Origin of the sequence: Coprococcus sp. AF51-11b1 (assembly GCF_027682785.1) — a bacterium.
In the GTDB taxonomy this organism is placed as follows: Bacteria; Bacillota; Clostridia; order Lachnospirales; family Lachnospiraceae; genus Allocoprococcus; species Allocoprococcus comes.
In genome coordinates, this window is the sequence record NZ_JAQCZB010000003.1 from 163,173 (window position 1) to 259,795 (window position 96,623).

The window sequence follows — 96,623 nt, forward strand, 5'->3', positions numbered from 1 at the left end:
GAAAAACACTATATCTCGGCAGTAAACACAGTGATTTTCGGATTACATTCTATGAAAAGGGATATGAACAGGCAGAAAAGTTCGGAAAAGAACTCAACCCGGACTGGAACAGATATGAACTTCGATTCCGGCACAAAAAAGCGGTCAGATTAGTAGAAGAACTTCTGAAAGACAGGGATGTGGCACGGATTGCGTTGTCTGTATTAAACGAGAAAGTGCGGTTTTTACAGAAGCCGGAAAACAGCACGGTTACAAGAAAACGGCTTTATCCTACTTATCCCCCGTGGGAAGAACTCATGCAGGATGTAGGGAAGATAAAGTTGACCATGAATCCAGAGAAAAAGACACTGGAACGAACATGGCAGTGGCTGAACGTAGCAGTTTCGCCCTCTTTAAAGCTAATGGATAAAATCGGAAAACTGGATAACAGAGATTATATCCGCCAGCTAATAGAACGGGGGCAGATGAACGAAGAACAACAACGCATATATGAGGACTATAAAAAATCTTTCCTTTTGAGGGAAGAAGAAAGGAGAATCTTTGACAGAACATACACAGAAAACGATACAGACAAAGAAAGCCCTTACAGTGAATGAAGCGTCAGAGTATACGGGAATTGGAAGAAATAATCTGCGAAAGCTGATTACATGGCAGAAGATTCCGGTCATAAGGATTGGAAATAAGATTCTTATACGCTCTGAGGTTTTAGACCAGTTTTTGAAGAAAAACGAAGGGCATAATCTGAAAAATAAATATGAAGTAATTGCAGTATAAACACAAATAAGCATATAATACTGTCAGACCAGTTCTGATAGTCCTTGCACGGAAAGGAGCGTGCAGATTGGGCAAGGACTTAAAAGGAAATCCATTACCGCCGGGAATTATGCAGAGAAAAAGCGGAATTTACAGAGGGCGGTTTTATTACAAAGGAGAAACGTATACAAAAGATAATGCGGACTTAAAAAAGTTAGTTCAAGAAATGGAAGATTTACGCTATGAAGTCAAGCATGGGTTGAAAGGAAAGGGCGATAATATCACTCTGGATACATGGTTTGATATCTGGCTGAATACCCATAAGAAGCGGACTATCAAGGAGAGTACACAAGTACGTTATGATGATTTTTACAGACGTTACATAAAGAAGCAGATAGGAAAACAACGTGTGGCAGATTTTAATCCGATTATTTTGGAACGTCTGCTTCAGAATATGGCAGATGATGATTACAGCACAAAGACTATACGGGATGTGTATAATATTCTCAATGCTATGTTCAAATATGCAGTGCATAACAGGATTCTTACATTCAACCCATGTGCAGGAGTGGAAGTTCCCAAAACAAAGACAAAACAGATACGGGTACTGACTGTGAAAGAACAACGGGAAGTATTGGAACACGCAAAGGAGAGAATACACGAGAATCTCATACAGGTAGCACTCGGAACGGGAATGCGTGGCGGAGAACTGCTTGGGCTTACATGGGATGATGTAGATTTTCGGAAACGGGAAATTTCTGTAAATAAAACGTTGGTGTATATCAAAGATAAGGAAACAAAGAAGTATGTATTCAAGTACCAGACACCAAAGACAAAGAACAGTATACGGACGATTCCCATGCAGGACAGTGTGTATAAGGCTTTAAAACGTCAGTGGATTCAGTTGAAAGAAATGCAGTTGTCAGCTAGTGAATGGCAACCATTAGAGGGATTTGAAAATCTTGTGTTTGTTGGAAAGAACGGAAAACCGATTACAGAACACACCTTTCAAGTGACGTTAGACTGGATAGAAAAATCTATCAATAAGGAACGAAAAAAGCAGGCAGAGAAAAACAAGACAGTGTTTATACCGATTCCGCATTTTTATCCACATGCACTTCGTCATACTTTTGCAACGCGTTGTTTTGAAGCCGGGATTGACGCAAAGGTAGTACAAGGATTCCTCGGACATTATTCCATAGCAATCACACTGGATTTGTATACGCACGTCACAGATGATAAAGCAAAATCGGAAATGGATAAATTACAGAATTTGTATAAGGAAATCATATAATCAGAACAAGAATAAGAAAGAGAATAGAAAAGGTGCAACATTTCTTTAGAAAATTATTTGACCGAGATTTGACCGAAGCGGATTTTGCAACAAGTACAGAACAGCGAAAACCCGCTAACCACAAGGGCTAACGGGCTTCGTTGTTTTATAGTTATCTAAAGGAATGAGATACAGATAACTACAGCACATTCAAACCCTATTTAGGAACAATCGCAAGAAACATGGCAAAAAACGCATTACGAAAAACCTCTAAGATGCATTTTGAAAATTACGAAGATGCGTTTCAGGTTGGAACGAACGAACATATTGAATACGGGCCGTTAAAAGAAGAAGTAATCAAATGCTTAAAAGAAAGCATATATGAACTATCAGTTGACGAAAGAAAATGTTTTATCTCGTACTACTATTACACTAAGACAATCGCTGTAATAGCAGAAGAAACCGGATTAAAAGAATCTACAGTAAAATCCAAACTGTTACGCGGACGTAAAAAATTAAAACTAAAAATGGAAAAGAAGGGATTTAGATATGAAGACTGTAAAATTTTCTTTGAATGAGTTAATGAGTGAAATTGATGAATCTTTTATTGAGGAAGTGTATTTTCATGATTGCAATAAAATACTGAAAAAATATTCCAAACAAAAGATACGTCAAAATGTATTTTGTAAAACAGCTTCAAAACATAAGCCTTTAAAGTTCACTTATAGAACTGCAATTATTGTAACTGTGGTTTCAGTGTTTTTGTGTATGCCTGTATATGCTGCAATCAGTCATCTGTTAACATCGGCTTTAATTGATGACAGCAATCGACATTTAATCGGGACAGAAACCAATGATAGAAGCTACATCATATTAAAAGACGGTGTATATACCAATGAAAAGGGGAAAGTTGTTGATATTGAGGAATTAGCCAAATCTTCATCAGAATTTCCTGAAAGCAGAATTGTTAAAAGCAGTCTGATGCCTAATTTCATACCATCATCAATAGTAGAGATTCCTACTGATAAATCAGATGAAATGTATATCATTCCAGAAATAATTCTAATCAACAATTCACTTTGTGTACTTACACAAGACAATGGAAAGGGATGGGAACTAACTGATAAAGATAATATAGTCATTTCGTTTGATAAATATAAATCAGACATTACAGTATCCCAAGATTTGATTATCGGTTATGTAAAAGACGGGATAATGTATGAAGGAGAAGTGTTCGATGAACTGAGTGGAAAATATAGTTTCTCACCAGATGAAAAAGGGGAATATTTTTTCTATCTGCTTAGCGGAAGTTCCGATTATCTATCTCTTAAAAGCGGTAATCTGGAGGTAAATTAAATGTTGCTTTTGCGGGACTTCAGCATACCAATTAACTTTAGTATAAGGACAGGAAGACCTCTTCCGTACAGGAATAGGTCTTCTTGCTGTCTCCGTGCATGCTTTAAAGTATAAATAGGCTTTAATCTGGATACAATTTCAACTGCATCGTTGATACACGCTGTGTTTATCTCGTTTACTGTATCATTCATAAGAATTTAATTGGTTATGTTTATTGTGATGATAGAGTAGCCTTTGTTTTGAACATCTTCCTTGAAAGATTTGTAAACGATACTGTAGATTATCATATTCATTATGTCGGCGTAGATTCTTTAGATGAAGAATGTATTGAATGCAGAAAATACTCTGATTATTGTGAACATATTTTACCTGCTTTCTGGATAGATGACGATTTTTGTGAATAATGAAACACTGGTGTTTGGTTATTCAAAATTTAAGCTGATAGATACTGGTGTTAAGTATATTAATCCGAAGCATTTTTCCGTAAAAAACTTTGTAAAGTATTGCAGATTCAATAAAGAGTGAAATTACAGTAAAATAAAAGATAGTTTTTTCGTTCCTTTGTTATGCCATTGTTCTACGCCGGAATCTTTTCTGCCATCTCCGGCAGGCACTTCTCAAATAATTCCCGATATCTTCGATACCCTTCATCCCGGAGTGGACCTTGCAGTGATGTCAGAGACCAAAGGAGAAGCTCTTCCTCTTCCACAGCATACGGAGAGGTATAGACAAATTTTTTCCCGTCAAAATGCGGTTTTGATAACTTCAGTATTTCCGTAATCTCTCCTTTTGTTTCCGCCTGCATAATCATTTCCACTTTCTTCCGATGGAACTCGCAGACGATGCTCTCCAGAAATCCCTGCTTCAGATAAAATTCCGCCCTTCTATAAAGTTTTACAAGAGCCTCCACTCTTTCATCAAATAACTTGTCCTTTTCACTGACTATCATCTGTGCCAGTGCGTTTGCATGTTCCATAACCAATGCTGTTCCCATTACATTTCCTCCCATAATAAAAGCTGGCATAAGAAATTTCTTCTCACACCAGCACGATTCTTTTATTCCTCTGTGATGATCTCACTGCTTAATTTTCCATGTACCAGATAGCGATAATTCCGTCTGGAATTGACACAGGTAGACAGCGTAACTATCCGATCCGTTACCGACAGCTCGGTGCCGGTATCATAATGCCCATAAGAGGACACCGTATCCAGAAACGTCTGAAAATCTTCCGCTTCCGGGAAATGATACCTATATCCCTCACTCCCGGTTCTTCCCGCATAGCAGGAAAAGATTTGATACTTGAGGATCTTTCCCGGCAAATAGAGATAAAACTCCGGATGTTGTTCAAATAGCTCTTGGTCTTGGTACTTATCCAGAGTTCCGAACATGCTCCCGTTTTTCATATTATGCCCGTACACAATCGTATTCTGATCCGTAAAGTCCGGCTGATTATGACAGTCCACAAAGATACTCCCATTGATATTGGATTCTCCTGAAAAAAGGTGATGGAGATAATATGCATTATCTTTCCCCTGTACCACCGGATAACTAATGTCCAGTGCCGGAATCTGAATCCACGCTATGACATCTGGATTAACCGCTTTTAAACCTGCAAAGTCAATTTCCAGATACCTGCTCTGAGGTTCCTCCTTCTCTTTCTCAGGCTCCGGTGATTCTTCTTCCTCTGGTTTCTGAACATATTCCTGCAGTTTCTCGTAACTTACGTCCCCTTTCTGATACTTCAGATAAGCACCAAAGAGTTTTCCTGCCGCTGCGAGAAAAACAAACAACAGGCAGATAATGAGTCCTGCAAGCACCGTATTTCCTTTTTTTCTCATGATTGTTCTCCTTTCGGAAGAGCCGAAGTCTGTGCTCCGGCTCCTTCCTTCTGTTTGATGGCAACTAAATAGTCATCAATCCCCTTGAGTTTCCCGTTCCACTCCCCGTTCTCGTCCATATCCCAGACCATCCGGTTCATCGGCAGGGAAAGCTCCCGGCAGATTTCATAGACCTTATTGCAGCCGTTCTGGATAATCCTCCGCTTCTCCGCCTTATGCCGGCAGATAACAGGAGAACGCTCAAAACAGACCGCACACTTACTGTCATGGTGATTACAGGTTACTTTCATCTTCTTATCCATGTCATACGCCTCCAAAAGCTGTTTCATCCCATATCCTTTCATCCGCTCCAGCACCGGTTTCAGATTCCGGTACTGGTTCACTCCGGCAACGCACACAAAGGTAGCGCCGGACAGATAATGGGCTATGGTCCCTTTTAAGGCTCCTTCGGTCAGATAGACACGTTCTGCAGCAAGATCACCGATCACATGTACCGGACTTCCGGAGGAAACTCCCTGGTCATAATTGACACTGGACAGCCAGATATACTTTTTCGTGTCGGTCACATGATCTACCCGGATCTGAAAGCCCTGGATGAACCCGTCCAAAGAAACTATGGGAATCAGGATTCCTGAGTTTTCTGCTTTGAAATTTATCGTCCAGTTTCCGTCTGTATCCCGGTAGAATCCCGGCACGCCTTTCACCATATATCCTTCTTCTTCCAGCCTTTTGACCAGCTTCTTCATTCCAAACAGCGGGACACTCCGGTAACGCTGTGCTTCGATCTGTTCCGGTTTTAATCCCCGTCTTTGCAGATCCTCCTGATGCTTCCTGTTAAGCGTGAGCATGGACAGCATTCTCTGATACGTCCGGTGGATTTCCTCTATGGGTGCAAGCTCTGCCGTTGCCTTTTCTTCCTGTACCGGCGTTGCTTTGATATAATCCGTCCGGTATTCTCCTTTTCCTAATGCTTCCCGGATCTGCTTATTTGCTTCGGAGAGTGTAACATTGTGCAAATCCGCATAAAGCTTCAGCATCCCCCCGGACGCATCACAGCGGTTGCACCGGAATACATTCTTTTCCACATTGATATTCAGTTTCCCATGTGTTTCTCCACAGAACGGACAGTCGTAATAGTTTCCCCGCCGCTTTCTGAGATGCAGCACCTGCACCACATCCAGTATTCCATAATCAAACCCAGACATATCATAATACATCCCGGTATGTTCCTCCTTTCCCACGCAGAAAAAAGCTCTCTACGGGGTTCTTCCTTAACCAGCCATCGGCATTGCTTTTTGTAAAATTACCTTTGCTGCCGCCGGAACCAGATTGTTCGGTCCGGAATATTGCTCGGCAAACCACTGGATCGTTGACGGGCTTTCAACTGCCACCTGTCCCATGGTCTTTCCGCCGTATTTTCCCTTTCCCGGAATCACAGTCTCAACTGCCATTTCATAGTTCATGCGTTTCATCAGTTCTTCTACTGGAAGGGACGTATCCAGATTCTGTAATGCTCCCTGCAGCATCTGTCCGGTCTTTGGCGGCGTAGGGGTAGCCGGAGCAGAACCGTAGCCAGGCATTTGTCCACTGCCATGGTAAATGGTGCTTCCCGCCGCCTGTGCCTGCTGATAGAACTGATTCATCATCTGCTGACCTGCATATTCCGACTGACCTGGCATTTCTCCATAATTTGGCATAGCGGCATTTGCCATGGCACCCGAATCCGGCATGGCTACATTTGCCATGGCATCTGAATCCGGCATCTGTGGATTCTGATATGGAATTCCGGCATCTACCTGTGCAGGATCATTTTCCTCTCCCACATCCGCAAACTGCACACCATATCCGGCATCCGATAATGCCCTTCCTACGGCTGCTGTTTCCGCCATTTCCAAAAATTTGTCTCCAAACTTCGGATCATCGCTCCGGAATTTCTGCGAAAAGGAATTGGCTACATAATTGTCTTCCTGATCACATTTATCCAGATAGATACGTGCTTCCACAACTGCCATATTCTCTGTGAAAGTGATAATCCGGCTGATGATCTTTCCTGCCGGATTGACCAGACGAAACCAGAGCTTCCGGTATTTCACATCCAGATAAAGCTGCTCCTCCTGCCCTTCTTCTCCAATCTTTCTTGCCAGTTCCATCGGATGGAAGCCATCCACACGGTTTAAAGCGGCAACTGCCTCTGATTTCTTATACAATAATTCTTTCATTCTCTGCTCCTTTCATTTAGAAAAGCAGACGTTCCCCTATATAAGAGTAATAGTCCGCTTATTTCAAAAGTTGAAAAATATTTTTAAACAACAAGTTTTAACTGCTCCATTTCCGGTTTCTGTTCACTCTGATACTGATCGTAATATTGTACGATCCGCTCACTCAGAATGGTGTTCCTTGTCCCGCTGTCGTCCGTGTGGATTGCCTGACAGACTGCAGCCCATTCCCCTACCAGATAAACCTTGCTTTTCGCTCTGGTCACTCCGGTATAGAGAATATTGCGCTTCAGCATCATGTAAAAGGCTTTCACCCAAGGGATGATGACAACCGGACATTCGGAACCCTGTGCCTTATGGATGGTTATTGCGTTTGCATGTTCGATCATTTCCATCTGGTCAGCTTCATATTGCACCTGCCGCCCGTCCGGGAATCCGATCACTGCCCTGGCATTTCCATCCTCATCCGTGATACAGTCCAGTATCCTGCCCATATCGCCGTTACTCGCCATCTCGGTATTTTTATTCTGTAAAATCTTATCGCCAACCCGGAACACCTGACTGCCGATATGCAGTTCCTTCTTCCCTGCGATCGGCGGATTTACAAAATCTTCCAGAGATTTGTTCAATTCATCCACTCCGGCAGCACTGCGTTTCCGATACGGAGTCAGGATCTGTACCTGATCCATGCCGTTTTTTGCAATCTCGTCCAGATAAATCCTCCGGACAATCTCTGCCGCTTCATCTGCTCCTTTACAGGCAATGAACTGAAAATCCTCCCCAAAGCTCAGATTAGTCTTGTTCTCCTGCATCAGTTTTGCATTATAAGGTATGCTGCTCAAAGCGCCCTGCCGGTAAACCAAATCCAGTACCGTGACCGGAATCAGCCCGCAGGCAATCAGTTGCCGGAACACATCCCCGGCTCCTACGGATGGGAGCTGGTTCTTATCCCCGACTAAAAGGACTCTGGCATGTCTGCTAACCCGCCGGAAAAATTCATAGGCAAGATGCATGTCCACCATGGACACCTCATCTACATTTAGAAATCCGGCAGACAGGTACTCAAAATCCGGTTCAAAATCCGTATCATCTCCCAAAAGCCCCAGGGCCAGATGCATCGTGGATGCATTTTCACAGCCGGTACTCTCCACCATACGTCTTGCCGCACGTCCGGTCGGAGCCATAAGCTGTACCTCTGACCTGCATAACGCCTGATGGATATAGAGAATCACCTTGAGAACCGTTGTCTTTCCGGTTCCGGGACCTCCGGTAATAATACTGATGGGATGTGCAAACACCATTCGCACTGCCTGTTTCTGTGTTTCTGACAGCGTGATCCCCAGTGTCTTCTGTGCCTTTTCCAGCTCCGGTTCAATGGACAGCAAAACCGGCTTCTCCAAAAGCCGTCTGGCTATCATGGAAGCGGTCTGTGTTTCTTCTTCATACTGCCGGATAGAATAGATCCGTTCTTCCTCCACAACAATGCTTTTTTGCAGCACCAGCCGGTAAAGCACCTGACTGACATCCTGCTCCGATACTGCCATGACCTGCAGATCCCGGTTCAGCATTTCCAGTGCTTCCCTGATAACCTCCTGACGCTGCTTAAACAGATGTCCTTCTTTCATTGCCTGATTCATGATATGTCCGATGCACCCGGATATCCGCATGGGATCATTGAGTGCACAGCAGCACTGTCTTCCGATCGCATCCACAGTCAGAAACCCGAAGCCTTTGACTGCACTCAGCATGTAAGGGCGGTGCCGGATAATATCCACCGATTCATTTCCGAATTTCTTCAGAATCATATTCACTTTTTTGGGTGTTACCTTAAAAGGCGCCAGAAACGTCATCAGTTCCCGGAACACCTGGTTTTTTCCATAGGACTCCACAATAGCAGCCAGCTTCTTCTCGGAAATTCCACGGATCTTCAAGAGTTCCTGCGGGTTGTTTTCCATGATTTCCAGTGTCTGAAGCCCAAACTTCCGAAAAATAGTATCTGCCATCTTGGGACCGATACCTTTGACTGCACCGGAAGAAAGGTATCCTAAGATACCCTCCTTTGTCCGTGGTACAACCTCCATGAAATTTTCCACCTGATACTGAGTTCCATGCTCTCCGCTCTCCCATCTGCCTTCCATCTCAAGCTCAATCTCGTCTGTAAGCGGAAGACCGAATCCAATCGCTGAGAAGCCGATGATATTCCGGGATGCCAGATATTTGTCTCTGGCTGACAGGGGGACAGACGTATCCTGTGTGGTGAATATGGCAATCGTATACCCATTCTCCTCATTCTGGAAAATCTTATGTTTAAATCTGCACCTCATTGTTTATATCCCTCCAGCTTTTTATCCGCATCCGTTCATTTGGTTTTCTCATTACGCCGCCTCCTTCTTAATTCGGAAAGTACGGCTCTCCGTTGTTTTTGTATATTCCTCATAGATATCCGGATGCTGGTTTTTCAGCTTCTCCATCTGGTCTTTCCCAACCGAAGTACGTCTGGTCGGATTATAGGTAATACGGTAACGGTTCGTACCGTCCTCCAGCACTGCCTTGCAGCCCTGCCCCAGCTGTTCCACAAAAGGAACACTGATTGCCCGCTGTTCTGCTTCGATTTCCTTTTTCCGTTTTTCCAACTGTGACTTTTCCTCCGAAAGGGTAAGATACTTCTCAAGATTTTTTGATTCCAGACCGGAAAGCACAATTTCTGGAATAGATTTGTCTGCAAAACCACCATAATTACGGATATTTGCCAGAACCAGATCGGAATTCCCGTTATGCGGCGGTACTACATTTTTCAATACATGTTCCTGCCAGAAATACGTTTCCTGATCAATGATGTCTTCTTCCTCAATCAGATCACGCTCAATGGTGCGATACACAAACTCATTCTCGTTATTTCCATACAGGCATGCGATAAAGGCTTTCTGCATATTCATCACAGACAGATAATGCCTTACCTGCAGCACATAATGAGCTGGAATACCCTCATCAGCCCACTTATCTTTCGCATTATAATTGCAGGTTTTACATTCCAGAATCGCAAATTTCCCATCCGGCATACGAACAAAAAAATCCACATCTGCAAGCATGAACGGATATAATGGATGCCGGAACATGACACGTACCGGAAATACTTCCAGTCCGGTCTTTTTGGAAAAGATTTCTGCCACCAGATCTTCCAGCCGGTGTCCGACTTCCTTGGCAACCCAGTTGCTTTCCTCTTCCTCCTGAATGACCGGCTGCACACCTGTTTTGTTGTAAAACAGATCCCGGATAGTGGCAAATGGAGAGATCCCCATGATTGCCGCTACATCACTGCCGCCGATTCCTTTTTTGCGGTATTCCAACCAGTCTTCTCTTGACAGGTTACTGATATCCACAACCTTTTCCGGTGTATACTCTGCTTTGTTATTCATTCCAATTCCTCCTAACATTTGACTGCTCCATAAACATCATATTTTTTCCAGTCTTTTATAAGCGCCTTCGTAATATCCTCCTCCAGCTTCAGGATGCCCTGTCCGGACATTCCTTCACAGGCTGCAAAAAAGGAGGCTTCATTCATGGCATAATAAAGATCATGTGCCGTACAGGCACCTTCCCCGTTCTGGGATACAAATAGCTCCACCACCTCATTCCGGATCTTCTGTTTAATGCCAAGTTCCTTCATCAGCAGCTTCAGGCAGTTCACCGGATTACGGATCTCAATGTCCATAAGCTGAGTAAGATTCTTCATCGCATCCACATAGCGGGCGCATACCTGCTCCAGATTTTTCCGGAAGTCCAGAATCGTTGCCCCTTTATCGTGAGCCAGCTTGATTGGACTTCCCAGACTGATAACGCCGTTTGGTCCGTCTGTCAAAAGCATCGGATACAGATTTGCACCGCTCGCTGCCACGTCAGATGTGGTAAAACGAAGTGCCGGTGACAGGATCTTCTCATCCATTCCGTGTGCATCCAGTGCTTTTCGGTAAGTATCCAGAAGTTCCTGACTTCCTCCGAGCTTCCACATGGCAGATACAATGGAATGGTCATAGATACCAGAGCCCTCCATGTAAACACTGCCTTTGAAATTCAGATTCAGATATTCGCAAGTTGTCTCAAACATGGCTTTCATATCAAGGATGCAATAATCATGTTTATCCCCGCCATGTACTGCGGAAACCTTTCCGTCCGCAATCTTAATCAGGGCATCCCCTTTTGCAACCCGCAGGCAGTAATTGACTACCTTCGCATATGTTGCCTTATCCAGCTTGCGAAGCCCGTCTCCATTGACACCTGCGCGGCTTAAAATGGTGCGGATGGCACAGTCACGTACCGGATAGGATTCTCCTCTCATTTTCAGTACAAGCTGCGTATTCTTCTCTGTATCCTCCAAAATTTCTTCCATGGATGCATCTGCCGCATCCAGATTTTGAGCCTCCTTTTCCAGTGGTGCCAGCCGTAACGTATTCGTTGGCTTTCTGATCCATTTGGCATTTCTCCCTCTCTCTGCCAGAAACTCCAGCAGATCTTTTACTTCTGCAAAGGATCTCTCAAATCCATCTGCATACACTCTTGCTTCATTCATGTTCTTATCCACCTTTCTTAAAATAATATTTATCCATCAACAGCCGAAGCTGGTTGTGGCATGCAACTATGCCGAAACCTAAATGTAAGCACAAAAAAAGAATGAAAAGAGAGTCTTTTCTCTGTTCATTCTTAAAAGTCTGGTTTCTTCCTGAAAAAACAAAAGTGCCACGCAGCCAAAAAAGGCATACCGTGACACTCACTACAAACATAAACAACTTATGCCAGGAATCAGCTCCTGCTGTTTCCTGTAAGTTTGGAGATTCTTATGAATCCCGAAACTCCCCAAAAAGGGTGTGCATAAAATAAACTATATCAGTATACTAGCACAAGATATTCCTCATGTCAATTCAGGCTTATACTATATATGGTGTTTATATTTGTTCAAAATACTACATCTATTTTTCTACTACGAATTCAATCTTCTCTTTCAGATACTCCCGGCAGCCAAACCGAACCGCTCCACACTGCTTTGACTCCTCTTTCGCCTTTTCATTACAGGACTCCAAGTAGGGACAATCGTTACATTGATTCCGCAGTGCTTCCTTTGCCCATTCAATTTCCTGCTCATTTCCTATAATCCGCACAGACATCCACTTCCTTTGCTATCATCATACCCCAAAATCCATTTTCTATCATCCATAATTTCTTTTTTTGTATTATTTTAGTAAATTACTGTTATATTACGGAATAATCACTATATTTCAAATATATCTCTATTCTATTCCGTAATTTGCTGTAAGTAAATAGTTTAAAATGTGGAAGAGAGGTGTAAATGTATGGATAAAAACTTTATTGGAGAACGCATCAGCGAACTGCGTTTAAAGAAAAATGTATCTGAATATCAGATGAGTCTGGATCTTGGCAAAAATAAAAGCTACATCCAGTCCCTCACTTCCGGACGTTCTCTGCCTACCATGCAGAGCTTTCTGGATATCTGTGACTATCTGGAAGTCACTCCTCAACAGTTCTTCGATTCAGAGCTGCACAATCTTCCTCTGATTGACAAAGCAACTGATCTGATGAAACAACTCGATGACGAGGATATGCTTGCGCTCATTTCCATGCTGAATCGTCTGGCTCTAAAACGCAAATAGATTTCCGTGGCTGCCAAATCAAGGCAGCTTTTATTTTTATCATTTTTTCTTAAAATTTTTCAATCTTAAAGGAAAAGCCCCTATTACTCAATTGAATGGGTAATATATCCATTCGCCGTACCTTGAAAACAAAAGAAATCTTTCAGGAGATTGATATAGGTGACTGCAGATAGTTTGCATCTTCGCACGCCTGCAGCTTAATAGTTACAAAGTAACACCGTTTTACGTGGCCGGAGCGGGCATAGGAACTGGCTTCTGAAAGAATAACATAGACTTTTGGGATTTTAGCTTATAGCGCTTTTATTAGAGAACTTTTACTCAAAATTTGATATAATAATAGACAGGTATCAAGTTGATTCCCTGTCTGTGGAAAGGAGATTCATGATAACTGTAACAAAAAGGGATTTGATTGAATTAGGCTACGGTCCTTCCTTTGCTGCTGATATCATTAAAAAAGCAAAGGAACTCATGGTAGAAAAGGGGCATACCTATTATCAATCCAGAAAATTAGACAGGGTTCCAAAAGAAGCCGTTGAAGAATTATTAGGGATTACTTTGCCCGATAATCAAGAATGATCGTGCTTTTTGCATTTTAGTAAGGAGTGAAATCATGGCAAAAGATCCAATTAAAAAAGCGGAAAACGGCACTTATTATTTCCGAGCCAACCTCGGATATCATCCTGTAACCGGAAAACAGATTCAAAAATACCGCAGCGGATTCTCAACAAAAAAAGAAGCCCGTGCCGAGTATTCCAAATTGATTCTTGCATCGACGGAAGAATTAGCTGATAAGAAGGAAGACATTACCTTCAAAAAGTTTATTGAAGAAATCTATCTTCCGTGGTACAAAACTCAGGTGAAAGAAAGTACCTACAAGAATCGTTACTCGACCATTCAAAAACACTTTGCCTATTTCTACAAGAAGAAAGTGTCTGAAATAGAAGCGATAAATGTACAGACCTGGCAGCTCAAGTTGGCAAAACAATTCAGTCCAAACTATGTACGCATTGTTCAGGGAATGTTATGTTTAGCTTTTGACCGGGCGATTATCCTCGGACTTGCAAAGAAGAATCCTGCCCGCATGATCGGCAATATCAAATCTAAAAAAGTAAAGATCGACTTCTGGACTTTGGAGGAATTTCAGAAGGTAATATCCCTGCTGTACAAAGGTGACTACTACGAGCACTATCTCTTCATCTCGTTCTGGCTTTTATTTATGACTGGAATGCGTATTGGAGAGGCTGCCGCCTTACAGTGGGATGATATTGATTTTGAAACAGGTATGCTGATTATTAGTAAAACACTGTACTATAAAACAATGAATGACTACAAATTCGTTGAACCTAAGACGCAGGCAAGCAACCGTACCATTTATATTGATGCTGATACCATCAAGGAATTACAAGAATGGAAGGCGGTCCAGGCAAAGGTTTTACCAAATTGTGGATTCGTCCTGAGTTATAACAGTACACCCACCAGCAAAACAACGCTTCCAAGAGCATTAGAGAAATTGGCAAATTTAGCTGGTGTCCACAGAATCAAAATTCATGCCCTGAGACATTCGCATGCTTCCCTGCTTATCAGCATGGGCGAAAATCCACTGCTGATTAAAGAGCGTCTTGGACATGAAAAAATACAGACGACACTAGGAACTTATGGTCATCTGTATCCAAACACCAATATTGAGATTGCAAAGAAGCTGACCGGGGTTCTCAGCTACCAGTCAGCTTCTCAAAGTATTGCTAATTATACCAGTAATCAGCATACTGCAATGTATCACAAAGAAATATAAAAATGCAATGATAATGCAATTTCAAACACCCAAAGCCGCAAAGCCCCGTGGTTACGGGCTTTGTAGCCCAGCGTCAACTATTCAAACTCTACAAAGACTAACGCTTTTTGTTTAGGAATTATTCTCTGTAATGTTTCTCGTTCTTTTGATTATTTGATATATCCATATTATCCTGCCTATACGAGCTAATGTTATCATTTTGTTATCGGCATTGATAACACCTACTCGATAACTGTGGATAATAACTATATGTAGCATGTCAAATTATAAGCTATTTTGCTTAGAGATTCAACACAAAACTGAAATTTTACTTTTCCTTATATTCATCTGGTATTGCTATTTGAAATGTTTCACACAACAGCATCACATCATGCACATCATTTTTATCGTGTTCATATCCCAAATGAAGCATTACCTGACTCAATGGTTCAATACAAGAAACAGTTATATCTCCAACTTTTCCAATACCGGAAAAAGTTTTTGATGGAAATATATCTCCCTCATAAACAATTCCGTCATCTGTAAATTCAAAACAATGTAAATCAATGATTCTTTGTTTATCATCTTTCCAGACAGTATGACCATCCGTTGTATAATCAGTATTTACTTCCTCAAATCCATGCTGCTTAATCACATAAATATAATCATGATAATGTTTCAGTTCAACAAACAAATCAATATCATTGTGTATTCTTGATTCTCTTTTAAGAAGTGCATCAACACCCCATCCGCCATCTAAATATACTTTAATTTCGTTTTGCAAAGCATATTTTATAATTTCACATGCATCTTCTGTACGTACCATAATCTATCCTCCAAATTCAAATCTTTGTATGCTTTCCAACTCACTAAAAGCCTGAAATTTGTCAGTCTTTCATCCTTTTTGTTATCAATCACCAATTAGCTGTAATCCATTAGGATTTAGCTGATATATTTTATCGCACACCTCTTCAATATACTTTCTATCGTGAGAAATGCTAATGACAGCCCCCGGAAATTCTCGGAGCATTTTTCTTATTACCGGACCGGACAATGGTGAAAAATTTCTTGTCGGTTCATCCAGAATAAGAACATTTGCACCACTTAAGCTCATCCTCAAGAGAAGCACTTTCGCCTTTTGTCCGCCTGATAACTCCCGAATCGGATGCTCCATTTCATCTGGTGTGTATTTAAGTGAACCAAGGTATGTTCTAATTCTTGTACGCTCTTCTTTATCTCCTGTTTTATCAAGGTAATCAACCGGTGTAACATCCAAATCCAGCAGGTCTTCATAAGTTTGAGGCATATATTCTGCTTTAATGTCATTCCGATTTAGGAGTTCTTCCGCTATCTTTTTTAGAAGAGTCGTTTTTCCTGCCCCGTTGGCTCCTATCATACAGATTTTTTCTGAACCTTTTATTTTTAAATGAATTCCTTCTGCTAAAATTCTTTTGCCATCCGGAGTCACAAGCTTTGAAAGTTCATATTCTATGACCGTTTTTCCTGCGGGAATGTGTGAGTTTTCATCCCCTAATTTGACAAAGATTGCTTCTTCCTGTTCCGGCATCTGAGTCATATTTTCATCTTCTTTTTCAAATCTTCGTTCCATTGCCTTAACCGTATGCATTTTGTCCTTTAAGTTTTTGGCAACAGACGGTGCTTGTCTGGTACAACTTCTTAATGCACCTTGTACACTCTGCATAACTCTTTGATATTTTTCATCGCGAATCTTTTTCTCCCTACGGTCACTCAGTGCCCGCTGTTTTTGGATTTCAAATTTATGAAGCCGTTCTTCCACATAGCGTCTATAGGGAAGCTTTGCCACGGTATATCTCGCCTTTGTTTTTCGTATAATCTGCTCGATATGTATCACCATGTTGGCAGTACGCTCTATCAGCGTTTCATCGTGTGAAATAAAAAGCACAATGTGCTTCCAGTCATTTATGATTTTTTCCAGTAATGTAAGCGTCGCAATGTCGATGTCATTGGAAGGTTCGTCCAACAACAGCACAGAAACATCGCGAATGAAAAGCCTCATAAGTTGTGTCTTGACTTTTTCGCCTCCTGAAAGACTACCCATTGTCTGGTTACTGTAGAAAAAATCATTTTTCATTCCAAATTTTCCCGCAATAACAGACAATTCTTTAGGCGTTTTCTCCCAGAATATTTCCTCTTCAGAAAAATATTCGTATATTGTTTTTTCCTTATCTTCATCGAGCATCTCCTGCGGAAGATAACCAAGACGTTCGTGTCCCATTATCCTTTCCCCATCTGCTTCTATATAGTTTTCTACAAGCGACGGATTGTATATCCACTTCATTAATGTCGATTTCCCATTTCCCTCTTCTCCAATAATAACTGCCTTATCTCCATCATTTAGCACAAGGTTGAAATCATTAAGAATTATTCTCAGGTCTTTTTTATGTGTTAAATTTAATTTTTTTATCTGCAACATTAAAGTTTCTCCTTTTCGAAGTCTGAGCCAATTATTATTTTGAACACACAAAAACGAGTCTTTTTTGCATACGCAAAAATAGACTCGCTAAATAGCCCCTTATTTCTTTTCCAAAAGGAAAACAAAGGAAATGCCTCTTGCGATAATCCAACTTAAGCGTACACAAAACAAACCTATTCTCTACAGGCTCAATAACTATATGTGTCTTACTTAAATCAAATTATCTATTAATCATTTCCTCACCTTACACAAAATGTGCCTTTCTTTCTTCTAATGGCAATACTATCATACTGTATTTTTTGTGTCAATACATTTCACCTTATGGAAGTGCAAATTAAAATTTTCACTTCCTAATTATACATCCAACCATTACGAAATTCAATCTTTCACAACCTCTTTACAACCACAACCACAGCACTCCAGCAAACGCAGGAGCACCATACCGTAAAACGCTTATGTGTAAATCAACTCCGTTCCTACAACTTCCCTCACACAAGCCTGAATATTATTCATTCTTCCAATCCATTCGTAGGGATTATCTTTCTTTAATTGTTCCGTCACATCTTGTCTGTCGGCATATTCCTTTACCAGTCGAAGAAACATATCCTCTGCTTGCTTATCGACTTCTGCAAGATAACTATGCAGCTTTCCGCTTGTCAGCAGGTTCATATATAACACTTTATAGTGTTCCTTTAAATGCCTTGCATGTCGTTTCCCCCATAAACCAATCGGCTCTATTTCTTCTTCGGCTGGTACTGTGATGTTCGGCAATAAATAATCACCCACCTGTCTATAAGTTCCGCCCATTTCTTCAAAAATTGTCTTTGTCATTTTCCTTTTCCTCCTGTGATTTTTGTCTATCGTGATCGTGTATTATCACGCTTGCGACCTTTAACTGTTCTTGCCTGCTCCAACAAATCATCTATCTGTTTGCGACCAAAAACCTTACGGAGCAGGCTGTAATCTTTATTTTCTGCTTTTAGGATTTTGTTTTCTTCGGTCAATCTTTCATTGACTTTCTCCAAACGCTGATTGGTGCGGTATAACTGTGCATTCGCTGTATTCAGCCTATGATAGTTGTCCCACCCCTCAAAGCAGCGGGCAAGCACCGTTTTGACAAGTTGCTTCAATTTCCTTACAACCGGCTCTGCCATTTTGGTTTTATATGCCTTTGCAGTCATAAATTTCTCTGGTTCTGGCAACTGATATTTCGGTGCAGTATCAAGCTCTATTTCAAGATTTGACAGCTCGTCTTTTGCCTTATCATAGTTCAATACTCGTTCCGACAACACATCAAATTCAATCTGTTTCTGCTCGATTTTCGCACCTAATGCCGCCACTTCTTTTTCTCTTTCCTGCTTTTTATAATCCAAAACAGAAAGATGTTTTTCGTGTGTGCCTAAATGTTCCCACTCAATCCCATAACGTTCCATCACCGCCGCAAGCTGTTCTTTTTCGGACTGTATCCATTGCGACCACTCCGTATCGCCACGACTGCCGCCCTTAAAACCTTGCGTTGCAAGAGCCTGCTTTAGTGACACTCTTGTATCAAGTCCACGCTTGCTGCCTGTGGTAAAAGGTACAAAATCTATGTGCAGATGTGGTGTAGCTTCATCCATATGCAGATGAGCCGAGAACACCCGAAGCTGTGGATTTCGCTCCTGAAAACCCTGATAGTATTCATCTAAAATCTGCTTTGCCAGTTCTCCGTTTTCCGTATCGGCGTTCATATTTCCCTTACCGCCCACCTGTAAAATGATTTCGTGGAACGGTTTTTCCTGCTTGGAACTTCGGATTTTTTCATAATAATCTTTTATCTTTCGGTCTGACCTTATCTGCTTGGCATTGTATCTTTCCAATGCTTCATCAAACAATTCGTGATAAACTGTCTTTATATTTTCATTGCAGTAGTCGATATTGAGATGAGTACGAGTTCCGTCTACATTTTCTGCTCGGAACTTTCGGCTATTGTGATTGACCGAGCCTTTACCGACCATTGCACTTATCGTTCTCTGCATTTTTTCATCTCCCATCTGTAAATTTCAACATTCTCAGGTTTTGTTACTTTTGTCAAAAGTAACGCAAAAGCACTTTTGACGGGTACACCCATCAAAAATGCGACCTGTAAACAGGTTTTGCGTTCTCCGAAGGCTCTCCGAGGGGTGAGCGTGTGCCGGTGGCACACACGCCTGCGAACCGACCGAGCCAGCAGGCGAGACCAAAGAGCCGCCTTTGAAAAGGCACTCTCTGCACACTCCCCTAAACTTTATCCGGTGTCAAAGTGTGACGATGGTGACAATGTTTTTCACAGCGTGCTGCTCTCAAAAACATTGACACCTTTGACACCGTTTGTCACGCCGTCTGCTCGGTTTCTTTCCAAAGTGAAACCTTTCTTCCGTCGTGTGTGCGGCTGTTCTGATAACGGATACCGTAATCACGAAACAGCCTGCTTGCGTTGATACTGAGCCTTAAAGAAAGTACATTCGGCTTTATATCCACCGCAAGCCTTTCGCAAAGTTCCGAAGCAGTTCCTTCCCATCTGTCACTTTCCGAAAAGAGCGTATCCGCTATCTTCTCAAGCAGAGGTTCGGGCGGTTCTTTCCACATCTCCGTTTCCGATTTTGCAAAGTTCCACACCAATCGCTCGCTGTCCCTTACAAGATGGATTTTCATATCCTGCTGGTCTCTGCCAGCAACATCAAGTGTGGCATTGTTGGAAGTACGCTTGTCCTTACTGAGAACAAATGCACCGTCTGCCGCACCCATCAGACCATTCGTGCCTGAAATCATATCGAATATATCTTCCGATTTTTGTTTGCGTGTATGATGAACAATAAGCATTGAAACCTTGTAACTGTCTGCCAACGCTTTCAGCCTTGCCACAACATCATAATCACTTGCGTAGCTGTAATCTGCTCCGCCTGCTTCACGCACACGCTTTAAGGTGTCTATGATAATCAAGCCTGTGTCTGGGTGTTCCCTCATAAACCCTCTTATCTGTTCTTCCAGTCCGCCATTGACCGTTTTACATTCCGTTGCGAAATACAGATTGCCTGTCTCCTTTGCACCGAACATCTGAAACAATCGCTTCTGCAAACGTGGGTAATCATCTTCAAGGGCAAAATAAAGCACCGTTGCCTTACGCACCTTATACTCCCAAAGCGGTGTGCCTGTGCTGATATGATAGGCAAGCTGTGCCATCATAAAGCTCTTTCCCACTTTCGGGGAACCTACGAAAAGGTAAGTTCCCCTTTGGAGCAGACCGTCGATAAGTGGTGTCTGAACCTCAAACACCGTATCATACAGCGTTGTCATTGATACTGTTTTCAGATAGGAAGGGTCTAACTGTCTGAGTATTTCCCTTTGCATTTCTTCAAAAGATTGCTCGTACCCCTTGAAATCCGTATCCTGATTGACTATACTATTGTCAGTACATTTGGAAAGTGACTGTTCCGCATCTGTTGCCGCAGATACATTTGGAATAGTCATTTCTTTTTTATTCTCCATTCGCATCCTCTCCTTTCAAACCGCCGAGAATAATGGAAATCAGTTCTATTACACTCAGCAGTTCATCATCCACACCTTTTCCTGCTTCAATCCTTTTCAGTTCCGCAAGGACTGTGGCAAATTCCGTTTTCAACGCCTTATACACTCTCGGATTGCCCTGTACCACCACATCCTGATTTAAGCAACGGCGGTAACAATACTCCTGTTTTGGCAATCCTGATAGAGCTACAGCTCTGTTAATGAGTTCGTTTTCTTCGGGCGATACTCGAAACCCTACTGTGATATTCCTCCAACGATTTTTGTTATCTCTGTTCTTAGCTGACATTTTCAAAATCTCCTTTCCCTAAATCATCTAATTTTTCTGCCATCTCAATCTGCTTTGACGGAAAGAGGTGTGCGTACTGATAAGTAATATCAATACTTTCGTGACCAACTCGGTCAGCAATCGCCACCGCAGAAAAGCCCATATCAATCAAGAGTGAAATGTGGCTGTGACGGAGATCGTGAATGCGGATACGCTTCACGCCTGCCGCCTTTGCCCCTCTGTCCATCTCGTGATGAAGATAGCTTTTCGTCACCGTAAAGATACGGTCTTTCTTCTTCAATCCGTAAAGCATACCGAGATATTCTTTCATTTCCTCACACAGAAACTTCGGCATTTTAATCGTGCGGTTGCTCTTTTTCGTTTTCGGAGAAGTAATCACATCCTGCCCTTTCAAACGCTGATAGGATTTATTGATTGTGACTGTTTCCTTATCAAAGTTGAAATCTGCCGGAGTCAAAGCTAACAGCTCGCCCTCTCGGATACCGCACCAGTAAAGCATTTCAAACGCATAAAAGGAAACAGGCTTGTCCATCATCTCAAAAGAGAATTTCTTGTATTCTTCCTTTGTCCAGAACAGCATTTCCTTGTGTTCCTCACGTCCCATATTTCCCACCTTTGCCGCAGGATTGGAACGCAGTTCATAGTAGCGGACAGCGTGATTGAAAATGGCGGACAACTGATTGTGCAGCGTTTTCAGATACGTCTGTGAATAAGGCTTTTTCTTCTCATCACGATAGGCAAGCATTTCATTCTGCCAAGTAATAATCTCCTTTGTGGAAATCTCGCTGATTTTCAGTTTCCCGAAATACGGAAGTATCTTTGTGCGTATGATATGCTCTTTGGTAAGCCACGTGTTTTCCTTCAAACGGTTCTTCACATCATTGATATAAAGCTCCGTAAAGGCTTCAAAACTCATATCAAGGTCTGAAGAAGTCTGCAATTTGAACATTCTTTCCCATTCCTGTGCTTCTCGTTTGGTAGCAAAGCCACGCTTGCATTTCTGCTTGCGTTCCCCTTTCCAGTTCACATACCTTGCCATCACATACCAAGTACCGTTATCTTCATTCTTAAATACCGGCATTTACATTTCCCCCTTTCCTGCTCCGTAGAGCCTTTCGTAAAAATACTGGCGATTTACACGCCCTGCAATCGTAATAAAGCCCTTTGCTTTCAATTCCTCATTTAATTGTCTGATGAGTTTATATGCATAAGGTTTTGATACGTTTAGTTCCTGAGCCACATCTTCGGCTCGGATAAATCTGTTTTCCATATCCTTTTTCTTCCTTTCTTAAAATAATTTTTTGCTTGCCGCTTTCTCCGTGTTAAAGTTCCAACAGGCACTCCTGCTTGTCGGCAGGCGCTGTGCTGTCCCAATGCACCGCAGTACATCAGGCGCTCGCTCGTATAGGGGTTCCCGAAAAGTCGGAGACTTTTGGGGAAGAGGAGGAGCAGTGCAGCGAATGAGCTTTTGTGCTTGCACACAAGCGAACGATACGGAACTTGCTCCGACGAGGTCTTGGCGGTTTGGCTTTTCGGACGGTCATTCAGTTGTCGCATTAAGCATATTTGTTTAATTCGTAATTTATTTTACTAAACATATTTGCTATTGTCAAGTGGTTGCAAAGAAAATATTAAACATTTTTGTTTCGGTTTTTCTTGACTTCCACTAAACATTTCTGCTATACTTATTTCACTAAATATAAAAGGAGCGTATCATTATGGCTATCAGCGAAAGAATACATTTTTTCAGACTAATGCGTGGTATGACACAAAAGTATCTCGGTACAGCAATCGGTTTTCCAGAAAAGAGTGCTGATGTGCGTTTGGCACAGTACGAAACTGGTACACGCAAACCGAAAGCAGACCTTACAAATGCATTGGCACAGGTGCTTGATGTTTCTCCACAGGCTCTTGATGTTCCTGACATAGACAGCTATATCGGTCTTATGCACACTCTGTTTACCCTTGAAGATATTTACGGTCTTACTGTCAGTGAAGCAGACGGAGAGGTATGCTTAAAGGTCAACAAGGACAAAGGCAGAGAAGCATATGAACTCCTCAAAATGCTGTATGCTTGGAAAGAACAGGCAGACAAGCTATCTTCCGAAGAAATCAACAGAGAAGAATACGATAACTGGCGTTACCATTATCCAGAGTTCGACACCACACAGCGTTGGGCAAAAGTTCCATCACAGGAATTAAGTGACGCTCTCGTGGAAGCATTCAAAGACCACTTGAAAGATAAATAAGCACCTACAGGACCTGCCACTGGCAGCTCCCTACAGATGCTTTGGCAACGACAAAAAAGCCCTTAACTATGGTTATTAACCACAGCTAAGGGCTTAGTTTATAATATGGAATTTGTTCAGAGCCAAGCTCCGAACTTTAGTCTGCAAGCCACCTGTTAATTGTTCCGTTACCCATAAACCACTGGATAACAAGAATAATGGCACTTGCTATGACTGTTATCAATTTGTTATCAAAAGACTAATCGAAATCGCTGAAACCCGCATAAACACTGGCTTTTTTAAGCAACTCGATTTATTCAAACTCAATCGTTCCCGGCGGTTTACTCGTCAGATCATAGAATACTCTGTTAACCCCACGAACTTCATTGATAATTCTGCTCATTACTTTATCAAGTACTTCATACGGAATCTTCGCTGCCTCAGCAGTCATAAAATCTACCGTATTCACTGCACGAAGTGCAACTGCATAATCGTAAGTTCTCTCGTCACCCATAACACCAACGCTTCTCATGTTGGTCAGGGCTGCAAAATATTGTCCGATGCTGCGGTCAAGTCCCGCGTTTGCAATCTCTTCTCTGTAAATTGCATCTGCATCCTGTACGATCCGTACTTTTTCAGCCGTTACTTCTCCGATGATACGGATTCCAAGTCCCGGTCCCGGGAATGGCTGACGAAATACAAGCTTCTCCGGAAGTCCAAGTTCAAGACCTGCCTTGCGGACTTCATCTTTGAAGAGATCACGAAGTGGTTCAATGATTTCTTTGAAATCAACATACTCCGGAAGTCCTCCTACGTTGTGATGAGACTTGATCACTGCTGATTCTCCGCCAAGTCCGCTTTCTACAACGTCCGGATAAATCGTTCCCTGTGCAAGGAATTCCACTGCACCGATCTTCTTTGCTTCTTCTTCAAAAATACGGATAAATTCTTCTCCGATAATTTTACGCTTTGCTTCCGGTTCTGTAACTCCGGCAAGCTTGTTGTAGTATCTTTCCTGTGCATTGACACGGATAAAGTTCAGGTCAAACTGACCATTCGGTCCAAATACTGCCTCAACTTCATCGCCTTCATTCTTACGAAGAAGACCGTGATCTACAAATACGCAGGTAAGCTGTTTGCCGATTGCTCTGGAAAGCAGTCCTGCTGCCACAGAGGAATCAACTCCACCTGAAAGCGCAAGAAGTACTCTTCCGTCCCCAACTTTTTCACGGATTTCCTGGATGGTATTTTCAACAAATGCATCCATCTTCCATTCGCCGACACATCCACAGACATTCTTTACAAAGTTGTTGATCATCTTGGTTCCTTCCGGTGTATGAAGCACTTCAGGATGGAACTGGATTGCATAAAGCTTTTCTGCTGCATTTTCTGCTGCTGCTACCGGACAGTCTGCTGTGTGTGCAGTAATCTCAAATCCCGGTGCCACCTGCGAAATATAATCAAAATGGCTCATCCAGCAGGTTGTTGTTGCAGATACATTTTCAAATACTTTGGAATCTTTCTTGTCGATGATGACTTCTGTCTTACCATATTCTCTGACGTCAGCTTTTTCAACTTTTCCGCCAAGTACGTGAGACATAAGCTGTGCACCATAACAAAGACCAAGTACCGGAATGCCAAGCTTAAAGAGTTCTTCAGAATAAGTCGGTGAATCCGGTTCGTAACAGCTATTCGGTCCTCCTGTCAGGATAATTCCCTTCGGGTTCATTGCTTTAATCTTTTCGATATCAATCTTATAAGAATAAATTTCGCAATATACATTACATTCCCTGACACGTCTTGCGACAAGCTGGTTATACTGTCCACCAAAGTCAAGTACAATCACTAATTCGTTCTTCAAGGTTTTCCTCCTGTAAAATACGATCCTTTCAGACCGCTTTTTCTATTTATTGCTTTTGTATTTTATTATAGTAGAGCTCTGGATGTTTTACAAGCATTTTCTATCACCCGAACCAAAGTTTGAACTCTGGTCTGCAATTAAAACTCATATTCAAGCATCATCTTTCTAACACAAATGACAACTTTCTTCTGTATTTACACAATTGCCCCATGTTTCCACTTTCCATTAAAGTACCGGATAATAAAACAGATTGCACGTACTACCCAGTCGATCACCATTGCAACCCACACGCCAAATACTCCCAGTCCCATATATTTTCCTACCAGATAACTGAATCCGATCCGGAAAATCCACATCGACACAATCGATGTATACATGCAGGCTTTTGCATCTCCTGCCGCACGATACGCTGCTGGAAGAGCAAATGAAAGTGGCCAGATAATCATTGCACTGATTCCATGGAAATGAATAATATTTGTTGCTGCCGCAGCTGTCTGATCTGACAAATTGTATGCTTTCAAAATCAATGGAAGTGCAAGGAAAATAAGTGCTACCGTTCCCACCATTGCCACATAAATGATCGCAAGCAGTTTTTTCAGATAGTAACGTACCTGTTCATAGTCATTTGCGCCGACGCACTGGGAAATAACTGTCGTAATTGCCAGCGAGATCGCCATTCCAGGAAGAATCTGGAACAGCGCAATCGCATTGGAAACTGCATTTGCCGCAATTGCATAAGTACCGAAGGTTGAAACCAGACTCAGCACTAAAATTTTGCCCAGCTGAAACATACTGTTTTCCAGACCATTGGGAACCCCAATTGCAAGTATTTTCCGTATCATTCTTCCATCAAACCGGATTTTCAGTGTCCGCTCAATATGCAAGATACGTGTCTGATTGCAGAGCAACACTGTTATCACTATCGCGGCAACCATTCTGGAAATCAGTGTCGGTATTGCAACACCCGCCGTTCCGATCCGTAATCCGAACACAAGAATTGCATTTCCGGTTACATTGATCGCATTCATCAAAAGCGATACCCGCATGGATACCTGCGAATTCCCCATCGCACGGAAAATTGCTGCCCCACCATTATATAACGCGATAAATGGAATCGAAGCTGTTACAATTAACAGATAAATATCTGCATGTCCTTTTACTTCCGCTGTAATGTGACCAAATACCTGATTCAGAATTATATCTTTTCCAAAGTAAACCAATATCATGATCGCAACCGCACTAAGACTCACAAACCATACCAGCTGTGTAGCCGCTTTACATGCTGATTTTTCATCTTTCCTGCCAATATACTGTCCGGCAACAACTGCTCCACCAGTCGCCAGTGCTGCAAAAATATTGATGATCAGAATCATAATATTGTCAACCAGCGACACACCCGACACAGCTGCTTCTCCAACATTTGCAACCATAATAGAATCTGCCATCCCAACAAAAACTGCCAATAACTGCTCGATTACCAAAGGTCCGATCAGATTTGCCAGTTCCCGATTGGAAAACAGATAATGACTTCGATCCTGTTTTTGTTTCGTTTTCCCCATTCTTCTCTTTTCCTGTCCCTTCTCTTTTGTATATCCCCGTTTTCTCTATTATATACTGTAAAAATGTAATACACCATCTTTTTGCAAAGAAAAGGATTTTTTATGCGTGCTGATGCAGGTACTTTTCTCTGGTAGCAAGTCCGCCCCGGATGTGCCGTTCCGATTTGTTCAGATCCAGAACCTTTCGCGCCTCACCTGCAAGAGATGGGTTGATCTGGAGAAGGCGTTCTGTTACATCTTTATGTATCGTACTCTTACTTACCCCAAACGCCACCGCCGTCTGCCTCACCGTCGCCTTATTTTCAATAATATAATAAGCAATCTCAACCGCTCTCTCCTCGATATAATCTTTCATAAAAACCCCTGCATAGTTTGTTTTTTTACAATCTATGCAGGGATGTGGTGATGTATGTCTGCTAAAAAAAAGCTTCTTTCTTCGTCGAATATCTCTTTCCTCTGCTCCTACCAATATCTCCGAATCATCCGCAACATATTTTCTCTGCCAACGGGATTCATCGTATGAAGCCTAATTGGATAAAAACGTTCATTCTCCGCCAGCCAATCCAATAATTTAATCCCATCCCCACCATCATAAGCATAATCTCCTAAATCATGATCACAATCAATTAATAAAATGGGTTCCTCCGCTGATTCAATTGTTCTCTTTGCAATATTAACACTTTTGCACCATACATATCCTTCTGGAGCAGGTCGTATATCATCCAGCCATATCTTCATACATTTTCCTTTATAAATAGTCATCTTTTTTCATCTGCTTTCCATCCTATATCCAAATATGATCTATAATGACTACTATTATCATAAATTATTTTTTCTACAGATTCCAGACCAAATTTCTTCATTATTTCATTAATGTATTCTTCACCTATATTGGGATTCATATATAGAATACACAGATTTTTTGAAGTAATTTCAACCCGACCACGAGGATAATAATTATATGAATACCGACATTTTCGAGGCTTTATTTCCTTCCAAATTTTTCTATGCACATAAGAATCTCCCGACTTTGAAATTCCATATTCATATTTTTGCTTGTCAAATGGAACTGCCCAGATTTTTCCGTCTATTAACCAGAATACTCCTTTATGTGGTCTTGCTAACATTTTCGTTTTCCTTTGACATAATCATCCCAATCCAATTCATCTTTTGAAACAATCTTTGCCTTATATAGCGGTGATAAATATTGATACACTTTTCTATGATTAAAAAAATAATCTCCATGTTTTAACGCACCAGTTTCAATCTCTCCTTCCGAATTCACATATTCACATTGTATTCCACAACAATCATCTCCTACTTCTTTGAGCCGACAATAAAAAGCACCCGGTGCATATGGTCTGCAGTCTATAACCAGGACATCACCTGGCTGATATGGAACAGGCAAGTTTAAATCGGGACATACCGAATGAAACTGTCCCTCTGCTATCCTTCCTAACGCTCCTTTTAAATAATTTGACGATAACTTTTCATGAATAAAATATTGAATCTCTCCATTTTTATCCATGATGTATGTGTATTCCGGCGATAAAAATTCGTTTTTCTTAATCTCGTTCTTGCCACTAAAATATAATTCAACCCGCCAATATAAAGATTCCCATATAGAATCCGGATCATTCCAATAATATTCCTGCACTGCCTTTTTCATGTCTTCAAAAGATGTCATAATATACGGGCCATCCATAATATCACTTTTATTATCATCATTATAACCCATCAACTGTATAAGAAAAATCTTTTCACTTTCCATCGTTAAATATCGCACTGCCTGATCCATACACTCGCAGCATAATTTCAGATAATCCATATCCTGTTGCTTTATGTCTGATGTTGCTCTCAGCTTATACAATAATCCCTGTTTTCTTTTTAAACCGACTGGTGCTCCGGCAATAATTGACACATAGTCTCTCAACTTCAGTCGTTCTGCATGTTCCATTAAATATACATGCAATTCCGGTGATTCAATTAAATCCAAAATCTCTTGTTTTAATTCTATCGTCATATAAATCTATTCACCACTTTCTCTTATCACATCATTTTCAATTCCATATCTCTCAAGTGCATCGTACACCTTGTGATACACCATCTGATTCGGATAATATCTATAATCAACAAATATCTTGATACCGTCTTTATAGAAATATTCATGGATAGCCGCCGCACATCCTGAACTTCTGCTTTCGCCATATTCACATTGACAGATGATATCTTTTCCTTCTTTTTTTGCATTGAAAATAAATTCTGCAAGATCATCTACTTCTGGAAAATATGTCTCATAAGTCAAATGATATTTCGGCAATACTGCCAGATCAATGTCATGCAGTGCTGCCTGAAATACACAATTCGTTTTCGCCGAATAGTCTACCGGACTGTATTCCGCATCACGGAATTTTCCTGGCGGATCATAGAAACTGATTACGGCTGCATTTTTCGGGAAATCTTTTTCCAATAATTTTTCTATTGATTTTCTTGAATAAATGAATATTTTCAACTTTTCCACTCCTATCTATGCTTGATAAGTAATAGTATATATGATTGTATGGGGCAAAAATGGCTCATTTCTGAGCATATAAAAAACAGTGCCGAAACACTGTTTTTCCATCTTATTTTTCTCCGATTAAATCTCTGATTCTATTTAATCTATCTTTCAACACTTGATTCAATGAATCCTTTATATCATATTTTTCTAATTTATTTTTTTCATATTCCTTTTCATCTTCACTTTCTTTCATTGTTTTTATAAAAGCCTCCGCTGCCATAATCTTTTGCATCTTAGGCCAGACAATAAAATCCAATTGCAATGGGTAAATTTCTCTTTTTACTTCTTTTTCATTATATTCTTCGCAATATTTCTTTATAACATCTCTGTAAAATTCATATGGATACCTAATCATTTCCTCTGTCTCGTTTTCTGATAATGTTTTGATTGAACTCCATGAACCTATAGACTCTGCTTTTAACAGCAATTTTTCACCATCTACTTTTTTAAAAAGCTTATCTGGCAATTTAGTGAAATAGTCCTTGTCAAAAAAATCTTCTTCTTTGAAGCACCTTTTAAACCATTCTAAACTAAAACTATCCAAAGGCATATGACAAGCTTTAAAACGCTCTCTCATTTTATCATCAAGTTTACAGCAATATAAATATTTAAATGCCATGTTTACAATCTTTTGTGCTTGACCATATGACACCATTACTCCGTTTTTCTTAAAATTTTCATGTAAACTTTTACATAATTCCACATGTTTCTCATTAAAATCTATTGAATTATCTTTTGTTAAATATTCCCTTATCTGATATGCACACCCACTCGGTTCTTCCCCTTCGCAAATTCTTTTTATCTTCTCTCTTTTATCAACATCATTTTTACATTTCTTAACCTCCGACTCCGATGACCATTTAAAAGTCCTACATGCATCAAGATAACCTTGATATAATGCATCAACATAAACCTTTATATCTTTCTCCATAGGAGGTTTTTCATCAAGCCATTTTTTATAATCTGCCCTTATTACATCTTTAAAATTTTCTACTTCTTTTTCAATCTCCATCTTCTGTATCTCCTTCCAAAACTCTCACAAGTTCTCCCCACACTTTCACCATCGCATAGGTATCCAACTCACAGTACTTCAATAAATTATGCCTTGCCTTCTTCTGCTCCTCCGCTGGCATATCTTTTATCCTCGGAAATATCGTCATTGCCTCTGAGCCATTGTGTACACCTTCCAGATTATGATAATTCAATTCCGGATCATCCGGAAATATCGCCGGCAGAACACTTTTAATTGAAAATGATCCTCCCATCGCCCGGTTATAATAATGACCTGCCTGAAATGGATCCAGTAAATCTTTGATATTCTCTTTGATATTTAATAAATGCTCAGATAAATCCGGGAACATTCCCGCCAATTCTTTAATTCTGCTGCATTCAAACGACTTATTGTACGCCGTTACACACACATTCATCGGAATATCCCTACACAAAGCTTCTGCAATTGCCTGCAATGGATTTTCTCCTGATTCTGCCAGAAATTCTTTATGTAATAACGGTCCACCTGCAGACTTTATATAATGTAATGAGTACTGGAATGGTATCTGCTGATATGGCTTTGTTCCCGGGAACAACGGTATCACTGGTTGCATGGTCTCAAAATCCAGAAAGTACAACGGATAAGACAATGTACTTAAAAATTTCCGGATTCCATCAATATTTACATATGTACCCTTATCTTCTAATGCAAATTCAATCTGCCGTAATTGCTTTTCATTCTTAAGCTTTCCACAGGCTTTTAATTGCTTATAATCGGAAATCCCTTCCCGGTAATATTCTAATTTTCTTTTTAACGGCATTCGATACAAATCAAATACAGATGGTCTTGGCAAATTTTTTGCACAATATTCCCAATACGGACATCCATATGGATCTTTACAATATAATCCCAGTTCCCGCTCCGGCTCATTCTCTGATTCCAACAATGTATCTTCCTGTAATAAATTCTTCTCTACTTCCCCAATCTCATTTCTCACAAATTCAGACACATCCGTAATTTGAAACAGCCTTTCCAAATCCAATTTTCCATCATATACATAATCGTTATTGATGGAAACTATGTATGTTCCTGTAATCCGCACTCCGCAATGTTCCAGTACGTACTTCTGATAAGCAACGTCTGCCACATATACCGCTTTCATATTTTTCTCATTTACCGTCGAACTTTTTACTTCATATATTGCCCATCCGTCATTTTCTCTTTTCAAAATATCTACCGCACAATAGCACCCCTGATAAGAAAATGATGCTTCACATATGACAGATGTCTCGTGTTCTATTTCCACTTGTGTCCGGTCTGTCATTGCAGGTAAATTTAATTGTCCATTAACAGTCTCTGTTACATCTACCGGCTTTCCAAATAATTCTCTTGCCAGCTTCCCTACTTCTGTTCCCGCTTCCATTCTGGAATCATCTGTGGCATCTTCGGCTTTCTCTTCCGGCTTGTATTTATCCATCCACAACATCTTCGGACATTGCCACAATCTGCAATATTTCGACTTTGAAAAATGATTCTTCATCTCTTATGCCTTTCTTTTAATCTTCATATGCTTCCCACGCTTTTTTCAAGTCATCCCTTAATTTATCTCTTAATCTCTTCGGCTGCAATATCACCACATCCGGCGCATAATTTTTTGCGAACTGCTCCACTGCACGTTCATTTACATGCACGCTCACCGATACATGCGTATCCGTTTCTTCTGAAAAATTCACCCCTTTTCCAAATAAATCAATCACATCGGATATCATTGCTTTTACGATTCTAAATTTAACAAACGCATTTTCACTGGAATACATATACACATGCTCTTTCATATATTCATTCAGATTCATCGGCTGATGTCCGGACCATTTCAAAGTTTCAAATGGCTTACCTTTTTCCTCAAGAATCTGTATGTTTCGAATCCTGTCTACACGGTAATTCGAGATATCATCATATTTATCATAGTTGCAGATCAGATAATACTTTCCCTCCTGCACAGCCATTTGATATGGCGTAATGATATATTCCCGTACACTACCATCTTCCCGTTTTTTCAAATGCATTTTCTTATCTGTATGGTATTCTGCATATTCAAATAAAACCTTCTTCTTTTTACGGATTGCATCGTCTAATATAGCAATATTGTAAAACACCTGTTTATTATCTGTCCGTTCAACCGGCAATGGATAGATATACTGCGAGCAAGATTTAAAATATATATTAGATAACGATTCTAATTTTTTAATCAGCTCTTTTGCCTGGCTATAAGGTATATGTTTTGAAAACAACAGGCTGTCTATTAATAGGCGCAATTCTTCATTCGTGAATTTCTGCTTCAGGTAAAAATCCGTCCATAACAAATCGTCTTCCGAGATTTCTTTATCCGCAAAATCCGAGGTGCCTTTATATGATACAGAATCTTTTTTTCTGAAAATATCTTTCCGTGATACTTCTCGATATTCAATATTGCTTTCATATTCAATCAGATTTAAGAGATTTCTTTTCACGGCTTTCCTGTCAACCGTCATTTCATACTCTCTTTTCAAAATATCCTGTATCTCTTTCTGGCTCAGTCTGTGTTCTTCATCCGTATATTTCTGCAAGATATCTAAAATATACAAAATCACCAATTTTTTTGGATGTATATCACTCATACTTTTTGCTCCCTGTTCTGTGCAGTTCATATAGTATCATTGTATGCCTACACTTCACAGATTTCAATGGGCATAAAAAGACCGAACAGTAAAATATCATTCAACATCTCATCTCTTGTACATAATTTTCGACTCTATAATCTTGTATAATCCGGCATAACAGGAAATCCGTTTTTGTCGTATTGAATTTTATTATTTTCTTCATAAGTATCTATCCATACCTGAACAGCCACTTCATATCCTGTTGCTATTTTGATATTATTTTTATCAACAATTGATGTAGTCCAATGGTATTTACTTTCACTCGTCAGTATATAGATTAACTCTTCTTTTTGTTTTGTTGACAATCTTATAGAATTCTTTTCTGGAACATACTCCGGCTTGTCCAGTCGAACAAACGCACAATTTTTCAAATCCCACATATTATCTAAGAATACATACAGATATGGTATTGTTGTCTCCGTATCATGTTGCTCTATCGCAACCTTAATACTTACCTTTTTACATAATCTGGGATTTATAATTGATATACAAAGATTGTCCTGCTCACTTTTTGTATTATTCCCCATGTATGATTCCTCCACTACTTCTTTTTTGCTGACTTTATTTTAAGAAATCTAATGGGGCAAAAAAAGTACATAAAAGTCTAAACAAGAAAACACTAATTTTTAAATATCTATTTTATGATAATTATCATAAATGTACCTGCTCTGTTTTGTCTCATTATCTTTTATTTTATTATAAATATCATATTTTCTTTTCGTTTCTTATTGTTACATCTATATGTATCGTACTCTTACTTACCCCAAACGCCACCGCCGTCTGCCTCACCGTCGCCTTATTTTCAATAATATAATAAGCAATCTCAACCGCTCTCTCCTCAATATAATCTTTCATAAAAACCCCTGCATAGTTTGTTTTTTTTACAATCTATGCAAAGGCGAAGGGATGTATGTCTGATTAAACTTCCTTCAAAAATATCTCATTCAATTTCTCCCAACTTACCTTTTTTTCTTCCCCTAATTTTCCCGCCTTCTCTCTCAATCCTGCTATTTCACTCTCCAGAATCCACTGACCTGCCAGTAATATTTTACCATGCTCTTTTTCTTCTATTTCATGAAGTTTTTGTACTATTATTTTTTCCATCAACTTCCCCTGCTTTCCTGTTTTTCTTCTTCCAAGGTCCATCATCTCCGGATTCCTTAAAGTTATACACTGGTTTCATAACCTCAAGAATATCCACGCTTTCCCGGATCACATCAATAATATCCTCCTTTCCCTTTCTAGCCTATAGCTGCACGCGGCGTGCAGTCAAAGGCTTTTATTTTGGAATTCTGGTTATCTTCTCCATCCTTCCTTGAAAGGGTATGTTTATTTCGCGAATTCTCCAGATTGACTTTCCCCTCCTCATAAGTTATCCTTATCATAGTACGCCATGCTGACATATTTGCAGCACTGGTGAATTTTATTATTTTTACAGGTAAGGATTTGAGAAAATGAGTAAAACAAAAACAATCGACCTGACTTCCGGGCCGATTCTAAAGACGCTGGCAGAGCTGGCACTTCCGATCATGGCTTCCTCGCTGCTGGGGACAGCCTACAATATTACGGACATGGCATGGATCGGCATGCTGGGTTCCAAAGCCGTTGCCGGGGTGGGCGTTGGGGGAATGTACGTCTGGCTCTCACAAGGGCTCGTAGCACTTCCGCGAATGGGCGGACAGGTCAATGTCGCACAGGCCTGCGGACGCGGAGACTATGAACAGGCAAGGGGATATGCCGCTTCCGCTCTGCGACTTACATTTTTACTGGGAATTTTATTTGCTGCAGTATGTATCGTGTTTATTCATCCGCTGCTCGGCTTTTTTAACCTCGGAGATGCAGAAACTTATACCGCTGCGAAATTATATACACTGATCACCTGCGGACTGATTCTGTTTTCATTTTTAAATCTGACTCTGACCGGACTTTCTACTGCGCAGGGAGATTCCAAGACACCGCTTATGGCAAATCTTCTTGGACTGGTTGGTAATATGATCCTGGATCCGATTCTGATCCTCGGATTTGGACCATTTCCAAGGCTTGAGGTTGTTGGCGCTGCAGTTGCTACCGTGACCTCGCAGATACTGGTTCTGATCGTCATGCTGATTCGGATTATGCACTCTGATCTGGAACCAAATATTCTGCAAAACATGCATGTACTGTCGCGTTTCCCTGCAAAATACTACATCAGTATTTTTAAAATTGGATTTCCGACAGCAGTACAGAGCAGTATTTACTGCATGATTTCCATGATTCTCACACGAATGGTTTCTGCATTCGGGGCAGGTGCCATTGCCACACAGCGAGTCGGCGGACAGATTGAATCTGTTTCATGGAACACTGCTGACGGCTTTGCTGCTGCGTTAAATGCTTTCGTTGGTCAGAACTACGGTGCAAAGAAACCAGACCGTATTCGGAAAGGATATAATATTTCATTTAAAATCCTCGCTGTCTGGGGACTCATTGTAACCGGTGCTTTCGTATTCCTGCCAGGACCGATTGCTTCCCTTTTCTTCCACGAAAAAGATGTTCTGGCGATTGCGATCAACTATCTGATCATCATCGGATTCAGCGAAACCTTTATGACCATTGAGCTTATGACCATCGGCGCACTTTCCGGTCTTGGTATGACAAAGCTTTGCAGTATCATCAGCATTGTCCTCACCAGTGCCAGAATCCCACTTGCCATGATCCTCACTCAAACCAGCCTCGGTCTGAATGGTGTATGGTGGGCACTTACAATTACCTCTATCACCAAAGGAATTGTTTTCTACTTCACCTTCCACCACACCAGCAGACACCTACCTGACGCTAATGACAATTAATTTAACTACCCACCTTTTTTATTTTTTCCTGTTTTGTTTATTTCTTCTTCATATTTTTTTGATTTTTTTTAGAGTTTGAACATATTTCTGTCACAAATTATCTGTATACTAATAATCAGATAGTTGATAAAGCAACTATCTCCCCCCTCATAAAGTAGAAGCAGTCAGAATTCTGATTGCTGCACTTTACTCTCATTCCTTTTAGATAACAATAAAAACACCAAGAACCTCTCCATTATGGAGAGGTTCTTGCGTTGTGGATTTTTTTAATATTCTATAAACCTATCATTTTTATATTTTTAATCAGATTTTATAATTTCTTAACACTTTTGACACATTTTCATCGTATAGTAATAGATGGATAGTTGGGAAACAACTATCTCCCCCCTCATAAAGTGAGCGCAATCGGGCATGCCCGATTGCCGCACTTTGATTTTTACAGAATATTATTCTGGGACGAAGGTTATCCTCCGTCCCATATTTTATTTGTAAATGCAGTACCGTGTGCCCGGATATCTACCTGCACAAAACGTTAGTCACGGCCATTCATCATCAAATGAACTCAAACCTTTTACGTCCTTGCACGAATGTCTCTCTGGTACATCATACTTTTTATCCTCAATTACCGGAAAGGATTTATTATGAAACGCCCTACTTTACATAAACTTATTTTTTCAATTCTTTTATTTGCCATAAGTTTCCTTGCTCTTTTCACCAGCCACAAAAGCTCTGCATTCGCAGACTGGTATTCTTCCACCATTTACCCGCTTTTCGTTTCGTCCATCGGACGCTTTTTTGGAATCTTCCAATTTTCTGTTTCTGAAATTGGATTGTATATTTTTGTCATTCTTCTGTTTCTTTCCTTGATCCGGATGCTGATCAGCTCCATTTACAAAATGTATGCCCAAAAAAAGAACCCTGCCTGGCTCGGCTACGGTTCCTCACTCCTGTTTCTCTGCGGATGTCTGTTTACCATTTATACTTTTTTCTGCGGAATCAACTACGGACATACTTCATTTGCAGAAAAATATCACCTGGAATCCGGTCAGTATACTCAGGCTGAACTGACCTCTTTATGCAACGAACTGACTGATCAGTTAAATACACTTTCTGACTCTTTAGGCCGGGATTCCGACGGTCTTGCTGATATGGGTAAGGATCTGCAGGATCGTGCACGGGCTGCTATGTTCTCCCTCGGTGCTACCTACCCTGAACTTTCCGGATACTATCCACAGCCAAAAGGTCTTTTATTTCCGGCTTTTCTCTCAGTACAGAATCTTTCCGGGATCTATTCACCATTTACCATTGAGGCAAACTATAACTCCGCAATGATTTCCTACAATCTTCCATTTACCATCTGTCACGAGCTTTCGCATCTGCGTGGATTTATGCAGGAGGAAGAAGCAAATTTTATCGGTTTTCTCGCCTGTGTAAATGCCGACGATACCGCCTTCAACTACAGCGGCTATCTTCTTGGCTGGATCTACGCAACCAATGAACTTTACGAAACCGACTACGACACCTTTGAGGAAATCTACAACAGGCTTTCTGACAATGTAAAGGCAGATCTTTCGGCTAACAGCAGCTTCTGGAAGCGATATGACAGCAAGGTCGCCGAAGTATCTGGTCAGATCAATGACCACTATCTGAAAGCAAATGGTCAAAGTGACGGGATAAAAAGTTATGACCGGATGGTTGATCTGATGATCACCTGGTTCCGGTCAAAATAATTCTTTCTTATAAAGTTTACTCTTTCTCTCCAGCCTGAAACAGCATCTCTTTCAATACGTTTGCCGCCATGCTGTGAGGACTGCTCTTATCTTCCACAAAACAGATTTCTCTTACCGGTGGTTCTTCCAATAGTGGAACCTGAATGACAATGCCCTGCTCAATCACTTCCTGTGCAAGCGGTTCCGGAATAAACCCGATTCCCAGATTCTGTCTTACCATCGGCAGAATCTGATCGATGGTTGCTGCTTCGGTATCTGCCGTCATTGCAATTCCATGCTCCAGAAAAAATCTGGTATAAAAATCATAAGTTGACGTGTTTTTCCCAAGGCAGATAAATGGATACTCCACCAGCTTTTTCAAACTTACCGGTTCTTTAAACATATCTTTGTACGCCGCATTCGCAACCAGAATTTCTTTAAATGAAAGAAGCGGAATTGCCTTTAAAGGCTTTTTCACCTCTGCCGGTGTAGATGCTACCGCAAAATCTGAAAGTCCGTTCCGAACCGTCTGTATCGCCTGTGGTGCTGTATAACTCGAAATGCGAAGTCTGATTTTAGGATACTTTCTTCTAAACTCTCCCAGCACCGGAAGCAGAAGCAAATGCAATGCAATCTCACTTACCCCGATCGTTACGGTTCCCTGTTCCAGCTTCTTTTCATTTTCAAGCTCTAGCTCTGCTGCATGCAGATGATCGTATGCAATTGCAACATGTGAATAAAGCCGTTCTCCCTCCGGTGTAAGCTCTGCTCCCCGGTTAGACCGGATAAATAATCTGCATCCAAGCTGACTTTCCAGATTGTGGATTGCCCTCGTTACATTCGGCTGATTACTCATCAGGATTGTCGCCGCCTGTGAGAAACTTTTATACTTTGCCGCATAATAAAAAATACGGTAATAATCATAGGTAACTTCCATCTTCCTGCTCCTTGTTCCGTATATCTCCGGCATATCCAGTGCCGCCTTTAACTGAACGGAATCGTAACCGGTGTACAGTCAAATTTTTCAAAATAACTGTCGGCCAGATGTTCCTCTTCGCCTTCGATCAGAAGATGCATCTTCTCTCCCATTCTTATCGTCATCAGTCCCACGATCGATTTGGCATCGATCTCGAAACGTCCTGTCACATCCTTTACCGTAATATCTGCATTCATCTTCTGGCAAACATTACAAAAAGTCATCAATTGTCCTGTAGTCATAAAACGTATATTCCTCTGTACCATAATAGGTCAACCCTCCGCAAGTCTTTTTTTCCTGATGTCTAGTTTACACAATATCGTACAATTTGAGAAATGTCTCTTTGAAATGTCTGATATGTCATTTGAATATATCAGTTGTTTCTTTATTTTACATACTACATATCAGTTTGTCAACACTATCGGTCATTTAAATTTTTATATTCTCGATACTCTGCCAGTGGCATATATGCCGGACGAATAATCTTATCCACATTGATCAGCTCTTCCAGACGATGTGCACTCCATCCAACGATTCGCGCTGCGGCAAAGATCGGCGTATAAAGCTGCTCCGGAATTCCAAGCATATGGTAAACCAGTCCGCTGTAAAAATCGACATTTGCATTTACCCCTTTATACATCTTTCTTTTTTCGGCAATGATTTCCGGTGCCATATGTTCCACTTTCTCATAAAGTGCGTATTCTTTATCGTATCCTTTTTCATGTGCAAGCTGAGCCACAAATTTCTTGAAAATCTCAGCACGTGGATCAGATACTGAATAAATCGCATGACCCATTCCATAGATCAGACCTTTTTTATCAAACCTCTCCCTTGCAAGCAGACCTTCCAGATATGCTCTTACCTCATCGTCATCTTCCCAGTCTTTGACCTCTTCTTTCATATCAGCAAACATCTGCGTCACTTTGATGTTCGCACCGCCGTGCTTCGGACCTTTTAACGATGCCATTGCAGCAGAAATTGTAGAATAGGTGTCTGTTCCGGACGAAGTGACAACGTGGGTAGTAAATGTAGAGTTATTTCCACCACCATGATCCATATGCAGCACAAGTGCCATATCCAGGATCCTTGCTTCCAGCTCCGTATACTGTCGGTCTTCACGAAGCATCATCAGAATATTTTCCGCGGTGGACTTCTGCGGATCCGGTGCATAGATGTACATATCCTGACCCTGACGATAATTGTATGCATGATATCCGTAGACCATCAGCATCGGAAATTCACTGATCAGGTTCAAACACTGTCTGAGAACATTCGGGATTGAAGTATCATCAGCTTTTTCATCGTAAGAATACAGATTCAGAATCGCCCTTGAAATATTGTTCATCATATCATGGCTCGGTGCCTTCATAATAACATCGCGCACAAAATTCGGCGGAAGTGTCCTTCTCTCCGTCAGTGTCTCATGAAACCCATCCAGCTGTACAACCGTCGGAAGTTCACCAAAAAGAAGCAGATATGCAATTTCTTCATATCCAAAATGATCCGCATCCAGGAATCCACGAACCAGATCCTTGATGTTATAGCCTCGATAATACAAATTACCGGCACACGGAACTTCTTCGCCATTTACAATCTTTTTGGCACATACATCGGAAATGTTGGTAAGTCCCGCAAGAACTCCTTTTCCGTTTACATCACGGAGACCTCTTTTTACATCATGCTTTACAAAAAGTTCTTTGTCGATCCCGGTATTCGCTTCACATAATCCGGCAAGTTCCTTGATTTTCGGCGAAATATCAAACAGAATGCTATCCAGATCTTTCGCACTGTTCACTGAATTTGTCATACACCTACTCCTTTCTGTTAAAGGCTCTGCAAATACTGCAGAAAGTATGAATGAAGGACGGAAACACGCACTTTTAGCATCGTCCCCCGTCCCTTCTTCTTATTTGTAAACTACTTACTACTTGTTGGAAAATATGGTCTCAATGAATCTGCCACACTGCTGATCGGCATTGTCTGAAGCCATACATGTCCCGGTCCTGTAATAACCGTATTAAATAATCCTTCTCCGCCAAAGACAATATTCTTAAGTCCCGGCACAGTCTGGATATCCATCTGGCATGTTACACTCATCGCTGCCAGATAACCGGAATCAATCACGATCTGCTGCCCCGGTTGTAATTCGTATTCTACCACATGTCCATCGAATTCTGCAAATACAATTCCATTTCCGGATACCTTCTGCAAGATAAATCCTTCTCCTCCAAATAGTCCTGAAGCCACTTTCTTGTGAAAATGAACAGCTATATTTACTCCAGGTTCGCCAGCAAGGAATGCTTTTTTCTGAAAAATATATTCTTGCCCCGGTCCGATTTCAAATGCCTTGATCGAACCCGGAAAGCTGGATGCAAATGCGATCAGTCCATTCCCGCCCTGTGCGGTATAGATATTCTGGAACATCGCTTCTCCAGAGAACATTCTTCCAAATGCTTTTCCAAATCCTCCATTTGTCGAAGTCTCCATCTTCATATTCGGAGACATCCATGCCATGGATCCCCGCTCTGTGATCATCCGCTCGCCAGCTTCCAGATGGCAGATCACTACCGGAAGGGTATCACCCTTGATTTCATACCTCATGCTCCATTTCCTCCTTTATAATATTAGTCAATCTGGCAAATTCTTCCAGATCCAGTGCTTCTCCCCGGACACTGCTTCCTTTTCCGAGTTTCTCTATCGCAGCAGTAATGACTTCCTTCGAAAGATTCAGCTCTCCTGAATTCTTAAGGCCATTTGCCAAAGTCTTCCTCCTCTGATTAAAGGATGCCCGTATAAGGCGGAACATCAGCTTTTCATCCATAACCTCTACCGGAGGCTTCTGATGTCTTGTCAGGCGGATTACTGCTGAGCCGACTGCCGGACGCGGCATGAAACAGTTCGGGGGTACATTTGCAACAATATACGGCTCTGCATAATACTGTACAGCAAGTGAAAGTGCACCATAATCCTTTGTTCCCGGTCCTACCTGCATACGGTCAGCCACTTCTTTCTGTACCATAACCGTAATACTCTCAAGCGGCACATGGCTTTCAAATAAGCCCATGATGATCGGTGTCGTTATATAATATGGAAGATTCGCAACCACCTTGATCGGCCGTCCTCCGTTCTTCTCCTTTGCAAGTGCTGCAATATCCACCTTCAGGATATCTTCATTGATGATCGATACGTTGTCATATTCTTTCAGCGTGTCTTCAAGAATTGGAATCAGTGCACGATCTATCTCAACTGCAGTTACTTCTCTTGCCGCACAGGCAAGGTACTGTGTCATCGTCCCGATTCCAGGGCCGATCTCCAACACGTAATCATCCTTTGTGATCTCGGCTGCACGAATGATCTTATCCAGCACATGCTCATCGATCAGAAAGTTCTGTCCAAATTTTTTCTGAAAATTAAAATTATATTTTTGCAGAATCTCAATGGTATTCTGCGGATTTCCAAGTGTAGGTGTTTTCATCTGTTATTCTCCTGATTATTCATTGCCTGCGTCTTAGATGCCGTACAGATCTCTCGCATTTTTCTCTGTCACAGCGATCACTTCTTCCTGACTCATCTCTTTTAACTCTGCAATTTTCTCAGCCACATACCGGATATAAGAAGACTGATTCCGTTTGCCACGGTACGGCTCCGGTGCCATATACGGGCAGTCTGTCTCCAGCACGATCTTCTCGATCGGGATCGCAGCTGCGACATCTTTTAATTTCTTTGCATTCTTAAATGTGACGACTCCACCGATTCCAATATAGAATCCCATCTTCACATATTCTTCAGCCATTTCACGTGAATAGGAATAGCAGTGAATAACTCCGTCAAGCCCCTGTGCATAATTTTTCATGATATACATGGTATCTGCGGCAGCTTCCCTGCTGTGGATAATTACTGGTTTCTTTACTTCTCCCGCGAGCTCCAGCTGGCGGATAAACCACTTCTGCTGTACCTCATGCGGTTCATTATCCCAATAATAATCCAGACCGATCTCTCCGACTGCAACCACTTTTTTGTTACAGCAGAGTTCTTTCATGTGCTGGATCTTATCTTCGTTAAGTTCTCCAACCTCATCCGGATGCACACCGATTGCAGCATAAACATGTGGATACTTTCCGGCAAGTGCCAAAACCTTCTCACAGGATTCATAAGTCGCACTTACATCCACGATTGTTCCAACTCCAAGATCCGGCATAGATTTTAAAAGCTCATCCCGGTCCCCGTCAAACTGTTCATCATCATAATGTGCATGTGTATCAAATATCATTTCCTTCGTCTCGCTTTCTTTTTACTGACTGCTCTAAGATGTTCTAAGTATACCACACATTCTTAGCCGCTGAATAGTCACTTTTTTACTTGCTTATCCGGTTTCTTCTATGTATACTATAGATAGTGCAAATAGATCACATCTGCAAATGTATGGGGAATATATTTCTGAAGATTCTGATCAGATATTATAGGAGGATTTTAAAATGAAAGTATTTGACACTGTAAACAATGTCGAGCTGGAAGCCGACACAAAGAAACTTGTAGACATTATGGTAGACGGACGCCAGGTTGATGTATACCTGAAAGAAAAAAAGTCTGATGAAGACGGATACATGAGCTGGGATGTAGAGCATTGGTCAGCAATCGACAAAAAGCGTTTCATCCGCTGCTACTCTCTGGAAGGTCGTGTCCTCAGCGAGTCTACTGGTCACAACATCTATGACCTTTACAATGAATTCAAACCGGAAGATGCTTTAAAGGTAGAGCTCAGCTAATCTCTGCTGTATTCTACATAAGACGGTAATGAAATTCCGGACGGGCAGAACTTTCTGTCCGTCTTTTATTGTACAAAAATATACTCTGATTCTGCACAATGTCTTTTCTGAGATACTTTTTCATTTCCTCTTGTCAAATCCGGCATACCGCGCTATAATTCTATTTGTACAAGTTTATATGTACCAGGGAGCTGGAGATTGCCGGCTGAGAGGGGATTTATTTATCCCGACCTGTAACCTGATTTGGATAATGCCAACGGAGGGAATGTATACCATGTATTTGATAAAGATGCCTCCGCATCTCTTATTTTTTACATGACATATCAGGAACACGAAGATGATGTGTTCAGTGATTACGGACAGCAGGAACTCCACTCAGGTGTGGGGTTCCTTTTTTGTGTATACAATGAGACAGGAAGTTCATTTTGAAAGGAGAACTCTACTATGAAACAAAATAATACAACAAAGAAACTCGCACTTGCCGGTGTTCTCACCGCGCTTGCAATCGTCGGAAGCTTTATCAGTGTACCGGTTGCCGGAAGCAAATGTGCTCCGGTACAGCATATGGTCAACATTCTTGCCGCCGTAACACTTGGTCCTGCATGGGGCGTTGGCATTGCATTCTGTGCAAGTTTACTCCGCAATCTGCTCGGCCTCGGAAGCCTTATGGCTTTCCCTGGAAGCATGGTCGGTGCTTTATGCTGTGGTCTTGTCTACAAAAAATGCCACATCTTAAGTCTTACCTGCCTTGCCGAAGCGATCGGAACCGGATTCCTTGGCGCACTTGCCGCTTATCCGGTTGCTTTGTATCTGATGGGAATTGCGCCGGCAGGACTTTTCGTTTATGTCGTTCCATTCCTTATTTCCACTGTCGCAGGAAGCATCCTTGCTTTCATCCTGATCACAGTTCTGGAAAAAGGCGGCGTTATGTCACAGATCAAAGAAGCATAATCATCATTCATTCTTACAGCACTCTGCTGTAAATGAAACCGCGTTACACCGGGGACACCACCTTGTATCGCGTAATAAAAGGCAGAGATTTTCAAATAAAATCCTGTTCATTGCCGGAAATTTTCCGACAAAGGCGTTAGCAATTCTATCATTCCGAACTGGAAGTGTACCCATCAGGCTGTGTCTGGTTTTTTTCGTGTACGCTGTCCGTGTTTTGCTGACGCCAGATTTTTGTGATACTCACATACAAATGATGTTGGGGCAAAAGATATTTTGACCCCTTTGATACCAGATTGCTACGTGCTTTTGACCCTGGTATCAGACAAATAAGAAACGGAGGCAAAACAACATGAGAAATTACACAACCCAGATGGACGCTGCCAGAAAAGGAATTCTGACTCCTGAAATCGAAACTGTAGCAAAAAAAGAACATATGCCGGTTGAAAAACTGATGCAGCTTGTCGCAGAAGGTAAGGTTGCCATCTGTGCAAATAAAAAACATACCTGCCTTGATCCGGAAGGTGTCGGAAGCATGCTTCGTACCAAGATCAATGTTAACTTAGGTGTTTCCCGCGACTGCAAAGACTACGATATCGAAATGCAGAAAGTTATGAGTGCCGTTAATCTCGGTGCAGAAGCAATCATGGATCTTTCCAGCCACGGTAATACCCAGCCATTCCGTCAGAAGCTGACTCACGAATGCCCGGCTATGATCGGAACTGTACCGGTCTATGACAGTGTTATTCATTATCAGAGAGACCTGGCAACTCTTACTGCACAAGATTTTATTGATGTTGTCCGTCTTCATGCTGAGGATGGCGTGGACTTCGTCACACTTCACTGTGGAATCACAAGAAAAACCATCGAACAGATCAAAAAACATAAACGTAAAATGAATATCGTAAGCCGTGGAGGAAGTCTTGTCTTTGCATGGATGTGCATGACCGGAGAAGAAAACCCATTCTATGAACATTACGATGAAATCCTCGACATCTGCGAAGAATACGACGTAACTATTTCTCTTGGTGATGCCTGCCGTCCGGGATGTCTTGCTGATGCAACAGATGTATGCCAGATTGAAGAACTTGTCCGCCTCGGAGAACTGACCAAGCGCGCATGGGATCATAATGTACAGGTTATGGTCGAAGGACCTGGACATGTACCGCTGGATCAGGTCGCTGCCAACATGAAAGTGCAGCAGAGCATCTGCATGGGCGCACCGTTCTATGTACTCGGACCTCTGGTAACAGATATCGCTCCTGGATATGATCACATCACTGCAGCCATCGGTGGCGCTGTTGCAGCGATGAGCGGAGCTGCATTCCTGTGCTATGTCACACCTGCCGAGCATCTTGCACTTCCAAATGTCGATGATACCAAGCAGGGAATCATTGCTTCTAAGATTGCAGCCCATGCCGCTGATATTGCAAAAGGTATCCCGCATGCACGTGATATCGATGACAAGATGGCAGATGCACGCCGTGTTCTTGACTGGGATGCACAGTACGCCTGCGCTCTCGATCCTGAAACAGCAAAGGCAATCCGTGACAGTCGTAAACCGGAAGATGACCACAGCGATACCTGCAGTATGTGCGGAAAATTCTGTGCTGTAAGAAGCATGAACAAAGCACTTGCCGGAGAATATATTGATATTCTGTAAACTTAAAGATTACTTGCAAAAGAAGAGAATCGGAAATTATCCGGTTCTTTTCTTTTTCACTAATTTTCGCTCTATTTGTTCTATAAAATATAGCACTTTGCCAGTGGTAAATTTTCGGGTTTGATGTATAATTATTACACAGCAAAAAGGATGCAACGGGAGGGAAAGGTTTATGAAAAATAAAATAATATGGAAAGATGTTACTCTTATTGTACTTGCTATTCTCCTTATTTTTTCTATGTGCAGAATACATACACTCAAACAGTCGAACAAAAAACTGTACTCACAAAATCTGGAGCTGAATCACCAGCTTGCCACACTGAAAGAAAAGAATGCAGGTTTAGAATCAAAGCTGAACAGCGAAGAAAGTATCACAGATGAAAAAAAATCAGAAAATTCTCAATATTAAAAATTGAGGAGAAGTTTCCAGATCCTGGATTCTTCTCCTCGTTTTTATTTATCCAATCATTTAATTAACAGATCTCTGCTCCTGCCGGCATCTTCTTCTCCGGTGTCATCAGCGCAAGATTACCATCTGCATCTTCTGCGCAGAGCAGCATACCTTCTGAAAGCACTCCGGCGAGTTTTGCAGGTTTCAGGTTCACAAGAACCATAACCTTCTTACCTACCATTTCTTCCGGTGTATAGTGTGCTTTGATTCCGGAAACGATCTGTTTTACCTGGCTTCCGATCTTAACCTGGGAGCAGAGAAGCTTTTTCGATTTTTTCACTGCTTCGCAAGAAATGATCTCGCCTACCTGGAACTGCATTTTTTCAAAATCTTCGAAAGTGATCTCCGGTTTTGCTTCGATGTCGATTCCTTCTTCTTCCTCTTCCTTTTCTTCTTTAACCTTTGGATGAAGCTCTTCTACTTTTTTCATGACTTCTTCCAGGTCGAGTCTCTGGAACAGGATTTCCGGTTTTTCTACCACATGTCCGCCACCAAGCTGTGCCAGGATCTTTTCAGCTGTTTCCGGCATGAAAGATTCAAGCAGTTTTGCACCTTCGGAAATGCTTTGGATCAGATTCCACAGAACTGTTTCCAGACGATCCTTCTTGTCTTCTTCTTTTGCCAGTGCCCAAGGCATGGTCTCATCAATATATTTGTTACAGCGTTTGAACAAATTGAAGATTTCTGTGATTGCATCTGCCACACGCAGCTCCTTCATTTTTGCTTCTACTGCCTTTGGTGTATTTTCTGTCACAGCTTTCAGATCTGCATCTACTTCTTCTGCCACACCTTTATCAGTAACTGTACCGCCAAAATATTTGTTTGTCATAGAAATGGTACGATTTACAAGGTTTCCAAGTGTATTGGCAAGATCGGAATTCAGTCTTTCTACCATCAGCTCCCAGGAGATTACGCCATCATTTTCAAACGGCATCTCATGCAGAACAAAGTAACGAACCGCATCTACGCCAAAGAAATCTACGAGTTCATCTGCATAGAGTACATTTCCTTTTGATTTACTCATCTTTCCATCGCCCTGAAGAAGCCACGGATGTCCAAATACCTGCTTCGGAAGCGGAAGTCCAAGTGCCATCAGGAAGATCGGCCAGTAAATCGTATGGAAACGGATGATATCTTTTCCGATCAGATGAAGGTCTGCCGGCCAGTTCTTATTGAACATTTCATCGCTTTCACCATCACAGTGATATCCGATACCAGTGATATAGTTGGTAAGTGCATCAAGCCATACATAAACAACATGCTTCGGATCAAAGTCTACCGGAATTCCCCATTTAAAAGAAGTTCTGGATACACAAAGATCCTGAAGTCCCGGAAGAAGGAAGTTGTTCATCATCTCATTCTTACGTGCTACCGGCTGGATAAATTCCGGATGTGTATTGATATATTCAATCAGTCTGTCTGCATATTTGCTCATCTTGAAGAAGTATGCTTCTTCTTTTGCAGGCTGTACCGGGCGTCCGCAGTCCGGACATTTTCCATCTACAAGCTGGGATTCTGTGAAGAAGGATTCACATGGAGTACAGTACATTCCTTCGTAGTGTCCTTTGTAAATATCTCCCTGGTCATACAGTTTCTTGAATATCTTCTGTACTTCTTTCTCATGATAATCATCCGTTGTACGGATAAATTTGTCATAAGAAGTGTTCATCAGATCCCAGATTCTCTTAATCTCCCCGGATACGTTATCTACAAATTCCTTTGGTGTAACACCTGCTTCTTCTGCTTTTAATTCAATTTTCTGTCCATGCTCGTCAGTTCCTGTCTGGAAAAATACATCATATCCCTGACTTCTCTTATAACGTGCAATTGCGTCTGCCAGCACGATCTCGTATGTGTTACCGATATGTGGCTTGCCTGATGTATAGGCAATTGCAGTTGTAATATAATATTTTGGTTTGTCTGCCATGATTCTTTATCTCCTTTTTCTATAAATTAAAAATAGTGCACATCTCCGGCACGTAGTGCCTTTTATTTAACAAAGACTTCCTGTTAAATAAAAAACCGCCTTCTATAAAATATAGAAGACGGGATTATTGCCGTGTTACCACTTCTCTTCATCCTTCCCTCACAAGAAGAATCTCACCGGGTACAGTCTGCTGTTTTTGGCAGTCCATATCTGCACTCGCCGCTGTAACGGGCGGAACCCATCGCATGCTTGCACAGGAAACTGATTCGTTGCTTCCTTATGTTCACCTGCGCTGCTCAGAAGCCATCTTCAGTCTTTCTCCAGCCATCCCTCTCAGCCTCTGCGGGACTTCTCTGTAAACATTCAAAAGACCTACTCTCTTCGTCATCGCTTTTTCCATATCAAAAAAATCGTATCACAGATATCAGAAACTTGTCAAGGCGTATTTGACACCAGATAGTCTTTTTCCTTCAATACCTGCTCGATCAGATCCAGTGTCTCTTCCGAATCCGCTTCAACTGTGTGATAATGATAGTTGGAAGTGATATTCTTAAGCGGACTGGACTTTCCACTATGGATCCCTTCCATGAATTCTTTGACATTTCTCCGCGATGCCACATCAAGAGGTGCTTCCATATGTCCATAAATCCGGTGATTGATCATTACATTTACCACCTTGCCTCCCAGATCCACGATCGAACAAAGCTCATCCTCCATCTGTTCATCCGTATGACTGACTTTGAACACTCTCGTTACCGTATGCGGTGCATTCAGAATATATCCCCGGTTGGTTGAAATGATATCATATCCGGCTGCACGGATCAGCGCAATGTCCTGTACAATGACCTGACGGCTTACATCATATACCTTCGCCAGTTCTTTCCCGGGTACCGGAACCTCACTGCTCTTTATTTTGCTGACAATCTCTTCTCTTCGTCTGGAACCTGTCATCCCGATATAACTCTCCTTTTTCCGCAATTCTGCTCTGTGCCTGACGTATTACAGACTTTCCTCTTCTGTCTGCCAAATCCTGTCTTCACTCTTACTGAATCCAGACCGGCTTAAATAGCATGCAGATTCTTCAGCGAAATGTCAAGGACAGGAGCTGAATGGGTAAGTGCCCCACTTGATATATAGTCTACTCCAAGAGACGTCAGACGGTCAATATTTTCTTTTGTTACATTTCCGGAACATTCTGTCTCTGCACGTCCGTCAATAATCCTGATTGCCTCCTTCATATCCTCCGGCGACATATTATCCAGCATAATAATATCTGCTCCCGCATCAACAGCCTCACGCACCATATCCAGATTCTCAACTTCTACCTCAATTTTGCGGACAAACGGTGCGTATTCCTTTGCCATTTCCACCGCCTTTGCCACACTTCCTGCCGCTCCGATATGATTGTCTTTTAAAAGCACTCCGTCGGAAAGATTATATCTATGATTATATCCTCCACCGACACGGACCGCATATTTTTCAAAAATACGCATATTCGGCGTTGTCTTTCTGGTGTCCAGAAGCTTCGTCTTCGTTCCTTCCAGAAGCATTGCAACCGAATGTGTATAAGTCGCAATTCCACTCATTCTCTGCAGATAATTCAGTGCCACCCGTTCCCCTGAGAGCAGCGCACGGATATCGCCTGTAATAATCCCCATCAATTCTCCTTTTTTCACTTCGTCACCGTCTTTACAATAGAAATCTGTCTTCACATTTTCATCCAGAATTTCAAATACTCTGCGAAATACATCCAGCCCGGCAACTACTCCATCCTGTTTGCAGATCAGCTGCACCTCTCCGGTCACCGCTTCTTTCATCACCGCATTGGTGGTCACGTCCTCACTGGAAATATCCTCCTGCAGCGCTTCTTTTATCAGATGGTCTACATTCAATGTCATCGTAATCTTATTCATTTCTTTTTTCCTCATTCTAAACAGATCTTTTTCTTTTATATTGCCTCTTTACAGAACACCACAGGATTTACTGCATTTTCCACTCCGGAAATCTTATGTGCCGCACGTTTTGCAAACACCAGGCTCTCAAGCAGAGAATTACTTGCCAGACGGTTCGCCCCATGGACGCCATTGCAGCTGGTCTCTCCAACCGCATACAGATGCTCCATCGAAGTTCTGCTGTCGCTGTCTACCCAGATGCCTCCCATGAAATAGTGTTGTGCAGGAACAACCGGGATCCACTCTTTTGTCACGTCATAGCCTTCTTCCCGGCACCGCTCACAGATATTTGGGAAATGCTCCAGGATCGTATTCTTATCAATATTTTCCATGGAAAGCCATACATGATCCGTTCCGTCTTTTTCCATTTGTTCCCGGATTGCTTTTGTCACCACATCTCTCGGAAGAAGCTCATTTACAAAACGTTCTCCGTCTTTATTATAAAGAACTGCGCCTTCTCCACGGACAGATTCTGAAATCAGGAATCTTCGCCCCGGTTTTGAAGAATACAAAGTTGTCGGGTGGATCTGGACATAATCCAGATGCTCCAGACGGATTCCATGCTTCCTGGAAATATCAAGCGCATCTCCTGTCAGATGTGGAAAGTTTGTAGAATGCTGGTATCTTCCTCCAATTCCACCGCTTGCAAAAATCGTATCCTGTGCATAGATCTTCATCTCTTCACCGTCTGCCGTCTTCGCTAAAATACCTGCACATTTTCCATTTTTAACAATTATGTCTGTCATAGTTGTATATTCGTGTATTTGTACATTTTTTCGTTTCTTTACATGCATGAGCAGTTTACTCGTAATCTCTTTCCCTGTAATATCTTCATGGAAAAGAATCCTTGGTCTGGAATGCGCACCTTCTCTTGTAAATGCAAGATTTCCGTCTTTTTTAGCGAAATCCACACCATATTCAATCAGATCATGAATAATTTCCTGCGAGCTGCGGATCATAATATCCACTGATTCTTTCCTGTTCTCGTAATGACCTGCGCGCATTGTATCTTCAAAATACCCCTCATAATCCTCATCATCCCGAAGTACACAGATTCCACCCTGTGCCAGAAATGAATCACTGCTTTCCAGATCTGACTTGGTAATCATAAGGATCTGTTTATCCTCCGGAAGATTCAGTGCTGAAAACGCTCCACCAACTCCCGTTCCAACGATCACTACATCTGTCTTAATCTCCAACTTTATCCCTCCAATTCCGGTTCTCTTAGCCGGTCACCTGTTGTTTCTTATTTTTGATTTTCCGGTTCTTTTATTTTGCAGCAAGCTCAAGCATTTTCTCTAACGGTTTTTTGGAATTTTCCCGAAGCTTTGCATCTACGTGAACCTCATTTTCACCAGTCTGCAAAACATGCAATACCTTCTCCAGCGTATTCTTTTTCATATTCGGACATACCGGTAGCTTGTCCGGATAATAGAATGTCTTCTCCGGATTCTGTTCCTTCAGCTTGTAACCCACACCCTCTTCTGTACAGACAATAAATTCCTGACAATCACTTGCCGTTACATACTGGATGATTCCTGATGTGCTTCCCACGTAATCTGCCATCGCAAGAAGTTCTGCACGGCATTCTCCGTGTGCGACGATCTGTGCCCCCGGATGTCTCCTTTTCACTTCGGCTACATCCTCCGGTTCCATCCGTTCATGAGTCGGACAGAATCCATTGTTGTAAACAAAATTTTTTTCCGGTACATGATCGGCTACAAAATGTGCCAGATTCCGATCCGGAATAAAGAAAATATTCTTGTTCGGAAGTTCTTTTACGATCTTCACTGCATTTGCAGATGTCACACAGACATCCGAGTATTCTTTCAGTGCTGCCGTTGAATTGATATAGCAGACAACAGCAAGATCATCATACTCTTTCCGCATCTTCCGGATCGTCTCCACATCTGCCATATGTGCCATCGGACAGTCTGCTGTCATATCCGGCACCAGAACCGTTTTCTCCGGATTCAGGATCTTCGCACTCTCCCCCATAAAAGAAACGCCACAAAATACGATTGTCTTTTCTTGGAGCTTCGTTGCTACCTTGCTCAGGTAAAAAGAATCCCCTATATAATCTGCTATTTCCTGCACCTCCGGCCGCACATAATAATGTGCCAGAATGACAGCATTCTTCTCTTTTTTAAGCTTCTGTATCTCTTCCACCGTTGTCATAACGTGATCCTCCCTTACTGACTCTTTTCTCATCTCTGATCTTTTTTCAGCATAGTGCACATTATAGCACCACACTTTACATCTGACAAGACACTTGTTTTATTTCTGTAAAGTTTCGTTTGAGATACATATTTTCAGAATCAAAATCATATACATAGAAACAACATCATTTCTTCTGGAGTTTTATGTTTCATTTAATTCTTAAACACCGGAAAAAAATTTTTCTGATCCTTCCCTGTTGTCTGCTGGTCATTCTGATTTCTTTTCTGTCTGGCAATGCATTTTGGAGCTCCCTGCATGCAGAATCCTCCGACCGGCAATTCCGTACTTTCACACGTAGTCTCTTCCAGACAGAAGTATCCGCAAATACCATCAGCCTTCACTATACCTTGCGTTCTCCTTCTGACTATGGCATCGCGGACATCCCGGCTACATACGGCAGTCTTTCTTCTGATCCCGTTGCTGCAAAGGCTTCTGTCAGAAATGTTCTCTCTTCTCTGCAGGAATTTGATCCCGACACTCTTTCTTCGGAAAATGCACTAACCTTTAAAATCCTGGATACCTATCTTAAAAATGCATCCACAGGGACAGATTATCTGCTTTATCAGGAGCCTCTCGGCCCCGTATCCGGTATCCATACGCAGCTGCCTGTTCTGCTCTCGGAATACAGCTTTTACGACACACAGGATGTAGAAACCTATCTGGCTCTCTTAAAAGAAACGCCTTCCTATTTTGATTCTGTCATCCGGTTTGAGCAGAAAAAAGCTGCTTCCGGTCTTTTTATGCCGGATTACCAGGCTGATTCTGTTCTGGACACCTGCCAGTCTTTTATCGATATGGGTAAAGAGAATTATCTGGTCAGTACATTTAATGAGCGGATCGCGTCACTGGATCTTTTACCTGAAAACAAAAAAGATTCTTTTCAGAAAGAAAATATGAAACTTGTAACAGAAGAGATTTATCCAGCTTATCAAAATCTGATCACCGCTATCAAATCGCTGAAAGGAAAAGGAATGAATGAACAGGGACTTAGCCATTTCCCTTATGGAAAAAAATACTATGAATATCTGGTGCGTCAGACTACCGGCTGCAATGAGTCCATTTCTCGTCTGCGACTGATGACCAGGGCACAGATACTGGAAGATCTAAGTGCCATGCAGAAGATTCTCTTCCCTGCTGACGCAGCACTTACCCAGGCATCTGTTTTGGAGCAGACATCTCCTGATTCCATGCTGGACGATCTCAGGTCCAAAATCACAGATACATTCCCGGAAATTCCTGATGTTGATTTCCAAGTCAAATATGTTCCGGAATCCATGCAGGATTATCTAAGTCCAGCTTTCTATATGATCCCTGCCATTGACAATCTAACGGAAAATGTCATCTACATTAACAACGGGCAGACCGCCTCAGGGCTGAATCTCTACACAACCCTTGCTCACGAAGGCTATCCCGGACATCTGTACCAGACCGTCTATTTTTCTGCTTCTGAGCCGGATCCTATTCGAAGCATTCTTGATTTTGGCGGATACGTTGAGGGCTGGGCCACCTATGCGGAAATGATGTCCTACTACCTTGCACCTCTCCCTAAGACTGAAGCATCCCTTCTCCAGAAAAACAATTCTGTCATTCTTGGACTTTATGCACTTGCAGACATGGGAATTCATTATGACGGCTGGTCTGTAACTGATACAGTCCGCTTTTTCAGCGATTACGGGATCAATGATCCAAATGCAGTACAGAGTGTCTACAAACTGATCATTGGAAGTCCTGCCAATTATCTGAAATACTATATTGGATACCTAAAATTTTATGAATTGAAAAAGGAGATGGCAGATGCCCTGGGAAATCAATTCTCCCAGAAAGAATTTCACAGGGCGGTACTGGATGTGGGGCCGGCGCCATTTGAGATCGTATATGATGAGGTGGAAAAAAATTTATTAGATTGATCCTATTTCACACAAAATAAAACTATCCTGTGAGAATCCGAAACATTCCCACAGGATAGCCCATCAAACACATTTTATATAATTTACACTTGAATCTACAGATCCAGTTTCAGATCATTTTCCTTGATCCAGCCACATTTTCTCATCGGAATCGCAATCGCCCAGGAAAGCACTGCCGGAAGAATAAAACAGATCAGCACCAGACCTGCCCAGTCCATTCCGGTGATCGCAGCTTTGGTTCCTTCTGCAATATCATTTACCCAGCCAGTGTACACACCAATCTGTCCGACCAGTCCGCAGGTTCCCATTCCGGATGCCACTGCCGCACCGTTCATCTTCAAATGAAAGATACAGGTTGCGACCGGACCGGTAATTGCGGATGCCAGTGTCGGCGGAAGCCAGATTCTCGGGTTTCTCACAATGTTTCCCATCTGGAGCATCGAGGTTCCTATTCCCTGTGCAAAAAGACCACCCCATTTATTTTCCTTAAAACTCATAACCGCAAAACCAACCATCTGTGCACAGCAACCGGCTACAGCAGCACCTCCTGCAAGCCCGGTAAGTGAAAGTGCCGCACAGATCGCTGCACTGCTGATTGGAAGTGTCAGCGCAATACCAACAATCACAGATACGATAATTCCCATGAAAAATGGCTGTAATTCAGTCGCCCACATGATCGCAGTTCCTACGGTACTTGCCGCTGCTCCGATCGCCGGTGCACATCCCAGTGAAAGCAGAACCCCCACACAGATCGTCACAAAAGGTGTCACAATAATATCTATTTTTGTTTCTTTTGAAACCAGTTTTCCAAATTCTGCTGCAAAAATCGTAACGACCAAAACCGCAAGAGGTCCTCCGGCACCCCCAAGTTCATTTGCTGCCATTCCGACTGCCGCCAGTGAAAACAATACAAGTGGCGGACACTGAAGTGCTACTCCGATCGAGATTGCCATCGCAGCTCCGGTTGCTCCTTTCGCATAACCGCCTACTGTTACAAGGATTCCTATACCAAGCTGTTCTCCGAGTGTGCTGATGATCGTACCGATCAGAAGCGATGCAAACAGTCCCTGCGCCATTGCACCAAGCGCATCGATTCCGTATCGCTTCGCTGAAAAGATAATATTTTTCTTTCTTAGAAACTCTTTCATAACTTTCTCCTGCTCCTGTCATTCTTTTAGTGTATAATCTACTGTCTTGTCACATGTGATTACTGTGCAATATTATCCACTGTTTTGCAGAATCCGTCAAGAAGATTTTATTTAAATCTCTTATCTTCGCAAAAGTATGATATAACTGATATGACTAAAAAGTAGGAGTGTACATTTTTTAACTGCACACTCCTGCTTTTTATTTCTTATTTTTATTCTTTATGAAAATATACATGATAAGCTTCCATATCTACTTTTGGAAGAGGGATCATCTTCATTCCATTCGCTTCAAACTGTAATTTTCCATCAACCATATGAATTTCTTCTACTGCCGGTGCTGTAAGGAATTCTTTTTCCTCTGAAAGTGCCGCAAGAATATATGGCCCATATGCAAGATTGACAAATGCCGCATCAGACTTGTTATCCAACACACGGAATTCCATCGGAAGTTCCAGTCGGATCACATCTCCGGCTTTCGGATCTGCATCAATTACCATATAACCATCATGAAGTGCTGTATCTGCAAGAACTTTTCCATTTACAGACACGTTAAAATCCTTCTGTCCCCATGCCGGAATATGGATTTTAAGAACTTTTTTCTGATCCTTTTGGCAACGTATTTCCATTACACCTTCTTCATCCACACTCTGAAGTTCGATCATCGTTTTTCCATTTTCGTCCGTCAGCACGGAATCTACAAGAAGGTTAATGTAAAGCGCATCTTCATCCTGCGCATAAATATTTTCCATATAGCGGAATCTGCTCTCCATACCGGTTCCATGACAGCAGGAATTCTCTGAAAGGAAGAATTCTTTTCTGCCACCCGGACCAAGTGGAAGAAAATAAGTCGTTCCACCATCACATTTATGACTACTTGATGTCAGGATATGATTTCTCAGCGTATTATCATAATAATCCATCAGATTGCCGCTTCGCGTATATTCAAATAACTGACTGGTCAGGCGCAGCATATTATAACTTGCACAGCTTTCAGCAGCCTTATCCGTAAGATAAGAACACGTTGTATTTGCACGATGGAACATCTCAGTTTCACCAACCCCACCGATACAATATGTATGTCCGCCAGTCACGATATTCCAGAAATTCTTTCCGATTTCCCAATAAATCTCATCACCAGTTGCCCGATACAGATCCATTGCACCGATAATCTGCGGAATATGCTGGTTTGCATGCATATCCTCCAATGTATCGCATTCTTCTTCCATCGGATAGAATAACTTTTCATTTTCAAAAAGTTTTGCAGCCTTCAGATGATTTTCTTTTCCGGTCAGTTCATAGACTTTTACCATTGTTCCAAGCATACCACCAAACTCACCTGCAATATACATTGCCCACATTTTATCCAGTGTTTCTTTTGGCAGACGGGAAAGTCTGTCATATACCCAGTCTCCCATCAAGTCCAGGATCTCTTTTGCTGTCTCATTTCCGGCAAGTACATGACAATCATATAATCCAGACATAATCTTATCCAAAGTATAATACGGAGCCCAGATTTCCGGATACTTGGTATATACTTCCAGAAGATCGAACTGTTCCTCTGAGTATGCACTTAAAAATCCTCTGTGATATTTGCCGGTTGCCGCAAATGCATCCTGGCACTTTTTCAGCTCTGCTACCATGTAATTGACTTTATCTAAAAATTTTGGATTGCCGGTTGCTGCAAATGCAAGTGCAATACCTGACAGATAATGTCCTGTCGTGTGCCCTTTCAGTTTACAGCTTTCCTCATCCCAACCGGTCATCGGAGGTGCCCCTTTTGTATCCAGTCCGGTCGCTTTGCGGAAATTATAAAGCATCTGGTCATCGTCAATTCCAAGAAGATATTCTTCCATCAGCTTCTGGTATTTATAATAAAGAGTTCCTTCTTTCAACCGAACCTGTCCAAGTGGAAAATAACCCACTTTTTTCTCCGGTCCTTTTACTGGTACTATTTCCTTTTTATAATGGATCTCTGCAGATGCTTCCTTTTCTGTTCCATCGATCACACCTGCAACTGCAACCACTGTCTCTTCTTTTGCCGGCTCATATGTATTCCATTTCACCGGCATTGTCATGCGGCGTCCATCTTCTGTGTATACGATCACAACAGACGGAAGATGTGCTTCTTCACCGACCAGTGCATTAAGGACGACTTTACGTACTTCTTTTACGATATTTTCTTTTGCTTCCTGCAATACGGTCGCCACATATTCTCTTGACTCACTACATCCTTCATATGTTGCGGTAACCGTCAGTGTAACTTTACGGTTTCCCATGCCATGCAGCGGACGATGTACCTTGCCTGTATTGTCAATAAATCTTTCTTCCCCTGTCTCCCAGGTAAATTGAGCACCGTATTTTCCATTCTCCGGGAGTGTAAGATTGTCATCTACCGTGCTCAGATTCCCAATATAAATTGCATCCAAATCTTTTTTAATAATTTCTGCTGCGTTCATGTTTTGCTCCTTTTCGTATAAAAATTGGATTCGAACCATCTATAGACTATATTCTATGTTTCTCTCCATTCTTTGTCAAGATTTTGCACATTTTTTGTTAATTGTAGTCATTTTTATTGTGCGATATATACATTTTTCAAAAAAATCCGAATACAACATTCAATAATTTTTATATACAACTTTTATTTATACAAGTGCTGCCAGCCACACACTCGCTGCAAGCCCTGCAAATGTTGCAATAAGTGCTCCGGCAAGAGTATACCTGGGTTTTTTCACCTTTGCTGACATAAAATACACAGACATCGTATAGAAAATCGTTTCCGTACACGCCATCGAAATTGAAGCGATCATTCCGTTTCTCGAATCCGTTCCAAATTCCTTATAGATATCAAGCAATAATCCCGTTGCGGCAGAGGACGAAAACATTTTCACAATCGTAAGCGGAACCAATGCCCCTGGAAATCCAATCTGCTCCGTCACATTTCCAATTATTTCCGATATAAATTCCAGAAAACCCGATGCACGCAAAATCCCCACTGCTGCCATCAATCCGATCAACGTCGGCATCAGCCGCACGACCGTCCAAAATCCACGCTTTGCTCCCTGAATAAAAGTATCATATACATTCACTCCTGCAAAAATTCCATATATAAGAATGGACAAAATCATAAAAGGGACTATAAAGTCAGATATGTATAAAAAAAGGCGCATAAAAACAGCTCCTGGCGAACCACTTTACTAAAAAGTATATTCGCCGGAGCTGTTATTCATTCCGTTTGCTTTATAAAGAAAACTTTTCTATTCCTCATCCGCATACTTCGCAAACCGCTTCTCATTCTGATGGATCACATAATAATACATCACGATCAGCAACGCACTTGCCAGGATCCATGCCGCCGGACTTGCCATGCATACTCCAAAGTAACTCTTCTGCCCTGCCGCGATCATGGCAACAACACCCCTGCCAACCAACTCAGCCACACCAGCCATCATCGGGAGCAGTCCATATCCCATTCCCTGGATTCCATTCCGGTAAACATTTACAACGGTAAGCGGAATAAAGAAAGTACCGACGCATTTCAGGTAAATATCCACGGAATGCATAATTTCTGTCAGATCCCCAGACAGGAACAGATACGTCATATATTTTCCAACTGTCATAATGATCGCCGCAACTACGACTGAATAGATACTTCCCATGATCGTAATTGACTTAAATCCCTGACGGATCCTTTTGATCTTACCCGCTCCAATATTCTGTGCGCAATAGGTTGCCATCGTGGTTCCCATCGCAACATATGCCTGCGTCACGATCTGCTCAATCTTATTCGCTGCGGTAAATGCTGCTACCTGTGTGGAGCCAAGCAGATTCAGGGCAGTCTGTACCATCATGGTTCCGATCGCTGTGATCGAATATTGAAGAGCCATCGGGATTCCGACTGCAAGCTGGATCTTCAGCAGATGTCCGCTCGGACGCCAGTCCTCCTTATGTAAATGCAGGATCGGAACCGCCTTCACAATATATACCAGACACAGGATTCCCGAAATCCCCTGTGAAATCACGGTCGCCCATGCCGCACCGGCTGCGCCCATGTGAAACGCAATGATAAATACCATATCCAGCACAATGTTGAGCAACGCCGCAAGAATCAGGAAATATAGCGGAACCTTGCTGTTACCAAGTGCCCGCAAGACACTGGATAAAAAGTTATATAGCATCTGCGCCGCAATTCCACCACAGATTACCATAATATACGCATAGGCATCCTTGAAAATATCATCCGGTGTCTTCATAATCCCAAGAAGCGGTTTCATTGCCATCATTCCGAGCACAGTCATAATAAGAGACATAATAATCGCCAGAATCGCGGCATTTCCTACAGTCTTGCGCATTGCTTTCATATCACCCGCACCAAATTTCTGTGCCGTAAGTACGGTAAATCCTGCCGTCATTCCCAGAATAAATCCATTGATCAGAAACATGATCGTTCCCGTACTTCCAACAGCCGCAAGTGCTTTGGTTCCCACGAACTTTCCTACGATAATCGTATCTGCCATACTGTAGAACTGCTGAAATACATTTCCAATGAAGATCGGCAGTGTGAAATTAAAAATAATTTTTCCCGGATTCCCGGTCGTCAAATCTTTCTGTAATGTTTTCATATATTCCCTCTGTTTATCTTATTAACATTTTACCTTTCGTCATTATAGAAAAATGTATCTTAAATTGCAATTGTCGTTTTCACGAAATTTCCCCTGTTTCACAAAGTATTTCCCGTTTATTTGACGGAATCTTTGACACCCCAGATTCTATCCTCTATAATAGTTTATATAGAAAAAAATTATCATTTTCAGGAGGCATTGATATGAAACCACTGCCCTTTATCATGCAATATGTCAGGCGATACAAATATCGCTATATTGCCGGAATCCTTACTCTTTTTGCTGTAGATGCGGCAAGTGTATTTATTCCAAAACTTACCGGTATCATTACCGATGGTCTTACCGCGCGCAGCATTACCTGGAGTTCCATTCGTACCTGTCTTCTTGGGATCTTTCTGATTGGTCTTCTGCTTGCAGTCGGCCGTTTTTTGTGGCGTTATTTTCTTTTTGGAACCGCACGTATTATCGAGCGTGAACTGCGTAATGAAATGTTTTCCCATCTGGAAACTATGGATGTGGAATACTACAACAGCCACAAAACAGGTGATCTGATGACCCGGTTTACCAGTGACTTAAATGCGGTCCGCATGGCACTTGGCCCTGCTGTCATCTGCATCTTTGATTCCGTAGTCATGACGCTCCTGGTCGTCTGCCAGATGATGTATTATGTCAATATAAAACTGACCCTTCTGGCACTGATCCCGATGGTCATCATCTGCCTCGGCTATATGCATTACGGAAAGGTACTGGATGACCTCTACACCGAACGTCAGGACAGTGTTTCCAATCTTGCCGACTTTGTACAGGAAAGCTTCTCCGGGATCCGTGTGATCAAGGCCTTTGTTCGCAAGCAGGCAGAAATCCTTTCTTTTTCCAAAAAGAACCAGGATACCATGGATAAAAGTATGCGCATCGCAAAGCTGGAAGCCATCCTGATCCCGCTTCTGGATGTGATCATCGGATTTTCCAGTCTTGCCTCACTCCTTTATGGGGGATACCTCGCCCTGATCGGACAGATTACACTCGGACGCTTCGTAGCTTTCAATCAGTATGTCAATATGCTGGTATGGCCGATGCTCGCCTGTTCGGAAGCTGCCGTCATGTTTTCCCAGGGAACTGCATCCATCCGCCGTGTACAAGAAATCCTGGAAGCACAGACAAATGTAAAAGATACTGCTTCTGTCACAACTTTAGATACCCTGCACGGGGATATCCGTTTTGATCACCTGACCTTTACGCACCTTGGAAATACTTCTCCGGTACTGCATGATATCAATCTGGACATCCCATCCGGGACAACCCTTGCCATCATCGGGCGCACCGGCAACGGAAAGTCCACTCTGGTCAATCTCCTGCTCCGGCTTTACAACACCGAGCCAGGCATGATTTATCTGGATGACCATGATATCAACACAATTCCGCTGAAAACTCTGCGTGAAAATATTGCTTATGTACCACAGGATAATTTTCTTTTTTCCGATACTCTGAAAGCAAATATTGCATTCGGTACAAAATCACAGGATATGAGCCGTATTATCGCCGCAGCAAAATCAGCCTGCATTCACGATAATATTGCAAATTTTCCGGACAACTATGATACGATCGTCGGCGAACGTGGCGTTACGCTTTCCGGCGGTCAGAAACAGCGCAGCTCCATCGCCCGCGCACTGATAAAAAATGCACCGATCCTGATCCTTGATGACTCCCTTTCCGCTGTCGACACCGATACAGAAGAACATATCCTACATAATCTCAGGGACGATCGTAAAGGAAAAACAACAATCCTGATCGCACACCGAATTTCCACGGTACAGCATGCCGATCTGATCATGGTACTTGAAAACGGGGAAATGAAAGAGCTTGGAACACACACCGAACTGATTCAGAAAAATGGTATTTATAAAGATATGTTTGAAAAGCAACAGTTGGAAGCTTCCATTGGAGAACAGGAGGTAGCCATAAGATGAAACGACTTTTAAGTTATCTAAAACCGCATAAATGGGTAATGACCCTGGCAACTGTCCTGGTTCTCTTTATCATTGCTGTGGAACTTTACCGCCCGATCATCATCGGAAATGCAATCGACCAGTATATCAACGGTTATTATCATCCGTATGTAGAAGCCGACGTTTCCGCTTCGGACGCTGTAAACTGGAACGGTCTTGTACTGTCGCGCGACCAGGCAGTATCTAAGGCGGATTCTGCTTCCTTTTATCAGATTTTTCTCTGGAAGGATCACTATTACATGGCAGAAAATCTCACCCGCGCTGAATGTACTGCACTACAAAATGCCGATACATCTGTTTTAAAAAATTATGTCAGAGAAGGTGCACAGAAGCTTACTTCCAATGATCTGAAGGTTTTAAGACAAAATGATTTTAAGGGGATCTTAAAAGCCGGAATCCTGTTTCTTCTGCTGCTTTTTAGCGGATTTTTCCTGAACCTTGCCGACACCTGGCTTTTACAGAAGATGGGGCAGCAGATCGTGTACAAACTGCGTGAAGAAACATTTACACATATACACAGCCTGTCACTTTCTTTTTTCAATACAACACCGGTTGGCAAGCTCGTAACACGTGTATCTAACGATACTGAAGCAGTCAACGAACTGTTTTCCACCATTCTTGTGAAACTTTTTAAAAACGTTGTTAAGATTATTGGTTACGCTGTTGTCATGCTCTCAATTAATGTGAAAATGGCAGGTATATCCTTCCTGCTTTTACCTCTGGTTGCAATCCTGACTTTTGTTTTCCGGCATCTCTCCAGAAAAGCTTACCAGATCACAAGAAATAAAATCACAGAGCTGAACACCTTCCTGTCCGAACATATTTCCGGTATGAAGCTGATCCAGATCTTTGCACGCGAAAAAGAGAAATACAGTGAATTTGAAGACAAATCTATGGAACTGTACCGTGCCAATTTCCGCGAGATCATGACTTTTGCGATCTTCCGGCCTTCAATCTATCTGGTTTCGGTCATTGCCATGATCCTTGTTATCCGTACCGGAAGCCTCTCTGTGTTAAATGGAAGTCTTTCTCTCGGAACCCTGTTCGTGTTTATCACCTACATCAGCTCCTTTTTTGAGCCAATCCAGGAGCTTTCCGAACAGCTTGGAACCCTGCAGTCTTCCATTGCTTCCGCAGAAAAGATTTTCAGTGTTCTTGATGTAAAACCAGAGATCGTATCTCCGGCCGATCCGGCTCCGGTCAATATTCTTGGTGAAATTGAATTCCGCCATGTCTGGTTTGCCTACGAAGAGGAAAATTATATTTTAAAAGATGTAAGTTTTGTAATCCATCCGGGTGAAAAGGCTGCTTTTGTCGGCGCTACCGGAGCAGGAAAATCTACAATTTTAAATCTGATCGGAAGATATTTTGATATTCAGAAGGGACAGATCCTGATTGATGGGATTGATATTCATGAAATTGATCTGGATGTACTCCGCGGTGCGATTGGTCAGGTTCAGCAGGATGTCTTCATCTTCACCGGAGACATCAAAAGTAATATCTCGCTGAATAATGAAGCAATCTCACCGGACGATGTCAGACGGGCTGCCGAAATTGTAAATGCAGATCCATTTATTCAGAAACTGCCGCACGGATATGATGAACCGGTTACAGAACGCGGAAGTACTCTATCTGCCGGGCAGCGCCAGCTTTTGTCCTTCGCACGGACACTTGCTTATGATCCGAAGATCCTTGTTCTCGATGAAGCAACTGCCAACATCGATACAGAAACCGAAACACTGATCACACAGGCACTTGCACGGCTGATGGATGGAAGAACTACGATCATGGTCGCACACCGGCTTTCTACGATCCAGCATGCAGATAAAATTATTGTGATGCATCATGGGGAAATAAAAGAATCCGGAACCCATCAGGAGCTGCTGGCGAAGGATGGGTTGTATAAGAAATTGTATGAATTGCAGTTGATGGATTAGACAATTCTGTCATTTTATTTTATATTGATTTTCTTCTTTATGTTTGTTACCATAAGTTCAAGGTGCTATTTCACACTGACGTGAATGGCGGTTCGCTTTGTGCGGAGGGTTCATAGCTCCGATTACATAGATCATCTCTTAATTGAGAAATCTTGGAAAGGAGAACTAGCTTATGCTGACCATTACTGACCTTATTGCAGTGATTTCACTGTGTGGGACTTTTTACAGTCTTGGGTATGTGCGTGGAAAGCATGATTCCAAGACGCAAAAATAACCGCCCATCGTCCTGAGAAAACATGAGCGGTTATTTTTAATAACCAAATAATATCAGGTGAACCGTCATCGGTAGCACCTTTTCTATTTATTATACTAGCATCTTTACACTTTTATGTCAATTTTCTTTACAAGATTTCTTTCGCCCTATGGCATGCAACGGAATGTCCTTTGGCTTTCTTCTGCCTCTTTCTCTTCCATTCCGGATTTTTTAAGAGGTTCATTGATAATTTCTATCCTGTATTACTAATAGGCATTCTCTATAATTTTATAGCATTTCAGAATCTGCTCTGTTTTTTAATAGTACATTTAAACAAGACGTGCAAAAAAACGAGGCTCTACATCAATCGTAAAACCTCGTTCCTGTTTTCTACTATTATTTCATTTTTAAATTATTCTCTACGACAACATCATCCGGTCATTCGCAAACTCGCCGCCGCTGACTTCTTCAAACTTCGCCAGCAGATCTGCAACCTTCAGATTCTTCTTCTCTTCTCCTGATACATCGTAGATAATTTTTCCTTCATGCATCATGATCAGGCGGTTGCCGTGCGCGATGGCATCTTTCATATTATGTGTTACCATCATTGCAGTAAGCTGATGCTCCTGAATGATCTTATCGGAGATGGCAAGTACCTTCGCTGCAGTTTTCGGGTCAAGTGCTGCAGTATGCTCGTCCAGAAGTAAAAGCTTTGGCTTTTTAAGAGACGCCATCAAAAGAGTGATCGCCTGTCGCTGTCCACCAGAAAGAAGTCCGACTTTACTGCTCAGACGGTCTTCCAGTCCAAGATCAAGTTCTTTCAGGGCTTCTTTATAGCGCTCCCGCTCTTTTTTCGTAATGCCCCATCCAAGACCTCTGCGCTCGCCACGTCTGGCTGCGATCGCCATATTTTCTTCAATCGACATGGTTGCCGCAGTTCCAGTCATCGGATCCTGGAAAACTCTTCCCAGATAAAGTGCTCTTTTATGCTCTGAAAGCTTTGTAATATCCACTCCGTCAATGATGATCTTTCCTTCGTCTACAGACCACACTCCTGCGATCGCATTCAGTGTGGTGGATTTTCCTGCACCATTTCCACCGATGATAGTCACGAAATCACCCGGATTGAGGTTCAGATTCACTCCGTTAAGTGCGACCTTTTCGTTGATCGTTCCCGGATTAAAGGTTTTATGAATATTCTGGATTTCCAACATATATCCCATTATGCAGTCCTCCGTTTCTTTGTAAAATATTTACCCTTCATGTACGGAACTGCAAGGAAGCATGCAACCACTACCGCTGAGAACAGTTTCATATAATCAGAAGGCATCTTCAGCCACAATACCAGTGCGATTACAATATAGTAAATAATCGCTCCGATAAAGATTGCTCCCAGTGTAAAGGCAAAGGCTGCTTTTCTGCCTGCACAGAATTTTGCAAAAATAACTTCGCTGATGATAACGGCTGCAAGTCCGATTACAATGGCACCTCGTCCCATATTAACATCGGCTGCTCCCTGGTACTGTGCGTAAATTCCGCCGGAAAGTCCCACAAGTCCGTTGGAGATCATAAGCGCCAGAACCTTTGTAAAGCCTGTATTAATTCCCTGTGCACTTGCCATCTGCGGGTTACATCCGGTTGCACGGATCGATGCACCAAGCTCAGTTCCAAAGAACCAGTAAATAATTGCGATCAGGATAAGTGCTGCCACGATCAGCTTTACAAAAAACAGTTCACTTCCTTCGCCGGTCACATAACGAAGCGATGCAACCAATTTATACTGCATAACATTGACTGCCTGATTGGATTTTCCCATGATTCCGAGATTCACCGAGTAAAGCCCGATCTGCGTCAGAATACTGGCCAGAATGCCCGGAATTCCAAAAAACGTATGTAAAATACCTGTCACAAATCCGGCTGCCATACCTGCCAGAAATGCGAAAAGAAGTGCCAGTGCCGGATTCATACCGCCGCGGATCAGCATAACTGCAACTGCTCCACCTGTAGCCAACGATCCGTCAACCGTCAAATCCGCAAAATCCAGAATGCGGAAGGTGATATAAACGCCAAGCGCCATAATTCCCCAGATGATCCCCTGCGCTACATTTCCCGGAAGTGCACGCACAAGAGACATCGGATCTAAAGCTGCTAAATACATGATTTCTGCCTCTTTCTAATACTTATTATTCCTCAATTGCTTCGTAATCGTCCGGAACAGTGATTCCGAGTTCGTCACAAATTGTTTTGTTATACATCTTTGTAACATTCGGTGCACTTTCAATATCCATGGTTGAGATATCTTTTCCATTTACAAGGATATCGTAAGCCATTTCACCTGCTCTGTATCCGATGTCATAGTAGCTGATAGAAAGAGTTGCAATACCACAGCCTTCACAAATTCCCTGTTCACCTGCGATTACCGGTACTTTTGCCGGAAGACAGATATTGTTGATAATCTCTGTATTAGATGCCATTGTATTATCAGTTGGGATGTAAAGTGCGTCGCACTCATCTACTGCACTTGTCACTACAGACTGGATTTCATTAGAATCTGCTGCTGTGTATTCTTTATACTTAATTCCATCTTTTTCAAGTGCTTCCTCAAACTTCTTCGCCTGGTATGCTGAGTTCGGTTCTGCTGAGCAGTAAAGGATACCTACTGTTTTTGCATCCGGAAGGAGCTCTTTAAGCATTGCTTCCTGTTCATCGATCGGTGCAAGGTCACAGGTTCCTGAAATGTTCATACCTGTTGATCCTGTCCAGTCAGAAATATCAAGAGCAGTTGCATAATCTGTAACAGATGTTCCAAGAATCGGGATCGTGCTTGTTGCAGCTGCTGCACACTGAAGAGCAGTTGTTGCATTTGCAAGGATCAAGTCATCATTGTCTGCCACAAAATTGTTTACGATGGTTGCGCAGTTTGCCTGTTCGCCCTGTCCGTTCTGAAGATCGAACTTCACTTTGTCTTTTCCGAATTTTTCTTCACAGGCTTCTTCAAATCCTTTGGTTGCCTCGTCAAGAGCTGCATGCTCAAGCTGCTGGCAGATACCGATCTTATATACCTTGTCTGATGAATCCTTTGAAGAAGATTCTTTGTCTGATGAACTTCCGCCACAGGCAGCAAGTGCCAGTGTCATTGCTGCAGTAAGTGATACTGCTAAAATTTTTCTTGCTTTCATAATAACATACCTCCATCTATGTTCTTTTCGAACAAACTTTTTCCGTTTTGGCTTTACAGCTTTAAACTTTAGCGGTTTAAACTTCAATGGTTTAAAGCTTTGCCGTGATATTGATTATAGCGTTTTTTTGTACTTTAGTCAAGGTATGTTACAAAAAGCTACAAAAATTCTAGCTTTTCCGATCCATTATCCTGCAAAACAAAATCGCCGCCCCGGTACTGACCGCCGTTGCCACAATCCCAGATCCAACAACGGCTGTCGGATTCACGCTTCCGTACTGGCTCCGGTAGGCAATCACCGACACCGGGATCAGCTGCAGTGAAGAAATATTTACGATCAGGAAGGTACACATCTCATTGCTTGCAACGCCTCTTTTTCTTACCGGTCCTGCTGCTTTTCCAAGGCGGCGGTCTTCTTCCAGCTTCTGAAGCTCTTCCATTGCTTCAAGACCTGCCGGAGTTGCCGCCCAGCCAAGTCCGAGGATATTTGCAATGATGTTTGCTGCGATTGGTTTTTCTGCCGGGTGATCTTTTGGCAGTTCTGGAAAGAGGAAATGGATCAGAGGGGAAAGGCGGACGGTTGCCGTTTTCAGGATGCCGGATTTTTCTGCGATTCCCATGAGTCCGGTCCAGAAGGACATGACGCCCATCATCGTGATGCAAAGGGTGACGGCTTCTTTGGAGGAATCTAAGGCGGCGGTGGTGATGTCCGGCATTTTGCCGGAGAAAGCGGCAAAAAGGATGCCAATAAGAATCATTCCCGACCACAGGTAATTGAGCATTTTTTCTCCTTTCTTGGATGGGGAAGAGTGTTGGAGAGGGGACGCCGGGTGGAAAATAAATTGTGTTCAAATTCAAGTTGTGCAAACCATTCCGACGAACCTCTTAGGGCGGGAATCGTGTTCAGCAATGGCTTCCACGATTCCTGATTTTCGTCTCCATTGCACAAAAAATTGAATTTGAACACAATTTATTTTCCGCCCGGCTGACATTCTACAAGTCATACTTTTCCGCCAAACTATAAATGGGGAGTCGAAAAGCCTGCTCTTTGAGATTGCATCTCAAAGTTGCAGGCTTTTGCTGCGATTTCAATACATTTATATGTATGAAATTGCTTCCTTATTCAAGACATTTTTCAGGGTGCTCTTTTTCGTATAGTTCTTTCATTTTGTCAATTTCTTCTTGAGTATACTCTTCCACTTCAGTTTTCGTCACTTTCTTAATGTGTTGTTTTTTCAAACGCAAATACACATATTCCCGGAAGAGGGTATAGAGTACAGACACCAGTGGGATGAAGATGAGCATTCCTATGATTCCCAGAAGGTTACCGCCAATGGTGACTGCAGCGAGGACCCAGATGGAGGGAAGCCCTACGGAGCTGCCGACTACGTGTGGGTAGATCAGGTTACCTTCGATCTGCTGGAGGATCAGAAATACAAGGATGAAAAGGATTGCCTGTTTCGGGCTCACCATGAAGATTAGGAGACCGCCAAGTACGCAGCCGATGAAGGCTCCAAAGATTGGGATCAGGGCTGTGAAGGATATGATGATTCCAATCAGCAGTGCATACGGCATTTTCAGTATACTTAATGTAATTACAAACATACTTCCGAGGATGACTGCTTCCAGGCACTGTCCGGTAAGGAAGTTTGCGAAGGTACGGTAGGTCAGGGAACAGACTTCAAGAATCACTTCTGCTTTTCGTTTTGGAATAAACGCGAAAAACACTTTTCTCACCTGCACATGCAGTTTTTCTTTCTGGAAAAGAATATAGCAGGCAAAGGAAAAGGCAATAAAAAATGTAGTAACTCCACTGACGATGGAGCCAACCGCTGTCATCGTTGTATTCATAAAATTTCCCGCACCATTTCCGAGAATACTCATCCCCCACTGGATTGCCTTATTCGGATTGAACTCCACCTGGTTCACAAGATCCATGATTTCCCGGTTATTGTGCGTAAATTCCCGTACCCAACTCTGCATCTGCGGAATAAATTCTGCAATACTGTTCATCAGACTTCCAATTGTTGCCGTAAGCTGCGGAATCAGACCGAACATAACAAGCACGATCACCCCCACTACCAGTACGATCGTAAGAAGAAGACTGATCGGTCTTGCAAGCTTTCCTGCCGCCTTACTTCCTTTCTCTTTTGCCTTTCCAAATAATTTTTTCTCCAGAAAGCTCATCGGAACATTGATCACAAACGCGATCGCACCGCCAAGAGCGAAGGGGAAAATAATCCCCCATACCGCCTTGATCACGCCAAGAACCACATCAAATTTCCACAATGCAACTACGATCAGCGCTGTAAATACGATCAATTCCCGGATTTTTTTTATAGATAATTTACTAAAATCCACTATTTTCTCCATTCTACTACAACATATTTATGGTTAATCCCCTTACAACCAGTAAGCATTTTCCCATATTGTTACTCTGATAATTTTCCACGTACCCACTTCAGAAGCTGTATGATCGGAAAACAGGCAAACGCATACAGGTAGACAGTCCCAAGCTGTTCAAAGTTCAATGTTTCTACTTTGAACACCTGATGCAGCCCCGGAATTGTAAGTACAGCCGTGATCAGAATTGCTCCCAGTGCAAATGCGCCCTGCATCCATTTATTATTGAAAAACCGTTTGGTAAAAATCACCGGATGATCTGATTTACAGTTATATCCGTGAAACAGCCGTGCAAGACAGAGCGTTCCAAATGCATAAGTACTTCCAAGAAGTGCACCGTCCTGATGATATCCTGTCAGGAAACTGATCATCGTCATTACACCGATCACCAGTCCTTCCAGACCAATCTTTGACAGAAAATCTTTTGTCAGGATCGACTCATCTGCCGGTCTTGGCTTCTCATTCATCACATCACTGGTATGCGGTTCTACTCCCAGTGCAATTGCCGGGAGACTATCAGTCAGCAGGTTGATAAAAAGCAGATGAACCGGTGCAAACGGAACCGGAAGTCCTGCGATCGATGCATATAAAACAGCGAGAATTGCACCGAAGTTTCCCGATAACAAAAACTGGATCGCATACTTGATATTACGGTATAAGTTTCGTCCGTTTTCCACTGCTTTTACAATTGTAGCAAAATTATCGTCTGTAAGTACCATCGCCGCTGCATCTTTGGCAACTTCTGTTCCGGTTACTCCCATTGCAACACCTATATCTGCCTGCTTAAGAGCCGGTGCATCGTTGACACCGTCGCCGGTCATCGATACAATATTTCCGCGCTCTTGCCATGCACGGACGATCCGGATCTTATGTTCCGGCGAAACCCTTGCATAGACAGAAATCTTCGGGACAAATCCCCGCAACTCCTCGTCACTCATATTTTCAATCTCTGCGCCCTCACAGGCTTCGGATAAATCCTTTAAAATGCCGATCCGTTTTGCGATCGCTGCTGCCGTGATCTTATGGTCTCCCGTGATCATCACCGGACGGATGCCTGCTTTGATACATTCTTCTACTGCAGCTTTTGACTCTTCCCTCGGCGGATCCATCATTGCGATCATTCCGAGAAATACCAGCTGGTCCTCATCCTCTGCGGTCAGCAGATGTTCTTCCGGAATCTCCCGGAAGGTAAATGCCAGCACTCGAAGACCTTCCATTGAAAATTCCTGATTCTGGCTCTGAATCTTTTCTTTATCTTCTTTTGTAATCTCCCGTATTCCATTTTCTGTCCAGATCCGGTCTGTCAGATCCAGGAGACGGTCAACCGCACCTTTGACGATCATCCGGTTTTCGCCGTCTATCCGGTGAAGCGTCGACATCATTTTCCGGTCACTGTCAAATGGAATCTCATCTTCTCTTGGATAACTTTCTCTTACTTCTGCAGCTTCCACTCCATAGCGGCTTCCCAGATTGATCAGCGCTGTCTCTGTCGGATCTCCGATTTCCACTCCATTTTCATTGGTAGAATCGTTACATAAAATGCTGCAATCAAGCAGAAATCTCTGTGCCGGATCTGCCATATCGAGCTCATCTGCCCGGATTCTTCTGCCTTCTATATAATAATCTTCAACAGTCATCTTATTCTGCGTGAGAGTTCCGGTTTTATCCGAACAGATCACGGAGACACTTCCAAGACCTTCTACCGCCTGCAGTTTTCGAATAATTGCATGCTCCTTGGCCATCTTCTGCGTTCCGAAAGAAAGGACGATTGTTACAATTGAACTTAATGCCTCCGGGATTGCTGCAACCGCAAGTGCTACTGCAAACATAAACGCGCTTCCGATATTTTCTCCACGAAATACACTGATTCCAAATAAGATTCCGCAAAATACCAGGATCAGAACCGAAAGCTTCTTTCCGAACTCTTCCAGATTCACCTGAAGCGGAGTCTGCTTTTCAGAGGTTGCTTTCAAAAGTCCGGCAATCTTTCCGACTTCTGTCTGCATACCTACACTTGTCACAACGGCTCTTCCACGTCCGTAAGTAACAAAGCTTCCCGAAAATAACATATTGTTCCGGTCACCAAGCGGCACTTCCTCTTCGATTTCATCCAGGCTCTTCTCAACTGCAAGACTCTCCCCGGTCAGTGCACTTTCATCGATCTTCAGACTTGCGTTCTCGATCAGTCGTCCGTCTGCCGGAACATAATCCCCGGCTTCCAGAAGGATCACATCTCCAACCACCAGTTCTCTTGCCGGAATCGGTGTCACCGTACCATTCCTGAGAACCTTCGCCTCCGGTCCTGAAAGCTTTTTCAGGCTCTGAAGCGACTGCTCTGCTTTTACCGTCTGCACGGTTCCCAAAATCGCATTCATTGTAATGACGATCACAATAACTGCCGCACTTTCTGCGTCTCCTAAAATTCCTGAAATAATCGCCGATGCAATCAGGATAATCACCAGGAAATCCTTGTACTGCTCCATAAAAATCTGCAGCACACTTTTTTTCTTTCCCTCCGCGAGCTCATTCCATCCACATTTTTCACGGGACTTTTCCACTTCTTTTATCGTAAGTCCCTCTTCTCTGCTTCCCATCTGTCCAAGCACTTCTTTTACCGATGACTGATAAATTTCTTTCATCCTTTCCGCCTCCTGTTTCTGAGTATTCACATTCCTGAATTTCTTATGCAACGAAGCTCTCTTTCGATAAAAATGTACAAAAAAAGAAACCCTTATTGCACAACAAATAATGCAATAAAAGTCTCACCATTTTCTTGTGGTACCGGATGCTTCCACCGTACTGACGACACCACAAACGCGGATTCCCTTGCGTAGGTTACTCCCCTTTATTAACGTAACTATATACCACGAATAGCCCGATTGTCAAGAAAATTTTAACCGGAGTCTCCAAAATCGGAAACTCCGGCAAATAATTTCACATCTTAGTTTGTAATTGTCTTTTCTGTCTCTTTGTCGAACACATGGATCTTTTCAGCATCGAATGCGAATGTAACTGTATCCCCTGTTCTTGCTGTTGTTCTAGAATCAACACGGGCTGTCATTGTAGCTCCTTCATAATCAAAGTGGAGATAAACTTCAGCACCAAGCATTTCATATACACGGATCTTAGCCTGAATAACTGTATTCGGTGAAGATGTGATAAACATCTGCTCATCATGTACATCTTCCGGACGGATTCCAAGGACAACAGTCTTTCCTTCATATCCTCCATCGATAAGTTTCTTTGCTTTTGCCGGTGGAAGTACAATATCAGCCGGTCCAACTTTGAGGACAACTTTGTCACCCTTCTTCTGGCATACAGCATCAAGGAAGTTCATCTGTGGTGATCCGATGAATCCTGCAACGAAGAGGTTGCATGGGGTATCATAAAGTACCTGTGGTGTATCTACCTGCTGAACAACACCTGCGTTCATAACTACGATTCTGGTTCCCAGTGTCATAGCTTCTGTCTGGTCATGTGTTACGTAGATGATTGTTGTACCAAGTCTCTGATGAAGTTTGGAAATCTCGATACGCATCTGTCCACGAAGTTTAGCATCCAGGTTGGAAAGTGGTTCATCCATAAGGAATACCTTCGGGTTACGAACGATTGCACGTCCCATAGCAACACGCTGTCTCTGTCCACCTGAAAGAGCTTTTGGTTTACGGTCAAGCAGTGGTTCAAGGTCAAGGATCTTAGCTGCTTCACGAACCATCTTATCAATCTCCGGTTTCGGAACTTTTCTTAATTTAAGTCCGAATGCCATGTTATCATATACAGTCATATGTGGGTACAGAGCATAGTTCTGGAATACCATCGCGATATCTCTGTCTTTTGGTTCTACATCATTTACCACTTTGTCACCGATCTTGAGTTCACCGCTTGTGATCTCTTCCAGACCTGCAACCATACGAAGTGTGGTAGATTTACCACATCCAGATGGTCCTACAAAAATGATAAATTCTTTATCTTCAATTTCAAGGTTGAAATCTTTAACTGCTTCAAATCCGTTCGGATATGTTTTGTTAATATGCTTTAATGATAAGCTTGCCATTTATTTTTCCTCCTAAATCTTTGTGCGCTTCTTACACACTGTCGCTGTTCTTGTTTCTGAAATAAAGTATATCTGTTTTTACATCGTCGGTCTATAACCGGGTTGAACAAAGATTTTTTAAGAAGGTGTACAAATTGACGAAAGCCTTACAGCAGTTCTTTATAAATGTCCCTCTTTCCGACTCCGCGGTCTTTTGCCACCTTTTTCATGGCTTCTTTCTTATCGATTCCCTGGTTCATATAGTAATCCATATGCTCCTGAACCGTCATTTCTTCCCATTTTGCGCGCTCCTCCTGTAAAATGCTCTCCCGGCTCTTCCCCTCGATCACAAGCACACACTCCCCCTTCGGATCGTTGCTCTCGTAATAGGAAACCGCTTCCGCAAATGTGGTGCGAAATGCAGTCTCATGCTTTTTTGTAAGTTCCCGGCACACAGTCAGATGTCTGTCCCCACCAAGAACTTCTCCAAGCTCTCTCAAGGTTCTCACCAGACGGTGCGGTGCTTCGTAAACGATCATCGTTCTTGTCTCATCTACAAGCTCACCTAGGACTGCCTGTCTTTCCTTTTTGTCCGTTGGAAGAAATGCCTCAAATGCAAATCTTCTGGTGGAAAGCCCGGAAAGTGTCAGTGCCGTAATACAGGCAGCGGCTCCCGGAAGGGAAGTGACCGTAATTCCGGCTTCATAGCACATTTTCACCAGTTCCTCACCCGGATCTGAGATCCCTGGTGTACCGGCATCGGTGATCAGCGCAATATTCATCCCTGTAAGAAGTTTTTCCACCAGAGCGTGTCCCTTTTCTATCTTATTATACTCATGATAACTGGTCATCGGTGTTTTAATCTCAAAATGATTCAGCAGTTTAATACTGTTCCTGGTATCTTCTGCCGCGATCAGGTCAACTTCTTTCAGCGTCCGGATCACCCGGAACGTCATATCTTCCAGATTGCCAATCGGTGTTGCACACAAATATAATGTTCCTGCCATTCGTTACTCCTTTCCAGTTCCTGTCATCCCGTAATACTCCAGGATCTCCCGTGTATAGCTGCCGTCCTTCTCATAAACGATCAGTGGCGGATCTACTGTCATCCGCGATTTGGCACCACGGATTCCTTCTATTAAAACCATGTTCGGTTCCTTATCCACATATGGATACACCAGACGCATTCTTTTTGGCTCCAGCTTCGCCTCACACATTGCTGTCAGAATCTCTGCGAGCCTAAACGGTCTGTGTACCATATAAAATCTTCCTCCGGCTTTTAAAATCCGTGCACTTTCCCGGATAATATCCTCCAGTGTGCACAGTACCTCATGCCTCGCAATTGCCTTAGCACTTTCCGGATTAGCCATTCCATGACCTCCGATCATGTATGGAGGGTTCGTTGTTATCACATCCATGGAACCTTTTCCAAATATCTGTGACGCTTCTTTGATATCTCCCGTCACAATGTCGATCTGCTCCTCAAGCCGGTTGTGCCGGACACTCCGACACGCCATATCCGCACTTTCTTCCTGGATCTCCAGTCCTGTAAAATGCTTTCCTTTTGTCTTTGCGGCCAAAAGAATCGGGAGAATTCCCGTTCCTGTTCCAAGATCAAGAACGCATTCTCCCGCTTTTACTTTGGCAAAGGCACTTAAAAGCACTGCATCCATTCCGAAGCAGAACCGCCCCGGGCTCTGGATGATCTCATAGCCTTTTATCTGTAAATCATCGAGCCGTTCTCCCGGCTTAAGATTATTTGTCATCTAACTTTGACGCTCCTTCACCTTTCTCCAGAGCTGCAAGCTCTTTCATTTCCTGTTTGGAAAGCTTCACATCCTTTTTCCGGCGGCGCGGTTTGAACTTCAGGTCAGCTGCCGGGTATTCACGGATTTCTTTCTCATCATTGTCCAGAGTTACAATAACCCTGACAAGCTGACGCAGTACGCTTAATGACTGTACTTCACCTTTCAGTCCTTCCGGAGTTGTCACCGCCTCACCTGCAGACGGAAGATTATTGTTGAGTTCCTCGTATGTCTCTTCCTCATTTGTCAGGCAGCACATCAGTCTGCCACATACACCTGAAATCTTAGTCGGGTTCAGAGACAGATTCTGTTCTTTTGCCATCTTGATCGAAACCGGTGCAAACTCAGACAGATAGGTGTGGCAGCAAAGCTCTCGTCCACAGATCCCGATTCCTCCGCGGATCTTCGTCTCATCTCTTACACCGATCTGGCGAAGTTCGATCCTGGTACGGAATACCGCTGCCAGATCCTTTACCAGTTCACGGAAATCAATTCTTCCGTCTGCGGTAAAGTAAAACAGCACTTTATTGTTGTCAAAGGTATATTCTGCATCGATCAGCTTCATCTCCAGTCCATGCTTGTGGATCTTTTCCAGACAAATCTGAAATGCTTCTTTTTCTTTTTTGCGATTCTTTTCTTCTACACGGCGGTCATCCTCTGTCGCCAGGCGGATCACTGTCTTAAGAGGCTGGGTGATCTCTTCATCCTTCACTTCCTTCGGTCCCATCACAACGTTACCGAATTCTACTCCTCTCGCGGTCTCTACAATTACCTGATCGCCACGCTTCACCTCAAATTTGCCCGGTGAGAAAAAATAGATCTTTCCTGCAGTCCGAAAACGGACTCCAATTACTTTTGTCATTCCCTAGTTCTCCTTTATTGTCAACAGAAGAAGTTCCATGACAAGATCAAAGTTGACATTGGCGCGCAGTCTCGCCTTTGCTTTCTCAAGTGCTTCCAGAATTGTCTCAATTCCTTCATAAGAGCTCTTTTTCGCACGCTCCCTGATACTGTCGATCTCTTCACCGAAAATCAGTCTGTCGATATTCATTGTTGCTTTATAGATCAGAACATCACGATACCAGATCATAAGGATGTCCAGATAATCTGTGATCTCAATCTTGTAAGCGGAAATCCGTTTCACAGCTTCCACCAGATCACCGAGTTCCATGGTATCGATATTCTTCAGCAGACGAACTGCCTCATCTTTAATTTCATTAAAATGCTCAGAGCCTGCCAGCATAGCAGCTTTTCCAATATTGCCCTGTGCAAATGCAGTACACACGTCTGCCTTGTAATCAGGAACCTGAAGCTGCTCCATCAGATACCTTTTCACAAGCTGATCCTTAATGTTGCGGAGCTTCAGCATAACGCATCTTGAGCAGATCGTTGGGAGCAGACTGTTCGCATTCCCTGTAAGAAGCAGAATTACCGCATAAGCAGGTGGCTCTTCGATTGTCTTCAGCAGAGCATTCTGTGCCTGTACAGTCATCATATCTGCATCCGGCATAATGTAGATCTTGTATTTTCCATTATAAGGCTTCACCTGAATATCCCCATTGATCTGAACCCGGATATCATCTACACTGATGCTGTTCGGCTTTTCATGCGTTACCCAGATAATATCCGGATGATTGCCGCTGACTGCCTGCTTGCACGAATGGCACTCATAGCACGGTTCTGCTCCGCCCTTTTCGCACTGCAGAGTCTGTGCAAAAAGACCTGCAAGCATCTTCTTTCCAGATCCCTTCTCGCCGTTCAGAATATAAGCATGTGATACTTTATCTTCTGTAACTGCGTTCTGTATATACTGAATGATCTCGCTATGTCCTACGACATCTTTAAATCCTGACATATTATCACCCTCTTCTTTCTTACTATTCCATTAGTATAACATAAATTTATGCAGATACCTAGAGCAAATTCCTGTGGTCTTTCTGAATTATTTCTGAAAATTCTGCGAATTTCGCTTTGTAGGTATGTTGAAATCATATCTTCTGCACACAAACTATCTTCTCAATAATAAAAGATGACAACTTTTCCGATATGTTTTATAATAAGCATGAATATATAAAGCTTCTGTATCCAATGATGTAATCGGATTGCTCCATTTCTACGCAATTTATTCTTTTGATACTTACATCATACAAGATGTTGGGGTCAAAAGGTATTTTGGTCAGACAAACTTTATATAAGTTTCTTACACAGAAAGGGGATGAACTCATGCTGGAGGTAAAAAATCTTACATTCCAGGTGAATGAAAACGGAATAGAACGAAGTATCGTAGAAAATATCAGTTTTAACGTAGAAGACGGGGAAATGCTGGTGATCACCGGTCCGAACGGAGGTGGCAAATCCACACTTGCAAAAGTGCTGATGGGGATTGACCAGGCAAGTGCCGGACAGATCATCTTAGACGGAACCGATATCAGTGATTATGATATCAACCACAGGGCAGAAGCCGGAATCGGTTACGCATTCCAGCAGCCACCGCGCTTCAAAGGAATGACGGTAAGCAAGCTTTTATCACTTGCGGCTGGAGAAGATCTGACAAGAGATGTCTGTTGCAGACTTTTAAGTACCGTTGGACTTTGTGCCAACGAATACATTGAACGTGAAGTAGACGGAACCTTATCCGGCGGTGAAATGAAGCGTCTGGAAATTGCAACCGTTCTCGCAAAGCCGCACAAACTCTGTATTTTCGATGAACCGGAGGCCGGAATCGATCTCTGGAGTTTTTCTATGTTGATCGAACAGTTTGAAAAAATGCACAAAGAGAAAAAGCAGAGTCTTATTCTTATTTCCCATCAGGAAAGAATCATCCAAATGGCTGACCGGATCATGGTAATCGAAGGCGGAAAGATTGCTTCGATCGGACAGACCGCGGATATCCTTCCACAATTATTAGGGAAGACAGCAGACTCTTACAGCTGTCTGAAATGTAGATAACAGGGGAGGAAAATACAATGACTTTATTGGATAAAATTACAGAAAAAGTATTAGCTCAGATCGATGATACCGGTTTTACACAGTCCGGTGCATTCAATTTACGACATAATGGGATCGCGCTCTGCCACGGTGACAGTGAGCATATTAAAATCAAGAAAAAACAGGACAAGCCGGGAATCGATATTTTCATCGATGGAAAAACAGACGGCGAAGAAGTTCATATTCCGGTTGTTGTTGACGCAAGCGGAATGACGGACGTTGTTTACAATGATTTTTATGTAGCAGAAGGTGCAAATGTAACCATCGTTGCCGGATGTGGTATCCACAACAGCGGATGTAACGAAAGCCGCCATGATGGTATTCATACTTTCCATGTGGAAAAAAATGCAAATGTACGCTATGTAGAAAAGCATTACGGAGAGGGTGAAGGCACCGGAGCCCGTGTACTCAATCCTGTTACCGAAGTTTATCTTGGTGAAAATTCTGTATTTACGCTGGATACTGCTCAGATCAAAGGAGTCGATTCTACGGTTCGTGAAAATAATGTACATCTGGAAGCCGGTTCCAAGCTTTATGTCATTGAAAAACTGATGACACATGGAAAACAGGAAGCTACTTCAAATATGATGGTGGAACTGCTCGGAGAAGGCAGCTCTGCGCAGATCGTATCCCGTTCGGTCGCAAAAGGCGAATCCAGACAGGTCTTCCATCCGAGGGCTGTCGGAAAGAACCGTTGCCATGCACATGTTCAGTGTGATTCTATTATCATGGATCATGCAGAAGTAAGTTCAATTCCTGAGATCAATGCGAAGCATGTGGATGCGGCTATTATCCACGAAGCTGCGATCGGAAGGATCAATGATGAGCAGTTGATCAAGCTGCGGACTCTTGGAATGACGGAAGAGGAAGCAGAAGGAGTGATTATTGAGAACTTCTTGAATTAGAGTCATGCGTAGCGTGGAAATATGACGAAAAAAAGAAATCCATCTTCGGTATCTGCTTCGTTGCACTAAGCATTCCACCGAGCCTTTGAAAGCATCAATTGTGTCAGCAATGGCTTCCACAATTGATTAAGTCTCGGTTCCATAGTGCAAAGGCGCTGATACCGAAGATGGATTTCTTTTTTTCTGGATATTGACTCCACTACATTATAAAATCTTATTTAATAAACTTCATGAATTTCTCAATGAGAAGTTCATATGGACAGGCGGAGCCTGTCTCGCTTGGGTGTTGAAATCTCTACTGTTCAAGTATCTTTTTACAGATTTTCTCAAGTACGTCTTCAAGATTTGTGTTTTCGTAGCGTTCTGTGATTCCGGCATGGGCTAGGTTTTCTTCGGAGAAATCTTTGGAATCGGCGAGGAAACGGCGGCACATTTCGGCGTATTTGGGTTCTTTCTGGGTTTTCTCACGGGCGAGGGCGCGGGTTAAGCGCTCTCCGTCTTCTACCTCGATGTAAAGTGGAACTACTTTTTCGTTTCCAAAATAGGTTTTCAATTTTTCATAGGATTCAAGAGTTCCGATCATGAGATAATCCTGATTTTTTTGTTCAAAATCGAACTGTCCGTCATCAGAGGTGAAATAGTGCCAGATACCATAAACTGTATTGTAAGCACGTTCTTCGATCAATCGGCCTTCTGTTTTGAACTTTTTAAGTTCAATTTCGTCTGTAAAGAAATATTCTTCGCCTTCTTTTTCTCCCTCACGCCGTGGACGGGTTGTATAGATCGTTACATTTTTTAACTGTGGCATTCTTTTTCTCAGTTCTTTGTAGATTGTGTCTTTCCCCGTTGAACTTTTTCCCATCAGATAATATATTTTACTCATGTTTCCACACCTTTATCTTGCCTTCCGTCTGTATTCCTTCTATTTGGAGATTCTGTGTTTCATAATAACAAAGAAGTTCTACTGCTTCCCGGCTGATCCGCTCTCCGGGTACGATAACCGGGCTTCCCGGTGGGTAGAGATATGCGTATTCCAGAGAAATGTGTCCTTCACTTTCTTTCCACGGAATCTCTTCTGTTTCTCCGTCTTCTTCCCGGTCTGCTGCCTCCTGCGGTGTAAAATACTGCTCCAGTCTAGGAAGCTCTCCGGAAATCTCTACGCTTCCAGAAACGGCTGTTTTTGCTTCCAGCTGACCGTCTATTTCCAGTAACGCAGCTTTTAACCTATCCAGTCCTTCCTGCGTATCTGCCACGGTCGTCATCGCAAGTACATAGGTTTCTCCGGTCATTTCCATTTCCAGATGATATTCTTTTCGCAGCCGTTCCGCAAGCTCCGGACTTGTAATATTTGCATTTGCTGTGGAAATCACAACTTTGGAAATATCATAATGTTCTGTACGGAGAATCTGTAAATGCTGTAATGGCTTCAGTTCTTCTCTGAACTTTTGCAGCCTCTCTACATAAAGTTCAAATGCTTCCTCACATTTTCCATCCAGGAAATCCACGCAGGCATCCAGGCTTGCCATGAAAATATACGACGGACTGCTGCTCTGCAACATATCCAGATATTTCTTAATTCTTCTTCGATTGGCAAGCTTTCCGTTGATATGCAGGATTGCAGTCTGTGTAAGAGAAGGCAGTGTCTTGTGCAGACTGTTGATCACCACATCTGCTCCCAGATCATTTGCGCGCCCCGGAAATGCCGGATGAAATCCAAAATGCGGTCCATGTGCTTCATCTACGATCAGTGGAATCCTATACGAATGTGCCACTTCCGCAATTCCTTTCACATCCGATACCACGCCATCATAATTTGGAGATACGATCACAACGGCTTTGATATCCGGCTCTGCAGCAAGTGCTTTTGCCACATCTTCTTTGCTGATCTCCCCGTTCATATGCATGGAAATATCAAATTCCGGATACACATAGCGCGGTACAAGACCATTCATATAGATTGCATGGTAAATGGATTTGTGACAATGGCGTGCCACCAGAATCTTATCTCCCCGGTGCGTACATCCCATCACTGCACTTAAAATTCCGGCAGTACTTCCATTTACCAGAAAATGACTTTCCTCTGCCCCAAATACCCTTGCGGCTCTTTCCTGCTCTTCTTTTAAAATACCATCTGCGTGATGCAGATCATCGAAACCATCGATTTCCGTGATATCCAGATCGTATGGAAGTTCAATTCCAAGAAGTGCCTTGTTTCTCTTATGTCCCGGCATGTGAAATGCGTAAAAATCGCTCTCGGAATATGCTTTTAATTTATCGTATAGTCGTTCCATTTTAAACCTCTTTAAGTCTTTTAGAAACATCATATAATTTTTCTTCCGAAAACGCAAGAGGACGAAACGGTTCTCCCATTTCGTCCTTCCCATATATTCCGGCTTACACAGCTACAATCTCAAACACTTCCGCCTGGAAATCTCCCTTATCATTCACGCCCTTCTTCCATACACCGGACGCAGAATCGGACAGGATCATTCCGACTTGCATCAGCTCATCGCCATAGCAGTCATAAGCATATCCGCTGACCTTATAACAGGTATCTTCTTTCAGCCCTTTCAGCTTCAGTCTCTTAAATCCAACATTGACCGGCTGCATTACCCGGTAATAACCAACCAGCGCCTTCTTCTGATCCTCCGATACGATCATCCATGCGGTCTCATTTCCCTCAAACGGACTCTTCAGTCGATAGAAAGTTCCTTTCTGGATCAGATCTCTCTTCTCCTTCATAAATGCGATCTGACGGCGGATTTCTGCCTTATCTTCCTCGCCAAGCTTTAAAAGGTCAAGCTCATATCCAAAAGTTCCAAAGTAAGCCACATCTGCTCTTGTCTCGAGCGGTGTCACACGGTTTGTCTGATGGTTCGGTGAAGCTGATACATGGCTTCCCATACAACTCACCGGATAAACCATTGAAGTTCCATACTGGATTTTCAGACGTTCGATTGCGTCAGTATCATCCGAAGTCCATCCCTGCGGTGCGTAGTAAAGCATTCCCGGATCAAATCTTGCCCCACCACTTGCACAGGATTCAAACAATACATGCGGAAAACGGCTGGTCAGGCGCTCATACAGTTCATACACACCAAGGATATATTTGTGGCAGACCTTTCCCTGATACTCTCTGTCATTTCCATTGGAGAACACCTCTGAAAATGTACGGTTCATATCCCATTTGATATAAGATACCGGCACTTCTGCAAGAAGATTTTCCAGCATGTCCCCGATATATTCACGTACCTCTTTCTTAGAAAAATCCAGTACATACTGTGTCCGGCTGTGGCAGATCCGCTTGCCCTGTTCTGCAAGAAGCCAGTCCGGATGCGCCCTGTACAGATCACTGTCTTTGTTCGTCATCTCCGGTTCAATCCAGAGCCCGAATTTTAAATCTTTGGCATTGATCTTTTCTGCCAGCTCCTTTAACGTTCCTTTCAGCTTTTCCTCATTCGGATACCAGTCGCCAAGGGAAGAAGTACTGTCATCTCTCTTTCCAAACCATCCGTCATCCAATACAAAAAGCTCCATTCCAAGATCTGCTGCCGCATCCGCAAGTCCCAGAAGCTTTGGCGCATCAAAATCAAAATAAAATGCTTCCCAGCTGTTGATCAGAATCGGACGAACCTTATCTCTCCAGGTTCCCCTTGCCAGACGTGTGCGGTACAGCTTGTGAAAGGTCTGGCTCATTCCGTTAAGTCCGGCTTCCGAATATACCATTACCATCTCCGGTGTCTGGAAGGATTCGCCTTTTCCAAGTGTCCACTTAAATCCATTTGGATGGATTCCCATCAGCACACGGGCGGTATCATAATTGTCTACCTCTGTCTGTGCAAGGAAATTTCCGCTGTAAACCAGGCTGAAACCGTAGACCTGCCCCTGGAACTCGTCTGCATTTTCACGCGCAAGTGCAAGGAACGGATTGAACTGGTAGCTGCTGCATCCGCGCATACTGTAAATACTCTGGATACCGTAATCCAGCTTATGTCTTCTCACATGGCGCTCTCTCGCCCACACACCGGCAAGATCGATCATCTCATAATCCTTGTCCGGCAGATCCACACAGGCGCTCATTGCAGAAAGAAGCGTGATCTTTTCGTCAGAATCACATTCAAAACGTACACTTCTCGCGATCACCGGAAATGCTTCATAAATCGTATATAAAAGGACAATTCTTGTATTGATACTTGTATCCTCCAGAACCAGTTCCAGAGTCTGCGCCTCATCATCACTTTCTACATAAGTCGCCGGAAGTCCTTCAAGCTTTGGTTTGCCATTATAAATTTTATGTTCTTTATATACAAACTCGACTACATGGCTTCCATTCTCCCGCTCGATCTCATATGCCGGAAAACGCATATCTCCGCAGCCGAAAGTCGGATACTCCTGCTTGATATTCTCCAGTGAGAATGTAGAATTTCCCTCGAAAGCATACGGTGACATATCACGCATCGCATATTCAAAAAGATGGCTAAAATCTTCTTTATGTGTCAAGCGTTTTCCATAGTAGAGCTGTCCCGGCTGGTCGTTGTCAAGGATCTTGATGATATAGCTGATCTCCTGGTTGTAGAGATGAAACTCTCTTGTTTTTTCATTGTATATGATTGGCATATCGTTTCTCCTCATTCCGTATTGTATAACGTTCATTTTTCCGTATTATCTGTATAGTATCACTGTTGGTTTTTCAGCGTCAATGATTCCTGCGGATAAATTTGTAAAAACGTACACTCAAAAAAGGAACTCTGTCCTTTCCTGAAAGACATCATCCCTTTTCCTTTCTTAGCAGATTTATTTAATTTTCTCTTTGTATTCTTCTACTCTGCACTACTGTCCACTTTCCATCCAAGCGCTTTCTCTACCGTATCGATCAGTACCCGGCTTACTCTTTGTGAACCGTCCATCTGTACATAATAGTAGGTCGCACTGTCGTCCTTGCTTCCCACATAGAATGTAACTGTCTTTTCCTTGTCATCATCCGACGTATCCTTGTAAGTCAGCTCCACCTTCGTCCGCTGATCTTCCGCAAGCCCGTAATTGCCAAGCGTCGCATCCGTCACATGATAATCTGCACAATCTGTAAAATAGAATCCGGAAAGTGCTGTCATAATACTTGTGACAGTATCTTCCTGATCCTCATTGTCCGCTTCGTAGGTTTTCACCTCGTCACCCGGTTTTGTCACAGTCTCTTTTACAAAGTTATCGGATGTAACTGTTACAAAGCTATCCTTTTCAGCAACATCTGCAAGCTGCCATACCATTTCCGAAATCAGATCAGCCGATACCGTGTACACTTTTTCTGTTCCATCTTCCATGAAATAATAATTTTCTCCGGAAGCATTCCCGATTAGAAATTTATGTGCCTCGCCATCCTTTCCGGTCAGCGTAAGATTATATTCCGGTGAATCAAATCCATAGTCCGAAAGGTCATCCGGATTCTTGATCTCTTTTACCGCCTGAATATCCGAAAATGCATCTTCCATATTTTGCATACTGCTCTCCGTCAGTGCGATCGTGGTGTCCGGCGCATACTCCCAGGTATCATCCTCTTTTACAAAGGACATTTCTTCCCCAGATGCTTCTTTATACTCGATCGACTCCAGCGAATCTGTCTCAAAAATATGCACCACTGCGTTTTCTTTTTTCTTCTCTTCTGCCTCTGACTTAGATGTATTCCATTTTTTCAGCCCGAAAAATGTAATGAGCAGAACAAGCAGTACGAGCAGAAGGATTCCTATTGTCCTTGTTTTTTTCTCCATCTTTTTTCCTCCTGCCTCTTACGCTTTCCGTCTTCTCATCCAGATCACAAATCCAAGGATCAGAATTGCAAGCGGAATAATAAAGATCACAAGGATGCTGAATGCACCTGCATGCATCGGTGTGTTGTTCTCAGTCGAAAGACTCTTCGCTTCAATCGCAACATTGTTTACATTATCAAAATTTTCTGTCACTGAATTTACAAACAAAGTCAGGTTATCCAGTGTCGTCAGCTGATCTGTGATATCCGAGCTGATCATAGATGCAGAAGCAAGCACCGTAAGTCTTGCTGTCTTTGTGTCTGTATCCGTTGCATCACTCTTATCGTCTTCATCCTCGCTGTCCGAATCTGAAGAATCCGCAGAAATCGCATTGGTAGAAACGGCTCCCAGGATATACTGTCCCTGTGTCTGGTCATTTTCAGTCACTGCATATCCACTGTCTGATGTCTGCATAAATGGAGTAACCGTCAGATTATCATTATCCGTATCTGTTTTCTCCATACCAAGTGAATTCAGCAGAAGTACCATCTGATTGCTGATGCCGCTTCCCAGGTCACCACTCAGAGAAAGCTCTGGGAAGATTGCATAATAATTTCCCTGGTAGCATCTCTGGGTATCTGCAATATAACCGCTGACTTTTTTCAGTCCATAATCCGACATAATTCCGTCCAGATTTGGTGTGTCTGAAGTCGTATCTCCAAGGATCAGATAAACCTTTCCGCCGTCACTCAGATATTTCTCAATAATTGTCTTTTCATCATCTGTAATATCCGATGTCGGTGCATAGAGGAACAACAGGTCACAGTCATCCGGGATTTCCGGACTCATACTCAGGTTGATTTCTTCCGTCTCCAGATTATTCTTAGTAAGCAAATCACTTACCAAACTTGAAAATGTCGCTTCTCCGTGACCACTGGTCCGGTAAATCTTGCTTGTTTCCTCGCTGGTTACATAATTGATCGCACTGGTAAGCTGTCCTTCTCCGTCGAAAGAACTTTCACTGGCACTTCCGGTCGTATAATAAGAGTAATAATCGGACTGGATAATATCTGAAAATGAAATCGTTGTAGACTTTCCGGTTGCATCACAGGACACAACGATTACATTCCCATCGGTATTATATTTCTGAAGAACGGACGGATGCAGTACGCTGTCCACCCATTCCACTTTTACTTTGCCGGAAAGCGCCGCATATTTTTTCACAAAAGTCTTGATCCTGGTATCCACAGAATCCTGTTCTGCGATCACTTTCAAATCTACTTTTTTATCCAGCTTCTTCAGCATTTTTGTGGACACACTGCTGATATCGTACAGATTGTTGCTGCTGATATCAATATTTCTTACTTTTTCCGGAAGCTGTCCTGCCACCAGATTGATCACGATCGCGATTGCAATCACGATCACTGCAAGCCCTACGCTGTAAGTTCCGTTCCGGGAAGACTTGCTGCTGAACATTTTTTTGATTTTTTCCATGTCTTCTCCCTCCTAACTCCAACGTCTTTTCTGAATGGACTGCATGGTCAGGAAGATAAATACACCTGCCACACTCAGATACAGGATCAGCCCACTCACATCGAAAAGCTTGTTATATGCTACGTTGTCAAATACATCTGCAAGATACAGCTTCTTCATGATGTTGACCAAAATATTTTCAAATAATGAAGATTTTACAAAGCTTACGATCACAACCGCAACAACTCCGATCGCTTCGATAATTCCTGCAATCATCCAGTTTCCTGTCATCCGGTAAATGATCAGCGCTGCAATGGTAACGAGTACCACAATACCGATCATGCCGCTTGTAGCTGATGTCGGGAGGAAATTGATCAGTCCTCCCCAGAGATAGATCAGAAGCAAAACGCCAAAGGTTGTTACTGCCGCAATGATCTGACTTTCTGTGAGTGACGAAAGAAACATTCCGATTGCCAGATACACGCATCCTAGCAGGAAGAACATCAGGATCGACAGATAATCCACCTTCAGATACGCCGTTCCAAAGCTCTTAATGATAATTGGGAAAATGCAAAAAATCAGGCACGGTATCGCAAATACCGTCACCATCGCAAGGTATTTCCCCATCACGATATCAAATAATTTTACCGGTACGGCAAGCAGAAGCTGGTCTGTCTTGTTCTTCCGTTCCTCCGCAAAGGAACGCATGGTGAGCATCGGGATAATGATGATCAACACGTAGTTGATATTCATCAGAACATATGAAAAATAGGGATATCCCGAATTTAAGTTGTACGCCATAAAATAGATTCCCGTGAAGATCACAAGGAAGGCGATCAGGACATAGCCTGTCATTGATTGAAAATAGGATTTTAATTCTCGTTTATAAATTGCTGTCATTTTCGAGATCCTCCTTTTCATCCTCACTTGTCGGAACGGCATTTTCTTCCGGCTCTTCATCCATCTCAGTCAGCTCGTTCTCTTCTGCCTCTTCCTGCGCATTTTTCTTGCGCCGCTTTACCATCCGGCCTTTCTTTTCGCCGTCCTTCATCGCTTTTGCTGCTGCAGGTGTGCTTCCCTGCGTCAGCTCCAGGAAGACATCCTCCAACGTCGTGCGGCTGTGATACAACATAAGTAACGGGCAGCCCTCCTGTGCAAATGCCATAAATACTGTTTCCCTGATATCCTTTCCATCCTTCGGGAACAGACTCACTTTTACCGTTCCTTCTTCTTTTCCGTGTTCCACGGATACCTTCTGCACATCACCGATTGTGCCGATGACTTTCCGTACCGTATCTTCATTTCCCTTTGCCAGGATTTCCACAGTCTGCTGATTCATCAGAAGCTTTTCCAAATTCTCCGGTGTATCACTTGCCACCAGTTTCCCTTTAGAAATAATCATAATATAATCACAGACTTCCTGGATCTCTGCCAGAATGTGCGAGCTCAGGATCACGGTATGCTCTTTTGCCAGCTCGCGGATCAGTTCACGGATTTCAATGATCTGCTTCGGATCCAGTCCGACCGTCGGTTCATCCAGAATGATGATCTCCGGGAATCCAAGGATTGCCTGCGCAAGTCCGACTCTCTGCTTATAACCTTTGGACAGGTTCTTAATCAGCCGATCCTGTACATCCATGATCTTCACCATCAGCATGACCTTCTCAATCTGCTCTTGCCGTTCCGGTTTTGGGATCTTCTTCAATTCCGCTACGAACCTCAGGTATTCATTCACCTTCATATCCGTGTAAAGCGGTGGCATCTCAGGCAGATAACCAATACATTTTTTTGCTGCCTCCGGTTCCTCCAGTATATTGTGCCCGTTGATCAGCACTTCACCTTCTGTGGCGCCAAGATAGCCGGTCATAATATTCATCGTTGTAGACTTTCCGGCACCGTTCGGTCCCAGAAATCCATAGATCTGCCCGGTATCTACAGTAAAATTCAAATGATCTACAGCCAGATGTGAGCCGTATTTCTTTACAAGATTTTTTACCTCAATCAATGTTGTTCCTCCTGACTACAAAATTTCATGCTTTTCAATTATACGGATGATTTGTGAAACTTCTGGGGGCAATCTGTGTTCATTCTGTGTTTTTTCTGTAAAACTGTGAACTGCAAAAGTGTACTACCTGCCCGATAATAATAGAAATACCGATATCTGGAATCAGCTTTTCCACATATCGGTATTTTATATTTTTAAATCACTTTTTTACCCGAAAAAGACTTTTTTATATACTGGGCAGATTTCACTTAACTTGCGATTATCCACACCAGTCAGGCAAGGAATTCTTCCAGAATTTCCCGGATTCTTGCCTCTTTTGTCGGCTCCAGCTTTTCGCCGGTATCTTCCTGCTTAAATCTGGAACCGGCTGTATCTTCCATCCGTGCTCCAGGCTGCTGCGTCCGCATTTCATCAGCCTGATTTGCATTCGCCTGTCCCACTTTTGCTACTGTCTGCACGGTCTGCTGCATTTGTCCATCTTCTGTATACCGTTTTTCGTTCGCAGAAACCGTATTTACCGTAGCTGCGCTTGCTGGCACGGTTTCTTCTGAAAATGGTCTTTGCACCTGACCAGAATGCGCCGCTTCATTTTCCTCTGCATCCATTTTCTCCGGAATCTCATCCGCTCTCTGAACCGTAACCTGGATTTCTTTCTGATTGGTCTTCTCATAGCGATGAGCATATGTATTTTCCAGAAAATCTACCATATAGGTTTTCGCTGCCTCCAGCTGATAGGCATCATCCGCAAGCATCCGGAGTAGAAAGAGCGCCAAAGCTCCCATACCGCCCAAAATACCATATCTGTAAAGTCCCTGTTCCCTCTCCCCCGCTGCATAAGCAAGCGCTGTTCCTGTGGCTCCAAAGATAAGGCAGAGCCAGATGCTCCCCTTCGCCCACTGCCTCCAGGTATGCAGCCTCACGCCAAGCACCCGGTATTCATACAAATATTTCTCTACAAATGCACCAACATTCTGTACTTTATCACTCACCATACACCCATGCTCAAATTTCGCCCTTACAAGCCGCATCAGCGGATGATTGCTTTTACTCATGTTACTTGCTGCTCTTACCAGCTTTTTCAGTGAAATCCCGGTAATCAGTCTTGCAATCGCGCCGATCCCGATCATCACTCCCGTCAGAAAAAATACCGTTTCTCTCACCACGAACATTTCCAACATAAAAAGAATCCTCCTTCTTAGATTTACCGTCATTATACCGTAAACCTCCGAATTTGGATTCCCTAATCGTTCGTCACAATCCGACATCCTGTCTGGAAAATGACGCTGCTTTTCTGTTTTACTTTGCTGCCTTATGCATTACATTCTTTCTACAAGACCTTTGACAAGCCCTACATAATGGGTGATTGCCATCTTCACAAACTCCGGATAATCCATCGTTGCACTGTTGTCAGCTTTGTCCGAAATTGCACGAATAATGACATACGAAACTTTATTCAGATATGCGGTCTGCGCCATTGCTGCGCCTTCCATCTCCGCACACTTTCCATCAAATGTCTTTACCAGATATTCCTTCTTTTCCTTGCCGGAAATAAACTGATCTCCGCTGAGTACTCTTCCGGTAAATGTCTGAATGTCCGGATTCACTTCTTTGTTTACTTCCACTGCCAGCTTCACAAGCTTCTCATCTGCCGGGAAAGAAAAGGTATCCATTCTCGGAATCTGTCCTACCGGATCGCCAAGCATACTTACATCCATGTCGTGCTGAACTGCATCTGTAGAAATCACGATATCCCCGATGTTGATATCTGCATCCAGAGAACCTGCCACACCTGTATTGATCAGCGTATCCACACCAAAACAGTCAATCAGAATCTGTGCGCAGATTCCCATGTTGACTTTTCCGATACCACTTCTTACAACTACAACTTCCTTGCCGCTCATAATACCTTTGACAAAAGTCATTCCGGCACGTTCCATCGTATCCTGAACTTCCATCGATTCCTTTAAGATTGCAACCTCTTCATCCATTGCTCCGATAATTCCTATCATTTGAAAATCCTCCGTTTTTCCTACATATTGTTTTTATCTATATCTATAGATTTCCCTTCAAAATTACAATAGCTATTATATCAGATTTCTTATAATATGCACTAGCATTTTCTTATAAGGCTGTGTTATAATCATTGAAGCAATTTTATAAGGCACAATAATAGTATAAATATAAAGGAGGACTATACTCATGGAATTTACACCACACGGCGTCTGTTCTAAGAATATTCACTTAGAAGTCGATGAAGCTGGACGTATTCATAATGTTGAGTTCACAGGCGGATGTAACGGTAACTTACAGGGCATCGGGCGCCTCGTTGAAGGAATGGATATTCACGAAGCAATTTCACGTATCGAAGGTATCAAATGCGGATACAAAGCAACATCCTGCCCGGATCAGCTTTCACTTGCTTTAAAAGAATATTTAAGCAATAACCAGTAATCAAACAATTTTTTCGCAATTTTGCGTCAAAACAAGCAGGTCAGGAATTATCCCGACCTGCTTGTTTTGGTCTAATTCAGTTTAACATTAGTTAGGCTTCTTGCTTGCTCTGATGTTCCATACTCACATACTTCGCGACCGGGTTGTATTATTTGGTCATATGCTTTCTGTCCAATCAGAAAATACGTTTATTAGTTGTGGTCTTTACAGTTCTGTTCGCCCTCTTGTCAGTCTGCAAGACCGGAGATGTTGAACTTTATCAACCTGCAATTCAGACAGGTGTTAAAAGGAATCTTCCCATCTCCCTCCCTCATATTGTTCCCTTGTCCTTACTTTCGCTAACTGCCGCACCGGTTGATAGTCGTATGAATATTTTATAAAAAATATTTTTGGTTTGGTGGTGCGGGGTGGGTTAGAGTGGGTAAGGGGTTGGGATGTTTGGTTTGTGATTTTTAGATGTAAATACCGTTAGTGAATGATCCGCTTACATCTGAATTTGCATAATGGGTACAGCATACTCGATAGTAATATCCAGTTGGTACAGATAATGTTTTAGTTGAACTCACATAAACAGAATTATAGTTTGTTTCCATCCATGAAGTGTAATAAGCCCATTTTCCATTCAATAATCGCTCCACAGTTACACTAACCGTAATCTTGGAAACCGTTTTCTGCCCTACCGTGTTTCCTCCCGCACCGATTTTTCCTGGTCCTACTTTAGTAATTGTTGATGATCCACTTTTCAAATATATGCCTCTACTCATTGATCCAACTGTTACTTCTGAGGAATCATCATTTGTCAAATAAGAACCATCAATACACTTCGGTACATCCGATGCCTTTACAACTCCTTGCGTGCTAATAAACAATGTACAAACCATGACCATTGTCAAAATCAGCGACAAAATTTTACTTTTTTTCACCTTTCGCCTCCTCTCTACACTATATTAACAATCGAGGAGCAAAAAACTCACGCCATATTTAAAAAAAATATAAAGATTTTAAAAGTTCTTTGAAATTATTTTCATCCATAGTTGTATTTATTGTATAAAATACATCTTTATAAATGAACTGTGCTACATTTTCTTTACTTTCATCTGGAAGTTCATATTGAGTAACATTAATATTATTGCCATCTACTTCAATTTGTTCTTCCTTTATTTTTTTATCTTCTACATCATATCCATGAGATTGTTCTTTATAATTAAAAATCATTTGATATTCAATCATACTTTCTCCATTATTGTAAATCAAACAAACCTTTTTCAATACCTCATCTATATCACTTTGTATCAATACCATATCATCCGGTTTTTTCAAAATTCGAACAACATCTACCCCCATTTTTTCTTTTATATTCTCATATACACTTTCTTCATCATAATCATCAACCTTATTCTTATCCCCATCCTCTCTCTCCGTATCTACCTGTGTCATCTTCCTATCTCCGATAGTCTGCGTCCACAGTTTCCCAAAGAACGGCGTCCCACCAATACTCACCATACTCCACATCATAGCAAGCACAGCCACGATCGCCACGATTCCATATACCTTCCAGTGCCGTTTTCTCTTCTTAACTTTCTTCTTCCCGGCGTCCTTCTCGGTCTCTCCGTTCGTACCGTCGTCACTTGCTTTATTATCTGTTTCATGCTTCACATACTCAATTGGCACAACATTATCTATATAACTGTCACTCTCCACATCTTTCTTAAGACGATCCTTCGTATCTTCCCCTCCGCGAAGCGCCTGAACCTCTCGTCCGAGACGGATTGCCTTCTTGTCGGCATCTGACAGTTTTTCATATGCTTTCTGCTGTTCTTCATATTCTTGGATTTTACTCCACATCTTTTCATCCAGGTCTTCTGGAAAGGAAATGTCCTGCAGTGATTCGTCCGAGTCCATTTCTTCCATGATTTCCCCGGCTTCTTTTTCCAGTTCAGCTTTTAAAAGCTTATCCAGATTATCTTCATGTTTTTCCATTTTAAACCTCATTCTTTTGGATTTCTTTTCCCTTTAACTTGACCTTTTTCCTTCACCTGTTTAATATTATGATATCAGGGCAGTCTCTCTGCCTGTATCAACTGCGAATCTTAATTCGCACCATCAATGGGAGGATTTTTATTATGAAACGCATCATTCTGACCGGCGGAGGTACTGCCGGACATGTTACACCTAATATTGCACTGCTTCCCCGTCTTCGGGAACTGCAGTATGACATACATTACATCGGTTCTTACAACGGTATGGAAAAGCAGCTGGTTGAACAGCAGGGGATTCCATATCATGGTATCTCTTCCGGTAAGCTCCGCCGGTATTTCAGCCTTCAGAACTTTACGGATCCGTTCCGCGTCCTGAAAGGCTTCAGTGAAGCCAACCGCCTGATCAAGCAGTTAAAACCGGATGTAATTTTTTCAAAAGGTGGATTTGTAAGTGTTCCTGTTGTTATTGCCGGAAAGAAGAACCATGTTCCTGTTATCATTCACGAATCGGATATGACTCCGGGACTGGCTAATAAGCTTTCCATTCCTTCAGCTGCAAAAGTATGCTGTAACTTCCCGGAAACTTTAAGTTCCCTTCCTCAGGATAAAGCTGTCCTTACCGGATCCCCTATCCGTCAGGAGCTTTTCACCGGAGATAAAGAAAAAGCCCGTGCTTTCTGCGGTTTCAAGGAAGTCAAACCAGTTATCCTGATCGTCGGAGGAAGTCTTGGCGCAGTCGCAGTCAATAACGCAGTACGCAAGATCCTTCCTGAACTGTTAAAAGATTTCCAGGTTGTTCATCTCTGTGGTAAAGGCAAGCTCGATGAAAAGCTCACCGGTCTGAACGGCTATGTTCAATTTGAATATATTCAGGATGAACTGAAAGATCTCTTCGCCCTTGCCGATGTTGTAATCTCAAGAGCAGGTGCAAATGCAATCTGCGAATTGCTTGCTCTTCGCAAACCAAATCTTCTGATTCCACTTTCAGCTAATGCAAGCCGTGGTGACCAGATTCTGAATGCCCGTTCTTTTGAACGTCAGGGATTCAGTATGGTTATGGAAGAAGAAGAGCTTACAGATAAAAAGCTTCTCGCAGCTGTCCACAAGCTTTATGATTCCCGTGAAGACTTCATAAATGCAATGAATCAGTCTTCTCAGCAGGATCCGATCAAGACAATTATCGGTCTGATCGAAGATGCTGCTTCCAAATAATTTTTTAACAACAGTTATTTACATTGTTCAAAAACAGGTGCCGGAACGACACCTGTTTTCTTTACATATCCATCGGTGCTATTTTGTGTAATCATCAGAATTGTAATGTATCTTTACCCATTTTCTTGCTCTGTACAGTACACCCGTCAGTGCTTGGATACTGATCCCCATAGATTCAGCCACATCTTTTTGTTTTCTCTCCAGACAGTAAACCATGGTAATTGCTTCGTACCAGTTTTCATTTTCTTCGTACAATGCATCCAGAATCGTCCATCCATAACCCACTTTTTCTTTTTGTAAAATTTTGTGGAATACATGCTCCTCTGCACTTTCCGCATATTCCTTCGAGTACAGATCCGAAAACAGCTCAATATCTGCCTTCGGACATTCTCTTGCCCGCTTCTTCATATAATTGATAGCTGTATTTTTCGTTGTTGTTACCAGCCATGCTGCCATGTATTCTTCATCCACTGTATCAAAGTGTGTATATAGTTTTAGAAAAACCTCCTGGAATATCTCTTCCGCTGACTCTTTGTGACTGCCAGAATAATCCATTGCTATCCGATAAACGTTGAACTTATTTTTATAGTACACGTTCTCGAATTCCTTTTTATTCTTATTCTGAAAACTCACTCTAGTACCTCACTATTTTATTTTTCTTTCAGTTTTTCCAGGATTTCATCCCGATCTTCATCTGTAAGTTTACCCGGTTTCCAGCCGAATCCGCTCTTGTCATTTTTATATCTCGGAATCAGATGCATATGGAAATGGAATACGGTCTGACCGGCCACTTCCCCGTTATTCTGTACGATATTATATCCGTCACATCCAAGTACATCTTTTAATCTTGTTGTGATCTTCTTTGCAAGCTTAAATGCTTTTCCTGCCAGTTCTTCATCAATAGAATAAATATCTGCCGCATGTTCTTTTGGCAGGATCAGTGCATGTCCCTTTGTCGCCGGTCCAAGATCCAGAATTACTCTGAAATCATCATCCTCATATATGGTTGCAGATGGAATTTCTCCATTTGCGATTTTACAAAAAATACAGTTCTCATCCCTCATGTTTTTTCCTTCTTTCTACATTTTCTTCGATTAATCTCGAATTTGTTTACGAACCAGACTTTCAATGATAAACTACAACTACTTTATATCATGGAAAGGATGGTCGTTACCATGCCATTTACTGCAAATGATTATGAAAAGTTACATCAGCTTATGAATTCCAGTCCGGAAATTCGTGAATTACTTCAGAAACTCCTGGATTCACAGCAATATACAATCAGCAAGATCAGTCATGAAGTTCGCAATCCACTGACACTGATCTACAGTACCTTTCAGCTCATAGAGTCCAGTCACCCTGAAACCAGAGATTTCAGCCACTGGTCAGAGCTTCGCGAAGACATCGAATACACAATCTCTCTGCTGCAGGAGCTGTCTGCCTATAATAACAGTGAACATCTGCATCTGAGCACGTTTTCTGCACAGGACTTTTTGGGACAGATCTGCCTGTCCTTTGCCGCCTCCTGCGTAGATACCGACATTGGATTCTCTTCTCTGATAGCCCCTGATCTTCCATCTCTGACGGCCGACAGATTAAAGCTGCATGAAGCGATTCTCAACCTTTTAAGAAACGCCCGTGAAGCCATTTCGTCTGCCGGTTCAATCCGTCTGGAAGCAGTCCTCAAAGATCAAATGCTTCAGATTACCATATCTGATACCGGATGTGGAATCTCACCGGAATATCTCGACACGATTTTTGATCCTTTTGTCACTTATAAACCAGACGGCACCGGTCTTGGTCTTGCCATTGTCAGCCGGACAATCACAGCTCACGCCGGAACAGTAACAGTTACTTCCTCCTGTGGAAAAGGCACTTCTTTTTTGCTTTTGTTACCAATTACATAATCATTTTTATTATAAAAAACACGTAATTGTTTTACAAGTACTTCTTTCCATAAACTGGAAAATGTAGTAAAAAGAAAAACAGAGTTATAGGACAAAATGTGTTGATAGAAACCGCCTTCAGCCCTTGAAAATGATATGCTCCCCATATGGTAGACAATGGAAATATCCAAAAATCTATCA

The 96,623-nt window shown here is 42.4% G+C and carries 91 protein-coding genes, 2 pseudogenes and 1 riboswitch (1 of these 94 only partly in view); of the genes and pseudogenes, 23 read left to right on the plus strand and 70 right to left on the minus strand.

Going from position 1 to position 96,623, the window contains the following annotated elements:
* The 5 genes and pseudogenes from PGY05_RS04885 to PGY05_RS04905 all read left to right on the plus strand — a co-directional run.
* A protein-coding gene (locus tag PGY05_RS04885) for a replication initiation factor domain-containing protein (RefSeq protein ID WP_242853877.1) crosses the window boundary here: on the plus strand, positions 1 to 596 show its 3' portion. Its footprint begins 523 nt before the window's first position; only the last 596 of its 1,119 coding nucleotides appear in the window; the start codon falls outside the window, past its left edge; it ends in the stop codon at positions 594 to 596.
* Complete coding sequence (locus PGY05_RS04890) at positions 589 to 774, plus strand: helix-turn-helix domain-containing protein (protein WP_004844108.1); 186 nt, start codon at positions 589 to 591, stop codon at positions 772 to 774. The genes PGY05_RS04885 and PGY05_RS04890 overlap by 8 nt, the downstream gene beginning before the upstream one ends.
* A gap of 67 nt (positions 775 to 841) precedes the next feature.
* Positions 842 to 2,047, plus strand: coding sequence for a tyrosine-type recombinase/integrase (locus PGY05_RS04895; protein ID WP_009244191.1), 1,206 nt, complete (start codon positions 842 to 844; stop codon positions 2,045 to 2,047).
* Between the two features lie 194 nt (positions 2,048 to 2,241).
* Positions 2,242 to 2,604 (plus strand): annotated as a pseudogene (locus PGY05_RS04900) (RNA polymerase sigma factor); the annotation flags it as partial.
* Positions 2,576 to 3,382 (plus strand): hypothetical protein, encoded by an 807-nt coding sequence (locus tag PGY05_RS04905; protein ID WP_005333388.1) that lies wholly within the window; start codon positions 2,576 to 2,578, stop codon positions 3,380 to 3,382. The pseudogene PGY05_RS04900 and the gene PGY05_RS04905, both read left to right, overlap by 29 nt.
* A gap of 577 nt (positions 3,383 to 3,959) precedes the next feature.
* Here the strand turns inward: PGY05_RS04905 and PGY05_RS04910 are convergent.
* The 8 genes from PGY05_RS04910 to PGY05_RS04945 form a co-directional block, all read right to left on the minus strand.
* Positions 3,960 to 4,376 (minus strand): hypothetical protein, encoded by a 417-nt coding sequence (locus PGY05_RS04910; protein WP_020436703.1) that lies wholly within the window; start codon positions 4,374 to 4,376, stop codon positions 3,960 to 3,962.
* Positions 4,377 to 4,438: 62 nt separating this feature from the next.
* A complete protein-coding gene (srtB, locus tag PGY05_RS04915; RefSeq protein WP_270475429.1) occupies positions 4,439 to 5,221 on the minus strand; it encodes a class B sortase in 783 nt (260 codons plus the stop codon).
* Positions 5,218 to 6,438, minus strand: a complete 1,221-nt coding sequence (locus PGY05_RS04920; RefSeq protein ID WP_270475430.1) for a CHC2 zinc finger domain-containing protein — start codon at positions 6,436 to 6,438, stop codon at positions 5,218 to 5,220. Before PGY05_RS04920 ends, srtB begins: the two co-directional genes overlap by 4 nt.
* A gap of 54 nt (positions 6,439 to 6,492) precedes the next feature.
* On the minus strand, positions 6,493 to 7,440 hold the full coding sequence (locus PGY05_RS04925) for a hypothetical protein (RefSeq protein ID WP_117823361.1): 948 nt from the start codon (positions 7,438 to 7,440) through the stop codon (positions 6,493 to 6,495).
* An 83-nt stretch (positions 7,441 to 7,523) separates the two neighbouring features.
* The gene (gene recD2, locus PGY05_RS04930; RefSeq protein WP_270475431.1) at positions 7,524 to 9,761 is read right to left on the minus strand and encodes an SF1B family DNA helicase RecD2; all 2,238 of its coding nucleotides are present in this window, start codon (positions 9,759 to 9,761) and stop codon (positions 7,524 to 7,526) included.
* A gap of 51 nt (positions 9,762 to 9,812) precedes the next feature.
* Complete coding sequence (locus tag PGY05_RS04935; protein ID WP_117524457.1) at positions 9,813 to 10,871, minus strand: YqaJ viral recombinase family nuclease; 1,059 nt, start codon at positions 10,869 to 10,871, stop codon at positions 9,813 to 9,815.
* The gene (locus PGY05_RS04940) at positions 10,865 to 12,004 is read right to left on the minus strand and encodes a hypothetical protein (RefSeq protein WP_005333353.1); all 1,140 of its coding nucleotides are present in this window, start codon (positions 12,002 to 12,004) and stop codon (positions 10,865 to 10,867) included. The genes PGY05_RS04935 and PGY05_RS04940 overlap by 7 nt, the downstream gene beginning before the upstream one ends.
* Before the next feature lie 397 nt (positions 12,005 to 12,401).
* Complete coding sequence (locus tag PGY05_RS04945; RefSeq protein WP_442872494.1) at positions 12,402 to 12,590, minus strand: 2-ketoisovalerate ferredoxin oxidoreductase; 189 nt, start codon at positions 12,588 to 12,590, stop codon at positions 12,402 to 12,404.
* A 192-nt stretch (positions 12,591 to 12,782) separates the two neighbouring features.
* Between PGY05_RS04945 and PGY05_RS04950 the strand changes: the two genes are divergently transcribed.
* From PGY05_RS04950 to PGY05_RS04960, 3 genes are all read left to right on the plus strand, one after another.
* Positions 12,783 to 13,100 (plus strand): helix-turn-helix domain-containing protein, encoded by a 318-nt coding sequence (locus tag PGY05_RS04950; RefSeq protein ID WP_005333350.1) that lies wholly within the window; start codon positions 12,783 to 12,785, stop codon positions 13,098 to 13,100.
* Between the two features lie 381 nt (positions 13,101 to 13,481).
* Complete coding sequence (locus PGY05_RS04955) at positions 13,482 to 13,676, plus strand: DUF3173 domain-containing protein (protein WP_117823367.1); 195 nt, start codon at positions 13,482 to 13,484, stop codon at positions 13,674 to 13,676.
* 34 nt (positions 13,677 to 13,710) lie between these two features.
* Positions 13,711 to 14,892 carry a site-specific integrase gene (locus tag PGY05_RS04960; protein WP_005333347.1) on the plus strand — a complete coding sequence of 394 codons (1,182 nt, stop codon included), beginning with the start codon at positions 13,711 to 13,713 and terminating at the stop codon, positions 14,890 to 14,892.
* A gap of 307 nt (positions 14,893 to 15,199) precedes the next feature.
* On the opposite strand, the gene PGY05_RS04965 is transcribed toward PGY05_RS04960, so the two are convergent.
* The 8 genes from PGY05_RS04965 to PGY05_RS05000 all read right to left on the minus strand — a co-directional run bounded on the left by PGY05_RS04965 (position 15,200) and on the right by PGY05_RS05000 (position 22,428).
* Positions 15,200 to 15,697 carry a nucleotidyltransferase domain-containing protein gene (locus PGY05_RS04965; RefSeq protein ID WP_009247521.1) on the minus strand — a complete coding sequence of 166 codons (498 nt, stop codon included), beginning with the start codon at positions 15,695 to 15,697 and terminating at the stop codon, positions 15,200 to 15,202.
* An 84-nt stretch (positions 15,698 to 15,781) separates the two neighbouring features.
* Positions 15,782 to 17,326 carry an ATP-binding cassette domain-containing protein gene (locus PGY05_RS04970; protein ID WP_009247522.1) on the minus strand — a complete coding sequence of 515 codons (1,545 nt, stop codon included), beginning with the start codon at positions 17,324 to 17,326 and terminating at the stop codon, positions 15,782 to 15,784.
* 453 nt (positions 17,327 to 17,779) lie between these two features.
* Positions 17,780 to 18,157: a TnpV protein gene (locus PGY05_RS04975; RefSeq protein ID WP_009247523.1), complete on the minus strand. Its 378-nt coding sequence runs from the start codon at positions 18,155 to 18,157 to the stop codon at positions 17,780 to 17,782.
* A gap of 26 nt (positions 18,158 to 18,183) precedes the next feature.
* Positions 18,184 to 19,323 (minus strand): plasmid recombination protein, encoded by a 1,140-nt coding sequence (locus PGY05_RS04980; protein ID WP_019190307.1) that lies wholly within the window; start codon positions 19,321 to 19,323, stop codon positions 18,184 to 18,186.
* Positions 19,324 to 19,678: 355 nt separating this feature from the next.
* Entirely contained in the window at positions 19,679 to 20,833 is a 1,155-nt protein-coding gene (locus PGY05_RS04985) for an AAA family ATPase (protein ID WP_009247525.1), read from the minus strand.
* A complete protein-coding gene (locus PGY05_RS04990) occupies positions 20,823 to 21,158 on the minus strand; it encodes a plasmid mobilization protein (protein WP_009247526.1) in 336 nt (111 codons plus the stop codon). The genes PGY05_RS04985 and PGY05_RS04990 overlap by 11 nt, the downstream gene beginning before the upstream one ends.
* Positions 21,148 to 22,239, minus strand: coding sequence for a site-specific integrase (locus tag PGY05_RS04995; RefSeq protein WP_009247527.1), 1,092 nt, complete (start codon positions 22,237 to 22,239; stop codon positions 21,148 to 21,150). Before PGY05_RS04995 ends, PGY05_RS04990 begins: the two co-directional genes overlap by 11 nt.
* The gene (locus PGY05_RS05000) at positions 22,240 to 22,428 is read right to left on the minus strand and encodes a transcriptional regulator (RefSeq protein WP_009247528.1); all 189 of its coding nucleotides are present in this window, start codon (positions 22,426 to 22,428) and stop codon (positions 22,240 to 22,242) included.
* Between the two features lie 448 nt (positions 22,429 to 22,876).
* Between PGY05_RS05000 and PGY05_RS05005 the strand changes: the two genes are divergently transcribed.
* Positions 22,877 to 23,407 (plus strand): helix-turn-helix domain-containing protein, encoded by a 531-nt coding sequence (locus tag PGY05_RS05005; protein WP_009247529.1) that lies wholly within the window; start codon positions 22,877 to 22,879, stop codon positions 23,405 to 23,407.
* 292 nt (positions 23,408 to 23,699) lie between these two features.
* Here PGY05_RS05005 and guaA read toward each other — a convergent pair whose 3' ends face one another.
* The 14 genes and pseudogenes from guaA to PGY05_RS05075 all read right to left on the minus strand — a co-directional run bounded on the left by guaA (position 23,700) and on the right by PGY05_RS05075 (position 34,272).
* Positions 23,700 to 25,247, minus strand: coding sequence for a glutamine-hydrolyzing GMP synthase (guaA, locus tag PGY05_RS05010; protein ID WP_008374035.1), 1,548 nt, complete (start codon positions 25,245 to 25,247; stop codon positions 23,700 to 23,702).
* A gap of 194 nt (positions 25,248 to 25,441) precedes the next feature.
* Positions 25,442 to 26,806, minus strand: coding sequence for an MATE family efflux transporter (locus tag PGY05_RS05015; protein WP_270475433.1), 1,365 nt, complete (start codon positions 26,804 to 26,806; stop codon positions 25,442 to 25,444).
* A gap of 100 nt (positions 26,807 to 26,906) precedes the next feature.
* A complete protein-coding gene (spoIIID, locus tag PGY05_RS05020; protein WP_055155744.1) occupies positions 26,907 to 27,161 on the minus strand; it encodes a sporulation transcriptional regulator SpoIIID in 255 nt (84 codons plus the stop codon).
* A 107-nt stretch (positions 27,162 to 27,268) separates the two neighbouring features.
* Complete coding sequence (locus tag PGY05_RS05025; RefSeq protein WP_270475434.1) at positions 27,269 to 27,568, minus strand: cyclic-phosphate processing receiver domain-containing protein; 300 nt, start codon at positions 27,566 to 27,568, stop codon at positions 27,269 to 27,271.
* Positions 27,565 to 27,933, minus strand: a complete 369-nt coding sequence (locus tag PGY05_RS05030) for a hypothetical protein (RefSeq protein ID WP_270475435.1) — start codon at positions 27,931 to 27,933, stop codon at positions 27,565 to 27,567. The genes PGY05_RS05025 and PGY05_RS05030 overlap by 4 nt, the downstream gene beginning before the upstream one ends.
* Positions 27,927 to 28,604, minus strand: a complete 678-nt coding sequence (locus PGY05_RS05035; RefSeq protein ID WP_270475436.1) for a hypothetical protein — start codon at positions 28,602 to 28,604, stop codon at positions 27,927 to 27,929. Before PGY05_RS05035 ends, PGY05_RS05030 begins: the two co-directional genes overlap by 7 nt.
* Positions 28,605 to 28,835: 231 nt before the next feature.
* Positions 28,836 to 29,318 carry a hypothetical protein gene (locus tag PGY05_RS05040; protein WP_270475437.1) on the minus strand — a complete coding sequence of 161 codons (483 nt, stop codon included), beginning with the start codon at positions 29,316 to 29,318 and terminating at the stop codon, positions 28,836 to 28,838.
* Between the two features lie 112 nt (positions 29,319 to 29,430).
* On the minus strand, positions 29,431 to 30,378 hold the full coding sequence (locus PGY05_RS05045) for a hypothetical protein (protein ID WP_270475438.1): 948 nt from the start codon (positions 30,376 to 30,378) through the stop codon (positions 29,431 to 29,433).
* Positions 30,368 to 31,834 (minus strand): DUF2779 domain-containing protein, encoded by a 1,467-nt coding sequence (locus PGY05_RS05050; protein WP_270475439.1) that lies wholly within the window; start codon positions 31,832 to 31,834, stop codon positions 30,368 to 30,370. Before PGY05_RS05050 ends, PGY05_RS05045 begins: the two co-directional genes overlap by 11 nt.
* Before the next feature lie 79 nt (positions 31,835 to 31,913).
* Positions 31,914 to 33,014, minus strand: coding sequence for a helix-turn-helix transcriptional regulator (locus PGY05_RS05055; protein ID WP_270475440.1), 1,101 nt, complete (start codon positions 33,012 to 33,014; stop codon positions 31,914 to 31,916).
* 134 nt (positions 33,015 to 33,148) lie between these two features.
* Entirely contained in the window at positions 33,149 to 33,583 is a 435-nt protein-coding gene (locus PGY05_RS05060) for a hypothetical protein (protein WP_270475441.1), read from the minus strand.
* A gap of 196 nt (positions 33,584 to 33,779) precedes the next feature.
* Positions 33,780 to 33,911: pseudogene (locus PGY05_RS05065) on the minus strand (sporulation transcriptional regulator SpoIIID); the annotation flags it as partial.
* A gap of 63 nt (positions 33,912 to 33,974) precedes the next feature.
* Entirely contained in the window at positions 33,975 to 34,160 is a 186-nt protein-coding gene (locus tag PGY05_RS05070) for a hypothetical protein (protein WP_055297325.1), read from the minus strand.
* Positions 34,129 to 34,272, minus strand: a complete 144-nt coding sequence (locus tag PGY05_RS05075) for a hypothetical protein (protein ID WP_270475443.1) — start codon at positions 34,270 to 34,272, stop codon at positions 34,129 to 34,131. The genes PGY05_RS05070 and PGY05_RS05075 overlap by 32 nt, the downstream gene beginning before the upstream one ends.
* Before the next feature lie 238 nt (positions 34,273 to 34,510).
* Here PGY05_RS05075 and PGY05_RS05080 point away from each other — a divergent pair, with 238 nt between their 5' ends.
* Positions 34,511 to 35,881, plus strand: coding sequence for an MATE family efflux transporter (locus PGY05_RS05080; protein ID WP_055155742.1), 1,371 nt, complete (start codon positions 34,511 to 34,513; stop codon positions 35,879 to 35,881).
* 683 nt (positions 35,882 to 36,564) lie between these two features.
* On the opposite strand, the gene PGY05_RS05085 is transcribed toward PGY05_RS05080, so the two are convergent.
* Positions 36,565 to 36,789: a hypothetical protein gene (locus PGY05_RS05085; protein ID WP_270475462.1), complete on the minus strand. Its 225-nt coding sequence runs from the start codon at positions 36,787 to 36,789 to the stop codon at positions 36,565 to 36,567.
* On the opposite strand from PGY05_RS05085, the gene PGY05_RS05090 reads away from it, so the two are divergent.
* Positions 36,682 to 37,611: a DUF3810 domain-containing protein gene (locus PGY05_RS05090; protein WP_270475460.1), complete on the plus strand. Its 930-nt coding sequence runs from the start codon at positions 36,682 to 36,684 to the stop codon at positions 37,609 to 37,611. The genes PGY05_RS05085 and PGY05_RS05090 overlap by 108 nt on opposite strands.
* A 16-nt stretch (positions 37,612 to 37,627) precedes the next feature.
* Here the strand turns inward: PGY05_RS05090 and PGY05_RS05095 are convergent, their stop codons facing one another.
* The 6 genes from PGY05_RS05095 to PGY05_RS05120 all read right to left on the minus strand — a co-directional run bounded on the left by PGY05_RS05095 (position 37,628) and on the right by PGY05_RS05120 (position 42,836).
* Positions 37,628 to 38,527 (minus strand): LysR family transcriptional regulator, encoded by a 900-nt coding sequence (locus tag PGY05_RS05095; RefSeq protein ID WP_008374087.1) that lies wholly within the window; start codon positions 38,525 to 38,527, stop codon positions 37,628 to 37,630.
* Positions 38,528 to 38,574: 47 nt separating this feature from the next.
* Complete coding sequence (locus PGY05_RS05100; protein WP_055155739.1) at positions 38,575 to 38,832, minus strand: HPr family phosphocarrier protein; 258 nt, start codon at positions 38,830 to 38,832, stop codon at positions 38,575 to 38,577.
* A 152-nt stretch (positions 38,833 to 38,984) separates the two neighbouring features.
* On the minus strand, positions 38,985 to 40,373 hold the full coding sequence (locus PGY05_RS05105) for a citrate/2-methylcitrate synthase (RefSeq protein WP_008374090.1): 1,389 nt from the start codon (positions 40,371 to 40,373) through the stop codon (positions 38,985 to 38,987).
* Positions 40,374 to 40,483: 110 nt separating this feature from the next.
* Positions 40,484 to 41,167: a TIGR00266 family protein gene (locus tag PGY05_RS05110; protein WP_173692106.1), complete on the minus strand. Its 684-nt coding sequence runs from the start codon at positions 41,165 to 41,167 to the stop codon at positions 40,484 to 40,486.
* Positions 41,157 to 42,041 carry a 16S rRNA (adenine(1518)-N(6)/adenine(1519)-N(6))-dimethyltransferase RsmA gene (gene rsmA / locus PGY05_RS05115; RefSeq protein ID WP_008374094.1) on the minus strand — a complete coding sequence of 295 codons (885 nt, stop codon included), beginning with the start codon at positions 42,039 to 42,041 and terminating at the stop codon, positions 41,157 to 41,159. Before rsmA ends, PGY05_RS05110 begins: the two co-directional genes overlap by 11 nt.
* Before the next feature lie 33 nt (positions 42,042 to 42,074).
* A complete protein-coding gene (locus PGY05_RS05120; protein ID WP_173824905.1) occupies positions 42,075 to 42,836 on the minus strand; it encodes a TatD family hydrolase in 762 nt (253 codons plus the stop codon).
* 205 nt (positions 42,837 to 43,041) lie between these two features.
* Here PGY05_RS05120 and PGY05_RS05125 point away from each other — a divergent pair, with 205 nt between their 5' ends.
* The 4 genes from PGY05_RS05125 to PGY05_RS05140 all read left to right on the plus strand — a co-directional run bounded on the left by PGY05_RS05125 (position 43,042) and on the right by PGY05_RS05140 (position 46,352).
* The gene (locus PGY05_RS05125; RefSeq protein WP_022220418.1) at positions 43,042 to 43,332 is read left to right on the plus strand and encodes a hypothetical protein; all 291 of its coding nucleotides are present in this window, start codon (positions 43,042 to 43,044) and stop codon (positions 43,330 to 43,332) included.
* Between the two features lie 174 nt (positions 43,333 to 43,506).
* Positions 43,507 to 43,614, plus strand: a riboswitch (TPP riboswitch).
* A 162-nt stretch (positions 43,615 to 43,776) separates the two neighbouring features.
* On the plus strand, positions 43,777 to 44,283 hold the full coding sequence (gene thiW / locus PGY05_RS05130) for an energy coupling factor transporter S component ThiW (RefSeq protein WP_008374099.1): 507 nt from the start codon (positions 43,777 to 43,779) through the stop codon (positions 44,281 to 44,283).
* A 349-nt stretch (positions 44,284 to 44,632) separates the two neighbouring features.
* Positions 44,633 to 45,943, plus strand: coding sequence for a phosphomethylpyrimidine synthase ThiC (thiC, locus tag PGY05_RS05135; RefSeq protein ID WP_055297334.1), 1,311 nt, complete (start codon positions 44,633 to 44,635; stop codon positions 45,941 to 45,943).
* A 172-nt stretch (positions 45,944 to 46,115) separates the two neighbouring features.
* Positions 46,116 to 46,352 (plus strand): hypothetical protein, encoded by a 237-nt coding sequence (locus PGY05_RS05140; protein ID WP_215633849.1) that lies wholly within the window; start codon positions 46,116 to 46,118, stop codon positions 46,350 to 46,352.
* A 64-nt stretch (positions 46,353 to 46,416) separates the two neighbouring features.
* On the opposite strand, the gene metG is transcribed toward PGY05_RS05140, so the two are convergent.
* The 5 genes from metG to nadA form a co-directional block, all read right to left on the minus strand.
* A complete protein-coding gene (gene metG / locus PGY05_RS05145; protein WP_215633850.1) occupies positions 46,417 to 48,321 on the minus strand; it encodes a methionine--tRNA ligase in 1,905 nt (634 codons plus the stop codon).
* Between the two features lie 435 nt (positions 48,322 to 48,756).
* Positions 48,757 to 49,272, minus strand: coding sequence for a transcription repressor NadR (locus tag PGY05_RS05150; protein ID WP_055248154.1), 516 nt, complete (start codon positions 49,270 to 49,272; stop codon positions 48,757 to 48,759).
* A 110-nt stretch (positions 49,273 to 49,382) separates the two neighbouring features.
* The gene (gene nadC / locus PGY05_RS05155; protein ID WP_055248209.1) at positions 49,383 to 50,234 is read right to left on the minus strand and encodes a carboxylating nicotinate-nucleotide diphosphorylase; all 852 of its coding nucleotides are present in this window, start codon (positions 50,232 to 50,234) and stop codon (positions 49,383 to 49,385) included.
* 35 nt (positions 50,235 to 50,269) lie between these two features.
* A complete protein-coding gene (locus PGY05_RS05160; RefSeq protein ID WP_055248152.1) occupies positions 50,270 to 51,472 on the minus strand; it encodes an L-aspartate oxidase in 1,203 nt (400 codons plus the stop codon).
* Between the two features lie 70 nt (positions 51,473 to 51,542).
* A complete protein-coding gene (nadA, locus tag PGY05_RS05165) occupies positions 51,543 to 52,451 on the minus strand; it encodes a quinolinate synthase NadA (RefSeq protein WP_055248150.1) in 909 nt (302 codons plus the stop codon).
* A gap of 185 nt (positions 52,452 to 52,636) precedes the next feature.
* Between nadA and PGY05_RS05170 the strand changes: the two genes are divergently transcribed.
* Entirely contained in the window at positions 52,637 to 54,400 is a 1,764-nt protein-coding gene (locus PGY05_RS05170) for a DUF885 domain-containing protein (RefSeq protein WP_195502292.1), read from the plus strand.
* A 95-nt stretch (positions 54,401 to 54,495) separates the two neighbouring features.
* On the opposite strand, the gene PGY05_RS05175 is transcribed toward PGY05_RS05170, so the two are convergent.
* From PGY05_RS05175 to PGY05_RS05190, 4 genes are all read right to left on the minus strand, one after another.
* Positions 54,496 to 55,548, minus strand: coding sequence for a PTS transporter subunit IIC (locus PGY05_RS05175; protein ID WP_008374119.1), 1,053 nt, complete (start codon positions 55,546 to 55,548; stop codon positions 54,496 to 54,498).
* A 212-nt stretch (positions 55,549 to 55,760) separates the two neighbouring features.
* Entirely contained in the window at positions 55,761 to 58,004 is a 2,244-nt protein-coding gene (locus PGY05_RS05180; protein ID WP_175305794.1) for a beta-L-arabinofuranosidase domain-containing protein, read from the minus strand.
* A gap of 186 nt (positions 58,005 to 58,190) precedes the next feature.
* Positions 58,191 to 58,715 carry a spore maturation protein gene (locus PGY05_RS05185; RefSeq protein WP_195502291.1) on the minus strand — a complete coding sequence of 175 codons (525 nt, stop codon included), beginning with the start codon at positions 58,713 to 58,715 and terminating at the stop codon, positions 58,191 to 58,193.
* A gap of 87 nt (positions 58,716 to 58,802) precedes the next feature.
* Positions 58,803 to 60,167, minus strand: coding sequence for an MATE family efflux transporter (locus PGY05_RS05190; protein ID WP_055248143.1), 1,365 nt, complete (start codon positions 60,165 to 60,167; stop codon positions 58,803 to 58,805).
* A gap of 203 nt (positions 60,168 to 60,370) precedes the next feature.
* Here PGY05_RS05190 and PGY05_RS05195 point away from each other — a divergent pair, with 203 nt between their 5' ends.
* Positions 60,371 to 62,134 (plus strand): ABC transporter ATP-binding protein, encoded by a 1,764-nt coding sequence (locus PGY05_RS05195; RefSeq protein WP_173686119.1) that lies wholly within the window; start codon positions 60,371 to 60,373, stop codon positions 62,132 to 62,134.
* Positions 62,131 to 64,110 carry an ABC transporter ATP-binding protein gene (locus PGY05_RS05200; RefSeq protein ID WP_270475444.1) on the plus strand — a complete coding sequence of 660 codons (1,980 nt, stop codon included), beginning with the start codon at positions 62,131 to 62,133 and terminating at the stop codon, positions 64,108 to 64,110. Before PGY05_RS05195 ends, PGY05_RS05200 begins: the two co-directional genes overlap by 4 nt.
* A 672-nt stretch (positions 64,111 to 64,782) precedes the next feature.
* Here PGY05_RS05200 and PGY05_RS05205 read toward each other — a convergent pair.
* From PGY05_RS05205 to holB, 11 genes are all read right to left on the minus strand, one after another.
* Positions 64,783 to 65,577: an ABC transporter ATP-binding protein gene (locus PGY05_RS05205; protein WP_172679847.1), complete on the minus strand. Its 795-nt coding sequence runs from the start codon at positions 65,575 to 65,577 to the stop codon at positions 64,783 to 64,785.
* Between the two features lie 8 nt (positions 65,578 to 65,585).
* The gene (locus PGY05_RS05210; RefSeq protein ID WP_008374138.1) at positions 65,586 to 66,521 is read right to left on the minus strand and encodes an ABC transporter permease; all 936 of its coding nucleotides are present in this window, start codon (positions 66,519 to 66,521) and stop codon (positions 65,586 to 65,588) included.
* A 25-nt stretch (positions 66,522 to 66,546) separates the two neighbouring features.
* On the minus strand, positions 66,547 to 67,542 hold the full coding sequence (locus PGY05_RS05215) for an ABC transporter substrate-binding protein (RefSeq protein ID WP_055155725.1): 996 nt from the start codon (positions 67,540 to 67,542) through the stop codon (positions 66,547 to 66,549).
* Between the two features lie 169 nt (positions 67,543 to 67,711).
* The gene (locus tag PGY05_RS05220; protein ID WP_270475445.1) at positions 67,712 to 68,323 is read right to left on the minus strand and encodes a nucleoside recognition protein; all 612 of its coding nucleotides are present in this window, start codon (positions 68,321 to 68,323) and stop codon (positions 67,712 to 67,714) included.
* Between the two features lie 337 nt (positions 68,324 to 68,660).
* Positions 68,661 to 69,902 (minus strand): AI-2E family transporter, encoded by a 1,242-nt coding sequence (locus PGY05_RS05225; protein ID WP_270475461.1) that lies wholly within the window; start codon positions 69,900 to 69,902, stop codon positions 68,661 to 68,663.
* 71 nt (positions 69,903 to 69,973) lie between these two features.
* Positions 69,974 to 72,583, minus strand: a complete 2,610-nt coding sequence (locus tag PGY05_RS05230) for a cation-translocating P-type ATPase (protein WP_270475446.1) — start codon at positions 72,581 to 72,583, stop codon at positions 69,974 to 69,976.
* A gap of 302 nt (positions 72,584 to 72,885) precedes the next feature.
* A complete protein-coding gene (locus tag PGY05_RS05235) occupies positions 72,886 to 73,998 on the minus strand; it encodes an ABC transporter ATP-binding protein (RefSeq protein WP_055248115.1) in 1,113 nt (370 codons plus the stop codon).
* A 146-nt stretch (positions 73,999 to 74,144) separates the two neighbouring features.
* Entirely contained in the window at positions 74,145 to 74,984 is an 840-nt protein-coding gene (gene rsmI / locus PGY05_RS05240; protein ID WP_008374152.1) for a 16S rRNA (cytidine(1402)-2'-O)-methyltransferase, read from the minus strand.
* Between the two features lie 3 nt (positions 74,985 to 74,987).
* Entirely contained in the window at positions 74,988 to 75,743 is a 756-nt protein-coding gene (locus tag PGY05_RS05245) for a tRNA1(Val) (adenine(37)-N6)-methyltransferase (protein WP_008374154.1), read from the minus strand.
* Complete coding sequence (locus PGY05_RS05250; RefSeq protein WP_008374156.1) at positions 75,733 to 76,644, minus strand: PSP1 domain-containing protein; 912 nt, start codon at positions 76,642 to 76,644, stop codon at positions 75,733 to 75,735. The genes PGY05_RS05245 and PGY05_RS05250 overlap by 11 nt, the downstream gene beginning before the upstream one ends.
* Positions 76,645 to 76,647: 3 nt before the next feature.
* On the minus strand, positions 76,648 to 77,637 hold the full coding sequence (gene holB, locus PGY05_RS05255; RefSeq protein ID WP_270475447.1) for a DNA polymerase III subunit delta': 990 nt from the start codon (positions 77,635 to 77,637) through the stop codon (positions 76,648 to 76,650).
* A 368-nt stretch (positions 77,638 to 78,005) separates the two neighbouring features.
* On the opposite strand from holB, the gene PGY05_RS05260 reads away from it, so the two are divergent.
* Both PGY05_RS05260 and PGY05_RS05265 read left to right on the plus strand, forming a co-directional pair.
* Entirely contained in the window at positions 78,006 to 78,731 is a 726-nt protein-coding gene (locus tag PGY05_RS05260) for an ABC transporter ATP-binding protein (RefSeq protein ID WP_022220430.1), read from the plus strand.
* Positions 78,732 to 78,748: 17 nt separating this feature from the next.
* Positions 78,749 to 79,675, plus strand: coding sequence for a SufB/SufD family protein (locus PGY05_RS05265; protein WP_055155720.1), 927 nt, complete (start codon positions 78,749 to 78,751; stop codon positions 79,673 to 79,675).
* Between the two features lie 295 nt (positions 79,676 to 79,970).
* Here the strand turns inward: PGY05_RS05265 and PGY05_RS05270 are convergent, their stop codons facing one another.
* From PGY05_RS05270 to PGY05_RS05310, 9 genes are all read right to left on the minus strand, one after another.
* Positions 79,971 to 80,558, minus strand: a complete 588-nt coding sequence (locus PGY05_RS05270) for a guanylate kinase (RefSeq protein WP_270475448.1) — start codon at positions 80,556 to 80,558, stop codon at positions 79,971 to 79,973.
* On the minus strand, positions 80,551 to 81,966 hold the full coding sequence (locus tag PGY05_RS05275; RefSeq protein WP_270475449.1) for an aminotransferase class I/II-fold pyridoxal phosphate-dependent enzyme: 1,416 nt from the start codon (positions 81,964 to 81,966) through the stop codon (positions 80,551 to 80,553). The genes PGY05_RS05270 and PGY05_RS05275 overlap by 8 nt, the downstream gene beginning before the upstream one ends.
* A gap of 103 nt (positions 81,967 to 82,069) precedes the next feature.
* A complete protein-coding gene (locus PGY05_RS05280) occupies positions 82,070 to 84,292 on the minus strand; it encodes an alpha-galactosidase (RefSeq protein WP_270475451.1) in 2,223 nt (740 codons plus the stop codon).
* 203 nt (positions 84,293 to 84,495) lie between these two features.
* Complete coding sequence (locus tag PGY05_RS05285) at positions 84,496 to 85,437, minus strand: DUF4340 domain-containing protein (RefSeq protein WP_055155716.1); 942 nt, start codon at positions 85,435 to 85,437, stop codon at positions 84,496 to 84,498.
* 18 nt (positions 85,438 to 85,455) lie between these two features.
* A complete protein-coding gene (locus tag PGY05_RS05290; RefSeq protein WP_270475452.1) occupies positions 85,456 to 86,910 on the minus strand; it encodes a Gldg family protein in 1,455 nt (484 codons plus the stop codon).
* Positions 86,911 to 86,922: 12 nt separating this feature from the next.
* Positions 86,923 to 87,789, minus strand: a complete 867-nt coding sequence (locus PGY05_RS05295) for an ABC transporter permease subunit (protein WP_270475453.1) — start codon at positions 87,787 to 87,789, stop codon at positions 86,923 to 86,925.
* Positions 87,773 to 88,894 carry an ABC transporter ATP-binding protein gene (locus PGY05_RS05300; protein WP_270475454.1) on the minus strand — a complete coding sequence of 374 codons (1,122 nt, stop codon included), beginning with the start codon at positions 88,892 to 88,894 and terminating at the stop codon, positions 87,773 to 87,775. Before PGY05_RS05300 ends, PGY05_RS05295 begins: the two co-directional genes overlap by 17 nt.
* 272 nt (positions 88,895 to 89,166) lie before the next feature.
* Complete coding sequence (locus PGY05_RS05305) at positions 89,167 to 90,072, minus strand: hypothetical protein (protein ID WP_055261923.1); 906 nt, start codon at positions 90,070 to 90,072, stop codon at positions 89,167 to 89,169.
* 138 nt (positions 90,073 to 90,210) lie between these two features.
* Positions 90,211 to 90,903: a 5'-methylthioadenosine/adenosylhomocysteine nucleosidase gene (locus PGY05_RS05310; protein WP_008374185.1), complete on the minus strand. Its 693-nt coding sequence runs from the start codon at positions 90,901 to 90,903 to the stop codon at positions 90,211 to 90,213.
* A gap of 190 nt (positions 90,904 to 91,093) precedes the next feature.
* On the opposite strand from PGY05_RS05310, the gene PGY05_RS05315 reads away from it, so the two are divergent.
* A complete protein-coding gene (locus tag PGY05_RS05315) occupies positions 91,094 to 91,345 on the plus strand; it encodes a TIGR03905 family TSCPD domain-containing protein (protein WP_008374186.1) in 252 nt (83 codons plus the stop codon).
* Positions 91,346 to 91,797: 452 nt separating this feature from the next.
* Here PGY05_RS05315 and PGY05_RS05320 read toward each other — a convergent pair whose 3' ends face one another.
* Together PGY05_RS05320 and PGY05_RS05325 are read right to left on the minus strand one after the other, a co-directional pair.
* On the minus strand, positions 91,798 to 92,268 hold the full coding sequence (locus PGY05_RS05320; protein WP_082438294.1) for a DUF6147 family protein: 471 nt from the start codon (positions 92,266 to 92,268) through the stop codon (positions 91,798 to 91,800).
* Between the two features lie 58 nt (positions 92,269 to 92,326).
* Entirely contained in the window at positions 92,327 to 93,325 is a 999-nt protein-coding gene (locus PGY05_RS05325) for a DUF4367 domain-containing protein (protein WP_270475455.1), read from the minus strand.
* A 143-nt stretch (positions 93,326 to 93,468) separates the two neighbouring features.
* Here PGY05_RS05325 and PGY05_RS05330 point away from each other — a divergent pair, with 143 nt between their 5' ends.
* Positions 93,469 to 94,536, plus strand: a complete 1,068-nt coding sequence (locus tag PGY05_RS05330; RefSeq protein ID WP_270475456.1) for an undecaprenyldiphospho-muramoylpentapeptide beta-N-acetylglucosaminyltransferase — start codon at positions 93,469 to 93,471, stop codon at positions 94,534 to 94,536.
* 78 nt (positions 94,537 to 94,614) lie between these two features.
* On the opposite strand, the gene PGY05_RS05335 is transcribed toward PGY05_RS05330, so the two are convergent.
* On the minus strand, positions 94,615 to 95,169 hold the full coding sequence (locus PGY05_RS05335; protein ID WP_173686103.1) for an RNA polymerase sigma factor: 555 nt from the start codon (positions 95,167 to 95,169) through the stop codon (positions 94,615 to 94,617).
* 17 nt (positions 95,170 to 95,186) lie between these two features.
* On the minus strand, positions 95,187 to 95,600 hold the full coding sequence (locus PGY05_RS05340; RefSeq protein ID WP_008374196.1) for an HIT family protein: 414 nt from the start codon (positions 95,598 to 95,600) through the stop codon (positions 95,187 to 95,189).
* A 90-nt stretch (positions 95,601 to 95,690) separates the two neighbouring features.
* On the opposite strand from PGY05_RS05340, the gene PGY05_RS05345 reads away from it, so the two are divergent.
* Positions 95,691 to 96,443 (plus strand): ATP-binding protein, encoded by a 753-nt coding sequence (locus PGY05_RS05345; RefSeq protein ID WP_117559392.1) that lies wholly within the window; start codon positions 95,691 to 95,693, stop codon positions 96,441 to 96,443.
* Positions 96,444 to 96,623: the final 180 nt, after the last annotated feature.

Coding starts and splice junctions, on each gene's coding strand:
- PGY05_RS04905 (WP_005333388.1), top strand. CDS start 2,576: ATGAAGACTGTAAAATTTTCTTTGAATGAGTTAATGAGTGAAATTGAT.
- PGY05_RS04910 (WP_020436703.1), bottom strand. CDS start 4,376: ATGGGAACAGCATTGGTTATGGAACATGCAAACGCACTGGCACAGATG.
- srtB (WP_270475429.1), bottom strand. CDS start 5,221: ATGAGAAAAAAAGGAAATACGGTGCTTGCAGGACTCATTATCTGCCTG.
- PGY05_RS04920 (WP_270475430.1), bottom strand. CDS start 6,438: ATGTATTATGATATGTCTGGGTTTGATTATGGAATACTGGATGTGGTG.
- PGY05_RS04925 (WP_117823361.1), bottom strand. CDS start 7,440: ATGAAAGAATTATTGTATAAGAAATCAGAGGCAGTTGCCGCTTTAAAC.
- recD2 (WP_270475431.1), bottom strand. CDS start 9,761: ATGAGGTGCAGATTTAAACATAAGATTTTCCAGAATGAGGAGAATGGG.
- PGY05_RS04935 (WP_117524457.1), bottom strand. CDS start 10,871: ATGTTAGGAGGAATTGGAATGAATAACAAAGCAGAGTATACACCGGAA.
- PGY05_RS04940 (WP_005333353.1), bottom strand. CDS start 12,004: ATGAATGAAGCAAGAGTGTATGCAGATGGATTTGAGAGATCCTTTGCA.
- PGY05_RS04950 (WP_005333350.1), top strand. CDS start 12,783: ATGGATAAAAACTTTATTGGAGAACGCATCAGCGAACTGCGTTTAAAG.
- PGY05_RS04955 (WP_117823367.1), top strand. CDS start 13,482: ATGATAACTGTAACAAAAAGGGATTTGATTGAATTAGGCTACGGTCCT.
- PGY05_RS04960 (WP_005333347.1), top strand. CDS start 13,711: ATGGCAAAAGATCCAATTAAAAAAGCGGAAAACGGCACTTATTATTTC.
- PGY05_RS04965 (WP_009247521.1), bottom strand. CDS start 15,697: ATGGTACGTACAGAAGATGCATGTGAAATTATAAAATATGCTTTGCAA.
- PGY05_RS04970 (WP_009247522.1), bottom strand. CDS start 17,326: ATGTTGCAGATAAAAAAATTAAATTTAACACATAAAAAAGACCTGAGA.
- PGY05_RS04975 (WP_009247523.1), bottom strand. CDS start 18,157: ATGACAAAGACAATTTTTGAAGAAATGGGCGGAACTTATAGACAGGTG.
- PGY05_RS04980 (WP_019190307.1), bottom strand. CDS start 19,323: ATGGTCGGTAAAGGCTCGGTCAATCACAATAGCCGAAAGTTCCGAGCA.
- PGY05_RS04985 (WP_009247525.1), bottom strand. CDS start 20,833: ATGGAGAATAAAAAAGAAATGACTATTCCAAATGTATCTGCGGCAACA.
- PGY05_RS04990 (WP_009247526.1), bottom strand. CDS start 21,158: ATGTCAGCTAAGAACAGAGATAACAAAAATCGTTGGAGGAATATCACA.
- PGY05_RS04995 (WP_009247527.1), bottom strand. CDS start 22,239: ATGCCGGTATTTAAGAATGAAGATAACGGTACTTGGTATGTGATGGCA.
- PGY05_RS05000 (WP_009247528.1), bottom strand. CDS start 22,428: ATGGAAAACAGATTTATCCGAGCCGAAGATGTGGCTCAGGAACTAAAC.
- PGY05_RS05005 (WP_009247529.1), top strand. CDS start 22,877: ATGGCTATCAGCGAAAGAATACATTTTTTCAGACTAATGCGTGGTATG.
- PGY05_RS05015 (WP_270475433.1), bottom strand. CDS start 26,806: ATGGGGAAAACGAAACAAAAACAGGATCGAAGTCATTATCTGTTTTCC.
- spoIIID (WP_055155744.1), bottom strand. CDS start 27,161: ATGAAAGATTATATCGAGGAGAGAGCGGTTGAGATTGCTTATTATATT.
- PGY05_RS05025 (WP_270475434.1), bottom strand. CDS start 27,568: ATGACTATTTATAAAGGAAAATGTATGAAGATATGGCTGGATGATATA.
- PGY05_RS05030 (WP_270475435.1), bottom strand. CDS start 27,933: ATGTTAGCAAGACCACATAAAGGAGTATTCTGGTTAATAGACGGAAAA.
- PGY05_RS05035 (WP_270475436.1), bottom strand. CDS start 28,604: ATGGATCAGGCAGTGCGATATTTAACGATGGAAAGTGAAAAGATTTTT.
- PGY05_RS05045 (WP_270475438.1), bottom strand. CDS start 30,378: ATGGAGATTGAAAAAGAAGTAGAAAATTTTAAAGATGTAATAAGGGCA.
- PGY05_RS05050 (WP_270475439.1), bottom strand. CDS start 31,834: ATGGATAAATACAAGCCGGAAGAGAAAGCCGAAGATGCCACAGATGAT.
- PGY05_RS05055 (WP_270475440.1), bottom strand. CDS start 33,014: ATGAGTGATATACATCCAAAAAAATTGGTGATTTTGTATATTTTAGAT.
- PGY05_RS05060 (WP_270475441.1), bottom strand. CDS start 33,583: ATGGGGAATAATACAAAAAGTGAGCAGGACAATCTTTGTATATCAATT.
- PGY05_RS05070 (WP_055297325.1), bottom strand. CDS start 34,160: ATGGAAAAAATAATAGTACAAAAACTTCATGAAATAGAAGAAAAAGAG.
- PGY05_RS05080 (WP_055155742.1), top strand. CDS start 34,511: ATGAGTAAAACAAAAACAATCGACCTGACTTCCGGGCCGATTCTAAAG.
- PGY05_RS05095 (WP_008374087.1), bottom strand. CDS start 38,527: ATGGAAGTTACCTATGATTATTACCGTATTTTTTATTATGCGGCAAAG.
- PGY05_RS05100 (WP_055155739.1), bottom strand. CDS start 38,832: ATGGTACAGAGGAATATACGTTTTATGACTACAGGACAATTGATGACT.
- PGY05_RS05105 (WP_008374090.1), bottom strand. CDS start 40,373: ATGACAAATTCAGTGAACAGTGCGAAAGATCTGGATAGCATTCTGTTT.
- PGY05_RS05110 (WP_173692106.1), bottom strand. CDS start 41,167: ATGAGGTATGAAATCAAGGGTGATACCCTTCCGGTAGTGATCTGCCAT.
- rsmA (WP_008374094.1), bottom strand. CDS start 42,041: ATGAAAACACCTACACTTGGAAATCCGCAGAATACCATTGAGATTCTG.
- PGY05_RS05120 (WP_173824905.1), bottom strand. CDS start 42,836: ATGATATTTGATACACATGCACATTATGATGATGAACAGTTTGACGGG.
- PGY05_RS05125 (WP_022220418.1), top strand. CDS start 43,042: ATGAAAGTATTTGACACTGTAAACAATGTCGAGCTGGAAGCCGACACA.
- thiW (WP_008374099.1), top strand. CDS start 43,777: ATGAAACAAAATAATACAACAAAGAAACTCGCACTTGCCGGTGTTCTC.
- thiC (WP_055297334.1), top strand. CDS start 44,633: ATGAGAAATTACACAACCCAGATGGACGCTGCCAGAAAAGGAATTCTG.
- PGY05_RS05140 (WP_215633849.1), top strand. CDS start 46,116: ATGAAAAATAAAATAATATGGAAAGATGTTACTCTTATTGTACTTGCT.
- metG (WP_215633850.1), bottom strand. CDS start 48,321: ATGGCAGACAAACCAAAATATTATATTACAACTGCAATTGCCTATACA.
- PGY05_RS05150 (WP_055248154.1), bottom strand. CDS start 49,272: ATGACAGGTTCCAGACGAAGAGAAGAGATTGTCAGCAAAATAAAGAGC.
- nadC (WP_055248209.1), bottom strand. CDS start 50,234: ATGAATAAGATTACGATGACATTGAATGTAGACCATCTGATAAAAGAA.
- nadA (WP_055248150.1), bottom strand. CDS start 52,451: ATGACAACGGTGGAAGAGATACAGAAGCTTAAAAAAGAGAAGAATGCT.
- PGY05_RS05170 (WP_195502292.1), top strand. CDS start 52,637: ATGTTTCATTTAATTCTTAAACACCGGAAAAAAATTTTTCTGATCCTT.
- PGY05_RS05175 (WP_008374119.1), bottom strand. CDS start 55,548: ATGAAAGAGTTTCTAAGAAAGAAAAATATTATCTTTTCAGCGAAGCGA.
- PGY05_RS05180 (WP_175305794.1), bottom strand. CDS start 58,004: ATGAACGCAGCAGAAATTATTAAAAAAGATTTGGATGCAATTTATATT.
- PGY05_RS05185 (WP_195502291.1), bottom strand. CDS start 58,715: ATGCGCCTTTTTTTATACATATCTGACTTTATAGTCCCTTTTATGATT.
- PGY05_RS05190 (WP_055248143.1), bottom strand. CDS start 60,167: ATGAAAACATTACAGAAAGATTTGACGACCGGGAATCCGGGAAAAATT.
- PGY05_RS05195 (WP_173686119.1), top strand. CDS start 60,371: ATGAAACCACTGCCCTTTATCATGCAATATGTCAGGCGATACAAATAT.
- PGY05_RS05200 (WP_270475444.1), top strand. CDS start 62,131: ATGAAACGACTTTTAAGTTATCTAAAACCGCATAAATGGGTAATGACC.
- PGY05_RS05205 (WP_172679847.1), bottom strand. CDS start 65,577: ATGTTGGAAATCCAGAATATTCATAAAACCTTTAATCCGGGAACGATC.
- PGY05_RS05210 (WP_008374138.1), bottom strand. CDS start 66,521: ATGTATTTAGCAGCTTTAGATCCGATGTCTCTTGTGCGTGCACTTCCG.
- PGY05_RS05215 (WP_055155725.1), bottom strand. CDS start 67,542: ATGAAAGCAAGAAAAATTTTAGCAGTATCACTTACTGCAGCAATGACA.
- PGY05_RS05220 (WP_270475445.1), bottom strand. CDS start 68,323: ATGCTCAATTACCTGTGGTCGGGAATGATTCTTATTGGCATCCTTTTT.
- PGY05_RS05230 (WP_270475446.1), bottom strand. CDS start 72,583: ATGAAAGAAATTTATCAGTCATCGGTAAAAGAAGTGCTTGGACAGATG.
- PGY05_RS05235 (WP_055248115.1), bottom strand. CDS start 73,998: ATGGCAAGCTTATCATTAAAGCATATTAACAAAACATATCCGAACGGA.
- rsmI (WP_008374152.1), bottom strand. CDS start 74,984: ATGGCAGGAACATTATATTTGTGTGCAACACCGATTGGCAATCTGGAA.
- PGY05_RS05245 (WP_008374154.1), bottom strand. CDS start 75,743: ATGACAAATAATCTTAAGCCGGGAGAACGGCTCGATGATTTACAGATA.
- PGY05_RS05250 (WP_008374156.1), bottom strand. CDS start 76,644: ATGACAAAAGTAATTGGAGTCCGTTTTCGGACTGCAGGAAAGATCTAT.
- holB (WP_270475447.1), bottom strand. CDS start 77,637: ATGTCAGGATTTAAAGATGTCGTAGGACATAGCGAGATCATTCAGTAT.
- PGY05_RS05260 (WP_022220430.1), top strand. CDS start 78,006: ATGCTGGAGGTAAAAAATCTTACATTCCAGGTGAATGAAAACGGAATA.
- PGY05_RS05265 (WP_055155720.1), top strand. CDS start 78,749: ATGACTTTATTGGATAAAATTACAGAAAAAGTATTAGCTCAGATCGAT.
- PGY05_RS05270 (WP_270475448.1), bottom strand. CDS start 80,558: ATGAGTAAAATATATTATCTGATGGGAAAAAGTTCAACGGGGAAAGAC.
- PGY05_RS05275 (WP_270475449.1), bottom strand. CDS start 81,966: ATGGAACGACTATACGATAAATTAAAAGCATATTCCGAGAGCGATTTT.
- PGY05_RS05280 (WP_270475451.1), bottom strand. CDS start 84,292: ATGCCAATCATATACAATGAAAAAACAAGAGAGTTTCATCTCTACAAC.
- PGY05_RS05285 (WP_055155716.1), bottom strand. CDS start 85,437: ATGGAGAAAAAAACAAGGACAATAGGAATCCTTCTGCTCGTACTGCTT.
- PGY05_RS05290 (WP_270475452.1), bottom strand. CDS start 86,910: ATGGAAAAAATCAAAAAAATGTTCAGCAGCAAGTCTTCCCGGAACGGA.
- PGY05_RS05295 (WP_270475453.1), bottom strand. CDS start 87,789: ATGACAGCAATTTATAAACGAGAATTAAAATCCTATTTTCAATCAATG.
- PGY05_RS05305 (WP_055261923.1), bottom strand. CDS start 90,072: ATGTTGGAAATGTTCGTGGTGAGAGAAACGGTATTTTTTCTGACGGGA.
- PGY05_RS05310 (WP_008374185.1), bottom strand. CDS start 90,903: ATGATAGGAATTATCGGAGCAATGGATGAAGAGGTTGCAATCTTAAAG.
- PGY05_RS05315 (WP_008374186.1), top strand. CDS start 91,094: ATGGAATTTACACCACACGGCGTCTGTTCTAAGAATATTCACTTAGAA.
- PGY05_RS05325 (WP_270475455.1), bottom strand. CDS start 93,325: ATGGAAAAACATGAAGATAATCTGGATAAGCTTTTAAAAGCTGAACTG.
- PGY05_RS05330 (WP_270475456.1), top strand. CDS start 93,469: ATGAAACGCATCATTCTGACCGGCGGAGGTACTGCCGGACATGTTACA.
- PGY05_RS05340 (WP_008374196.1), bottom strand. CDS start 95,600: ATGAGGGATGAGAACTGTATTTTTTGTAAAATCGCAAATGGAGAAATT.
- PGY05_RS05345 (WP_117559392.1), top strand. CDS start 95,691: ATGGAAAGGATGGTCGTTACCATGCCATTTACTGCAAATGATTATGAA.